Genomic DNA, 114360 nt, shown 5'->3' with positions numbered 1-114360 from the left:
TTCGGGCGCGGTTAACCAGCTGAATTCATCGATGCGGGTTTGCTGCGAACGTAGCGCGGTTTCAATCGCGCTTTGCAATTGAATTTGGGTCAAGGTGATTTCTTGCGCCTGTGGGAATTGCGCCAGCATTTCTTGTTCAAGGGCGGTGGCGGCGTCGGTGTTGGTCGCTAAGCTGTCGGCATTGGCCAACAGCAATTCACTGCGTTCTAGGCGCCCTTGATTCAGGCTGAGTTCGTCAATGGTTTGGCGCTGCCATTGCAACAAAGGTTTGACGACAAACTGCAAGGTCGCCAACAGAGCGGCAATCAACAACAGGTTGCGTTGCTTCGCGGTCATGCTTGCGACTCCTGTGTTGACGCTTTCAGAATTACATCGATGCGGAAGGCTTGGACGCCGCGATTATCGCGTACTGGCGCGGCAAACTCCGCCGCTTCAACTTGCGGCAACGCATGTAAGCGCTTGAGCAAGGCCAAGGCGTCGGGAGATTCACCACCTATGGTGATACGTGCCGCATCTGAGGTCACATAACTAATGGTGGTGCCGTTCTCACTGGCCTGCGCGATGAGCTGCCAAAACTGATTCACGTAGGCACCGTCGTTCAGTTGGTCGTTGAGCTGCGCGAGGTTGCTACGCGCTTGTTGCAGGCGTGATTGCTGCTGCAGAAGTTCACTGACTTGCGGCTGAATGGTCTCCAACTGGCTGCTGAGCAGCTGTTGCTTCACCAACAAATAGCCGCTGCTCAGCGCTAAATAGCTAGCACCGATAATGGCAACTGTCGCCATAAGCTGCGGCCAAGGTAACGGCTGTTTGCTGCCAGTCGCAGCTGTGTTGCCTTGCCAGCCTTGCTGCCAATAGGCGAGGCCTAGCTTGCTGACGCCTTTTGGGATCAGTGCCTGTAACTGCGCTGGGGTTAATTCTTTGAGCGGCATTTCGCTACTGCAACCGAGCGCAAGACGTGCTTTGTTCGCGTCATTTACCAACTTCGACTGCAGAAGCGTTTGCCATTGCTTTTCTTGTTGATAAAAGAAGTAGTTCTGCCCAGCGTCGTTGATCTGATACAAGCCACGCGGCAACGCGGCACCAAGCACCAAGGACTCCGGCAACAGCACATAGGCTTTATCGCGCAATGGCATGGCGTCAGCGTTTAGGGTCAGCGTGAGCACGCGGCGCTGGTTGTCTTGCCACGGCCCGATAAATTGCAATTGCTGCGGTTGCGCTTTTTGTTGCAGGATTTTCTTCAACGCGCTGGCCGAGCGAATGTTGTAGCTCTGCCAAGCTTCTTGATACAAACCTCGACCCAAGACTAAACAGGGAACGCGCCGCTTTGGTGCGACACTAGGTGTCGCACTGCTGCCTTGCAACCACTGCAGTTGCTGGTTCACCCGCCACACCAAACTCGCCAAGCGAGCGCTTAGGGGTGGTTTGGTTTGCTGCGGGCGTTCGGTCGTCTCTGCCATTGTTATTATCGTTGTAGTTGTTGGAAATACTTGGCATGCAAGCGCAGCGGGTTTGGATGGCGCGGACGATAATCGAGCTGCCGATAGAGCATCAAGCCTTGGGGCTCAGCAATCAGCTGCATACGTTGCGCTTCGGCTGGTGCGATACCCCGATCGAGGGGGTCGTAATTACCAGCAAATTCTTGTAACAATCCCGCTGTAACTTCGTTATTTTTTCGTAAGGTTTCGATAGTAGCAGCTTGCCCCTGGCTAAGCAATATAGGCAAGAGCGCGTCGGGTACCCAAACCGGATTCAAAATAGGCGCGTTAATCGACACATAAGGACGTAATAATTCGACGTCGCTGAGCGTCCATTCGTCAAGGGTCGCAAGCTCGGACAAGCTCTGAATAAAAATCTGCTTCGGGCGTTGCAACCAGTTGCGTAATTCACGGATCATGCGCTGCGCCTCTGGCACTGGCTTGCCTAACTGCACCAGCAAGTCTTCAACGTATTGGGTTTGATAATTGACATCGAGCAAGCTGGCTTCATTTTGCAACTTCAACTGCACTTGGTAATTGAGCGCTCGATAGGCGGGGCGCTCCGGCAAGCTGAGTGCATGGGGGTAATTGTAGAAGTTAAGGTTGTAGAGCGGGTGGCTGCTGTCGTTGCGCGCTCGCAGCCAGTCATTACTGAGCAGTAAGGTGTCGGTATAAGCGGCGGCGGAATCGAGCGCCAGTTGCAGCTCCACTTGATCTTGCATCTGCTGCGCTTGCGCCACGGCGTGGCGCGTTTGTTGGCTCATCACCAACAGCAGTACGCTGATGATGGCGACCATCAACAGTACTTGAAACAATGCCATGCCCTGCTGCTTAGACATCTTGTGTATACCTTGTCATGGTCGATTCAACAGCGTCAGGTACTTCAATCAGCCAATTAAAGCCGTTGAGGTTGATGCGAATCGACTGCGGGTGGAGCACTCGTTGCAAACCATCGTATTCGTCATACCAATTGAGCTTGTAGGTATCGCCTTGGTCACCGGCCACGGTTTGGTTGCGCTCAGTGAGACTTTGGTAGCCGTAATAGCCAAACGCGATGGTCGCAACATCGTCATAGAGAATGCGCCGGAAATTAAAGGGAAGTTGCTGCGCAGCGTCGGCAAGGGTAGTGTCGCTGAGCACGGCTTCTTCGTACACTAAGCGATAACCGCCGTTGCCGTTGGGCTCTTGGAAGATACGATAGACGGCGCCAACGTCGGGATTTTGCACGCTAATGTGAGAGACTGCGGTAAAGCCGTCGGTGCGGCCAAGAAAGTAGAAGCCGAGACGGTCGTTGTCGTTGTTGCGCACCACTTTGGCATAGGTGTTCCAGGTGACTTTTTGCACCAACGTAAGCAGATGATGGCGGTCGAGCGATGCCGTCGCGAGGTGTTTATTGCGCTGCCAATTTTGGCTGAAGTAGTCGTAGGCGAGCGCACCGCTGATCATCAGCAGACTCAACAACACCATCGCGATGAGCGTTTCAACTAGGGTGAAGCCGGTTGACGCATGTTTTCGTCCCATATCAGCTCCTCGTAGTTGAAAACCCGTTGGCTGCTGCCGTAGGTCATGGTTAGGGTGATGGCGTACAAATGGTAACGCGGCCCGTACTGGTTAAAGCCGCTACCACTCTCATCCATGGTTGGTGCCGGTGGCACGTACGCTTGTTCTGCGGCTTGCCAACTGACTTCGACGTCTTGGCTGAACAAGTCGCTGCCGCTGGTGAGCGCCTCATGATGCAAGGTAAACCGAATGTTGCTGCGTACCGCATCGACTTGCGACAAAATGTGCATCACCTCGGCCGCTTTGACCGAGTTCGACATGTTGTTCTGATAGGTCAGCATGCCCGTGACAATAGTGGCGAACAAAATGGTCATCGCCACCAAAATCTCGAGTAAAGTGAAGCCGCTAGTCTGCTTGCGCATCGTCGCCCTCCTCACCTGACTCTATTAGGCGCATATTCAACTGCACGCTACGCTCATTGTCGCCCTCGTACCAGCGCAACTCATTCGGCTGCCAAAAGCCATGCCTGTTTAGATATATTCGTTGTTCAGGAAACTCCAAATATTCAAATATCACCTTGATTCCACTCCCATTTTCACCTAAAAAGGGCTGCCCTCCCTGGGGGGTACCCCCGAGCGCGAGGGAGGGCTGCCCTTTCTCGATGGAAAAGTCAGTGTTGGCGGTGGTTAGGGTGAAGTTTTGGTTGCGGCTGTAGGCGGCAAAAGTGTACTCGTTGATAAGGCGCAGCAGTTGTTCGCGTTCGGCGGTTCGCTGGCTGTTTTCGTATTGCGTGAAGGCTAAGGGGCCGACTAGAGTGGCGGCGATGGCGATGATGGCCAGCACCACGAGCAATTCGATAAGGGTGAAACCGCGGCGCAGCGAAGGCGCGCGCGACGTCATAGTGGCATGTCTGTGACGGCCGAGATACTGAGCATCATAATGACGACAATCGAGCCGACCACAGCCCCCATGAACAGAATTAGGGCAGGTTCAAGTAAGCTGGTAAAGCGCGTCACCCAGCTGTAAAAAGTGCGCCGCGAGCGATCAGCAATTTCACCAAACACCCGCGCCAGCTCACCGCTTTCTTCGCCAATCGACAACAACGCGGCAAAGTACGGTGGATACAAGCGCGACTCGCTCAAGCAGGCCGATAAGCTATCGCCACGATTAACGCGTTCGGTGGCCCGTGCAACTTCGGCCTGCAACGACTCAGTGCGCAAGGTTTTCATGGCGAGCTTAAGAGAACGATCAATGGCAACGCCGGCACTCATCATTACGTACAAAGCGGCGTTAAAACGAATACGCTCAACCAAGAGGTTCGCGCCCTTGACTATCGGTAGCCGTTCGCGACACCAACTGCCAAGCCGCTGCACCCAGGGCTGTTCGCGGTAATACCAGAGGCAGAATCCGCCGCCGATGAGGCCAATCAACAACAACCATTGGTAGGCTAAAAAGAAGTCACTCACCGCGAGCAGGGCAACGGTATAACCCGGCAGGTTTTCTGCATCGCGGAATAAGGTGGTGAGATTCGGCACCACAAAGTTGAAAATAAACACGATGGCAGCAATACAAACCGTCAAAATAACCGCCGGATACACCAAGGCTTGTTTGATCTTGTCGCGCAGTTCCATTTGGTAGCGCATTTCAGCCGCGAGTCGTTCGAAGGTCGCGGCTAATTCGCCGGTTTCTTCGGCAATTTGTACCAAGCCCAAATACAGTGAACTAAATACCGAAAACTTGGCCAAGCTATCCGATAGCTTGTGGCCTTGCTTAAGCTCCTGCAGCACTGTCTGTAGCAAATCGCGCAACGCCGGTTTCTCGACGTTGTACAACAAGATCTCGAGGCCTTTATCGACCCGCAGCCCAGAGCTTAATAACAAGCTTAGCTCGGCAGTGAAAAATTCAACATCGTGAAAGTTAAGCCCGCGCTCACCAAATACATTCGCGTTTAAGCCGGTTGAGGCTTCTTTTAAATCGGCGACCAACAATTGCTGTTGTTCCAGCCGCGCGCGGGCGGTTTCGAGATCGAGCGCGTCAATGCGGCCTTTCTGCTCAACGCCACTGGTGTTGTACGCGACGTAAGTGAACAGTGCCATTAGCCTGCAACCCTCACCACTTCAGCAATGGTGGTTTCGCCGCGCAATGCTTTGAGCATGCCATCTTCGAGCAAATTACGGTAACCACGCTCGCGGTTCATGCGCCGCGCCTTGGTCAAAAACTCCGCGTCACCCAACAGGGCCGTCAGTTGCTCGTCGCAACGCATGTATTCAATTAACGCGACACGCCCACTGTAACCGGTATTGGCGCACTTATCGCAGCCGACGGCTTGGTGAAATGCCGGCGTTACGGCAAAACGTTCGATCAGCCAGTCCATTTTAAAGCGCCGAAATGCCTCCGTCGCTTCGCTATCAGGCACCCGACAATGCGGGCACAAACGCCGCGCCAGACGTTGGCCGACAATAACCTTAATCGCCGCTGACAAGAGAAATTCTTCCACCCCTAAATCGAGCAAGCGCGTGTAGGCACTCGCCGCATCGTTGGTGTGCAAGGTACTAAAAACCAGGTGGCCGGTCAGTGCCGACTGCAAGGCGATGCCGGCGGTTTCGGCGTCACGGATCTCACCGACCATGATAATGTCAGGGTCTTGTCGCACCACTGACCGCAGCGCATGGGCGAAGGTAAAACCGATGTCGCTTTGCACTTGCACTTGGTTGATGCCATCGAGTTGATACTCAACCGGGTCTTCAATGGTGATGATCTTGACGTCAGGTTCGTTACGACGCGACAGGAATGAGTACAAGCTGGTGGTCTTACCCGAGCCGGTCGGGCCGGTCAGCAAAATGACGCCGGAGGTCGCTTGAATATCTTCGAGCAGCAAGGCTTCGACATCGGGTTCAATGCCTAAGGTACCGACGTCATAGGCTAAATTATCTTGTAGCAAGAAACGCATAACCACGCTCTCGCCTTCGCCGACCGGTAACGCCGACACCCGCACATCGACATTTAAGCCATCGATGCGCAGCTCGATTTTTCCGTCTTGCGGCCGCCGTTTTTCGGCAATATCCATGCTCGATAGGAGTTTTAAGCGCGTGACCACCGGCAACACCATGTGGATGGGGATAAAGTCGGCCTCATGCAACACGCCATCGATACGGTAGCGCACCCGGCCTTTGCCCTTCCAGGGTTCAATATGCATATCGGAAGCGCGGCGGCGCAGCGCTTTGGCAATTAAATTATTTAACAGATTGACCGTTGGTGCTTCCGAGGCCATTTCGCGTAAGCGATCTTCCTCAAGCATGGTCAGTCCGGCGTTGTCATTGGTCGCGCCTTCGCTTTCTTGTTGCAAGCGGCTCTTCAATTGGTTGAAACCGTCTTCGCTGACCAAAACTAATTCGACGTCGGTACTTGCCACGAACTCGAGCAATGCCGGTTGGCTCGGATTGGTACAAGCACAGCGCAACTGCGCATTGGCGTAGCTCAAGGGCACGCAATGGTGCGCTAAACACTGCGCCCGTAATTCAGCTGGCAAGTCTTCGTGCAGTTTTTGCCATTGCGCGTCGGCATCCAATGCTGCCTGCAATTCGTCAGCACCGAGCTGTGGCAATTCGTACATTTCGGCATAGTACGTCGGCAAAAACTCCGAGCTTAGCGCGCCCATGCGCACCAAGATTTGCTCTAAATGACCACCGTTGCGCGCTTGAAATTGCAGTGCCTTCGCGTAGTCGTCGTGACTGACACGAAAGCGCTCGGTGAAAAGTTGCTCGACGTTAGCTGTGCTCATTGCAATACGATATCTGCGTTGTTTTCTTCGCCACCTTCACGGCCATCCGCACCGTACGACATCAGCGTAAAGGGTTTGCCTTCATCACCCGGCATGCGGTATTCGTAAGGATTGCCCCATGGGTCAAGTGGTACGTCTTTCGGCAAGTACGGCCCCGCCCAATTGGCCTTGTCACTCGCCAATAATTCGTCGAGGTTTTCCGGATAAGTCCCTAAATCGAGGCGATAAGTGTTGATCGATGTCTCTAGCATCCGCATCTGTGTTTGCGCGGTCTTGATGCGCGAATCATCAACTTTGCCCATCATTTGTGGCGCCACCAAACTGGCTAATAGCCCCAAAATAACAATTACAATGAGCAGTTCAATCAGGGTAAACCCGCGAATTTCACGCGTCTGCGCACGTTTCATACTATGACTCCGTTATTCTTTGTAAAACGGACTTCTAAGGTCCGTTGCGTGGAACAGTTGAATGCCACGATTCAACATTTGCCCACCGTCCCGCGTCAACGGCGTCCAGCCAATGTAACCGCGACCAGGGCTATGTTCCGTTTGCAGTAGGTCAATCGGGAAGCTTATGTAAAAGCCTTTGGTAAAACTGCCTTCGCCGTACTCTGCCGACGAGACGTTGGTTTTACTGGCGTAAGCACCAACTATGACACCACTTTTAAACTTATGTTCAACATTTAACTGTAGACCGTTGTCTTGTGCAAGGAATTTACCAAAAGCGGCCTTAATTAATGTGTTCGGCAAGAAATTGGGTTGGTAGTAGCCGGTAATATGACCGGTAAAGGTATCGTAATCCAAGAAGCCTGTGTGACTTTCGTAATCACGCTGCTTGACCCAGTTCAAATCGACGCCAACCGCCCAATTGCTATCGAGCTCGCGATACAACAACTCGGTACCGACACCGCCGAACATACGCTCAAGATAACCGGCGTATACACTGGTATACACGTTCGGCGCCAATTGGTTCAAATGACTCAATTGTAAGGTGTCTAACCAAATATCGCTGTACGTGGTGTACTCACGCACGTAGGTACGCACTCGCGGCAACGGTGAATTGAAGCCATCGACTAAGAAGTTAAAGTCATCAAAGTTGGTGAGTAAGTTACCGCTAATGGTGCCGTGCGCAAAGGTACCTGGCGCCAACCACATCGATGCATTGAGATCGAGACCCAACTGGTACATATAGAAGTTTTCAGGGTTACCGAAGCTTTGGTCTAAGAAGGGGCGCACACTCAAGCGTGGCCAATCACGCTTGTACCGGGCTTCATAAAAGCCGGTCTCTTGGATTTGCGCTAAATCAGTATTGGTACGGGTAAACGCATCCTCGATATCGGTTTGCCAATCGAGACTCTGGATCGCGCGTCGCGCAGTATCCATATCGACCCGCGTGGTATTCAACTGCAACTGATCGTGCTGCTCGACAATTTCTAAATACTTGTAGTTGTCGGATAATTTTTGCTCTGCCACGCGTGCGGCTTGACGTATGCCCTGCGCAGAATCGCGATAGTAGCTTTGCTGAGCGTAAACGCGCAGCGTGTCGATGGTGCCGGACTCGGCTTCAGCCGAACTGTCGTTTTGCATTTCAATGACCGACAAGCCACCAAAGTTGAAAAATTCCGCCGCTACCTTGGCTAGCTCGCGGCGATCGTCAGGACCATCGGCGCGAGCAAGCGCGGTGCGCGTATTCGGCGTTGGCACGCGGCGATTGGCAGTTTTTAACTGCCCCATGCCGTTCAGATCGATTTGCCCAGAGAAGCCGAACATCAGGGTATTGCCACGCTCATAACTGAGTTTTAAGGTCCAGTTGTCGGTAACTTGATAGTCGGCCCCGAAGTTCCACGCCGAATCGACTTCTAATTGGCCGAGATAGCGCTCATTACTGTAGTCGTTACCATCGTATTCCGCTTTTAACACCAGGGGGTCAAAGGGCGTCTGGTACTGAATACCGCCAAATAAGGAGGCATCGCCACGGAACCATTTGTCGGTTTCGAAACGCCCGCCATTACCACTAAAGCCCGGTTCCCGCGTACAAAAACGGTCGGCGACCTCACAGAATGGATTGCTAATATTATCGCGGCGGCCCATGTAGCCGAAACCAACCCCTAGGGTCAGATCAACAGGGCCAAATTGCTTACTGGCGACCAGGTATTCGCTGGCAAAGATGCCGGTACCGGCGAGGTCGCGCCAACCAACGGCCACTTGTGGCAGCCAATAGCTTTCTTCGAGCAACCGTAACTTAACGTCAAAACCTTTGTCTTTACCGGTTTGATCGCCACTGAAGTTGGGGTCCGCACTGTAACGAATCGGCCGAATATCATTGTAGCGAATGGTGGTTTCCAGCCATGGAAACAGCTGCAAGCTTACCGCGAGACGGCGATACTCTTCGTTATCGTAATAAAGACCGCTTAGGGTGCCGTAGTCAGCGAAGCGCGCGGTTGGCATTTGCATGAGGCCAACGCCACCAAAGTCTGATTGGCTAGCATACTGGTCAGCCTGTGCCGTTGGCGCTGCCAAAGCGCCAGCGAGGGCCAGTGCGACTAAGCTCAGAGTGGTTTTGGGTTGCGAAACAAACTTCATGATTGCGGATTCCAATAACTAAGCAATGCACGCAGTTGCGTGTTCAACGACTGCCATTCGGCGTCCATTGCACTTAAATCTAGCCCGACAAAAATCAGCCCATGCACCGGAGGCATGGCTGCAGCGTCGTTGTAATAGGCAACGTCGGTACTGCGGCTAAGACCAGTCAAGGCGATTAAATAAGCGCTAGACAGATCATAGCGTTGGGCAAACACCCCTGCTTGCTGCAACACATCGCGTACGCTGTCATCGGCAGTAAACGGCAGCTTTTTGACGCCAGCGGGACTAATTACGGTAACCTGCCAAGCACCTAAATCGCGCGGCGGAAGAATTTGCAGTGAGCCTGCTGGCAACAGCGGATTGGCCTGCAAAGATGCGGTGGCTTGGTTAAAGCTACTGTAGAGGCTGCGCCGTTCGAAACTCACGCCCGATTGCACATCGAGCCGGTCATCAATCTTGGTCCGGCCGATCCATTCGGCGCCGATCAGCGGCCAGCTTTGTAATTGTTCAGCGTAAGCTTGCGCGTCCGCGGCAAGCGCCTCTTCGCCCTCAGCTGTAGCAACGCTCGCCAGTTGCTGCAAGCGCTCCAACACTTGGCTCCGGCGCTCGGCAAGCTTTTGCGTCTGTGCCGCCGTAACCACCCGGCTACTCGGCCAGTAAGCACTCGGCTCTAGCTCTGCGGCCAAATAGGCATTGAGCAACCGCGGCTGTTCGCTGAAACCGTAAACGCTCTCGCCAACAATCACTTGGGTCACAGGCTCAGCTTGCTGCTGCGCATGGGCAGCCGAGTTCAGCAACACTGCGCCGGCGATAAGGGAAAGCAAAGTCATAGGTTTCATTGCTGCTCTCCGTTGCTATCACTTCGATCACCACTTAGATCACCACTGAAGGGCTTCATCTCGCGCCAAGTGACATAACCTAGCTCGGTCGAGACCCACTGCTTGGCATACACAATGCGCCCAGCAACGGCATAAAATTCGTTACGAAATGCGCGATTCCCAGCTTGACCTTGTTCGTTAATTACCACCGCTTGCAGCGGCGTCCCGTCAGGGTGCACGTAGTCAATGGTGTTGCCCACCGTAAAGGTACTGTCAAAGCTGACCTGGCGCACATCGTTCTCACCGTAGTTGCCAATTTCAACAGTGCGCTGCCACTCACGTGGGCATAGTTGTTTGGTGCCGCGGTGCTGCTGTTGCACGTGGCAAGCCAGTGGATCTTGGCGCCAGTCGAATGTATGCAGCGGCATGCCTGGAATACCCGCACTACTAATCACACGCCCAAAGCGGGTGGTGAGTGCTTCGTCACCACCGGTGCGATACACGCGTTGCTCACCGCTAAAGCGATCAAGTACGGCAATAGCTTGCGGAAAATTGTCGGTTTTTACATAGGCCGCAGCATAAGGGTAAGCGTTAACTCGCTCCACACTGAGCTCAACATCTTGGTGACCAAAGAACGCGGTCTTTGCGGTATTCACCATATTCTGCACGCGGGCACTACAACCACTCAGTAGCAGTGTGGCAAGTGCTCCTAGCAGCAGCGTACGAGGCATGGCTGTCATAGAAATTCTCTTGTTATTCAGCACGTTTTTAGAGGGTACTGCAAAAAAAAATACCGCAGTGCGCACCTGCGGTATTTTCATCAATCAACGAAACTTACAGACCTGTAGTCGTGACTGGAGCCGTTGTTGTGACCACTGGCGCCGTAGTCGTAGTGACTGGTGGCTCAGGCTCTGGTTCAGGCTCTGGTTCCGGCTCAGGCTCTGGCTCTGGCTCTGGTTCCGGCTCAGGTTCTGGTTCTGGCTCTGGCTCCGGTGGAGGCGTTGAGTCAGAATCGTCATTGTCTAAGGTTGCGGCAAGCGTCAGGGCTACGATAACCCCTGCAGTCACAGTGCCTTTGGTGATGTAACCACCACCGTCACTGTCACCTTCAGCTGCATTGGTACCCGTTTGCGCGATGGCAACTGGGCTCAATATCAAGCTGATCGCTGCTGCAATAGCAGTTTGTTTTAACATTTTCATACACCTCTATGTGCTTGATTGGCCAATCAATGGAAATCATCTTCCAAAGATCACTTGCAGATTAGCACTTTGTTTTAATCTTGTGAAGCCTGTTTGAAAAAATGAACGTCCATCTGTGGATACGGAATGCCGATACCATTTTGATCAAGCGCGAGCTTAATTTCACGCATCAAATCCCAGTAAACCGACCAGTAATCTTCGCTTTTCACCCAAGGACGCACAATAAAGTCGACCGATGAGCTGTTCAGCGCATGGACTTGCACGTTCCAAGCAGGCTCTTTCAACAAGCGTTTGTCTGCAGCGAGTACGCTCTCCAACACTTCTTTGGTTTTATGCAAATCGGCGTCGTACGAAACACCAATTAACAAATCTACACGACGCGTGGCTTCGCGACTGTAATTCGTAATCGGCTGACTCGTAATTTGCGCATTCGGTACAAATACAACCTTATTGTCGGGAGTTTTCAAGACCGTTTGGAAAATATTTACTTCGTCAACGCTTCCTGACACTCCTCCGGCTTCAACATATTCGCCTGAACGGAACGGACGGAACAGGATGATCAACACGCCCGATGCCATGTTCGACAATGAACCCTGTAACGACAAACCAATGGCAAGACCGGCAGCACCCAAAATCGCAATAAACGAGGTGGTCTGTACGCCAACTTGCGATAATGCCATCAGCACTGCGGCAATAAAGATAACGCTTTTCACAATGGCGCTTAAAAAGCTGATCACGGCATTATCAACGCCCTTTTTCTGCATTCCTTTACCGAGTAATTTAGCCACGCTGTTCGCGACCATTTTACCGATGATAAGAATGAGTAAAGCAACGACAAATTTGATTGTGTAGCTAAGAATCAACTCCTGATTCTCAGACACCCAGGTCATAACTTGGTCCATGTAAAGCTCCCGTTTTTTACAATGTAAAATTAAATGGATAAGCGCCGTTGGCGTTCGGTTCACCTAAAAACACTAACACATCTGCCACTTGTCGTGGGGTCTGCGTGGTCGGGCGCAGTTGCCCTTGAACCCGCACTTGCGGCTGCTGCTGCGTACCAGCAAGGGTGGTGGTGAACTGCAAACCTAAGCGGTTATTAGGTGTCATTGTAGCAATTATTTCGCTGTTTGCTGAACAACTTAACTGGGTGGCAAAGTCGCCGAGCTCAATCCACTCCCGTTGAATACGCACGGCAGTTGAGCGGCTGGTAACTTTGGCATCCAACACGTCACACCAGCGCCCGCTGGCAAGATCCGCAAGTTCAAAGTTAGCGAGCGTCAGGTCCCAACGGCCATCTGTGGTCAATAAGGCTGGTATGTTGTACTCGCTAATGGTCTGTTGCAGATTACCGCCGAATTGCCCTTTGGCCTTAAGCGCACCGCCAAAGCTGAGTTCAACATCGGCCTTACCACTTACCGTGTTGACTGCTGGTATATCGAGCGCCAGCATGACTTTGCCGGTGAATAAAGCACTTGGCGTTAACTCCCAAGCAACCTGCTGGAACTGTGATTGTTGCTGCGGCGTCTGGTAGCTGACCGTTGCTTGCCCATCCCACAGACTGCCCTGCACGGCGCTCAATTCAACGCCTGCTTGCGCTGGCACGAACCAGGTCAACAGCTGCGCCGGAGCAAACACCACGAGGCCGATGACATACACTGGCAGCAGCCACAGAAGCCAGCGTTTCTTCATGCCAGCCTCACTTTTAAGCGGCGCACGTGCACATGCCCCGGCTTGTTGGCGCGGGTGATGTCCATTTGTTCAATTTGCAGTCCGCTTTCCGCTTCGATGGCATCAAGAAACGCCACCACATTGGCAAAGGGCACTTCGCTCATCACTACGACTAAGGCTTCACCCTCTGGCGTCATCCGCCCCACATCCAGTTGCTGAGCGCGCGCAAATTCGGTGATCAAGCGTGGGATATCACCGAGCTCGTTGGCGCGACGCGTTGCGCTGTTACTGTTAGAATTGCTGTTGCCTTGGTCTTTTAACGCCAAGTAACGACCGGTATTTTCGCGCACCCAAGTTAACGTTTCTTGCGCGGCATCACGCTGCAGTTGGCGTTGTTCAATACCGTTTTGTAATGGCTGCCACATGGCAAAATACACCACGCAAATCGCCAGCAAGATTCCCGCACTGCTGACTAACATGCGCTCACGGCTATTTAATTGTTGCCAACGCTGTTGTAACGATTCTGGAAGCATAGTTTATCCCTCCGCCTGTGCTGCGCGCACTTCTATGGTACCCGTGACCACGCCATCTTGGTTGGTGACTTGACCTTGATTCACTTGTAAGCCGCTATTGCTCGCCACTTGCTGGAACTGTTGCAAGGCTTCAAATTCACTGACCCGCATTTGTAACGACAAAGTACCGCTGTTGTAGCGCACCCACTCGAGTTGCATATCGGGGGTGGCGCGGAATGCCGGCTCTAATTGGGCAAATAATTGCACGCCATTGGCAGTACCTGTGGTCGGTGCTGTACTTGCTGCGCCGACGGTCTCGAGCTGCTGTCTCAGCTGGCTACGTACATTAACGATGCGGGTCGTGTTCGGAAACGCATCACGATAGGTACTTTCAATGGCTGCTTGCAAGGCATCGACTTCGCCGCCAAGTTTGCTGTAGGTGACCCACTGCTGCGCAAACACCATCACCAATGCTGCCGCTGCGGCCACGGCAAGCGGTCGCCATGGCAGGCTGCCACTCATTTGTCGGCGTTTACGCGCGGCACGAAAATCGCCTTGCCGTAAGTTAATCGCCAGCGCTTTATCGGCTTGGGTTGCAGCTAGCAACGGCAACTCGAAATGAGCGCTGATATCCGTTTGTTCGAGGCGAAAAGGTAAGGGTTGTTCAATGCTAAAGCCACGCCATTGGGCTTCGCGGACGATATGGGTGTTCCCCAACTGCAACTGCGCACCATTTTCAGTGACCGGCAGCATAAAATAATCGGCATACATCTCGTCACATTCGATGCCAGCTGCTTGCAACGCATCGAGCCAAGTTTGCATGCGCTCACGACTGACAATTGCCACCGGAATCGGCTGCTCAACACCTGCAGGCTTGGCATTTGCCGGCCAGGCAAAGTGCAAGGCTTCAATCTCGCTGGCAAGCTCGTCTTCGAGTGCATTGGGGATAAGTTGTGGCAAAAGCCGCGCCGAACCGGCCGGCAATTTCGCCTCGGTGAGCACCACTTCTTGGCCCGGCAACCAGACGGTCACCTGACAACGGTGCGCTTTTTCACCCAGCTGCGCCAAATCTGCCAGTTCAGCAAGCTCGCCACTGGCAGTGACTTCGGCATGAGCCGGATGCCACATTAGCCAACGCAACGGCTGCCCTAAATGTATGTGGAGCTGTTCCATCATGGTTCTCCTAAACCGCGCAGTAAGACTTCACTGTCATCACTGGCGACATATAGTTTACTCTGCCCGCGGAAGATCAAATCACCAACACTGACACGGGTATCTAATGCAAAATAATTACTCTTGGTCGACAAATCATCGAACATGCCACCAATGGTTTCTACGGTAACGCCATTCGGCAGCGGTACCGCACCAAAGTTAGGTTGTATCTGCTGCTGTGCAGCTTGCGCCAACGTGGAGCTGCGTTGCGCGTCTTCCATATTTTCATAACCGTCGTCTGGGCGCTCATTCAACGCACTCACGGCGGTATCGACATTAATCGCCCCAAGCATTAACGCATGCAGCAACGGCGCTTGCTCAGGCGTCAGGGTGTTGATATTCACCTGATGCTTACCACTGTTCGGGATCACACAAATATGTGGCCGCAGCGCTTGATACACTGGTTGGCTAATACCTTTAACGAGACGTAGCTCGCTCTCATGCACAAAATAATCATTGGCTGCTAGGTACGGTACTTCGAGGCTCTCGTAGTCACCGCGCTCGGCGCCATAACCGCTGTTCATACGTTCGTCGGTGTCGAGCCAGTCGGCCACGCTTTCCACAATAACATCTGCCGTGTACTCGTCAATTTCGATCTCCAGCGCCAGCAGCAACATCCGCAGCTGAGCTTTGCGCCGCACTAACTGCTCGTTGGTCAGGCCATCGCCTTTCAATGCATTCATATTGAAGCAGCCTTGCAAGTCTTTAATCGCAACTTGCGCCAGCCCACCGCCTTCAATCGGATAAGACGTCCCTTCTTGCGTCTGTTGATACCACACTTGCTCTTGGTGGATCACGCCTTGGCTGTCGCGCACTTGCAGCTCAAGCAGTTTACGCGCGATTTCTTCGGCGCTCAGCCAATACCAATAGCCCTGCTCACTTTGCTGATAGTTGGTGCTGCGCAGCACATTCACCTGCAAGCGTTCGCTTAGCTGTACCGCCAGCACCGTCACCAACGCCACCACTAACAGCACCATGATCAAGGCGACACCTTGTTGGCGCTGCGGGCGCTGTTGCTGCAAGTTACGGAGATGGTTCGACAAAATCACCTCCATTTAACACAAACACTCGCTCGATAGTGCCCCAACGCTCGGTTTCTATGACAACTTCGACGCCTTCTGGAATCGCCATGGGCTCGGGCTGCTGCCCTTGTCCACCTTGCGCATTAGGATCAAATTGCGCCGCCGCAATGCGCTCATTTTCGCGCTCAATTGGCTCAATGGTGATGCTCTCGACACCACTCAACAACACCCGCTCGGTTGGTTCTGAACTGGGTGCCATATCTACATAGGTAAAATGTTCACGAATCAATTCGTTGTCTTCGTTGACAAAGTAGCGCACCGCCTGCAATTCGCTCCGCGGCAGCAAGTTACCGGGATTAAACCAGCCCGCGCGCACGTAATAATCACCGCGCGGGGTGCGTCGCGATACGGCCTGACGCATGTCCTGCTCGACCAAATACATTGCTTGCTGCAATTGCGTCAGAGCATCGCGCGCCGCGGCACTTTGTTCATTGGTGCGCATCATGGTGTTGACCACGGCGGCACTCGCTAGACCAATAATTGCGAACACCACGATGGCGACCAGCACTTCAACGAGGGTGAATCCCTTTGTCAGCGGCGTTCGACTCATTCGTTCACCCCAAGGTAACGACCCAGTCGATAAGTATTGCCGTCTTCATCTTCGGCTGGGCGCACCGTGACCTCGACATAATAGACATCAGCGGTCACTGTTTCGGTAAAAGTTGCGGTCCACTGCCACTGCCGATCGGCGACTAATTCACTGCCCTCTTCGAGATCGAGTGGTTGCTCGGCAAGGGTGATGCGAGCCAAGGCATTGCCCGCAGCATAGCGCGCTAAAGTGCGCTCTTGCATGTACGCCAAGTCGTTCAAGTGGTTGGTGGCTGCGGCAACGCCCGCCAGCGCAGCCATGGCAAAAATCGCCAGTGCTGCCATCACTTCAACCAGCGTGAACCCCTTATTGTTCATCTTCGGGTATCCCGACTTTAAGGCTATAGCCATCAGCACTACTGATTTGCCAGACCACATCGGTCATGCCCGTGGCCGACATTAAATTCAATTTGAACACAGAGATGTCACCGCTGCCGAGGATCCACAATTGTGGTTCAGGTTGCTGGCGTTCGTCAGTTTCGCTATCGATGCTGAATTCATCTTCTTCTGGCGGCGCGAAAAAGGCCTGTATGGCTTCTTGGTTGTCACCGAGCAGAGCTTCGGTTTCGCTGTCGAGCTCGTAACTGACATCGGTAGGCCAGTCCTGCTCGCGCAGACCGCGAAAATCGAGTGGCTGCCATTGTTGGTCTTGCCATTGCAAAAAGCGATATCCCTGCTGATCCAGTTCAACGCCTAAAATGGCATGCCGAACCAGCGCGTATTCCTGCGCATACAATAACTGTTGGTAGAGATCTTCTGCGGTATCCGCTAGTTCATCTTCTTGATTATCAGGAACGACAAAGGTGACCGCCATCGCCATCACCGCAATGATCGCAACGGTCACCATGACCTCTACCAGGGTGAACCCGGTATTAGTTTTGATCGAGGTTCCAGTTACCGATGTCATCGTCGGTGCCTGGTTGACCGTCTTCACCTGCTGAGAAAATATCAATATCGCCATACTCGCCTGGGCTTAACAGCATGTAATCGTTACCGTACGGGTCTTGTGGTAAACGCTGAATATAGCCACCGCGGCGGTAATTACGCGGCTGAGGATCTGTGGTCGGGGCATCTAACAACGCTTCGAGCCCCTGCTCCGTGGTCGGAAACACACCGTTGTCGAGTTTGTACTGCGACAGTGCATTCTCTAGTGCAATCACATCCGAGCGAACCTTCTGCTTGTTGGCTTGATCTGCTGAACCGAGCACGTTCGGTAAAATCAACGTGGCAAGTAATCCTAAGATCACGATGACCACCATAATTTCGATTAATGAAAAGCCTTTGTTTTTTGTCATACTTCCTCCAGATTACAAGCCGACTGCTTGGTTGAGCTGCAATATCGGCTGAATAATTGCTAAGACAATCACTAAGACCACCGCTGCCATGACAATGATCAGCGCTGGCTCAAATATTTTTATGGCCACGTTCATCGTGGTTTCAAAATCGCGGTCTTGGTTGTCGGCGGCACGTCCGAGCATTTGCTCCAGCTCACCTGATTTTTCACCGGCGGCAATCATGTGCAACATCATCGGTGGGAACAGTTTGGTTTGTGCCAACGCGGCGCGCAGTGAGGTGCCTTCGCGTACGCGGTCGGCAGCATCTTGCACGGCCAGTTGCATGGCACGATTACTCAACACTTTAGCGGTAATTTGCAGTCCCTCCAACAACGGCACGGCCGAGGCGGTTAAAATACTCAGCGTACGCGAAAAACGCGCGGTATTGACGCCTTTAATGACCTTACCGATGATCGGCATTTTCAGCTGGTAGGCATGAAAGATGTCACGCCGCTTAGGGTCTTGTAGTAATTTGCCACCGACCACTAAGGCGACCAGTAAGGCCACTAAAATAAAGGGTCCAAAGGTTTGTAAAAACTGACTTACAGCCAATAATGCGCGGGTGATAAAGGGCAAGTCTTGGCCTAAATTGCCAAATTGCTCAACGATTTGCGGTACTACAGACACCAATAAGAAAATAATCACGCTAATCGCAACGAAAGTCAGCACGGCTGGGTACACCAACGCCTGCACTAACTGTCCTTTGAGCTGATTACGCTGCTCGGTGTAATCGGCGAGTCGGTTCAGCACCTCGTCAAGGTGTCCTGAGCGCTCACCGGCAGCCACCATAGCGGTAAAAAGCTTATCGAAAATATGCGGATAATCCGCCATCGCGACCGCGAGCGAATAGCCTTCGACCACGCGTGAACGCACAGCCATAACTAATTTTTGTAAGCGCGGTTTCTCCGTTTGTTCAGCCACGGCTAACAAGGCCTGTTCAATCGGCATCGCTGCTGCGACTAGGGTCGCTAGTTGGCGCGTGATAAGTGCTAAATCGGCGGCACTGATTTTGCGAATGCGGCGCTTGGCAAACCAACCAGAGAGACCACCTTGAGCAGTGCTGGCGCCACTTTCCGTTTGTTCAGCAACATCAACGTTGACCGGTAACAGGCCTTGGTCACGCAACAGTTGTCGGGCTTGACGCTCGGTGTCAGCTTCGAGCACGCCAGTTTTCTTGCGCCCTTTCGCGTCCAGAGCTTGGTAAGCAAACGCACCCATGGCTATTCCTCGCGCGTCACGCGCAATACTTCTTCACGTGTGGTTAAGCCGAGTGCGACCTTATCGAGGCCGTCTTGGCGAATGCTCGGAATGGTGGTACGAATATAACGTTCAATGGCTTGCTCGCCATGCCCATTGTGGATCAGCTCACGCATGTGTTCGTCGACAACTAAGAGTTCATGGATGCCAGTACGACCACGGTAGCCGGTGTAATTACATTTCTCACAGCCCACGGCGCGGCATTCCGCTTCACCCTCAGCGATCGGCTGTTTGCAGTCATCGCACAAGGTGCGCACCAAGCGCTGCGCCAGCACCGCAAGCAGTGAGGAGCTAAGCAAGAAAGGTTCGACGCCCATATCTTCTAACCGCGTGATCGCGCCTGCAGCAGTGTTGGTGTGCAAGGTCGACATTACTAAGTGACCGGTAAGCGAGGCTTGCACGGCTATTTGTGCGGTTTCGACATCACGGATCTCACCGACCATGACGACGTCAGGGTCTTGTCGCAAAATCGCCCTTAGCCCGCGGGCGAAGGTCATGTCGACGCGCGGATTGACTTGCATCTGGCCAATACCTTCAATCGCGTATTCGATCGGATCTTCAACGGTCAGAATATTGCGATCTTTGGAGTTGATCTCCATGAGCCCGGCATACAAGGTAGTTGATTTACCCGAGCCAGTCGGCCCGGTCACCAAAATAATGCCATGGGGCTTTTTAATCAGCTCGGCAAAAATCTGGCGGTTATTTTCGGTCATCCCGAGCTGTTGCAGATTCAAACGCGCGTTGTTTTTATCAAGTAAACGTAATACCACGCGCTCGCCATGGTTCGACGGCATGGTCGAGACCCGCACATCGACCGCGCGACCGGCGATCAATAGACTAATACGGCCATCTTGTGGCACCCGCTTCTCAGCGATATCCAGCTGCGCCATAACTTTAATCCGCGACACCAACAGCGAACTTAATTTCCGATGCGGACGAATCACTTCGCGCAACACGCCGTCGATGCGAAAGCGAATCAGCAAGTCTTTTTCGAAGGTTTCGATATGGATATCCGACGCACCTTCTTTGATCGCTTCTGACAACATGGCGTTGATCAATTTAATGATCGGTGCGTCGTCTTCGCTCTCTAGCAAGTCTTCAGTTTGCGGCAGTTCATCCGCCAACGAGAACAGATTGGTCTCGTTGCCGATGTCTTCCATCAGTTGCTTGGCTTCCGATGAATCGCGCTGATAGGCTTGGGTCAGAATGGCATCGAACTCTTCCGCACTATGCTCGCTCACGGTAAAAGGCACGCCAAGAGCGCGACGCACTTCAAGCAACACATCGCGCGCTACACCTTGGCGACAATGCACCACGTATTCGTTGTCACTGATTTCTGCCACCACTACGCCGTAACGTTTGGCAAAGCCAAAGGGTAAACGACGTGGGGTAACGCGAGCGGCGAGCTCGGCAACATTAGTCATTGCCGTTGCCTCCCTCCTGGTCGTCTAAATACTTCTGCAACTCAGGTGGAATCGACAGTTCTGACTCTTCAAACTTCGGCAGTGCTGGGGTTTCACTAAACGGCATGAGCGCAACGCCTTCTTCTTGGCGTTTCAATTGCTCAGCGCGAATATAATTGTACTTGCGACTGCTAATGGTTTGCGCCGTAGTTGAATCGCGCACGATAGTTGGCTTGATAAACACCATCAGGTTGCGTTTTTGCTTTTGCGTTGACGTGCTGCGGAACAATGCACCAAGTACAGGAATGTCGCCCAGTAATGGGATTTTCGATTCGCTTTCTTGCACGTCTTCGTCGATCAAACCGCCAAGTACCACGGTTTCACCATCATCGGCCATTACCGTGGTTTTCAAAGAGCGTTTATTGATGGTGATATCCACTTGGGTGGCGCCACTGAGACTCGACACTTCTTGCTCGATCACCAGCTGTACGGCGTTGCCCTCGTTGATTTGTGGCGTGACGTTCAACTTGATACCGATATCTTCACGTTGCACGGTTTGGAACGGATTCGAGTTGTTATCACCGGCAGTTGAGCCGGTAATGGTGGGCACCGACTGCCCCACCAAGAACGAGGCTTCTTCGTTATCGACCGTCATAATACTTGGCGTGGCCAAAATATTGGAGTTGGTATTGGTCGCTACCGCTTGCAAAATGGCGCCCCAGTCGTTTTTCACGACCCCGACCATCATGCCGTTAACGTTGCCAAGTAGCTCAGCTAGTAAGCTGACATCGCCCGGCTCGTCGGGCTCGGTGGTGGTCACGAGGTTACCATCGACAATGGTTTGCGTGGTGCGTCCTTCGCGCTCACGGGCCTGATAGGCAGCGGCGGCTAATGGACCGATCGGCACTTGGCGACCGTTAGCGTATTGCACCATACCACCGTCTTCCGAAATCCACTGCAAGCCGAGATCGACACCGTCGCCTTCCATGATTTCAACGATGATGGCTTCAACATGCACCTGCGCACGGCGGATATCCAATTGACGAATAACGCTCTCTAGGTTGCTGAGCAAGTCGGGTTGCGCGGTGATCACCAGCGAGTTGCTGTCTTCATGCGCTGAAATACTGATTTGATTGTCATTACTACCACCGCCGAAGTTGCGCGTTGGTCGACCTTGTTGGGTTTGTGCAGCGTTATCCATTTCGGCTTGCATGGTGGCGCTGACACCTTGTAATACATCAACGAGCTCTTCAGCTTTAGCATATTTAAGGTAGTAAACGCGGGTATTGCCTTCGGTTTGTAAGTCTTGGTCGAGACGATTAATCAGTTGTACGACGCGCTCACGCGCACGCGGCTCACCACTTACCACAACGGAATTGGTACGCTCATCGGCGACGATTTTCGGGATTAATAACGGCGGCGTGCCTTCGTTTTGACCTTGATACAGTGCCGTTGCGATACGGACGATTTCTGCCGCTGATGCATATTGTAGTTTCACCACTTCAACGTCTTGGTTACCGGCTCGGTCTACACGCTCGATAATTTCCGTTAAGCGTTGCACGGTTTCGCTGCGACCGGTAATCATAATGACGTTCGATGGGTCGTAGCTGACAATGTTACCCGCGCCGCCGCCATCAGCGATCAAGCGTAGCAATGGCGCCAGCTCACGGACACTGACGTTGGCCACTGGCACCACGCGCGTGACTAGGGTATCGCCGCCAATGGAGTTATCGTCAACGACTGGAATCGCGCCGCTGCGCGCTTCTTTATCGCGCATCACTTTGACCACGCCCGATTCCATCGTGACCGTGGCGAAACCGTAGACATCAAGTACGTTTTGGAAGAAGTCCCAGTACTGCTCTTCGGTCATCACATCGTAACTGCGCACGTCAATGGTGCCGCGCACGTCTGGATCGATGATGATGGTTTTACCCAGGTTACGCCCCACCACCTGAATGAATTCAGTGATATCGGTGTTCTTAAAGCTAGCGGCATATTCCACTGGCTCTTCGTTGGTGCTGCCACGCTGGGCTTGTTGGGCAAATGCAGTAGCACTGACGCCTAAAGCGCAGGCTAAACTCATGCTGCTGAGCCAAATCGATGCGGTCGTTAACATTCGCATAGTTGGTCCTATTGTTCTCGGTTGTTCTGTTATTGAGCTGGAACCGCAAGTTCCAGATCTAAATAAGCTTCGTCGCGTAACACAGTTACGGTAATGCGACTCGCGCTACGTAATTCTTGCAAGGCCACTTGAGCACTTGCCACATCGGTCAAATCCTGGCCATTTAAGGCAACGGCGATATCACCGGTTTTAAAGCCGGCATCGGCAAATAAGTCGGGGAATTTGCCCGGACTTAAACGATAGCCGGCAAGTTCACCGCCTTGCATGGCGGGGCTCACTCGAATGTAATCGAGCAAAGCGCCGGTATCACCTTGCTGCATGCGACGCACTGCGTCGCGTGCCCGTGGGTTATCGAAGCGCGCGGTTTGCGTGGCTTGCGGATTATAACTTTGGCGCTGCGGTTGTTGTGCTGGCTCAGGCTGACGATTATCAACGCTCAAGCTCAAACCGGGACCGAGTTCACCAATACCTTCTAACTCGAGCGTTTCGAGTATGCCGTTGTTGTTTAAAATGACGCGATCGGAATAGATTTCTTCAATGCCAACGTTGGTGCCGACGATTTTGTCGCCGATAACGTACACTTCTTGTTGGCGATCTTTTTCAATAATTGCCGCTGATTTCGCTGGCACTGAGCTGGCCGAGACACCAAGCAGGCGCACGTTTAAGTTGGTTTTGGGCGCGTTGCGGCTGTCAGTGGTGGTTGCCGCGCTAGTGCCAAATAGATTCAGTTCAGTCAGTACTGCTGCGCGTCTGCTGGCTTTAGTTGAGGTTTGCTGAACTTGCGCTTGCAGCGGTCCGCTAGCGGGTGCAGTAGCCGGTGCCAGTAGCTGCCACGTAAGCTGGGCAGCAAGCCACACAGCGGCTACCGCCAGTAGCGCGGTGAGCAACCATAACACGCCACGCACCAGCCGCGGTTGGTTGGTGAGCGCACTGAGACGTAGTAATTGTGGATTCTGAATCTGCATGTTTAATTTCGTTATAATTTTGTGACAGCACAGAGTTATGAGCCATTCTAACCCCTTAGTTGCATGCTGAACAGATCAAATTTGGGGATTATGGTATTATGCCGACAAAATATTACATAGCGATGAAGTAACCTATGACAAACACGCATTACCCCACCGACCAACTCTATCGATACACTTTTACTGACCAGGATGTCCGTGGTGAGCTGGTGCAACTTAGCACGAGTTATCAGCGCATGATACAAGGACACGATTATCCGGCATCAGTTCAACGTTTATTAGGTGAATTGATGGCAGCGACGGTACTTTTGAGTGCAACCTTAAAGTTTGAGGGGCACATCAATTTACAGATCCAGGGCGATGGTCCGATTAACTTCATGACCGTCAATGGTAGCCATCATCAAGAATTACGTGGCTTGGCGCGACTGCGCGATAGCATTGCCGATGACCAAAATGACTTCCGTAAGCTGTTTGGCAAGGCCGTACTGATTATTACGCTAACGCCAGATCAAGGTGAGCGCTATCAAGGCGTGGTCGATGCCAATAGGGACAGCTTGGCCGCAGTTATCGAGAGCTATTTTGCGCAGTCGGAGCAGCTGCACACGCGCATTTGGTTGCACGCGGACGGTGAGCACGCGGCGGGCATGTTTTTACAAGTCATGCCGGCGGCTGGACACGACTTGACTGGATTTAACCATTTAGAAGCGTTAACGGAAACCATGACGGCGACCGAACTCTACACCTTGTCGAGTTCAGAAATTTTACATCGGCTTTACCATCAAGAGCAGTTCGAGCTTTACAGGCCGCAGCCGGTGCGCTTCCATTGTGGCTGTTCGCGTGAGGGTACGCTGTCAGCGTTGGCCGCGGTATCACCGGAAGAATTGCAGGCCATCTTGGCAGAAGACGGCGAAATCGTTATGGACTGTGACTATTGCCGTAGCCAATACCGCTTCACCGCCGAAGATTTGTAACATTCGCTGGTGGCTATTCGCTGTTGGCTGTTGGTTGATGATTGGGGATTTATTATGGAAAACGTTCGGCTCGATAAATGGTTGTGGGCAGCGCGCTTCTTTAAAACACGATCGTTGGCGCGGCAAATGGTGCAGTCTGGCAAAGTCCAAGTGGATGGCCAACGTGCGAAACCGGCGAAAACCATCACCGTCGGGCAGTTGGTGAAACTGCCACGTGGATACGACGTAATGGAGGTCAAGGTCTGTGAGCTAAGCGATCAGCGGCGCGGTGCACCAGAAGCGCAAAAGCTTTATGCCGAAACGCAGGAGTCCGAAGAACGTCGCACCCGTGAGGCCGAATTGCGTAAAGCGAATGCGCTTTATAATCCGCACCCCGACCACAAGCCCGACAAGAAAGAACGCCGCGAACTGCTTAAAATGAAACGGTAGAAGCGCGAACAGCGAATAGCCAACAGCGTTGGCTATTTTTTCTTCTTGATGTGGCGCATCAGGCGTTTGCGCTTGCGCTGCTGCGACAACGTAAGCTGGTTCTTGCGGCCAGCGAATGGGTTATCGGACTCGCGGAACTCGACCTTGATCGGAGTACCCATGATGCCTAGCGATTTGCGGAAGTAGTTGGTCAGATAGCGCTGATACGCACCCGGCAAATCGTTTACTTGGTTACCGTGAATAATAATGCGTGGTGGATTGTAACCACCGGCGTGCGCGTATTTAAGCTTGACGCGGCGTCCGCGCACCAACGGCGGTTGGTGCTCATCGGCGGCCATTTCCATAATGCGGGTAAGCTTTGAGGTACTAACACGTTGCGTGGCGCTGGCGTAAGCCTCGAGCACCGACTCAAACAAATTACCTACACCACTGCCGTGCAATGCTGAGATAAAATGCAAACGTGCAAAATCGACAAAGCCCAAGCGGCGGTCGAGTTCACGTTTAATTTCTTCCTTGTGGTCGTTGTCCAAACCGTCCCACTTATTCACTGCAATCACAATTGAACGACCAGCGTTTAGCGCAAAACCAATCAAGTTTAGGTCTTGGTCCGAAATGGTTTCGCGTGCGTCAAGCACACAGATCACCACGTTGGCATCTTCAATCGCTTGCAGAGTCTTGATCACCGAGAACTTCTCGACGGTTTCATCAATCCGTCCACGGCGCCGTACACCCGCGGTGTCGATCAAAATATACTGCCGACCATCGCGTTCCATCGGAATATAAATCGAGTCCCGAGTCGTGCCTGGCATATCAAATACCACCACCCGCTCTTCGCCAAGAATACGGTTGGTAAGGGTTGACTTACCTACGTTCGGACGACCGACAATGGCGAGCTTGAGTGGCAATGCATCATAATCGATTTCGTCGTGTTCAAGATCAGGCGGCGTCTCGGCGTCTTCGTCAGCGACCGCCACTTTCATTTCCGGATAGTCTTCAACTAACGGGGTGAAACAGCGATGCAGCAGGCTTTCAACACCGCGACCATGTGCTGCGGCGATACCGTATACTTCACCTAATCCCAGCTCATAGAAATCCGCTTGTGCAGCTTCGGCATCGATACCATCGATTTTGTTGGCAACGATATAGGCTTTTTTACCAATCGAACGTAAGTGTTTGGCAATCCCTAAGTCGGCACTGGTAATGCCGTCACGGGCATCCACCATGAATAAGACGACGTCGGCTTCGTCGATGGCACGCAAGGACTGCGAGGCCATTTCTTTGTCGATGCCCTCTTCGTCGCCATGCACACCAGCGGTGTCGATAACAATAAATTGATAGCCATCGTAATTGGCTTGGCCATATTTACGATCGCGTGTAAGACCAGGAAAGTCTGCTACCAGTGCGTCCCGAGTACGGGTCAGCCGATTAAACAGGGTAGATTTGCCCACATTTGGGCGCCCGACCAGGGCCACAACAGGTAACATGCTTAGTTAATCCTTACCGCGAGTAACGTGCCGTCGCGTGTTTGAATAAAGAGCTGATCGTCTTCTACAACTGGCTGCGAGTAGGCAGCATCGTCAAGCTCTAAACGACCAGAGGTCTTGCCCGTTTGGGCATCGATAAAGTGCAGGTAACCGAAGTCGTCGCCGACCACGATGTAACCTTGGAAATAAACCGGTGCCGTTAGTTCGCGGCCTTCAAAATCGTTATTCACCCAACGCTCAATACCACCGTCAGTGTTAATCGAGTAAACGTGGTCTTGGGTGTCGGTCAGATACAAGTTACTGCCGTACATAGCTAAATTTTGGAACGATGAGTATTCACGTTGCCAGACGATACGACCGGTGCGAATCTCAACGGCAGCCAACTGGCCATTATAGGCAATATTATAGATGGTCGGACCGCTGACAATAGGTGCACTATCGACATCAACCAGACGCTGCAACTCAGTGGCGCCTTTTGGCACTGCTAAACGTGCTTCCCAGGCTTGCTGGCCGTTCTGCAACACAACGACGGTTAACTTGCCAGTTGCGGTACCTATGATGGCACCACCAGCAGCTAACGTCGGCTTACTGTTACCGCGTAAAGTCAGCGCAGGCACATCGGTCGGTAAGTTCCAGATTTCTTCGCCGTTCTCGGCATCAAATGCGAATATTTGGCCGTTGCCAGCAGCGACCACGACATAACTGCCATCAAAGGCCGGATCGGCAACAATTTCAGCGTTCACTTTGGCATGCCAGTTGACTTCACCAGTAGCTGCGTCAAGCATAAATACATCGCCGTTTTCACTCGCTAACAGAGCTTTGCCCGCATAGCCGGTGACACCACCACTAATACGCAAAGATTCAGTGCCATCTAACCAGGACGCACCCTGCGCAGTATATTCTGCTTGTAAATCACGTTCCCATACGCGTTTGCCATCGCTGCGGCTGTAGGCTGCCACATAACCATCGCGGTCAGCTGCGACAATCACATCACCAACCACAGCTGGATTCAAACGTGAGAAGAAATTTTCAACGCCGTCACCAACACTTACGTCCCATTGGGCGCTAGGGTTGACGGTCGCGTTGAACGGTTGCAGCTCTTTATACGTCAGCTCTTCGTCTTCGAATAAGCTACAGCCGCCCAGACTTACCAGTGCTGTCGCGAGCAGGCCTTGCTGCAATACTTTTAATACTTTCATGATGCCGCCGGAATGCTGTTAAGTTTCGTCTCAGCCAATGCTGCTGAGCTCCCTTCTGCTTCTGCTGCTGTCATTGCTTCTTGATACGCAGTACGGGCACCAACACTGTCGCCTTGCGCCCACAAAATGTCACCTTTAAGCTCTGCCGCTTTCACTTTGAAGCCTTCAGCTTCTGCTGCTGCAGTCAGAGCAGTTAAAGCCGCGTCATACTGCTCTTGCGCCATCAATAAACGTGCTTGGCGAATATCCGCCACGTACTTTAATGCGCCGCTGGCATTGTCACGTGCGGTTTGCAAAGCATCGATAGCCGCTTGCAAGTCACCCGCATCAGCTGCAGCTTTAGCTAAGTCAAACGCTGCCAATACCGCATAGGTACTGCTCGCGTCTTCATTGATAAAGCTTTTCGCGCTGTCAAAAGCGGCACTGTCGCCCGCTTCAAGCTGCGCCACAACTTGTTCAAATTGCTCCGATTGCGCTTCTTGCGCTGCGGTTGCTTGCGCATCGTAATAACGCCAGCCGTAAAATAAAGCGAAGCCGATGACGAGCCCGGCGACGATGCCTTTGCCATGCTCATTCCAAAAGGCTTTTATCTGTTCGACCTGTTGATCTTCTGTTTCCATGTTGAATTCCCTTAATTCGTTAGTCGTTATTCGTTAATCGTTATTGGTGAAAAGACGGTTTAGCTCGGCAAGATCAGAGACGATGAGGTCGTCTTCGCTGCGCTCGCGTAAGAATTTTAGTTCGAAGTCTTCATCACGAATAATCAAAGCGAAAGCAGCACCCGATTTGTCTGCTTTTGCCAGCTTTTTCTTCATATTTTGGCTACCGCTATGCAGTTGCACTTTAAGCCCAGCAACTTGGTCTCGAAGCTTTTCGGCAACGGCCGGCGCCTTAAGTTCCGCGCTGTCGTTCATCGCGATAACGTACACATCAACGGTTTGCTCCGTAGGCACTTTATTCTGCGACTCGAGCAGCAGTACCAAACGCTCAATGCCCATGGCAAAACCGATTCCTGGCGTTGCTTTGCCACCCAGTTGTTCGACTAGGCCATCGTAGCGACCACCGGCACAAACAGTGCCTTGCGCGCCAAGTTCAGTGGTCACCCACTCAAACACCGTACGGTTATAGTAGTCAAGACCGCGGACCAAACGCTCATTCAGCACATACTTGATACCCGCAGCATCGAGGCGCTTGGTCAAACCCTGAAAATGTTCGCGCGAAGCATCGTCCCAATATTCCGAAAGCTTAGGCGCATTTTCGAGCACTTTTTGCGTTTCTGGTGACTTGCTATCGAGCACGCGCAACACATTGCTGTCGAGGCGACGCTTAGAATCTTCATCAAGTTGGTCTTCATGCGCACGCAAAAATTCGCGTAAGGCATCACGGTAGCGCGCCCGCGCTTCGTTTGACGCCAACGAGTTCAGTTGCAATTCGACCTGATCGGCGATGCCAAACAGCTGCCACAAACGTGCTGACAAAAGAATGACTTCAGCGTCAATATCTGGACCTTCCATACCGAAGGCTTCAATACCAAATTGATGGAACTGGCGATAACGTCCTTTTTGCGGACGCTCATGGCGGAACATCGGCCCCATGTACCACAAACGCTGGGTTTGGTTGTACAACAAACCGTGTTCGTTACCCGCCCGCACACAGCTAGCAGTGCCTTCTGGGCGCAAGGTCAGGCTATCGCCGTTGCGATCCTCGAAGGTATACATTTCTTTTTCGACAATGTCGGTCACTTCACCAATCGACCGCTTAAATAAGTCAGTGCTCTCGAGCACTGGCATGCGGATCTCTTGATAGGTGTAGGCTGCAGCGACTTGGCGTAGAACGCCTTCGACATATTGCCAGGCCGGACTTTGCTCCGGCAGGATGTCGTTCATGCCACGAATTGCTTGGATTGTCTTTGCCACGATCTAACTTACCGTTCCGTTGATGTACGTGAATTCGAAAAAATGACGGGTAGTATACCGCAGCTTTACGCTTGCTTCACAGGAATCTGTTCCGCTTCCAGCTGTTTTACGCGAGCACGAATATGGCGTTCGAGTTGATCGACCAAATCGTTGTTGTCCAAACGCTCTTTTTGCCGTTCGCCATTCACGTAAAAACCACTTTTACTTTTCGCGCCAGCTAAGCCGATATGCGAAATTAAGGCTTCACCTGGACCATTGACCACACAACCGATAATCGACACGTCCATGGGCGTGGTAATGTCCTCGAGACGTTGCTCAAGCGCATTCACGGTGGCAATCACATCGAATTCCTGACGTGAACAACTGGGGCAGGCAATAAAGTTAATGCCACGGCTGCGAATGCGTAAAGATTTCAGGATATCAAAGCCGACTTTGACCTCTTCAACAGGGTCAGCGGCTAACGAAATACGCAGGGTGTCGCCGATACCTTCGGCTAACAGCATGCCCAAACCAATCGAAGATTTGACCGCACCGCTACGTAAACCACCTGCTTCGGTGATACCAAGGTGCAAAGGTTGTTCGATTTGCTTGGCCAATAAGCGATAGGACTCAACCGCTAAGAATACGTCTGACGCTTTCACGCTGACTTTGAAGTCTTGAAAATTCAGGCGGTCGAGAATATCGACGTGACGCATCGCCGACTCAACCAGCGCAGCCGGCGTCGGCTCTCCATATTTTTCTTGGATTTCTTTTTCTAGCGAACCGCCGTTGACACCAATGCGAATGGGAATATTGCGGTCACGGGCTGCATCGACCACTGCTCGAATGCGTTGCTCGTTGCCAATGTTACCGGGGTTGATGCGCAAGCAGTCAACGCCGTATTCCGCGACTTTTAGCGCGATACGATAATCAAAGTGAATATCTGCCACTAACGGCACTGGGCTTTGCTGCTTAATGAATTTGAACGCTTCCGCCGCGTCCATGGTGGGTACCGAAACGCGCACGATATCAGCGCCGGCATCAGCAATTGCTTGTATTTGCTTAACGGTCGCGGCAACGTCGGTAGTTTCAGTGTTGGTCATCGATTGCACGGCAATCGGTGCGCCATCGCCAATTGGCACATTACCTACGTAGATGCGTCGCGAAGGGCGACGTTTAATGGGGTTCTCATGCATCATAAACTTACTTCGTATGCTGTTGTTCGCGTTGAGTTGAGCGTTCTTAATTAAGCGTAAAGGTGACGCTGCGTTCGCGGACAAAATTGTCTAGATTTACCGGTTCACCTTGATACGTGATGGCCACACTTTCGGGTCTGCATAGGATAATATCAAAAGGCGCCTCGCCCGTCAGTTCCATGCGATAACCGGCAGCTTTAACACCAATCGCAATGTCTTCGCCAGTGGCGTCGGTGACTTTGACCCAGCAGGCATCACTGAAAGTAAAGACTAAATCAGCTACTGGTTCGTCGGTAACCACCGGTGCGCTGTCTTGCTCAGTTTCTGTTGGTTCTTGTGTTGGTTCTTGCGCTGGCACGTCGGTCGACGCTTCCGTTGGCGCGTCGGTCGGCTCTTCGGTTGGCAACGGCGGCGGCTCGCTTGGCGTTTCATCGCCCTCGACGATCACTGCTGAGGTTTGACTGGTATCGATTTCGTCTTCTGGCACTTGCTGGCCGTTCATACCGTTAGTGCTTGGCCGCACGACCTGAGGAATATCAGGGCTACTTTCGCGCGCCTGTTGCGCTTCTTGTTCGGTCGGCGCATCTTCACTACCGGTGATGCTATCCATACTGAAACCACTGTCTTGCCACCACCACAGTAAGGCAGATGCGATGACCACGATGATAATAATGTAGCTGATCCAACGCAGTCGACTGTCGTTGCGTTCGCGTACTTTTCTACGCGAGAAGCTACGCATGCTCGCCGATGTGTCAGTGGTTTTTTCTTGATGAGTCGCGCGATAGGCGGCAAAAATTTGCTCTTCATTCACTTCCAAAGCTTTTGCCATGGAGCGCAAGTAGCCGCGCACAAAAGTTGGCGAGGCCAGCTTATCGTAGTCGTCGGCTTCGATGATCTGAATGACAGCAACTCGCAAGCGCAGGCTATCTGCTACCTGTTGCTGGCTTAAGCCTTTGCGCTCACGCGCTTGGCTAAGCAGTTGCCCCGGCGTCACCGTATCGGCGGTGCGCTCGGTCAGTACTTCTTCATCTGCAGGGGGTTGCTGTTCGTTATCTACAGTCATGGTCACTTCATAAACTTTGGGTTATTGCGTACGCGCTTCATAAGCCCGCGCTTGGCGCGAATCTGGAAAGCGCAATAATAACAGCTCGCCGTAACTTCGTTGACGCGCTGTGTCGTTCTGTTGCCGTGCTAACTCGGTTTCGAGCCACAGATATTCCGCTGATAATTGCGGAAATTCGGCACGCCGTTTGAGTACCTCTGCAGCTTCTTGCAAACGCTGTTGCTCAATAAGAGCAGCAGCATAACTCTCAAGTACTGCACTGCTGCCCTGTGTATGATTCATCGCCCGTTGAAAATAGCTATCTGATTTTTGCAGATTGCCTGCTTTTGCTGCGCAGCGCGCTGCGTTTTCATAGGTCGTAGCTACTTTAACATATTCCGGTAGCGCAAGTGCGGCTTGAAAATGTTGGTCGGCTTCTTGGTACTTCCCCATAGTGCAGAGCAATGCGCCAAGGTTGTTATGGGTATCGCCATTGTTAGGCTGCAGCCGAATCGCTTCGCGATAGTATTGTTCCGCTGTCTGATACTCTTTTACCTGTTGATAGTAAAAGGCTAAACCGGTGATGACTGAGGGATTATTGGGTGTGTAGTCGCGAGCGCGCTCTAAGTTGAGCCGAGCTTGCGGATAGTTGCCGGTTTGCAAGTATTCTAAGCCTAGCGCGAGCCGCGTGGCTGCAGCTTCTTGCGCATTGAACTGCTGTGCTGGCGTTTCTTTACCGTCGACAGTGCGTTGGCTAACGCATGCCGTCAGGCTCAGCAGTAGAGTTGCGGATAGAACAAATTGAAGTAATCGCATGTCGGGCCCTCGTTGAACATCTGCTATGCTATCCCGAACAGGCGTGGCTGGCTACATTTTGCCGCTTTATTTTACGAGACTTTCACGTCAATGCCGCTGCCGCCGCGCTGCGCTTGCTGTTTCTTCAGGATACGCTTGGTACGATCGACCACGTCACCGACCAGTTGTCCACAAGCGGCATCAATGTCGTCGCCACGTGTTTTCCGTACCGTCACAATATAACCCTTTTCTATCAGAACCTTAGCAAAGCGGTCAATGCGCGAGTTGCTCGAGCGACCATAATCGTTGCCAGGGAACGGGTTAAACGGGATCAGGTTAATTTTACACGGCGTACCTTTGAGTGTTTCGGCTAGCTCGTGTGCTTGGTCCGTCGAATCGTTGACGTGATCAAGCATTACGTACTCAATGGTAATGCTCTTATTGGCTTTTGAGCCTTCAATGTAGTGGCGACTTGCTTCAAGGAATTCGGCGATATTGTACTTTTTATTAATCGGCACAATTTCGTCACGTAATTCGTTATTCGGCGCGTGCAAGCTGATGGCAAGGGCGACGTCAATTTGCTCTTTCAGCTTGTAAAGCGCTGGCACCACACCTGAAGTACTCAAGGTGACACGACGTTTACTCAAACCAAAGGCGTTATCGTCGAGCATCAATTCCATTGCTGGCACTACATTGTTGAGGTTCAGCAAGGGTTCACCCATGCCCATCATCACCACGTTGGTCACAGCCTTGATGCCGGTATTACCAAAGGCACCAAGAATTTTATTCACTCGCCATACTTGGCCAATGATTTCCGCAACACGTAGGTTACGGTTAAAACCCTGCTGCGCAGTCGAGCAGAAAGTGCACTCAAGTGCACAACCTACCTGCGAACTTACGCATAAGGTGGCACGGTCCGCTTCTGGGATCCACACCGTTTCGACGTCTTGACCGTCGAATAAAGTCATCGCAAATTTGATCGTGCCGTCCGACGATTGCTGTTGCACGCGAACTTCTGGTGCACGAATTTCAGCCACTTGTTTAAGCTTTTCTCTGAGCGGCTTGTTGAGATTGGTCATCTCATCAAAGTCGTCAATACAGTAGTGATAAAGCCACTTCATTACTTGGTCGGCACGGAATGGCTTCTCGCCCAGTTCTTGGAAGAACTCGCGCAAGCCTTGGCGATTCAAGTCGAGAAGATTAACTTTTTTGTCTACTGCGTTCATAAGATCCGTGATTCGTTATTCGTGATTCGTGCGTTCGGCGATGCCTCACTGTTCGTGCGCTCACTGCGTTCGCTGTTTGGAATTTACCAACAGCACGCAGTGCGGACGAACAGCGAAGCGGACGAACAGCGTAGCGTTCGAACTACGCTCTTCGCTTTTTTTAGCGAGTGCGGGCGCAAACTTCTTCGTCAGTGAAGAAATAAGCAATTTCACGTGCTGCAGATTCAACTGCGTCTGAACCGTGTACCGCGTTTTCGTCGATAGATACAGCATAGTCAGCACGTAGTGTTCCTGCCAATGCTTCTGATGGGTTAGTCGCACCCATGATTTCGCGGTGGCGCTTCACTGCATCTTCACCTTCCAATACGCTTACCACGATTGGACCCGAAGTCATGAACTCAACCAAAGCGCCGAAGAAAGGACGCTCGCTGTGCTCAGCGTAGAAACCTTCCGCTTGCTCTTTGCTTAAGTGCATCATTTTTGCCGCAACAATGCGCAAACCCGCAGTTTCAAAACGGTTGTAGATACCGCCGATCACGTTCTTTGCAACAGCGTCAGGTTTGATGATTGATAAAGTACGTTCTAAAGCCATGATGTGTCTCCAATCGATATAGGCTAGCTAATTTAAAGTCGCGCGGATTATACATGTTCAACAACCCGCACGCCACCACCACCGCGCAAACACCCCCTAAAAAGGGCAGCTCTGCCCCTAGAGAATTTTTCGTAAGGACTTTTAAGATTGTGCTGAACATGGTATAGATGTCTAAACGTCTATTGGGAGCGGTATATGACACAGCAAATTACCTTAGGTGGTGGGTGCTTTTGGTGCATCGAAGGTGCCTTCAAACAAGTTCGCGGCGTGCTGAAAGCACAGTCGGGTTACGCGGGTGGAGATAAAGCCAATCCTACTTACGAAGAAGTATGTACTGGTAACACTGGGCATGCAGAGGTGGTTCAGGTTACGTTTGAGCCGACCGCGTTGAGTGTTCGTGAGATTCTGGAGATCTTTTTTGCACTGCATGACCCGACACAGTTGAATCGTCAAGGCAACGACGTAGGCACGCAATATCGCTCATCAATTTTCTATCAAACCGATGAGCAGCGTGAGGAGGCGGAAAAGATTATTGCCGAAATGCGTGCCGAAGGTACCTGGGAAGATGAAATTGTGACCGAAGTCGTGGCTTTGGAGAAGTTTTGGCCGGCCGAGGACTATCACGAGAATTACGTCGTACGTAACCCGCAAAACGCCTACTGCCAGGCGGTTGTCAGTCCCAAACTGGCGAAATTTAAACGCACATTCGCTGAAAAGCTTGAATGATCTAGATGCTGCTCCCTAGGAGGGGCAGCCCTCCTTCGCCATCCACCCCCTAGCAGAAAGGGCAGCCCTTTCTTTATATCGTTATCGATATAGGTGCAGCTTGCTTCGATTTTTTCTATTGGAGTGTTCGACTTTCTGAACTTACATACAGACATGAATGTATGTAAAATGTCGGTTTTCGCACAGCGCACCCATACGAGGAATCATGTTGAATAAAAAACTCATTGTCCCTACGTTGTTTTTGAGTTTAACTACAAGTTTGTCTGCCGATGCAGCAGATTTCATTGAAGAAGTACAGATAGGTGGAGCCTATTCGAGCGACCAATTATTTGGCGCTCGGCTTGGTCTACGTTCGATAGACGCGAGCGAACAGTTACTATCACCCGAATTACTCGATTGGATTGGCAGTCCAAAGCTCTATTTTGAGGGGGCTGTTAACGTTTGGCGCGATTCGAATAATGCTGATGATAAGCTAACCGCATTAACCCTAAGTCCGGTTTTTCAATGGCACCTCACGGGTGCTGAGCGACCGCTGTATCTTGAAGCGGGCATTGGGGTAAGCGCGCTAGACAGTACCACTCTGGGCGATCGTAAATTATCGATTCATTTTCAATTCGAAGATCGTCTCGCACTTAGTTGGCAATACTCGCCTAATTCAAAAGCACGTTTAACCCTAGGCTATACTCACTATTCTCAAGCTGATCTCTCGCGACCCAACGATGGGTTAGACTTCTTCAACCTGACGTGGAGCTACCCTCTCTAGCTCATCGCGACGGCGAGGGCTGCCCCTCCTTTGATATCGAAACTGGTATAAGTTGCCGGAAGAAGGGCTGCCCTTCTTAGTGGTTTTCTTTGACCATGTTAATGGTGTACTTGGGGATCTCGATGACCAGGTCTTCGCCGTTGACGCGCGCTTGGCAGCTTAGGCGTGAGTCCGGGTCGAGGCCCCAAGCTTTGTCGAGCATGTCGTCTTCGTTGTCATTGATTTCGGCGAGTGAGTCGTAACCTTCACGTACGTAGACGTGACACGTGGTGCAGGCGCAGACTTTCTCGCAGGCGTGTTCAATGCCAATCCCATTACGGAGGGCGACATCAAGTACGGTTTCGCCGTCATTGGCTTCAACGGCGGCGCCCTCAGGGCACAGTTCTTCATGCGGTAAAAAAACGATTTGTGGCATTGGTATCCCCGTTACAATTCGTTGACGTTACTGCCTGATAAGGCTTTACGAATACCGGCATCCATACGGCGCGCGGCGAAGTCTTCGCTAGCTTTATCGACAGCTTCAATAGCTTTTTCGATGGCGGCGGTTTCTGTGCCTGCGCGAGCTTCGCGCAAGGCTGCCATCGCCTTGTCTAAGCGTTCACGTTCATCACTATCAAGCAAGTCGGCATCGGCTGCCAAGGCACTGCTCAACGCCTCGAGCACACGATCGGCTTCAACTTGCTGTTCGCGCAGCATGCGTGCGGCCATATCTTCTTTGGCGTTGGTCATTGACGAGGTGATCATTTGCGAAATATCTTCGTCGTTCAAGCCATAAGAAGGTTTTACTTGAATCGAGGCACTGACGCCACTGGATTTTTCCATCGCGGTTACGCTCAACAGTCCGTCGGCATCTACTTGGAAGGTCACACGAATGTGGGCCGCACCAGCAGCCAGCGGCGGAATATCAGTCAGCACGAAGCGCGCCAATGAACGGCAGTCGTCAACGAGCTCACGCTCGCCTTGCACCACGTGGATCATCATCGCGGTTTGGCCGTCTTTGAAGGTGGTAAATTCTTGCGCTCGTGCCACCGGAATCGTGGTGTTGCGCGGAATGACTTTTTCTACCAAGCCGCCCATGGTTTCTAGGCCGAGTGACAATGGAATCACGTCGAGCAATAGCATGTCTGAGTCTGGCTTATTGCCCGCTAGGATATCAGCTTGCACGGCGGCGCCAATCGCGACCACTTGGTCAGGGTCGATAGAGGTCAACGGCTCACGACCGAAGAATTCGCCAACAGCTGAGCGTACACGTGGTACGCGAGTCGAACCACCGACCATGACCACGTCTAAAATTTCTGAAGCATCGACACCGGCATCTTTTAGTACCCGGCGGCAGCTCAAAATGGTGCGGCGTACTAATGGTTCGATAAGCTCGTCGAGTTGCGCGCGCGTTAAGGTGGTGGTGAGGGTTTCAGTGCCGACATCGGCGTTGGATGCTTGTTGCTCCGTAGTAGAACTAAGGGCTACGCGTACTTCGACCTCATCAGCGGAGGTGAGGGATTCTTTGGCTTGTTTCGCGGCGTTGATCAATGAGCGTTCGAGGCGCGCAGGTACGGCGTCAGCAAGCCCCCAGACTTGTTTCAAATGTGCCACGATGAGCTGGTCAAAATCATCGCCGCCAAGGGCGCTGTCGCCGCCGGTCGCCAACACTTCAAACACGCCACCTTGCAGCCGCAAAATTGAAATATCAAAAGTGCCACCGCCTAAATCGTAAACGGCAATCAGCCCTTCACGACCGGAATCTAGGCCGTAGGCAACCGCTGCTGCGGTCGGTTCGTTTAATAACCGTAGAACTTTTAACCCAGCCAGTTGCGCTGCATCTTTGGTGCTTTGCCGTTGCGCATCGTCGAAGTAAGCTGGCACGGTAATCACCACGCCAGTCAGTTCGCCGCCCAAAGAGGCTTCGGCGCGTGCCGCCAGCGTCCGCAGGATGTCGGCAGACACTTCGACCGCATTGCGTGCGCCCGCAGAAGTATGAAAAACCGGAACGCCATTCTCGGTTTCGCTCATGCGGTATGGCAGGTTTGAAAAGTTGCGCTCGACATCGGCAATGGTACGACCGATAAAACGTTTCACTGAAACTATGGTGTCTTCAGTAGCGATGCTAGCGTCGCTGTGTTTTGCGAGTGCTTCATAGCCGGTGCATATTTCATCGGCACCGTAGTAAACCACTGATGGCAAAATGGCGCGGTCTTCTGCGTCTTTCAAAACGTTGGCTTCGCCACTACGTACGGTAGCGACCAGTGAGTTGGTGGTACCTAAGTCGATACCTGCAGCCAATCGATGTTGATGCGGTGCGGTACTTTGTCCAGGTTCTGCAATTTGCAAAAGTGCCATTGAAACCTCGTTATTCGTGATTCGTGATTCGTGATTCGGGCTACAGCTCTTCTAGAGCTTCGAGTTCGCGGCCAAGCTTGCGCATAAATTTGAGTTTGCGGATGGTGTCGGCGGCAACCTCATCTTCAGAAGCGTTCAAAGCCTGTTCCAGCTCGGCTTGCAACGCAGCCTGCTCACGCTGTAAATCAGCGCCCGCCGCATCTAATGCCGACAAATCACTCGCGTCGAGCTCAGCTAAACGCTCGCGCCATTCCATTTGTGCCATCAAAAACTCAGGATCTTGCAACGTTTGCTGCTCGTGCCGCAGCTCTACACCGCGCAATGACAATAGATACTCTGCGCGGGCCAAAGGGTCGCGCAGGGTATGATAAGCATCGTTAAGTTGCGAGGTCAGCTGCACCGCGCGTAGTTTATCGCGCTCGCTGCCAGCAGCGAAGCGATCGGGGTGCATGGTTTGTTGCAGCTTGCGATAACGCTGTTGCAAATCCGCCAAGTCGACCGCATAGCCAACTGGCAAATCAAAAAGCTCATAGTGGTTCATAGTTAGACGTTAAAGCTCTCGCCGCAACCACACTCGCCTTTGGCGTTCGGGTTGTTAAACTCGAAGCCTTCGTTCAAACCCTCTTTGACGTAATCTAGCTCGGTACCGTCAAGATAAACCATGCTTTTACCGTCAATGATGATTTTCACGCCCTTTTCTTCGAACACAGTATCGGTGTCATCGACTTGATCGACGAATTCCATCACGTAAGCAAGACCCGAGCAACCGGTGGTTTTAACGCCCAACCGAATGCCCTCGCCTTTACCACGTTGTTCTAAGAACGACCGCGCACGTTGCGCAGCCGCTTCAGTCATGGTGATTGCCATTCCTGCCTCATTCGTTCACTAGTAACAGCTAAAATTTAGCTAGCGTGCTTCTTCTTGTAATCTTCCAACGCAGCTTTAATTGCGTCTTCCGCCAAGATCGAACAGTGAATCTTCACTGGTGGTAATGCTAGCTCTTCAGCGATCTGAGTGTTCTTCAACTGTGCCGCTTCATCGATTGACTTACCTTTCACCCATTCTGTTACCAATGAGCTTGATGCAATCGCTGAACCACAGCCATAAGTTTTGAACTTGGCATCTTCAATAATGCCTTGATCGTTGATTTTCAACTGTAACTTCATCACGTCGCCACATGCAGGGGCGCCAACCATACCGGTTACAACGCTTGGGTCGTCTTTTTCAAACGAGCCCACGTTACGTGGATTTTCATAATGGTCGATTACTTTGTTGCTGTATGCCATACCACTTTACCTCTCTTAGTGAGCCACCCAGGCGACGCTTTCTAAATCAACGCCATCTTTGTACATTTCCCAAAGGGGTGACATGTCGCGCAGGCGACCAATGGATTTCTGAATCTGTTCAATTGCGTGGTCGATTTCTGCTTCAGTAGTAAAACGGCCGAAGCTAAAGCGAATCGAGCTGTGTGCCAATTCATCGTTGCGACCTAACGCACGCAACACATACGACGGCTCAAGACTGGCCGATGTACAGGCTGAACCTGAAGATACCGCAAGGTCTTTCAATGCCATGATCAAGCTTTCACCTTCAACGAAGTTAAAGCTGATGTTGAAGATGTGCGGCACGCTATGTTCCATGTTGCCGTTGATGTACACCTCTTCGATATCTTTTACGCCGTTCCACAAGCGCTCACGGAGGGCGAAGAACCGCTCGCGTTCTGCTGCCATCTCTTCTTTCGCGATACGCGCAGCTTCACCCATGCCAACGATTTGATGCGTCGGCAAAGTACCTGAGCGCATGCCGCGCTCATGACCGCCACCATGCATCTGCGCATTCAAACGGATACGCGGGCGACGACGCACATACAAGGCACCGATGCCTTTCGGACCATACATTTTGTGACCTGAGAAACTCATCAAATCAACCGGCAGGGTCTGCAAATCGATGTCGACTTTGCCAGCGCTCTGCGCCGCGTCCACATGGAATACGGTTTTGTTGGCACGGCACAAGTTACCGATGGTTTCAATGTCTTGAATCACACCAATTTCGTTATTGACGTGCATCACGCTGACCACCACAGTGTCTTCACGCAACGCTGCCTTAAACTTCTCGATATCGATCAAGCCGTCTGACTCTACATCTAAGTAGGTCACTTCAAAGCCTTCACGCTCAAGTTGACGGCAGGTGTCGAGTACCGCTTTGTGTTCGGTCTTCACCGTAATGATGTGCTTACCTTTTTTCTGGTAAAACTCAGCCGCACCTTTAATTGCAAGGTTATCTGACTCCGTTGCACCCGAAGTAAAAACGATTTCACGTGGGTCTGCGTTAATCAGTTCAGCAATCTGGTTGCGAGCGATGTCGATCGCTTCTTCAGCCTGCCAACCGAAACGGTGCGAACGCGATGCCGGGTTACCAAACTGACCGTCTGGTGTTAAAAACTGCATCATTTTCTCGGCGACGCGAGGGTCGACCGGAGTGGTCGCTGCATAATCAAAATAAATCGGAAGTTTCATTCGGTGCTACTCCTTAGTGTCAGACAGCTTATAACTGACAATTCAGTGCAATTTGTTGCTCGCGTTTCTTCTGTTCCGCGATCTTGGCATTCTGGCGTTGCGCAACTTCAGTAATGTCGCGTTGCTTCACTAATTCCGCCAAACTAATACCGGCTAAGAAATCTTCAATACGGTCACTCAGGCTTGACCACAGGTTGTGCGTTAAACAACGACTTCCACCTTGGCAACCGCCTTTACCACCACATTTGGTCGCGTCAATGGTTTCATCGACTGCTTGAATCACAGCGCTAATGGAAATTTCCTGCGGTGTGTAACCCAGTAGATAACCGCCGCCAGGTCCACGCACACTGCTTACCAAGCCATGCTTACGTAAACGCGCAAATAATTGTTCAAGATAACTAAGCGAAATCCCCTGCCGTTCTGAAATATCAGCTAACGGCACAGGTCCATGTTCTGTGTGTAACGCAACGTCAAGCATTGCGGTAACTGCATATCGGCCTTTTGAGGTTAAGCGCATTGCTTTGTCTCCTCTATGTTTGTGCCGTAATTTTCGCATTCCCGACTATTTTAGTCAAGTATTATGAAGGACCGTTATTCGTTATTCGTTATTCGTTATTCGTTATTCGTTGGGGGCCTGATAAAACCTCACCCTAACGATTAACGAATAACCATTAACGGGTTTGTTTGTCGATCGAGGCGAGGATGCCGCGCAGAATATTGAGCTCATTCACTTCCGGGCGCGCTCGGGTAAACAGTCGACGCAGCTTCGCCATCACCTGGCCTGGGTGATTCTGAATGATAAAACCGGTGTCGGTGAGCGTTTGCTCGAGGTGTACGTAAAAACGTTCTAGGTCTTCAGTAAGTGGATACTCACTTTCGGCTGCAACAGGCTGCTCATTGGCTTCCAGCCATTGCATGCGTAGCTCATAGGCGAGAGTTTGCACCGCCATGGCTAGATTCAGCGAGCTGTAATCCGGATTGGAAGGGATGTGCACGTGATGTGTGCACTGCTGCAGCTCATCATTGGTCAAGCCGCTACTTTCGCGCCCAAATACCAAGGCAACTTGGTAATGTGCACTTTCAGCGAGTAGCTGACTGGCAGCTTCGCGGGGCCCGAGTAACGGCCAGTCTAAGGTACGATTGCGGGCACTGGTACCAATGACCATGCCGCAATCGCTAATGGCTTCGCTCAAAGTGCTGACAATATTGGCATGATGCAACACGTCGGTGGCACCCGCAGCCAACGCCGAAGCATGGCTGTCGGGAGCTTGCACAGGATCCACCAAAGTTAGCTGCGACAACCCCATGGTTTTCATAGCTCGCGCCACCGAGCCAATATTGCCGGTGTGCGAGGTGTTGACGAGGACGATGCGAATATTGTCGAGCATAGTGATTACTTCATACTTTCAGGTAAGTGGGGACGTGCTTTGGTCAACAAGTGTTGTACAACTTTCGGGCTACCAGCAACGGTGTGACCGCTTTGCATAAAGTCATGACCACCCGCGAAATCAGTCATCAAACCGCCCGCTTCACGGACAATCAAGCTGCCTGCGGCGATGTCCCACTTCTCCAGACTAAATTCCCAGAACGCATCAATGCGACCGGCTGCCACGTAAGCTAAGTCAAGCGCGGCTGAACCACAACGACGCATGTCCGCAGTGTGCTCGAAGAGTGCGCCAAAAATCGCTTGGTATTCTTTCGTCAGGTCTTTACGTTTGAACGGGAAACCGGTAGCTAATAACGCACCATTGAGGTCGCGTTTAGCGCCAACGCGTAAGCGTTTACCATTTAACTGGGCACCGGTGCCTTTGCTTGCTGAAAACAGCTCTTCGCGCAGCGGATCGTAAACGACCGCAGCCTGCACCGTACCTTTGTGAAGGTAAGCAATAGAGATGGCGAAATGAGGGATACCGCGCAGGTAATTGGTGGTGCCATCAAGTGGGTCAATAATCCACTGATGCTCTGGTGTTTTGCCTTCGATGCTGCCAGCCTCTTCCGCCAAAATGCTGTGATCTGGGAAGGTTTTCAGAATCGTGTTTACGATTGCTTGCTCTGCAGCTTTGTCGATATCACTGACAAAGTCGTTCTGGCTTTTCGCCTGAACTTTAAAATCAGCTTCGACGCCGAAGTTCTTCGTTAAAATTTTACCGGCCGCACGCGCAGCGCGCACCGCGATGTTTAACATGGGATGCATACCAATTTACCTGTGCTGTGAAAGAACGATTTTGTGGCCGCGGATTATACTCGCTACGCTCGTGAAAAGCAAAACCCGTTAGTCGTTAGTCGTTATTCGTTTATCGTGAAGGTCGAGCGCTTTTGTTTTTGCGGATGTAACTTCGCATACTCTTTCCTCTATATCGACACTATAAAGAAATGTGCGGCCACCTCACCCTAACGATTAACGACTAACGATTAACGAGTAGCGACCAGCACTTGTGTTTTTATTCAGCAAGTGTTATTTATCTGTTGCGCTATGCCTAAAATAAGAACTATAAGCTAGGAGGATCCCATGGATCATTCAGAAGAGCTAAACGGTGTTGAAGCAAAACAGAACAAGTCACGCGCGAGCAAGCGTAAGTGGCGGGAAATTGAAGCGCTAAAAGAGAAATATCGGTTGCGAGATGAATTAGCGGCGATGGGCTGCGAAGACGATCTCGAACTCGACGAACTCGATTTCTAAAAGACCGTTATTCGTTACTCGTTACTCGTTAAGGTCGAGCGCATCTGTTTTTGCGGATGAAGCTCTGTGTGTTGTTTCTTCTATGTCGACTTTAGAGAAGAACGAGCGGAAATCTCCCCCTAACGATTAACGAGTAACGACTAACGAGTAGCTAATAGCTGATCGGTGGCTTTGCCTGCTGCGCTAGCAGCTCGTTGGTGCGTTTGAAGTGGCCGCAGGTCAAAAACCCGCGGTGGGCTGATAATGGCGACGGATGCACTGCCGTGAGCACATGATGCCGTTGCCGGTCGATCAGTGCCCCTTTCTTTTGCGCGTGCGCTCCCCAGAGCAGAAAAACAATCCCTTCGCAATGCGCGTTGATTTGCGCTATCACGTGATCCGTAAAGCGTTCCCAGCCCCATTTCGCATGCGACCCGGCTTGACCTTGTTCAACTGTCAGCACCGTATTCAGCAACAACACGCCTTGTTCGGCCCACGTTGTCAAATCGCCGTGTTGTGGCGGCTGATAGTCGGGAAAATCGTGCTGCAGGGCTTTGAAGATATTCTTCAACGACGGTGGTGCAGGCACGCCCGGCGGTACCGAAAAGCATAAGCCATGCGCTTGGCCGGGGCCGTGGTACGGGTCTTGGCCTAAGATGACGACCTTCAAAGTGTTTAATGGGGTCAGTTTAAAGGCTTGGAAGACGTGTTCTCGTGGCGGGTAAATCGCTTTGCCTTGCTCGCGTTCGTGCTGCACCCGCGCCAGTAACTCTTGAAAATACGGTTGCTGCTTCTCGTCGGCGAGTAAATCCGTCCAAGTTTTTTTGGTCACTTGCTGCTCCCCTATTCTCTATTTAAGCGTATTTTGCGTTATCATGAGGCTACTTATGTTAGCAACCTGAGGCTCGCCATGTCAGCAAAAAGCCACTTTCCGCCAATGAGTGTGTTCGTGATCACGTTAAATGAAGCAGCGCATCTCGACGAAGTGCTCGAGAGTGTGCGCGGCGTCGAGGAGATTGTCATCATAGACTCAGGTTCTACTGATGAAACCTTAGAGATCGCTAAACGGCATGGTGCACGGATTGTCCACAATGACTGGCCGGGCTACGCCAAGCAAAAAGAGTTTGGCATCAAGCAATGCACCCATAACTGGATTTTGAATCTGGATGGCGATGAAGTGTTGCCTGCGGGTGGCTTGCAAATGATCCGTGAACGCATTGCGGTAGGCGATGTGAACGGCATTTGGATCCACCATGATGATATCTTCATGGGCCATAGTTTGCGCAAAGCACGGCACCACAAATACCGCCGGGTCTACCGCAAAGACAAATGCCACATGAACACCGACGTGCTCGTGCATGAACACATTGAGGTGGAGCCCCCGCTCGCCTATTTGCCGATTTATTTGAAGCATTACGGCTATGACAGCGCGCATGGCTACATGGACAAGCTCAACACCTATTCATTGCTCAAAGCTGAGCAGCGCGAGCAGCAGGGCCGTCCATGTAGTTTGCCGCGGTTGTTATTGATTTTCCCACTGATGTTTCTAAAGTTCTATCTCGGCCGACAGATGATTTGGTCAGGTTGGCGCGGCTTTATTAAAGCCAACATCGATGCGTTTCATTTTTTCCTGACCGAAGCCAAGCTTTATGAGATGGCTTATCGGCGTAAACGTGCAGTCAAAAAAGTTCCACCTAAACAATGAAAAAGTAGTGCAAAGGCCTATTCTCCCTGACGTTGCAGTCGTATAATGACGCCTCACGTTGTTGTATGCATTAGAGGGAGGGCGACATGGGCCAAGCTGCTAAATGGGCTATTTTTGTCATTAATTTACCGCGTTCGGCACATCGCTGGCGTACCATTTCACATAGCTTGAATGCGATTGGTTTGCCCTTTCAGCGCATTGAAGGCGTCGATGGTGCGCTGCTTAGTGAGGCTGACATTGCCGAAGTCTTCGACCGTAAACGCGCGCAGACCCATTATCACTACGAGCTCACGCGTGGTGAAATCGGTTGCTATTTATCCCACCTCAAAGCCTGGCAAGCAGTGCTCGACCAACAGCTCGATTACGCGATTATTTTAGAGGACGATGTGGTCCTCGCCGATAGCTTCCGTTTTTTACCACAGACCCTTGCCAAACTAGACGACGCGTGGGATCTCATCAAGATTGCAGCGCCCTATAAGAAACAAAAAGCCATTCAACTGGGTGATATTGGTTCCTTTGGCTATGTGCGTTACCGTAAGCCGCCAATGGGTGCTTGTGGTCACGTTGTCAGTGCAGCTGGTGCGCAAAAATTATTGGCAAAGCGGCCACCGTTTTATCGGCCGGTGGATGTTGATTTGCAGTGGCAAGATGAATTAGGACTCAACGTGCGTGGTTTGCTGCCCTACACGGTCGACAACAGTCACGAGCATGAGAGCGATATTTTTGCGATTGGTGACCGTCGTGCGCAACAGAAACGTCCGTTGCAACGCTTGAAACATCAAATTAAATTGTATTTCGATAGTGTGCGAGCCAACCATAAGGCTGGCCCGCAACGTCAGCAATAGCAGGCGCTATTGCGCTTTTTCCCCGTACTTCTCAAACCAATGCAAGATGTAAGCGACCTTGCCAATGAGGTTCGACGGACGGCTGTAGATGCCATGCGGCGCATTAGGTACGCGTACCATGGCAGTCTCAACGCCAGCTAATTTCAGCGCTTGATAATACTGCTCGGACTCAGAAATAGGCGTCCGGTAATCCGCTTCACCGGTCAGCAACATCGTCGGTGTGGTTACATTGCCGACGTAGCTGATGGGTGAATACTTCATGTAATGCTCCAAGTTCTCCCAAGGTAAACCAGGGAACCAGTATTGGGTGAAGTAGTTGTAGAAATCAGCGGTGAGTACGAAGCTGTACCAATTGATGACCGGCTTCGCCACGACAGCTGCGCGGAATCGATCAGTGTGACCGACAATCCACGCGGTCAGTACACCACCACCACTACCACCGGTGACATACAGACGCTCTTCGTCAATAAAGCCTTTTTCGATTACCGCATCGACCCCATCCATCAAGTCATCGTAATCCTGACTCGGGTAATTGTGATGAATTTCTTGTGCGAACGCTTCGCCATAGCTAGTACTACCGCGTGGGTTGGTGTAGAGCACCACATTACCGGCAGCAGCCATCAACTGTAGTTCAGCCGAGAAAGTGTTGGCATAAGCGGTATGAGGACCTCCATGAATCTCGAGAATCAGTGGATACTTCTGCGTTGGATCGAAGTTCGGTGGGTAAAGGATCCAACCTTGGATATCGTAATCACCATGTTTTGACGCATACCAAATCTCTTCGACTTTGCCGAGTTGTTTATGCGCAAATAAGTCGTCGTTGAGACGGGTTAATTGACGCTTCATATTACCATTACGCAGCACCAAGTCAGCTGGACGTTGCGGGTGGGCTAAGGTGTAGACCAGTTGGCCGTTACCGACCACGTCAAAGTCGCCACCACTGTACGGACGTCCGTAACTCAGGCCACCCATTTCGTCGGTCAGCTCCGAGCGTTTACCGTTTAGATTTTGATAAACGATGTGGCCTTTACCATGACGGTCGTACGAAAAGTACAGACCGCGACTATCATCGGCCCACTGCACGTCACTGACGCTGTAATCGAGCTCGTTGGTGAGCACACGTGGTTCCTCGCCATCGAGATCCATTACATATAGTTTGGTCAGCTGATGGCTCATTTTCTCATCATCATAACCAAGCCAAGCGAGCTTCTTACCGTCTGGGCTCACTGTCGGTGCAGTGTCTGGGCCGACACGATCGATCAGTTGGGTTATTTCGCCGTCGGCAACAGCCACGCTATAGAGCTCGGAGTTTTGCGGCTGATTAAACGCGTCATCGCGCAAGTTAGCTGAGAAGATGATCGATGCGCTATCACCAGTCCAAGTGAGCCCGCCGCCGTGATTGTATTCACCAGTGGTAATTTGACGTGGCGTACCGCCATTTGCTGGCATTACATAGATTTGGGTGTAGCCGTCTTTCAGGTAGCCAGCGCCATCGAAGCGATAATTGTCTTTGTCGATGTACTTAGGAGCCTCGGCCCATTTTGCGCCTTCAGGTGCTGCGGGCAAACTGACCGGTGCCTTACTTGGTTTTGGCGTGAACATGGTAAACGCAATCCACTTGCCATCAGGCGACCAACTCAGGTTGCTGGGTGAGCCGGTGAGGCGCGTCACTGGCGCGTGATCTTTGGTATCGGTCCAGTACAAGTGAATTTGATTGCTACCGCTGCGGTTCGAAACGAACGCTAGTTTGCTGCCATCTGGTGACCACACTTGCGAATGATCGTTGGCGTCGCCACCTAGCAACGGCCGCAATTCGCCTTTGTTATCGGCGCGCCACAGAGTGCCGTATTTACGGTCGGTCATGATGTCCATATAGTTACGGATAAAGACCGTGTAACCACCTTCAGGATGAATCGCCGGCGCACTGGCGTATTCTAGCTGGAACACATCTTCCGGTTGGAATAAATTGGTATCGCTAGCAAGAGCTGGCAAAGCCATACCCGCAAGCGTTAAAGCGATAAGTTTTTTCATATTGCCCCCTTGAACGTTGTCATTGACGTTACGATGGTCGCACTAGTTTCTGCAAGAGCTGTTCGATGAAACGCATAAAAAAACCCGCCGAAGCGGGTTTTTGTTAGAACTCGGTGTGACTTAGAAGCTATAGCTGAAGCTAATCGCAGCGAAGTCGCGGTCAGATGCTGGCTCATAATCGCCACCGGTATTGATGTTGTAACCAACGCCGATTTTATAGGCTGACAAGTAGCTGAAATCAACACTTAAACCGACCGTCTTACGACCTTCGATAAAGTTGCTGTTCGGCGAATAGCCTTTGACATCATGACCAATAGCCAATGTTGGCGTCATGTTCCAACCAGCAAACACGTTGTTGTAGTCTGCTACAAAACGTGCGCGATAGCCCCATGAAGATGCAGTTACGAAGCCTTCACAGTTGATGTCGGCTGCTGGGTTTGGATTCCCTAGCATGCGTTGGTCGGCAACGGTTAAGCACTTACCATAAACTGGGTTACGGCCATACCGTTGCTCATCAAGGCCTGGCAGCGAGTGCACTTTGTTCATCGCTACTTCACCGATAAAGGTCAAACGACTCGCGCCCAACACGTTGTCAAGGAAACGAATACCGGTTAACTGGAACTGGCTGACATCAAGTTCATCGTAACCTGCTTGCAATTCGCCTAAGTTGGTGAAGTTACCTTCGCCATCTACACGAATGCGGTCACCAAAGGTACTCGGAACGCCGGCACGTAGACCTGCTGTAAGGATTTCAGTGGTATTGATTTGCACTGGAGAATCAGGACGGAAGCTATATTCACCACCGACTGACCACAAGCCGAAGTTAGTACTGAAGCTCGCACCCATGATTTCAGTATCTTCTGGGTACTGCAATACATAGTCAGGGCCAGCAATTGGAATACCGTCTGGATGGCTCAAGTTAGGGGCTGGTTGTTCTTTCCAGTTGTACGCCGAAATAATTGGCGTCTGGTTATGGATGTTCATGTAGTAGAGACCGAACTCTACGTCGAGATCCATGTTGTAGTTACGTAGCGCAAAACCATATTGACCGCCATCGTCTGGCTCAATGTTAGGTGCACGATCTAAGTAAGTACCGAACTGAACCGATTCCGCATCGCTCAAATTACTTGAAGGATCGCCCGGGACCAACTGTGGGTTCAATGTAACTTTGTTACAGCCTGGACCGCCTAAAATGTCGATCGTCGAGAAGAAGGTACCGCAACCATCAAGCTTAGTGTTGTCCCACTCGTACTGATAGAACAAATCCAAGCTGGTGGCGTCGGTCAAACCTAGGTTGACGTTCAACATACCAACTGGCAGCAGCGCTTCTTTGATTTCTACACCAGGACGGCGGATTGCGTTAACGTCGATCGGGTTAACCGCGTTGACGCCGTTAAAGATGAAAGTACTTTCACCCCAACTCAATACCTGGCGACCTAGGCGCACGTTGACTGGCATATCGCCCAAGTCAAAGTAGCCATAGACGAAAGCGTCAAGCAGTTCAAAACCCGAACCCGTTGAGAAATCATCTAAACCATCGTTATAAAGGGTAACGTCTGGCGTGTAGTTGGTAGCCGTATGACCATGTGCAACTTCTTGGTTCTTGATGACATCGTCGTACCAATATTTGAAACGAACGAAGGCACCATAGTCGCCAGCATCAACGCTGAGGTCGTGTACGCCCTTGATAACCGATGACACCATATCGCCTTTGTCATAGTTCAGGTTACCGTCGTCAGCTACGCCTGATTGCCCCATACCGCCGGCAGCGTTACCTGGATGCAGCACACGTAGATCTGGATCTTCCAGACGCCATGCAGCACCATACGAAATAATAGAATCAAACTTAACGCGGAAATCGCCTACATCAAATTCTGCAGCATGTGCCCCAGCAGATCCGGCGAAGGCTAGCGCCACAGCTGTCGCGAGAGGTAATTTTTTTAACATAGTTGTTCTTCTTTTCATGTTAGCCACCTAATCCTATTAGGATGTTATAGGCTCAATCATGTCCGATGAGTTACAAATATGCAAGTGCTTGATGAGGAAAATTGTAACAACTGGTCGGACAGGCTGTTCGAGCGCGGAAAACCGCGCCCGAACCTGGGTAAACCGCTTATTGTGGACGGCGTGAGTGATAGCCAACTTGCGACGCATTGCGCAGCGTGGTGGCTTCTTCGATGGTTAAATCACCGTCTTTCTGTAGCGCGTTTAGTAGCTTCATCGTACAGTTTGCTGCGGTATTACAGGCAGCAAATTTGTCGCTTAACGTGCAGCCGTCGGCAAAACTGTAGTTGGTGATACCGGAATCGTTCCAGTCGAAGACGACGGTGTCGCGGGTATCTGATGCAGGACAACTATCGGCATCATCGCCGACGCCATCATTGTCGGCATCGTCACTCAAATAGCGTACGCTGGTGGTAAACCCTTGTACGGCACCAAAACTATCAACGTCAGCCACAAAGTCTTCAAATTCATCAAAATAGATAAACGGAATACTGTAGTTACCCGTGGTTATCGTTGGATAGCCTTCGCTGGCATCAAAAAGCGACGCTAGACCACTGGATACATCACCGCTCGCCCCCACGCCATAGGCAAAAACATCGAACCCTAAATTGACGCCGCGCCGAACGTACTCGAACTCACCGAAATTCGCGATGCTCCATAAATTGGAACCTTCCGGGAAACCTAATTCGCCGACGACTTCACCATCCAGAAAGATGGAGAACAGCTCAGCTGTAGCGATTTCAGCATCAAAGTTAACTGCGCGATCATAGACAAGCTCGCCAGATGGCGCATGAATCTGCATGCGGATACTACGAATGGCATTTGCATATTCGAGCCCGGTACCAAAACTCTCTATTGTTTCCGCAAGGCTCGCATCCTCTACTAAGGTCGCGGTGAACTGCAGCGGCTGCGACAGCAGGCCTTGATACTCGCTCAAGGCAGGAAGACCCGAATACAATAACTCGCCTTTTATCTCGAGCGTTTGTTCAGCGGCCGAGAGTGGAGCCATGAGCGTTAATAGAGATGAAAATGCCGCAGCTTGCAGACCGCGACGAGTGAATTTGCGCATGATGTTCCCTTACTTTGTAAATGTTTTTATTCTATTGAACATAAGCCAAGTTTGGAAACTGTCAATACAAGATCAAAAAAGCCGCTCAAAAGAGCGGCTTTTTACTGACTTTATGCAGCAACTAGCGCGGCATGCTGCGATAAGACATGTACAGCGCATCGCGTAAGATGCGTGATTCAAGGTAATCAATCACACCTTCACGTTGTAAGTCATAGGCGACGCTGGTCTCGCAATAGGTTGGACTTGCGAGTCTAGAACCAAAACCAAAGGGTGAAGAGGACTCTTCAGGTGTTGGGCAAGCTGCATAGTGGTCCATTACTGAGCATCCCTCAGGGTCAACATAATTGGTCACACCGGAATCCAGCCATCCGTTGAAGCTCACACTTTCGTCCATGATGGATACTGGGCAGGCATCCGTACCGTCAGGCAGACCGTCACCATCGGCGTCCAAATCACCGTAATTAATCGAGACGGTGCGGGCAAAGGTGAAGTAATCCATGAGTTCTTCATTGCTCGCTTTAACTTCCGTTGCGTCGAGTCGCATGGTGCCAAAACTGGCACCGAACACCAAAAAGTATTCAAGTTCCCCGGTTAACAAGGTTGGGTAGCCCCCCCAAGTCTCAAAAATACTGTTTAGAGGTGAAATTTCCTCGTTCAATTGTTCTTCATTAAAGGAGACATAATTCTCTATGTATACGAAATGGCCACTACTTCCGCCTTCAAACTCACCACCCGATAATTCGTCACAGCTAGTGGTGCGCCATTCAGCAGAGTCATAACCACTTTCATACTCGCCGCCGGCGAGATTGAACTCGGCATCTCCGGTTGGGAATTCACAGAGTGAACCGTCGTCGGCGTGCGTTTGCGCGAATATTACAGCACCCGATTCATCGCGCACCTCAATACTAATCTCTTTAGTGGCATGGAAATACTCAAGATAGTTGGGTCCGCCCTCGAAGAGTAAAGCGGGGTTTGGTTCTTCGACAATTGTAATTGTCATCGGATAAACCATTGGTTCATTCGCATGGTTATCAAAGAACACAAAGGGTTCGCTTACCGCTTCGATGATGATAGTTCGCGTTGGTACCGGCTCTGCTGGTGTTGCCATTGCTGTGCTTGCAATGAGCGCTAGCGCAGGCGCGGCGGCATAGAGTTTCAATTTGGTTTTCATGGTCGTACCTATTTCACCTGTGTTTATAAATTAGGTTGGCTGCGATAGGACATGTACAACGCATCACGCAACATCCGCGCTTCCATGTAATCGATCAGACCTTCACTGTTAAGTTGATAAGAAACTTGCGTTTCACAGTAATTAGGGCCACTCAAACGTGGCTGGAAAGCACTGAAGAAGCTGGGTGCTTCTTGTTGTTCCGGCGCACACGCAGCATAGCGGTCCATGATGCTGCAGCCTGAGGAATCAACATAGTTGATGACTTCAGAGTCATACCAATCGCGGAAAATCACGGTGGTACTCGTCAGTGGTGCAATACAACTATCGGCATAATCGAAAATACCATCGCCGTCGGAATCAACTGCGGGTCCATTGTAAGACACGTAATTTGCCGAACCTTCGAAGCGGAAGCTCGGTTGATTAGAACGATCGGCTGCCACTTGGAACGGGTGTTCAATGACGCCGTCGAACAGCTCTGGAAATGGTGTCATTGCGATGACAAGCGGAGAGGTTGTTGCACCGAACGGGGTCACGCGGAAGCCATAAAAGTTGTACCCCAATGCGTATTCGGTGGTACCTGTTTTTGAGGCGATGATACCCCACATCGCAGATTCGAGTGCCGTTTGCGCTTGACTGTCGTGGTAGGTTGCAACGGTGTCGATCACAGATGTATCGGCATCACGTATGTCGACGCGATCATAAAGTATTTCAACACCCAACTCGTCGTAGATACGTAATTCGTAAGCGGTTGTAACATTACCGTAAGCCTCGCCACCGTCGGGACTCCCATAAGACTGCGGTGCCGCCAGGTCCTCCGTGATCACCACAGTAAATGTAAGTGGGGTCTCCAAGGTTCCGACAAACTCTGGAAAATCTGGGTGCACTGCATAAGTGAGCTCACCTTGAATGGTGGTATCGCGGTAAATCGATTGAGCAGCTGTGGGTTGCATCGTTCCGACTACTGCAAACAGCAACAGTGCGACGATCAGTTGTGTGAATTGTTTCATAACACTACCCTCTTTTTAAGTTTCATTAAGAGTAGGCCATAACGTATCGATTACAAATCTAATAAATTTATCAAACAGAATGTGGGTATTTTGTAATAAGTTACTCGCGTTGCGCATAAAAAAGCCCGCGCGAAGCGGGCTTAACGGAAATCAAAAACCAGTGTCAGCGTGGTTGACTACCAGAACGGTGATAGTTGTAGAGCGCATTACGCAGCATACGACTTTCGGTGTAATCAATCACACCCTCACCTTGTAAACTATAGCCGACTGAGGTTTCACAGTAGCTTGGACCCGCGAACGAAGAGAATACCGGACCTGCAGGAGCAGTTGACTCGGACTCCGCTTCACATGCCGCGTAGTGATCCATGATGCTACAGCCAGATTCATCCATATAGTTCGTCACGCCGGTTTCATACCAGCCACCAAATGCAACGGTTTCGTCTAAGTTCGATGAAGTACATGCATCGACATCGTCAGCGAGGCCGTCACCGTCACTATCTGTAATCAGGTTTCCGATGCTAAGGACATTGCCGCTAGGATCATCATGTATCCAATTTTGCGAGAGCTGATCTAACGCTACGTAGTGCATATAAAACGATAAGGTTTCTGGACTTGAGGTAAACGTTGGCTGTGCAGCAAACAGCTCGAACAACTCTGTGCCTTGAATATATACACCTATATCGCCTTGCACGCCGTTGTACAGGCTGAAACTAATAGATTCACTACTAGCGTCTTGATAATAGTTCAAGTGATTGTAGCTTTCGCCGGTAAAACGAAAACCGCCGACAATCACAGCCTCTTCGCCGAGCGCATCATAGATATTCAAGGATGCAGCCACTAGGTAGCCATTCTGATTGTAATCAATAGATGTCGGTGATTGGTATGAAGGACTCACTGATTCGTCTAATTCAAGCACGAGCCGGTAAGTCGCTGAGGCTGGGTAATAGGAATAGTTAATATCGCCAGTAATCTCTACTTCGCGAGTCACGGTCTGTGCGGTCACAGAGGCGGACAACAGGAGCGCCCCACACGCCAGCGCATAGTTCATTTTTTTCATTTTTGTTCTCCAATTTAAAGCCCTCGCTCCTTGCAGGGAGCGAACGTTTGCGCTGAGTGATGAGGTCAGGCGCTGCATTTAATTTAGTCTTCGTTTCAAAATACACAAGCTAAAACTCAGCAACTACAGCAAATTAATAGTTTATGTGTCAGTAGATTGTTGAATTTCGTACAAAAAAAGCCCGCGTTCACAGCGGGCTTTTTGAGTAGAGCTTTCACTTAAACTTAGCTTGGCCCATTGCCGCCTGAACGGTGGTAGTTGTAGAGCGCATTGCGCAGCATACGACTTTCGGTGTAATCAATCACACCGTCGATCTGTAAACCATAAACAACTTGCGTTTCACAGTAGCTTGGGCCGGAGTAAGCTGAGAACACTGGGCCTGCAGGTATGGCAGGTTGAGCTTCCGCTTCAGCTTCACATGCCGCATACAGATCCATGATGCTGCAGCCTGACTCATCAACATAATTGGTAACGCCTGTCTCGTACCAACCATCGAATGCAACCGTCTCTGCTGTTATCGAAATGCCACAAGCATCAAGTTCATCCGCGATTCCGTCTCCGTCTGAGTCGAAGCCACTCACGGTAATTTGTTCGACTTCACCGTAAAAAATACCAGTTGGGTTATTCACCGGCATAGAGCCACTCTCGACACGAAAGCGGAAGTTTGCCACCGTGTCTCCCTCGAGCGGGATTGGAAAGCCAACCGTGTCATTAAATAGCGTTGGTTGCACCTCTGTTAAGCGAAAACCACAACTCAAAAAGCTATTATCCCTGGTAGTGTTCTGGATGGCATAACTTGCTGAGTCAATTTGACCGTCGCTGAGGTACGCGTACGCCAGTCGGTTGCCGAACGCGTCGGCGTAGACCGTATCGTCACAATGCGTTTCGATAGGCAAATCCACTGGCATACCTTGCGCATCAAACACTTCAAAAACAATACTTGCGACTGCATCAAAATATTGACGAATCTGGGGCAAATCATATTCGAGAGCCGCGTAACGATTCACTGCAATCGTTGCGCGGAAACGCTGTCCTGCGACCGTAAGCGGTTCAGGCGATATAGCGTCGTACACAACTTCGTTAATTTCACCTTCCAACACGATGGTTTCTGATACGTCTTCATTAAAAACTTGTGCTGTGGCACTGGTCGCTGTTAACGCAATACATGTCACTATTACTAGCTGTTTCATTTCCGCGCTCCTATTAGTCGCGTAAGTTTTCTCGACTAGGTCAACTTAACCCGGTCCCATAGTGCCCGAACGATAAGCATCGTAGAGCGCCTTGCGCAGCATACGGCTGTCAGTGAAGTCAATCATGCCTTCACTTTGCAAGCCATAAGCGACTTGCGTTTCGCAGTAGCTAGGGCCCGTAAAAGCAGAGAATACTGGACCTGCAGGAGGCATCGGCGGAGCTTCCGCATCGCAGGCAGCGTAACGATCCATAATGGTACAGCCGCTTTCGTCGACTTGGTTAGTGACTCCGGAATCATACCCTCCTCCGAAAACGACAGTCTCATTCGTCAACGATTCTACGCAGCTATCAGTTTCATCTGGAATTCCGTCACCATCGAGGTCTTGGATAAGTGCGCTGATAGTTGTGGTGTAACCATAGAAAACTGCGAAGTAGTCGTCTGGGTTCTCTTCTGGGATTCCATTGGTAGGATTATCGCCGAAGTTTGGAGGAGTGCTTCTATCTACATACAAATCGATAGGTTGCAGATTTTCTCCGACGCGGAAGGTCGGAAAACCGCCATAACTTGCGAATAAAGGCTCCGGCTGGAAGAACGCCATATTTTCTTCTGCAGAGAAGGGACCACCATCCCAAAAGTAGAACTCTGAAACCGCACCTAAATACAAATCAAGGCGTCGATATCCGGCCTCATCGGCAAAGTGCAGTTGCGTTGCAAATCCCTCACGAGGAGGAGCTTGGAGTGCTTGTGGCAAAGCTAAACTAGTAGCTACCGAAAACAGGTCTGGCTCTCCGTCGAGTGAGCTGCGAGCTTCTTCGTAGATCACATTGCCGACTTCATCGAACACCTTAACCGTGAAGGTTTGTTCGACGCCCTCATAGCGGTCGACCGTACCAAAGGTTTCAACAATCATAGGTGCAATGAGATCTTGTTCAATCGACAGCTCGAATGCTAATGGGAGCATCTCCGCGGTAATCCCAGTCGGCAACGAGTTATTGGAGTAGGTGCCAGTGAAAAAACCTTCGACCTTTACATTGGTTTCCCCGGTTCCCACCTGCGCATTAGCAGCAACGGTAATGCCGGCGCTGGCGATAAAAACGACGCCTAACGCCGCTATTTGCTTGGTATTCATTAGTTTGTCCCTGTTGTTTTATTAAAGCCTAAAACTGCTCAACCTCCAGTCAACTTTATCGCGTTGGGACATGAAAACAACTCTACAAACCGCATATTATAAAGCGCATAACGAAAACAAAAAGCCCGCGGCTGAGCGCGGGCTTTTGCTAAGTCTTTGAGGTTAATTTAGCTGGGACCATTACCACCTGAACGGTAGTAGTTATTGAGTGCGTTACGCAGCATACGACCTTCGGTGTAATCAATCACACCGTCGCTCTGTAAACCATAAACAACTTGCGTTTCACAGTAGCTTGGGCCGGCGTAAGCTGAGAACACTGGGCCTGCTGGTATGGCCGGTTGTGCTTCCGCTTCGGCTTCACATGCCGCATATAGATCCATAATGCTGCAGCCTGACTCATCCACATAGTTGGTAACGCCGGTTTCATACCAGCCACCAAAGCTGACTGTCTCGTCCATGATTGAAAACGGGCAGCTATCAGCGGCATCTACAATGCCATCTTCGTCAGAGTCGATTGGCACATACGACACTGTGTCAACGACAAAATTCAAATCATCACCCCCGTTTATATCAATAACTCGGAAAAGCCCAGTATGATTTGCAGTCCCGGCATATTCTACATAACGAATATAGCCATCTACGGACTCTTCGAACAAAGGATTACCATTGTTGAAGAAATCTAACCAAAAAGTGAAGCTCTCTTGATTATCATTGGTGAAGTAAGTATCCGAACTTGTCGCGGCAGAACTGGTGTCTTGACCAGTTAAAGGTCCACCAAAAGCATGCCAAGACCCGGTTAATGTGCCATTCGCACTATCCATTAGCTGAGTTGGAAAAGTTTGTGGGATTTCATTACCTTGACTATCGAGGAAGTAAAACTCAACACTGCTAAAGGTGTCAAAGTATTCGTCGTTTGAGCCATAATTAGCTGCCAGCATATTGGTCTCATCATAGGTGACGACTGCGATGAAACGATCGACGGATTCAAGATTCGAAATGGTTGCAAGTCCACCGATCTGTTCTGGAGGTAGTTCGTTATTCTGTTCAACACTACCTTCAAAAGTCACGGTTCGTAGTTGTTGCGCGCTCACAGGAGCTATTAGTAATAGCGTTAGTAACGCTGGAATTAAAACTTTCATAGTTGTTGTTCTCCATTTGATAGGTCGCTGATGACTTCGACTTACTCAAAATAGTTTACCCCTGACGCTTTAACAACCATTCTATCGTTTTATTTTTTTGTTGATTTTGGATTAAAAAAGCCCGCAAAAAGTGCGGGCTTTACATTCATACTTGAAAACGAAATGCTTACAGCGCTTGCTCGAGCTCCGGCAGCACGTCAAACAAATCGGCGACTAAACCGTAGTCAGCCACTTGGAAGATCGGTGCTTCTTCGTCTTTGTTGATAGCGACGATGACTTTCGAGTCTTTCATCCCCGCCAAGTGCTGAATTGCACCGCTAATACCGACTGCGATATAGAGTTCAGGCGCAACAATTTTACCGGTTTGACCGACTTGCATATCGTTCGGTACGAAGCCAGCATCAACCGCAGCACGAGAGGCACCCACGGCTGCGCCAAGCTTATCGGCAACTTTTTCAAGCAGATGAAAGTTCTCACCATTTTGCATACCGCGGCCACCTGAAATGACCACGCTCGCAGCTGTCAGGTCAGGACGCTCTGATTGCGCCAGCTCTTCACCAACGAACTCAGCTTTGTCGTTACTGAACACAGTATCGACAGTTTCAATGCTCGCGCTACCACCCTCGGCAGCAACCGCATCAAATGCAGTGGCACGCACAGTGATAACTTTGATTGCGTCTTCAGACTGCACAGTAGCGATTGCGTTACCCGCGTAGATTGGACGCTTAAAGGTGTCTGCACTTTCAACCGACAAGATATCGGAAATCTGCGCAACATCGAGTAAGGCTGCAACACGCGGCATAAAGTTCTTACCGGTGGTGGTCGCTGGTGCCAAGATATGACCGTAGTCTTTTCCTAGTTCAGCAACCAACTCGCCGAGGTTCTCAGCAAGAAAGTGGCCGTAAGCCGCATTGTCCGCCAAGCGAACTTTACTGACGCCTGCGACTTTAGCAACTGCGTCTGCAACCGCTTGGCAGTTTTCACCTGCAACCAGTACATCGATGTCGCCACCAATTGCTTGCGCAGCAGCTAGGGTTTTCAACGTTGCTGGATTCAATTCATGATTGTCGTGTTCGGCAATGACTAAAATGCTCATAATACTTTTGCCTCGTTCTTCAATTTATCGACCAATTCCGCAACGTCAGCCACTTTCACGCCTGCACTACGTTCTGCTGGCGGCTCAACTTTCAGCAATTTCACGGTACGGGTAACGCTCACACCTAATTCTTCTGGGTTGGTCACATCAAGTGGCTTACGCTTCGCCTTCATGATGTTCGGCAGTGACGCATAGCGTGGCTCATTCAAGCGCAAGTCAGTAGTCACGATTGCCGGCAGACTCAGCTTAACAGTTTGCAAACCACCGTCGACTTCACGGGTCACGCTTACGCTGCCATCAGCAACATCAACTTTCGACGCGAAGGTACCTTGTGGCATGCCTGTTAAGGCACCCAGCATCTGACCGGTCTGATTGTTGTCAGAATCAATCGACTGTTTACCCAAGATGACCAGCTGTGGCTGTTCTTTCTCCACCACACCTTTAAGCAATTTCGCTACCGCCAGTGAATCAGGCATGCTGTCGGTTTCGACTTGAATTGCACGGTCGGCACCAAGCGCCAAGGCTGTACGTAACTGCTCTTGCACCGCTTGTGGACCGATAGAGACCACCACCACTTCTTCGGCGATGCCTTTTTCTTTGAGTCGTACGGCTTCCTCGACTGCGATTTCACAGAACGGGTTCAAAGCCATCTTTACATTGGCCAAGTCAACGTCAGATTGGTCCGCTTTTACGCGTACCTTCACGTTGTAATCAATGACGCGTTTGACCGCCACTAATACTTTCATGTTGTCGTTCCTGTTTATTCAATTGGATTCATGTTCATTCGTAGACTGCTCAAGATTAACATTTTTCGCGGCAAAAATGATACTATTCGCGCACCTTTCAACCTGCGCTAGCGCAAACTTGTCGAATAGTATGGTGTACGGAAAATTAAACGAATCTGATCTTTTAGCCTTGCAAACAGCAGCGCAAGCACAACCGCAGCGGCTCAAATTTGTGATTGCGCAAGCGGCTAATTTACCTGCATTTGCCGACGCGTTGCGGGTGCCTGCTAATGAAGTGCATGGCTGCGAAGCGCAAGTCTGGCTGGTGTGCAGTTGGCAGCAGAAGCAAATGCAATTGCAGTTAGATTCAGCATCACGGGTGGTGAAAGGTTTGCTCGCGCTTATCTATCAGGCGCTGCATGGTGCGACGCCAGCGCAAGTGAACGCGTTCGATTTAGACGCCTTGTTGGCGGCTTTGGGCTTGCAAGATATGGTCAGTGTCTCGCGCCGCAACGGCTTGCGTGCTGTGGTTGCGGCAATTCAAGCTCAGGCAATGACTTCGTAACCAGACCAGTCAGGTTCAAGCGCCTGCTGCTCGCCATCTTTGACTAAGTGAACGTGCCAGCCTTCGAGTAGATCAACATTCAGACAATTATCCACGTCGTACAGGTCGTCTTTATGTTGCTCGACGCTGTCGGTCAGTAGTCGCTGATAGCCGACCCGCTTGGCTTCATCGGCTGATTTCGCCACTACTAGAGTGAAATCGTGAAATTCAGCGAGGCGCCCTGGGTAGTAACCGCCAAAGTTCACAAACCATAGCTTTTCGGCCTGCTCACTCGGCTCTTGTTTGAGCTCGATGCGATAGCCGTCAACGTGATGCAACCGCACGTAGCTATCTAAGTGCAAGCCCTTGAGCGTGCCATACCAATACTTGCGCAGCGCCGGATAGCAAGCCTCCACCGAATCACCAGCAACGAAACGCACATCATGCACTTCAATGTTTGCATGCGGCGCCGAACCGCCAATGTAAAACATAAACAAATTCATTCGAGCTCCGTGTATCTCACACTTTATTTACAAGTTTAGCTCTTGCAACAATTTAGCGGCTTGGCGATGAATGAGGTCATCTGCCCATTGCGCTTTCATTTGAATATTCTGCGCCGCAGACAAATATTTTTGCGGATGTTTTAAAAGATCCAAGAGTGCGCCTTTTAAACTCGGGAGGACAGTTTTTTCACCATAAATCTGTTCCGCTAACACAATACTGTCGTGAGGAATATTGCCCCACGCTTTATACATCGCGAGTAAATCGAAAATATCTTTGTAGGGTTCAGTAAACTTACGATCGCAGTTGGCTAACAATTTGGTATAAAAACACGATGTCCGATCCAAAAAAGGCATTGGAAATTTAGCTTTGTCATTATCGATGCTGAGTTGATAACCGGTAAAATTAATGAACTCTAGTTTTATATTTTCTCCACTTTGTTGAATTACGGTACGCACTGCATACCGGTCAGCTCTTATCTCACGCAGATAGGTAAATTCAGTTTTTACCAAATTGTTCAACTGCAGGTTGGTAATCGTTTCGCGGACGGCTCGATAGGCCTGTGGATTTGGACAGAAGAAGTCGATGTCGGTCGATTCTCGATACTCATCAAGTTCGAGCGCGATGCGCGTACCGCCACCAAAAGCTATTTGGTGAGTGCAAAAAAAGTCAGCGTTAAAATTAGTTAACGCTGACTCTATTATTTGATGACGCTGCACTTGGTATTTTGTCATTTGCGGTTATGCTGGCATAAAAATGCCACCCCCAAAATCTTTAACTAAATCGGCAATGAGGCGCTCTTCGCTTTCGCTGATCTTGGTTTTGTCGACATACCGCCAGCGCTCTTCATAAATTCTAAAGGCAGTCTCTGGCTCAACGTAGGTGTTATGCATGTCCCACAATAAGAGGTCTAACTCAGGGTAGAGCTTTCTGTTTATCATTTCCATAAAGCCCCCTCGCCGACTAAAACATGTTAAAAAACATAGCATAGGGATTCGCGCAAAACAATAATTCGGCGTGCGTCAGAACAGCGAGCTAAACACCTTATTACGCTTAGTTCGCACCTAGTTTTTCCAGTAGCAGCGCGGTGGCATGCATGGCGAAGGTGCAGGTGACTGGCATCGCGGCACCAAATCCGGTGGCACAATCCATACGCATACTACCGGCACCAGGTTTGGCGTGTGTCCATGAGCCATCGGCCTGTGGGTAGCGTAACTGCTCCGTTGAATACACTGCACGTACGCCAAAACTGCGTGCTGGATTGCGAGAAAAGTTGTAATCGCGGCGCAGCATCGAGCGGACTTTCGCTAACAGCGGATCTTGCGTCGCTTTAGCAAGATCTGCCGACGTTACTTTGCTAGGGTCGACTTGACCACCGGCACCGCCACAAGTAACCAGTGGCAATTTGCGCCGTTTGCACCAGGCAATCAGCGCCGCTTTGACGCTAACACTATCAATGGCATCAAGCACTGCAGTGACCGGCCCACCTAAATACTCGCTTAGGTTTTCGGCTGACAGAAAATCATCAATCACTCGTACTTCACAGTCGGGGTTAATGTCACGCACGCGGGCCGCTAACACTTCAGTTTTCAATTGCCCAACGGTGCTGCTCAGGGCCGGTAATTGACGGTTGATGTTGGTCACGCACACATCATCTAAATCAATCAAGGTGATACCGCCGATACCCGAGCGCGCTAACGCTTCCACCGCCCACGAGCCAACCCCACCAAGGCCAACGACGGCGACATGATGTTGACGAAATTGCGTGGCTTGCGCGTGTCCATAAACACGCTCAACGCCTGAGAATCTTTGCTTGGTTGTCATGCGGGGGATTTTACCACCTTCTGCTTAAAGGTCGAGTCGCTGATGCTTGGCAATTTCGTCGATCAGGAGCTGCGGAACCTCATGTTCGTGTGCCAATTGCGGCCACTGACTGACAGCATCTAGCGTTTGCTCGAGCATTTCATCAAGTTTGCGGCGCGTAAATAACGGACTGACCTTTTCCAGCGTGTAAATGTCATCGCGCGTGAAGTTTTCGCGCTTGCCGTTAAGTTGCATCCAGTGTTGATTCACCCATTTACTGCCGGGCTTATAGCTATATGCAACATCGTAGGCCGGGGCGAGTTGCCAACGATCAGCGCGAAGCTGGAAGGCAAAATTTTTCGCGTGGTCGTCGTGATTGCGCGCCACAATATTAAACAGCATGCGGCGCATCAATTGTTCCGCCTCAGGAGCACGCAGGCCCAAGCGGCGCGCAACGGCAAACAGTTCACTGTAAGAAAAGCTTCCCGGCTTTTTGTAATCCACATGGGCAATCCCGTTGAGGGTTTGCGTATGAATTTTGTGGTTACCATCGCGGTCGAAGCGTTGCGTCAGAAAATGGCGGCGGTCGCCCTCTGCCAACAAATGGCTTGGCATCATGTCGATGCCGCATTGCTGCGCAAGCAGATAGTAAACGTACTCCATCGCGCCAAAACCTTGCGGATCACCAAACGTCTCCTGCCCAGAGCTGCGTTCTACCACGCCATCGAATTTCATTAAATAGTGACGAAAACCATCTGGCGCATCGGTTTGCCCCGAGTACACTTGGGTGAAGTCAGCATTTAACGCGAGTACCGCCTTCGGCCTCGCCCCACCCGCACTGGTGCCGACCGACAACAACGCCAACATGGCTTCACCATCTTCGCGTGCATTGCTCGGTAAGTTTTGCTGAAACTGAGCACGGTGATCAAGCACATCTTGAGCAATAGCTGTCAGCTCGTTAATGCTCACCTGTTGCAGCGCTTCGAAGCCTCGCACACGGGTTGCGGGTCGAAATTCCAACGCTCCCATGCCGCGCTTACCGATATACTGTAGCCGTTGCAGTGGAGTGATATCGGCCGGCTGCAAACCGCGACTCGAAACCCAAGCATTCAACACGGCATTACCAAAATCATCCGGTAGCGCATCGGCCACCAGCCCCGGCAAACCATGAAATGTCGTTCCTTGCAGTTCGGGAAAACTATAAATACGTTGTTGTCGAGGCGTGGTAAGGGGCATGGTGAGAGGCGCCAGCTCGATACCCGAGCGGATAAACTCAGGTGTGTACTCAAAAGCTCCAAAGCCTTGTTCGGTATCAAAGCTCAGGGCTCCGACCTCCTGGTCCTGATACCAGACACCAATCACTTCCATTACCATGGGTCAGTATCCTTCTGCGATCCGCCTTTGACCTCTTCAACGCGACTCCCAGTGGCGCGCTCACGTTGTTTTCCCTGCAGTTTACGTAATTGCAGGGGCGACAGCTGCGGCTTAGCCAAAAAGTTATCGAGTTGATGCGCAACTCCTAACGCCAGTAACAAGGCGACGAAATTCTCGAGTTGCGCTTGGCCTTTTTCGGCATTCATCACAATGTTACGGCTGACACCGGCGCGCTGCGCCAACTCGGCTTGGGTGATGTTGACGTTCAGCCGAGTCTGTTTGAGTCGTTCGCCGAGCTCGGCACTGAGTGCTGCAGGAGTGAGGTGGTCTAGTTGCATGTTCGCTGTTCGTTAGTCGTTAGTCGTTAGTCGTTAGTCGTTAGTCGTTAGTCGTTAGTCGTTAGTCGTTAGTCGTTAGTCGTTAGGGTGAGGCCACACGACAATGTGTTTAAGGTTCACTTCATGTGACTTTAAAATCAAAATATCATTTTATGTCTTATTTTATTGACTTAGATGAAGTATAGAATCGATTTAAACAAAGTCAAAGAATCCCCACAAAATATAAAATAATGAACTTTAAGCAATATTTAGAGTTTTAAGATCTAATTTATTTAACCTTAAACAAATGCGAGCGTATGCTTCTATCCAAATGAAGGCGCCTCATCCTCACCCTAACGAATGACGACTAACGACTAACGAATAACGACCCTCGGCGTGGTCACACACTAAACGGATATTGAATCGCCTCGTGATGCTGATAATTATGCACCTTAAAATCATCCATCGTGACCCAGGTTTCTAGGTCCTCCAGAGACTTGATGTCTGGGTTGATTTCGAGCTGCGGTGCTGGGAAGGGTTTGCGTTTTAGCTGCACGTCACGCATCAGTGGCAGTTGGTCTTCATAGATGTGAGCATTCACTATCTTGTGATACGCAACGCCGGGCTTGTGGCCGGTAATTTGCGCCATGAGTGCCAAAAAGGTGAATACTTGCACTTGATTAAAATTGAGGCCGAGCGGCACATCGCAGGAGCGTTGGTAGCTTGTCAGGTACAAGGTGTCACCTAACAAGGAAAAGTTGTGGGTGTGCATGCATGGGCGCAGGCAGCCCATGTGGAACTCGCCGGGATTGTAAAAACTCATGATTTCACCGCGATCATCGATGCCACGACTGAGGTTATCGACAATTTTCCGGAGTTGATCGACAAAACCTCCGTCGGGCTTAGCCCAGCGTCGGCCTTGCACTCCATACACCCGGCCCATGTCGTCTGCGCCGCGACGATGCGGGTTAGCAAGCCATGCTTGGTTTAGATTGGCATTGGCATCCCAAGTTTTAGCGCCAAGCTTGCGGAAATCAGCGGCGTTGTCGTAACCGCGGATATACCCGAGAAATTCGGCAATAGCGGCTTTCCAAAAGCTTTTACGAGTGGTGATCAACGGGAACTGATTACCGGCGACATCGTATTCAAGATCAGCGTTGATCACGGTTAAGCAACGCTTGCCGGTGCGTTCATTGGTGACCCACACGCCCTCATCAACGATGCGTTGGCATAACTCTAAGTACTGTTTCATGCTTGCTGCTCCTGCGGTTTGCGCGTGTACGCCCAAAGCATCAGTCCGGCGCCGAGCACAATCATTGGGGCTGATAACCACTGCCCCATCGACCAGCCAAACCAAAGCAGTCCCAAATGCGCATCAGGCTCTCGATAATTTTCAATGACAAAGCGAGCTAGACCGTAGCCAATCAAAAACAAACCACCCACAGCGCCCGCTGGTCGCGGGCGACGGCTGAACCACGCAAGCACAATAAACAACAATAAACCTTCTAACGCAGCTTGATAAAGTTGCGACGGATGGCGTGGATCCGACCCTGCATTGGGAAAGACCATCGCCCATGGCACATCGGTCACGCGGCCCCATAATTCGCCATTGATAAAATTGCCAATGCGGCCAAAACCGAGGCCCATAGGGACTAACGGTGCGACAAAATCGCCCACTTGTAAAAACTTGATTTTAGTCAGACGAGAGAAAATGGCGAGTACGGTAATAACGCCGAGTAAGCCCCCATGAAATGACATACCGCCGCTACTCATATCAAATAAATACAGCGGATTATCGATGAAGTGGCTGAATTGATAAAACACAACATAGCCGACCCGGCCGCCAACGATTACGCCCATAAAGGCGTAAAACAATAAATCGCTAAAGCGCTTTTCGGTCCAGCCTACGGCCGCATAGTGGGGCATCTGCGTTTGCTTCTTACCCCAAAAATAAGCGAATACCAAACCGAGTAGATACATGAGCCCGTACCAACGCAGCGCAAGTGGCCCTACCTCAAAAATAATCGGGTCAATCGTGGGGTGCTGTAAATACTCTGTAACCATTGGTTATCCTATAAATAATTCAAGCGCTACCAGCACCAAAAAGCCGGCAAAACCAAGTTGTAGTTTTTTCACGGGAATGCGCTGGGTCAATGCCGCACCCAAGGGAGCGCACAGCATCGAGGTAATCGATATCGCCAGCCAGGCCTGCAGATGCACATAACCAAAGAGTCCACCGTGGCTATCCATGCGTTGGCCCAGCACAATAAATGCCAATACGGCACTTATGCCAATACTTAAACTGCCCACCGAGGATACCGCAATTGCTTGCCGAATGGGAACACGCAAACGCTGTAGAATCGGAACCGTTAAGGAGCCACCACCGATGCCGACGAGCGCTGAGAGACTTCCAACAAAAGCACTAATCACGCCCATCAGCCGTTTTGAAACGTCCGTCAGTGGCTCACCGGTACGCTGCGGAATGAGCATCCGCACTGCGAGTATCAGCAGCACCACCGAGAATATTCGCTGCAACCACTCCGGTTTCAGCTGCGTCGCTAGCCAAGCGCCAAAAATGGCCCCGACCATCAAGCCAGGAATCAGGCGGCGCACCCAAAACCAGCTAATCTGACCATGCCGATAATGTGAACGCGCTGAACTTAGGGTGGTCATTATGATGGTAGCTAAGCTAGTGGCGACCGCCATTTGCACCACAAGCTCGGGTGGTACCCCTAACACTGGCAGAAGATAAATGAGCAAAGGTACGATAACGAGCCCACCACCAATGCCCAGCATGCCGGCTAACAAACCAGCAATCACGCCTCCGGCCAAACACCATAACCAGCCTGTGATGAGCACTAGGACCCCTTATCGATACAATGAGTGGATAACACGCTAACTGCCGGCGCGGACGAAACCGCCCAAACCCGCTTCTTCTAATGTCATGGTGACGATTTTACGAACTTCTTGTGGCGATCGTGCTTGCAGCGCACGCGCCAACATGGGTGCTAAATCAGCCGCTTTAATGTGGCGAATGATCCAACGAATTCGGTCAATATTATAACTATTCATGCTGAAGGTACGGTAGCCCATCGCCATTAGCAATAATGCACCACCGGGCTCACCCGCCAGTTCGCCACAGACAGAAACCGGTTTATCTAGGTCGTTCGCCCGTTCAATGATTTGCTGCAGCGCGTGCAAAACCGCAGGATGATAGGCATCGTACAAGCTTGCAACCCGCTGATTGTTGCGGTCTACGGCCAACAGATACTGCGTTAAATCATTACTACCGACCGAAAAAAAGTCGACTTTATCGACAATGGTATGCAAATGATACACCATTGCTGGCACTTCGATCATTACGCCAAGTTTGGGTGCGGCTAACTGTTGCGTATCGTGCCCATTAAATTCTTCGGCCACTTCATGATAGGCCTGTTTGACCATCCGTGCCGCTTCGTCAACTTCTTCAGCGCTAGTGATCATCGGCAGCAGAATTTGTAGGTTATTGCGGCCTACGGAAGCACGCAACATTGCACGAATTTGCACCAAGAAAATTTCTGGGTGATCAAGCGTCATGCGAATACCGCGCCAGCCAAGAAACGGATTTTCCTCATTCATCGGCAGGTACGGTAACGGCTTGTCGCCGCCAACATCGAGCGTGCGCATCACTACAGTTCCAGCTTTAAATTGTTCCAGAACCTGGCTATAGAGCTCGACTTGTTCGTCTTCGGTGGGCAGGCGTTCTTGCATCATAAACGGAATTTCCGTGCGATACAGGCCCACACTGGCAATATCCAACTCATTCAACCAGTCACGGTCGGTGTTTAACCCGACGTTCAACTGCAAGGTGACTTTCACCCCGTCTTCTGTCTCTACCGGTTGGCCGCGAGCAGTTTCTATTTTTTGTCTTAGCTCGAGCTCTTCTTCGGCTAATTCGCGATACTCGTTCTCGACTTGCAGCGGCGGATTAATGAAGATTTCGCCGTTGTAGCCGTCCACCACTAGGGTGTCTTCGTTGAGCTCATTGATGTCGAACTCATCGGCACCCAGCACGGCCGGGATTCCCATGCTGCGCGCCAAAATGGCGGCATGGGAGTTACCCGAGCCGCGCACCGAGACCATGCCGATAATTTCGGTATTAGGCAGTTCGGCAAGCATGGTTGCGGTCACTTCGTGGGCCACCAAAATACATTGTGGCGGTGGACTATGCTGATAACGGCCGCGTTCTTTTAAATGGGAGAGGATGCGTTGTCCAAGATCACGCACGTCACTGGCTCGCTCGCGAATGTATTCATCATCAAGGTTTTCAAATTGATTGACTAAGTCTTCAACCACAATTTTCAGCGCTGTTTGCGCGCGCCAGCCGTCATTGATGGTCTGTTCCACTTGCTGGCCCAAGCTCGCTGAATCAAGCATCGCGTGATACACCTCAAAAATAGCGAGGCTTTCTTCCGCTACCTGGCCTTTCATGCTTTCGCTGAGTTCGTTGAGCTCTTGTCGCGTGCGCGCTACAGCAGTTCGAAATCGGCGAATTTCATGCTCCGGCTTATCGGATTTTTTCGGTGTGACATCACTAAGTTTGGCGCGTGGCTGCACCACGTAAGCTGGGCCAATCGCAACCCCAGGGGCTGCTGCCAAGCCTTTAGTGGTCTGTAACCAAGGAGACTGCTTGGTGGTACGCAAATAACCTTTGGCTTCAGCATGGGCAATCACCACCGCCAACTGTGCAGCAAGGGTCACCACGAAGGCTTCTTCGTCGCGGGTAAACGCGCGGTCGTGCTCTTGTTGTACCACCAACACCCCGAGTACCCGGCGACGGTGAATCACTGGCGCCGCTAACATGGCGTTGTACCGCGCTTCATCGACTTCATCGAGCTTCAAGAATTTCGGGTGTTCGCTGGCGTTGGCAATATTCAGTGGCTCTTCGCGTTTGGCCGCGAGGGAAATCACACCTTCGCCAAACGGCACATGAATCGGTTCAGAGGAACTGACCTCAAGGCCATCGGTTGCTGCTAGGGCAAATTGTTGCTGATCGTGGTCGGCAAGATAAACCGTGCAGGAATCAGTTTGCAACGCTTCTTTGACTTGCCGCACCATGGTTTGTAGCGCCAGCTCAAAGTCTGGCGCCTGATTCACAGCTTCGACAATGCGTTGCAACACTCGTAGCATACTAACGCTTCCGTTTCGGGTTACGCGAACGGCGGCCTCCTTGACGTGACGGTTGCCCAATGCTGGTTGGCATCACCACAGGGGCAAACTCTTTCATGACACGGCGGTAAACGTCGCGTTTAAACGAGACAACTTGACGTACAGGGTACCAGTAACTGACCCAACGCCAGTCATCAAATTCTGGATGTGATGAGCAGAGCACATTGACGTCCTTTTCTGGGCACGTCAGCTTCAGCAGAAACCATTTCTGCTTTTGACCAATACAGGTCGGGCGTTGCTCCTTGCGGACCAAACGTTTCGGCAAGCGATAGCGAAACCAGTTGCGACTGGTGTAGACGATTTCAACTTGTTCGGGTTTTAATCCGACTTCTTCCCACAGTTCGCGATACATGGCTTGCTCCGGCGACTCGCCTTCGTCAATACCACCTTGCGGAAACTGCCAGCTATGTTGCCCAAATCGACGCGCCCAAAACACTTGTCCCTGCTCATTACAGATAATGATTCCGACATTCGCTCGGAATCCTTCTGCGTCTATCACGCGGGCATCCTCATAAATTCGACTTCTGTTAGGGATTTTTCCATAATCGACGCCTGAAAGAAAGTAGCGAGCCCGAATAAGGAACCGAATGCCGCAGCCAAAGCACGATCTTGCCAGTCTTTTTAATGCCGCCAGCGACCTAGCGGGGCGCACTTTTGCTGAATTGGCGGCGCAACAAGGCTTACGCGTCCCCAACGACTTACGCCGTGATAAAGGTTGGGTCGGTCAGTTACTCGAAGGCGCCTTGGGTGCTAGCGCTGGCTCACAAGCGTTGCAAGATTTCCCAGACCTGGGCGTAGAACTCAAAACGATTCCTTTGGATGCCAACGGCAAACCGCTGGAAACGACCTTCGTCTGCACGACCCCGCTAATCGATATCGCCGGATTGAACTGGGAAAGCAGTAACGTACGTAACAAACTACAGTGCGTGTTGTGGATCCCGATTGATGGCCGCCGCGAGATACCGCTGCATCAGCGTACTGTTGGCACTGCGTTTTTATGGCAGCCAAGTGCTGCCGAAGAAGCGCAGTTGCGTGCCGACTGGCAGGAACATATGGATAAAATCGCGCTCGGTCAGGTCGAACAGATTACGGCGCATCAAGGCGAGGTGCTACAATTGCGACCGAAAGCGGCGAATAGTCGGGTGCTGACGGATGCGATTGGGCCGCATGGTGAATTGATTCAGACACTGCCACGGGGTTTCTACTTGAAGACCCAGTTCACTGGCCAAATCATCCGCACAGTATTCAACATCTAAAACCGTTAGTCGTTACTCGTTAATCGTTAATGAAAACCCAAACCCGCGGCACCCTCACCCTAACGAATAACGATTAACGACTAACGAACAAGGGGGTTTGTATGACTGAATTACAGGTGCAGCCGAGTGCCAAAAAAGACGCCCTAACCTTTTGTATATTCGGTGTTGTGGTTTTTGCTCTGACTTTATTTTTGTATCTGGCTGGCTTTGCGTTGCCGCAAGCCGCTTGGGGCTTGATGTATATCGCTAGCGCTGCGCTATTTTTATTGGGTGTCGCAAAGATAATAGAACCACCGGTGAGTCTGTTGATTTCGCCGCGCACGATTCGGTACGAGCACCGCCGCGGACATTGGCAAATCGATTGGGACAACGTGTTGCGCTATGACATCCCTTCGGTCCGTAGTGGCCTCGAGCGCGACACTCTACCCTACATTGGTTTTCGCCTGCATAACATTGAACCAGTGCTCGATGAGATTTCGCCCCGCTTGGCGGTGTATCTGGTCAGCGAACAACGTCATCTGTTAGCCGCTGCGTTGCGGCGTGAAACTGGCCCTGACCACGATTATACCCCCTACTACGATGTGCCTAGTAAGTTCGTTAGCGCCAGCGGTAAGGTTTACAAGGGGGTGCAGGCGCTATTTGCCGTGCGCTCGCAGCAATTGCGAGAGTTATTAGGCTATGATCTTTATGTGCCAGCGAGTGCCCTCGATCGTCCACTTGAAGAGTTCTTGGACTGGCTCAAACAAGTCGAATCGCATCGTCCTCGTAATACAACCGACGCCAATTGAGTGCGCCGCTTGCCGTTTTGCCGCCGCGGCTTTATTCTTGGCAACTAGAAACACTTCCAAAATGGAGCACTTTTGCGCATGCAAACACTTGGTTGGCGCGAATGGGGAGCCCTCCCCGAATTAGGCATTGAAGCCATCAAAATGAAAGTGGATACCGGAGCTCGTACTTCGTGTCTTCACGCTTTTCGGCTTGAGCCGTTTGAAAAAAATGGTGAAGCTTGGTTACGGATCTGGATCCATCCAGAACAAGGTTCAAATCGCGAACACATCTGCGAAGCGAAAATTCATGATCAACGCGAAGTGACAGATTCCGGTGGTCATACCGAATTACGTTATGTGATCCGCAGTCAGTTGGTGCTGGGCAATTTCACCGGTCCAGTCGAACTTACCCTGACCAATCGTGATAGCATGAAATTCAGAATGTTACTGGGGCGCCAAGCGATGCGCGGCATTTTTCTCGTCGACCCAGACGCATCTTATTTAGTAGGAGAAGCTGGCAAATGAGAATCGCAATTTTATCCCGTAACGCCAAACTATACTCAACGCGGCGCCTTGTTGAAGCTGCCGAGGCGCGTGGTCACGAGGTCGACGTACTCGACCCTTTGCGTTGCTACATGAACATTAACGCACGTGAGTCGTCGATTCACATGAAAGGTCGTGTGTTGCCACAATACGATGCGGTGATTCCACGTATCGGTGCATCTATTACCTTCTTCGGCACGGCGGTGCTGCGTCAATTCGAAATGATCGGCACCTATCCGCTAAACGAATCTGTTGCCATTTCACGCAGCCGCGACAAATTGCGTTCGCTGCAACTACTCAGTCGTAAAGGCATCGGTTTGCCAACGACTGGTTTTGCCAGTCAGCCGCAAGACATTCCTGACTTAATCGAAATGGTCGGTGGTGCCCCCCTGGTCATTAAATTGCTTGAAGGTACCCAAGGTATCGGTGTGGTACTGGCGGAAACACGCCAAGCCGCTGAGAGTGTTATCGAAGCCTTTATGGGGCTCGAGTCGCACATTATGGTGCAAGAGTACATCAAAGAAGCTGGCGGCGCAGACATTCGCTGCTTGGTCATTGGCGACAAAGTTATTGCCGCAATGAAGCGCCAAGCCAAACCTGGTGAGTTTCGTTCAAACCTTCACCGCGGCGGCTCTGCCAGCCTAGTTAAATTAACCCCAGCGGAGCGTGCAACTGCAGTTAAAGCGGCAAAAACTATGGGGCTTAACGTTGCAGGAGTCGATATTTTGCGGTCGAACCACGGCCCGTTGGTGATGGAAGTAAACTCGTCACCTGGACTTGAAGGTATCGAAGGCGCAACTGAAAAAGATGTTGCAACACAAATCATTAGTTTCATAGAAAAGACCGCGAAGGCACATCGCACCCGCACCAAAGGAAAAGGTTAACGGTGAAAAAGCAAGTTTCGTTTAAGATTGCCGGGCAAAAAATTGCGCCCGGCGCACGCCACAGTCTGAAAATTCCAGCCGCGCGACTCTACAATGACACCCCGATGGATTTACATGCCGAGGTGTTTCACGGGACCCGGCCCGGCCCGGTGTTATTGGTTTGTGCAGCGATCCATGGGGATGAACTCAATGGCATCGAAATCTGTCGCCGCCTGATTGCCCAAACTGAGCCGGAAGAACTTGCGGGTACGCTGATTGTCGTGCCTGTCGTCAATGTTTTCGGGTTTATCCAGCAATCGCGCTATCTCCCAGATCGACGCGATCTGAACCGTTGCTTTCCGGGCTCAGAGCGTGGCGCACTTGGCAGTCGTCTAGCCCACTTGTTCAACGAAACCCTAGTGCAAAGCGCGACCCATATTATCGATTTACACACCGGCGCCATTCACCGCAGTAACTTACCGCAAATTCGCGTCGATACCGATAATGCTGAAGCACTCGAAATGGCACATGCCTTCAATACACCGGTCATCTTGCACTCGAAAGAGCGCGATGGTTCGCTGCGTTCACTGGCAACCGAGCTGGGTATTCCGCTGATTTTATATGAAGCCGGCGAAGCACTGCGATTTGATTATGCGGCCATTAAAGCAGGCGTGATTGGCGTGCAGAACGTCATGAAAAGCTTACGCATGCTCAAGGGTCGGCGCACCCGTAAAAAGGTCAAACCGGTCGTTGCCCATCGTAGTGCCTGGGTCCGCAATGACCATGACGGCTTGGTGATTCCGCAGGTGCAATTGGGACACACCATTCAAAAAGGGCAAGTGATTGCGCTCACCGTGAACCCGCATGGTGATGACAAGCATCCCTTGCGCAGCCCCTATAACGGCATCATTATCGGTATTAGCAATATTCCGGTGGCCAACGAGGGTGAAGCGCTCTTTAACGTAGCGCAGTTCGACGAGGGAGTTTTTGAAGAGGCTTCAGAAAGCGTCGATGTGTTCAGCGAAGCCTACGATGGCAAACCAATTTAGAGGGTGTGATGGCAACACTAGGTTCTGCACTAACCCCACCCTCGCAACTGGTATTGCGCCATGCGCAGCAATTTGCTGGAGCCCAACTGCTCGCTGTTAATCCACCCGATGAACAATGGCGTAGCGAACTCGATGTGGTCGCTAGTTGGCATTTACATGCCGGCTGGTTTCGCGCTTGGCAGCAACTGGGGGCAGCGCATGTATTTGCTGCCACGGCTCCGCCAACGACAGCAACGGCTGCGGTGCTTTGGTTACCAAAAGAAAAAAAACTGACTGATTATTTATTGCAGGCGTTGGCTGGTGTGCTGCCAAGTGGTGCCAAATTGTGGATAGTTGGCGAAAAACGTAGCGGTATCAAGAGTATCCACAAGCAAATAGGTGACCCGTGGACGCCACCACAGAAAATTGCTGATGGTCATCATTCCACATTGCTGTGCTGTGAATTGACTCAGCAACAGCGCCCTGTAGCACTCAAAGACTTTTGCCATTACAGCGAACTGCCGCAACCCGGTTTAACACCGTTGAAGTTGGCCAGCTACCCTGGCGTTTTTGCTTTTCCGAGTATCGATGAAGGCAGTCGCATGTTGTTGCAACATTTACCAACCTTGCGCCCCGGTAAAGTACTCGATTTTGCCTGCGGCCACGGCGTGCTAGGAGCTTGGTTGCAGCGCCAGCAGCCGGAATTACAAGTAAGCTATTTGGATGTCAGCGCAATGGCCTTGGCAGCCTGCGCAGAAACCCTGCGCTGCAACGAGTTGACGGGCGAGTTTATTGCTGCAGATGAGCTCAGTACCAAGCTACCAAGTTATGACACTATCGTCAGCCATCCACCCTTTCACACCGGGCAGAAAACCGATTACAGCATCGGCCAGCAGTTTCTGCGCAGTGCGCGTGAACATCTTACGAGTAATGGCGAACTCTGGCTGGTGGCCAATCGATTTTTACCTTGGTCGGAATTGATTACCGATAGTTTCGGCCACTGCGAACGCGTAGTTCAGGATAATAAATTTGCGGTCTATCGCGCACGTCGAGGGCGACGCTAATGCGCTTAGGCTCAATTCGACAAGGCATCACTTGGTTAGTTGTGACCACTAGTTTATTGCTAGCGGGCTTTGCCTTAATCGTGTTGAGTCTCACCCACATCAAGCAGCTCAACCAGCTTACTGAGCAGCGCGTGGCGGACATGACCCAAGTGATCGCGAATGTCAGTAGCCGCTTTTTACTGTTTCGTGATGCCGAAGGTATCGATGACTACTTTCGCCAGTTTAGCGATAACGAATTCTTGCAGCACATTCACGTTTATGAAGCCAACGTGGTGGCCGAACAACCAGCGTTACGCTATTTTGCCAGTTACAACCGCGAAGGCCTTGCGCCAATTCCAGTGCGTACCGAAATCGTGGACGAAATTAACGGGTTGCGTAGTAATAGTAACTCCATCGAAATGGTTACGCCGATTCGCATTGATAGCGAAGTTTTAGGCTATCTCTATTTGCGCGCCGATCGTAAACCTACCCGTGAACTCATTCTGCAAACGACTGTGACTGCATTTGTTGTTTGGCTTGTGCTCGCGTTATTGGCCTGGGTCATCGCGATGAGCGTACGCGGACAATTGCTGCGACCACTCGACCAAGCGGTAGGAATCATTCAACGCATTACCCGTAACCGTGACTATTCAATTCGCTTACCAGAGTCGAATTTAATTGAACTGCAGCAGTTGGGGCTAGCCTTTAATACCATGTTAGCGCGCGTTGAGCAGAACTTAGTGCGGCAACAGCAAGCCGAGAAACAAGCGCTTGATTTGAACAGTGAACTTGAGCGGCAGGTGCAGCAGCGTACAACCGCCCTACGTGAAGCGAATAGCGAATTATTAGCCACCTTAGAAACGCTACACCAGTTCCAGCGACAGCAAATTGAAACGGAAAAAATGTCTTCGCTTGGCGATCTCATTGCGGGGGTTGCTCACGAAATCAATACCCCGGTTGGCTTGGTGATTACCTCAACATCGATTTTGCGCGACAAACTCGACCTACTGAACGAGAAATTTAACGACAACAGTATTACTCGTGCCGATTTTGAGCGCTTTATCGAAGCCAGTGCCGACAACCTCGAATTAATTCAACGCAATATTGAGCGAACCGCAGATCTCATTAATCAGTTCCGCCAACTGGCGATGGACCAACTCGCTGAAGAAGAAAAAACCTTCCTGATTGCAGAATTATGTCGCACCGTAGTGAACCAATCGCGCCAACGCTTGCCAGAGTTAGCAACGATAGCGGTTCATATCGACTGTCCCGAGGAACTCGAGGTGACGTGTCGTATGGGGCCATTGCAGCATGTGCTAGCAGAACTCGTGCAAAATTCAGTGATTCACGGCTTTGCTGAACGCCATTACGGCGAAATCGAAATCAAGATCGTGCGCAGCGCGCCACAACAAGTGGCTATCACTTATCGCGATAGCGGCAGTGGAATACCGGCTGAGCTAGAACGCAGAATCTTTGACCCGTTTATAACCAGCCGGCGTCGCAAAGGCTCCACTGGCTTGGGTCTACATTTGGTATATAACCTTGTAACTCAAGTGCTTGGCGGAACCATTGAAGTTAGCTCGAAGCACCGCGATGGCGCCGAGTTTACGCTAAAGATCAGAGCGTAGTGTAAAAACCATCTAACAAAGCTTGCAGGAAATTTACGCACTTATTAGAATCCCGTGCTAAACTTCCTAGAATCACTGATTTTCAACATATGTTAACGACCAATGGATCAAGCAATATGAGCGCTAGATTACTAATCGTAGAAGATGAAGTTGTTACCCGAAACACACTCACTCGCCTGTTTCAACAAGAAGGCTACGATGTCTTTGACGCTGCTGATGGCATGCAAATGCAGCGTATTATGGCGCGTCAGCAAGTTGATCTTGTGATCATGGACGTCAATTTACCAGGTAAGAGTGGTATCGAGCTGGCTGAAAACTTCCGCGAGAATGAAAATATCGGTCTGATTTTCTTAACCGGCCGTGACGCCGAAGAAGACCGTTTGTTGGCACTAGAACTTGGTGCTGACGATTACATCATCAAGCCCTACAACCCTAAAGAGCTATTGATGCGCGTACGCAATTTGTATCGCCGCATTGAAGCGATCAAGAGCCAACAGAAAACTGTGGGTCACGATAGTGTGGTCTATGAGTTTAATAACTGGCGTCTGGAAAGTGACAGTCGTTGCCTATTCTCGCCTGCCGGTAAAATGTTCCGGTTGCCGAAAAGTGAATATCGGGCCATGGAATTATTCCTGACCAATCCTGGTAAAATTCTTGACCGTGAAACGCTTGTAAAGAAAATGCTCGATCGCGAGTTGCGCCCGAATGACCGTACGGTTGACGTTGCCATTCGTCGTATTCGTCGTCATTTTGAAGCAGATCCTACATCGCCAAATCTGATCACGACGATTCATGGCGAAGGCTATCGCTTCGTAGGTGACGTGCGCGTTCGCCACCTTGATCAACCTTCGTTGAATTCGCCGTCGTAATCACGACGGCGCGTTACTGACTCTGTAACCAGCGTTCAACTTCTTTTTGGTGCAGTGGTAATTCGTTTTGCCACTGCGCAAATTCTTCGTCTACTTGCGACCACTGCCAGTCTGCTTTTTCAAAGCGTTCCATCTGCTCAGCTAAGCTTTTCAACCCGATCGAACGACACGCACCTTTGACTTTGTGGGACTGTTGGCGAAATTCGTCTTCTTTGCGTTCTTTCACGAGCCACTGCAGGTGATTAAGATAACCACCAATATTATCGGCAAAGGTGTCGTACATTTCACGTACACCCTCGGTTCCCATAAGCTCGGCATACTGCTCGAGTAAATGCTTATCTATGATCATGCTGCGCTATCCTTGTGTCGAAACGATTAAGCCTATCGAAAATCTTTCCTTGGGAATTGAACCTGATATGGCAAACTACCGTAAACAGGTTAAATCTTGTATACTATCGCCCCTTTTTCGGGACTACACTTAAACTGTAAGTTTGGAGCCGTATTCGCATGCCAACAGTAACACCGACAATGATGCCAGATATCGCCAATCAAACCAAAGCACAAACTGAAGGTGCGCTTGATTGGGTTGGCATGAGTAACATCGAAATGCCGTTAGTGGTTGGCGCAGCCAACGAACCTGAGCGCCCGGTGAGTGCCAAAGTTGATGCGTTCGTCAACCTCAAAGACCCGAAGGCAAAGGGCATCCATATGTCTCGACTTTACTTGTTGCTAGAAGAATTGTCGAACAATGACGTGTTATCGCACCAGTCACTGCGTAAACTTCTTCATGACTTTATTGATAGTCACGAAGGGCTTGCAGATCAAGCTTACGTTAAGTTTACTTTTGATTATCACTTGCGCCGTAAAGCACTTATCAGCAAAAAGCCGGGGTGGAAAGCATACCCAGTAACTGTCGTTGGCCGTTACGATGCAGGTAAATTACACCTTGAACTAGGCGTCGAAGTACCGTATTCATCGACTTGCCCGTGCTCTGCGGCACTCGCCCGTCAACTGATTCAAGACGCCTTTGCCGAGCAGTTTGGCACCGACGCCGATGTTGACGCTGAACTGGTACACCGTTGGTTGGGAACCACCAAAGGTATCGTTGCCACCCCTCACAGTCAGCGTTCGATTGCTGAAGTGAAGGTTATTATGGGTGAGCAAGTTAGCGAATTGCCGATTATTCATCTAATCGACAGCATCGAAGATGCCTTGCAAACTCCAGTGCAAGCTGCGGTTAAGCGCGAAGACGAGCAAGAATTTGCGCGTCTCAATGGCCAGAACCTGATGTTCTGCGAAGATGCCGCCCGTCGCTTGCAACACGCACTCAACCAGAACGCTGTATTCAGTGATTTTTGGATTCGCGTGAATCACTACGAGTCGCTGCACGCCCATGATGCGGTGAGTATCACCACTAAAGGTGTCACTGGCGGCTTCAAAGCCTAATTTATCGACCTTAGAATCCGGCTGCTGTATAATTGGCGGCCGGATTTTTTTGTTTTTAACACCCGAGTATCACATGGAATCAATTGATATCGTCGGCATCGGCAATGCGCTGGTCGACCAAGAGTTTGAAGTGACTGACCAGTTCTTGCTGCAGCATCAAATCGAAAAGGGCATGATGACCCTTATCGAAGATAGCGAACAAGAACGCTTGATTGCCGAACTGGCAAAACGCGGCGAGTTGAAAAAGCAATCAGGTGGTGGCTCCGCCGCAAACTCACTGGTGGGTTTCGCGCAATTTGGCGGCAAAGCTTTCTACTGTTGTAAAGTTGCCGACGACCAAGCTGGCAAGTTCTATTGCGAAGACTTAGAGAACATTGGCATCACCACCAATACTGGTAGCCAGAAGCATGAAGGCAAAACCGGCCGTTGCTTGGTGATGGTCACACCTGATGCCGAACGTACCATGCGTACCTACTTAGGTATTACCGCCGATTTAAGTATCGCGGAACTCGATGAAGACGCAATTGCACGTGCCGAATATTTGTATATCGAAGGCTATTTAGTCACCTCACCGGTGGCCCGTGAAGCCATTGCACGCGCGAAGGAAGTGGCGCGTGCCAACGGCACTAAAATCGCCATGACCTGTTCCGATCCGGCAATGGTGAAGTACTTCGGCGACGGTATCCAAGAAATACTTGCCGGTGGTGTCGATGTAATGTTCTGTAATCAAGAAGAAGCGCGCATTCTTACGGGTACTGACGACGTGCAGGAAGCACTACAGCAATTACAACGCCACGCCAAGCTGGTGGCTATCACGCTCGGTAAAGATGGTGCTTTATTAGGTGATGGAGTGCGCCAAGTTGCAGTTCCTGGCGTACCAGTAAAAGCCGTCGACACTAACGGTGCCGGTGATATGTTTGCTGGCGCGATGATGTATGGTCTTACGCGTGATTATTCTCTGGCAGCTTGTGGGTTGTTAGCAAGTCATGCGGCGGCGACTGTAGTGGCTAATTTTGGTCCACGATTAACGCTTGATCAGCAGCAGCAATTGCTTATCAAGCTCCAGCACGAACCCGAATTCAATTAAAAGCCGTTACTCGTTATTGGTTATTCGTTAGAGGGTGCTCAACGGAATCTCACCCTAACGATTAACGAATAACGCGAACGAAGTGAGGATTTATGAACGACTACAAAGTTGCGGATATTGGCCTTGCCGACTGGGGCCGCAAAGAGATTTCCATCGCCGAATCAGAAATGCCAGCACTGATGACCATTCGTCGCAAATATGCTGCCGAAAAGCCGCTGCAAGGCGCACGCATTATCGGCTGCATTCATATGACCATTCAAACCGCAGTGCTCATCGAAACTTTGATTGAACTGGGTGCCGAAGTGCGTTGGTCATCGTGCAATATTTTCTCGACTCAGGATCATGCTGCAGCTGCGATGGCGGCCGCTGGTGTGCCGGTATTCGCTTGGAAAGGTGAGACCGAAGAAGAATACGAGTGGTGTTTGGAGCAAACCTGTCACAAAGACGGCGAGCTGTGGGACGCCAACATGATTTTGGACGACGGTGGTGACTTGACCCTGTTGATCCATGACAAATATCCACAAATGCTGGACAAAATCCACGGTATCACTGAAGAAACCACTACTGGTGTGCACCGTCTGCTCGAAATGCTGAAGCACGGTACCTTGAAAGTGCCAGCAATTAACGTGAACGACTCAGTTACCAAGTCGAAGAACGACAATAAATATGGTTGCCGTCATTCACTGAATGATGCCGTCAAACGTGCGACTGACCATTTACTCTCTGGTAAGAAAGCTTTGGTCATCGGTTATGGCGATGTTGGTAAAGGTTCAGCAGCAAGCTTACGCCAAGAAGGCATGATCGTGCGTGTTACCGAAATCGACCCAATTTGTGCAATGCAAGCTTGTATGGACGGCTACGAAGTAGTTTCGCCTTACATCGATGGCATCAACCGAGGCGATGGCTCAACGGTCAACAAAGACTTGCTACAAAACATCGATTTGCTGGTCACCACTACCGGTAACGTCAACGTCTGTGACCGTTACATGCTAGCGGCACTCAAGCCAACCGCGGTGGTTTGTAATATCGGTCACTTTGACAACGAAATCGATACGCTCTACATGCGTCAGAACTGGCGTTGGGAAGAAGTGAAGCCTCAAGTGCACAAAATCTACCGTAGCGATGATGCCAACGATTACTTATTGCTGTTATCAGAAGGTCGATTGGTCAACTTAGGTAATGCGACAGGTCACCCAAGTCGTATCATGGACGGTTCATTTGCCAACCAAGTACTGGCACAGATGCACTTGTTCGACCAGAAGTTTGCTGACTTGCCGGCAGCCGAAAAAGCTGACAAGCTACGCGTCGAAGTGTTACCCAAACAACTCGACGAAGAAGTCGCGCGTTACATGGTGCAAGGTTTTGGTGGTGTCATTACCAAACTTACCCAGCAGCAAGCCGATTACATTCACGTCGACGTTGCAGGTCCATTTAAATCTGACGACTATCGCTATTAATGAATGGTGTCAAAGATGACGCAAACAACTCCGGTAGTTACCTACCGTGAACTAACGGCCGCCGATCACGCGGCCGTTATTGAATTGGGCAATATCGTTCACGGCGATAATTACCTTACCGAAGAAAATCTAGCTGACTACGTTAAACGTGGCGAGAAAGAGGGTATCAACCTGAATTGGCTCGCCTTCGTTAACGGCCAATTGGCCGGTATTCGACTGACTTTTGCCCCAGGCCAATGGGATATCGATGACTATTGCACGCCAGCTGCTTGGCCAGTACCCGCCGAGCAAATGTGCTATTTCAAATGCGCCGCCGTGGCTGACATTAGCCGTGGCCTGGGCATTGGTCGTGGCTTGCTGGAACGATCTATTGCAGCGGCTAAACAATTAGGATGCCGCGCGGGGCTTGCGCATATTTGGATGCAAAGCCCGAATAATAGTGCATACTCCTACTTTACCAAGTGCGGTGGCGAGATGATTGCCGAACATCCAGACCGCTGGTACGAGTTATCAATTCATGGTGGCTATCACTGTCCAGTCTGTGATGGCATTTGTCACTGCACCGCTGGTGAGATGATTTTACGTTTCGAGTAAGACGCCATGTATGATCCGCTTGTCGATAGTTTTCCCCGTGCAGCACAACCGCACGTACGCAGCTATTGGCAGGCGCATACGCAAACTAAGCTCCCGACAGCTGCTAACGTTCTTCCAGAGCATGCCGATATTGTTGTGATTGGTGCCGGTTACACCGGTCTCAATGCCGCACTCGAACTCGCCCAACGCTTTCAACAACAGGTCGTGGTACTCGACGCCAATCAGTTAGGTTGGGGTTGCTCCACCCGCAATGCCGGATTTGCGATGCCGGGCACCGGGCGACTCGGTTATGGCGATTGGCAAAAGCGCTGTGGTACCGACGTTGCCAAGGCCATACAAGGTGAATACCAGCGCGCATTCGAGCGACTCGAACAGCACCTTGCGCATTGCCCCGAGCAACTGCAAGTGCAGCGTGGTGGCTACTTAAAAATCGCGCACGAGCCGAAAGCTATCGAGGGCTTAAAAGCCACCTACCAAGTATTGCAACAGTTTGAACCAAAGACACGCTGGCTTGATGCCGAAGCGATTCAAGCACGTGTGCACAGTCCGCAAGCACATGCAGCCATTCATTATCCGCAGAGTTTTGGCCTGAACCCAGTGCTATTGCACGCGTCAGTCGCACGACAGGCCGCCGCAGCGGGCGTGACCTTGGTTGAAAATGCACCAGTGCAGAACTGGGATATGGTGGGTGAACAGCAGCGCTTACACACCGCTAAAGGACGCATTTGCACAACAAAGGTCATAATTGCCAGTAACGGCTACACCCCCAACCACTTGCACAGCAGTATTCATGGTCGCACGTTACCGGTACTCTCCAGTGTGATTGTTACCCGGCCGCTAACGCGCGATGAACGCCAAGCGATTGGTGTCAGTACGCAAGATCTGGTGATGGATACACGCACACTTAAATACTACTACCGCTTGTTGCCGGATGGTCGCTTGTTGTTTGGTGGCCGTGGGGCGATTCGCGGTAAAGATGCGCATCATCCGCGTTATGCACGACACTTGTTAGAAGCGTTGCGCGGCACTTTCCCAGCGTTACGACGGCTAAGCCAAGAGCCGGTCGATTATTATTGGAGTGGCTGGGTCAGCGTGGCACTCGACAACTACCCGCGCATTTACAGTCCCACCGCAGGCGTCTATACCAGCATGGGTTATTGTGGTGCGGGTGTAACCTTTACGCAGATTGCGGGACAGCGCTTGGCAGAATTAGCGATGGGGGAGAAGCTTCCGGAGCTACCTTTTTATCAGTCTGGCTTACCAAAATTCCCATTGCCCCACTTACGACGTGTGGGGCAATGGGCATTCTATCAGTTAGCGCGTTGGCGCAGTCTGTAAACCATAGCGGCGAGAATTACAGTCCGAAGACCACTTTCTCGCTGCTCAGCATGCGGCTAATCAATTTAAACAACAGTACCGAAACTACTACAGTTGCTGCGGCGCTGATGCCCATTCCAGCCCAATTCAACTGCTCGCCTTTAATAATATCCAGCAGCGCTTGATGCTGGCCGGTGAGCGGCAAATAATACAAAATTTGATTCTTCACGCGCGCAAATTCGACGCCAAAGACCACTAGCATGGGCGCCATCAATAATAGCGAAATGTACGTTTGCGCTTCTTTAAAGCTCTTGGCGCGGAAGGACACAAACAATTGCAGTGCGGTCGCAAATAGTGCTAATGGCACCAGCAGCACAATAATCAACAAGATCAACGGCCAGGCCAGCGACACGCTCATGCCGATTTCATGGAGCGGTAAAAATTTAAAAATAATTGGGATTAAAATAGCACTTAAAATACCACCGAACATGGCAAATGCGGATGCCGCTAAGCCCTTACCCCACACCAGCTGATCCGTCGTTAGCGGCTGTGAGAGTAATAACTCGAGTGAGTTACGCTCGCGCTCACCAGCACTAATATCAATTGCCACGTTCATGCCCGAGAAAAACACCGATAATAAGATGAAGATCAACACGCTTCCCATCAATATCGCAGCTTTCGAACCCTTAGTCGCGGTATCGTGCTTGACCAAATTCACCCCTTGCGTAATTAGCGGATCAATACCGCGCATCTGCAAACGTATATAGGTGAGTTGTGCGGTGTAGCCTTCAACGGCCTGCTCCACTCGACGAATGTCTGTACGCTGTTTTTGCGATGAGAAATCAGCAGTCAAAGTAACCCGTGCAGGCTGTGCGCTAGCGATATTTTCATCCCAGCCTTCAGCAATTTCGAGCACTATGGGTTGTTGGCCTTCTGGCCAAGGTTCATCGCGCTGCACCACACCTTGGCGTTCTAAGTGTGCGACAAAGGCCGGTGCGTGTTCGGCACCTTGGATTTCGATTTTGACGTCGCTGGTATCGGTGAGTTGACTAATCAACACGTAAAACGCAACCGCCATCAGTAACGGACCAAAGAAAGCATAAGACATGGCAGCCATGACCGAACGCTTATCGCGCAACGCATCTTTAAGCTCTTTACGAAGCACTATGGAAATGGGTGATGTCATGCTGCGATACCCTCGTCAGTGCCGATAATTTTGACAAACGCTTCTTCGAGCGCGGTTTCACCTGTCTGAGCACATAACTCATCTGGTGTGCCTTGCGCCGCAACTTTGCCGGCTGCGACCACTACAACTTGATCACACAGTGCTGCAACTTCCTGCATAACGTGGCTGGAAAACAAAATACTGGTACCCTGCGCTTTTAATTCTCGTAATAAATCACGCAAAATCCGCGTACTCATAACATCGAGTCCGCGACTTGGCTCGTCTAAAATCAGATGCTTCGGACGATGAACAATGGCTTGCGCAAGCGCTACCTTCATCCGTTGACCTTGCGAGAACCCGGTCGCACGACGATCAGCAATGGCGCTCATATCGAGTCGTTGAATCACCTCTTCGACCGCAGCCGCACCGCTGTCTCCCGCCATCCCATGCAAGGTTGCGAAATATGCAATCTGTTCGCGCGCAGTGAGACGCTCGTATAAACCAAATTTGTCGGGGAATATACCAATTTTGCGGCGCGCTTCTAGCGGGCTCTTACTGGCATCGATGCCATCAATAAGGGCTTCGCCGGTGTCAGCTTTCAGCAGGCCATAAATGGTACGCAAACAGGTGGTTTTACCGGCTCCATTAGGACCTAGCAAACCGGTAATTTGCCCTTCAGGGGCGCTAAATGTTAAGCCATCTAGAGCCGTCACTTTACCGAAGGATTTTTGTAATGATTTTACTTCGATCATGTGGACTCTCTTATAATCCTTTGCCGTTACTATTTAGAATAAATGGCTGCGCTTGTTGCTGGTCAAGGCAACTGGCGTCGAGCGCATCGAGATCGAGATCTTTAATAAATTGCGCAGCAAGTTTGTTGGCACAGGTGTGGCCGACAATGGTATGCGCACCGCGTGGCGCCACTAAATGCCGACTGTTACTCAAGGTTGCAGCAGCCTCATTCCCCCAGGCGACCGGCGTCACCGGGTCAAGCTCACCAGACAGCAACAAAGTAGGCGTAGCGCTGACCACAGGTGCAAACCAACTCGCCGGACGCTCTGCGGTAGGCCACACCGAACACATCTCGACAAAAGCGTCGCCGGTGCGACTGCCAATAAAGGTGTTATCACCATCCGCCGCAAGCAATTCAGGAGTGGCGCGGGGTAAATCTTCACTACACAAGACGCTGAGCATCAGCCCCATATAGAGTTCAGACTGCGCCATAGTACTGCCAAACAGGCCCATCAATGGCATGTAATCGCCCTCTGCGGTACGCTGAATGACAAACGGCAACATCTGCCGCGTGGTCGGATGATACAAACCGACCCGCAGTACCGAGCTAAGGCGCCCCGCTGTTAATAAAATATCCACCGGCTCATTGGTGAGCGGATCACGCACTGTCAACGGCACTGGATTTTGCTCCAGCGTTGCCATCAGTTGTTGATAGGTTTCATCAAGTCGTGGAAATGCTTCGCTACAAGCTGGCGAAGCAGCACAGTTAGCAAGCAACTTATCAAAGGATGCAGCGCCATGGCGCCCGAACGGACCGACCACTACCTGCACTGGCGCGAGGGCATCTAATACCGCTGCTCGCACAGACTCCGGCGCTTCACGTAAATAAACTAAACCCGCACGGGAACCATAAGAACCGCCATAAAGATTAACTTGCTGGTAACCGAGCGCTTTGCGCACCGCTTCAAAGTCGCGAATGGCATTGACGGTGTGATACTGCGTCAAGTCATGCTGGTTCTCATATTGAGCAAGACAGTCGCGTGCGACCTGCGCTAAATCGATGTCGTCGTCAGCTTTAACCAGTTCTTCAACATGGGTCATGTCACATTGCAACGGGTTCGACTTTCCCGTACCGCGTTGATCAATCAATAAGATATCGCGTTGCTGTCGCACGCTAGTGAATATCCGATCAATCATCTGCGCCAAGTCGGTCGCTGCTTGCCCTGGTCCCCCGGCGAGGATGAGCAAGGGATCCGGGCGTTTATTCTCACTAATAGCTGGTAACACTGCGAAGTGAATGCCAATTTTCTGGCCATCGGGTTGCTCATAATTTTCTGGAACTTGCAGTGTTCCGCACTGCACTTGCTCCGAAATACCTTTCAGATAGCATTGTTCAGTTTCGAGCGCTGTAGCCGCTTGCGGTGCTGGGTCCGTTTGCGCTTGAGCACTAAGCGCGAGACTGGTCGCTAGCAAAGCAAGCGGAGCAATGATGTGTTTCATGCATTGTTATCCAATTGTAACGAATGTGGTTAGTCTATACGCTTCGACCGAATGCCGAAAGAGGGAAAACTGTAAAGAAATGTGGCGTAATACTTACTGTTTGAGGTTCAGGCGTTGCTGTAGGGTCTGACCGATGGTGCTCTGTAGCATGTCACGTTGCTCGGCCCACTCCATATCACCCATTTCTTGTATATCACTTGGATTCACACTGCGGGCGATGAAAGCGCCAATATCGTTAGAGTTGTTTTGCATGGCAAACTGGATGAGCGAAGCGCCATTACAACGGACTTGCGGATAGACATCGCGCAGACGCATGCGTAAATCACGTAGTTTGTGCTGTAAACGCAAGGTATCGTTGTTGCGCACATAGGTACAGAACAGCAATGCCAAATCAGAAGATTCAAAGACATTCTTTGCTGTCAGGGCCTGAGTTGAAGGCGTCAACATTGCGGCTGTTGTTGCAGCAGCCAACCATGTTGCAATGAGTCGCTTCATTAAACATCCTCGGTTCTATGTTTACCGAATCATGCTACCTCGAGCCAAAAGCCCTGACAACGGAATAAATTGTTAAAACACGCAAGTCGATTTACGTTTCATTTACATTGAAAACGTTTAACCTACGCATCATTGCGTTCATAGACAAGCGTCGCGAATGCATGGGGGTTTTCGTGGTCGGCCGGATGCTCGATTTGCTCACGAACTTCCCAGTTTCCACTTGCATGAAAATCAGGGAACCAGGTATCGCCTTCGACCGCTACATCGATCTCAGTTAAATACAAACGGTGCGCGTGCGGTAAAAATTCTTGATAAACGTGACCACCACCAATCACCATGAGCTCTTCGCACTCACCGGCTTGTTGCACTGCTTGCTCGGGACTGTTCACCCAGACCACACCTTTTTCGTCAGTAAAGGGTTGTTGATATTTGCGGCTCAAGACAATGTTGAGGCGTCCAGGTAAGGGACGACCGATTGATTCATAGGTCGCTCGGCCCATGACGACCGGCTTGCCCATGGTGATGCGTTTAAAGTGTTGGAGTTCAGCTGGTAGGTGCCACGGCATGGCGCCGTCTTTGCCAATGACGCGATCTCGCGCCATGGCAGCAATCAAAGCAATCCGCATGTAAACACCGTTACTCGTTACTCGTTAATCGATACTCGTTAATCGATACTCGTTATTCTAGAGAAAGGGCACGGTTACCGCCCCTGACGATTAACGAATAACGATTAACGTGTTTATTTTTGGTAAATGACTTCTACGTCGTAGTCATCATCGTCGAAGTCATCATCATCGTCATCATCGTCGTAGCCGTCAAGCTGCTCTTGATGATAGGTGTCCCACTTGAACTCTTTGGTTACCGGCGCTTCGTCTTCGACTTCATCGGCTTTCGGTAATTGTTCAAGGTAGGTCATGATGGACTTACAGAGATCTTCAGTGCCCTTTTTCGCCAACGCCGAGATCTGATAGACCGGACCTTCCCAGTTGAGCGCAGCTTTGACTTGCTCAAGGCGCTCTGCGGCTTCTTCTTCGGTCAATAAATCGATTTTGTTGACGACTAACCAACGTGGTTTGTCCGCTAGTTTTGGACTATAACGCTCAAGCTCTTGCACAATAGTAACGGCTTGCTCGGCAGGATCGGTGCCATCGTACGGTGCTAAATCAACGAGGTGCAACAGCAGGCCACAGCGCTCAAGGTGCTTCAAGAACTGAATCCCCAACCCCGCGCCGTCAGCCGCGCCTTCGATAAGGCCCGGAATGTCAGCAATCACAAAGCTTGCGTGTGGCGCTGGACGCACAACACCAAGGTTTGGTACCAAGGTGGTAAACGGATAGTCCGCTACTTTCGGTTTAGCTGCAGAAACTGAACGAATAAAGGTTGATTTACCCGCGTTTGGCATGCCCAGCAGTCCCACGTCGGCGAGCAACATCAGCTCGAGCTTCAGCGGGCGAATTTCACCTGGCGTACCCATGGTTTTTTGGCGTGGTGCTCGATTGGTACTACTTTTAAAACGCGCATTACCAAGACCATGGAAACCGCCTTTCGCGACCATGCGACGCATGCCATGCTTGGTCAAATCGGCGAGCGTTTCGCCGGTATCTTGGTCGGTAGCACGGGTACCCACTGGCACATAGAGCACCAAGTCTTCGCCACGTTTACCGGTACAGTTCTTACCCATACCATTTTGGCCGCGCTGGGCGCGATGGATACGTTCGAACTGATAATCGATCAAGGTGTTAAGGTTTTCGTCGGCTTCTAGATAAACGTCGCCGCCATCACCACCGTCGCCACCATCGGGGCCACCTTTGGGGACATACTTTTCCCGTCGGAAGCTAACTGTGCCATTGCCACCGTCGCCTGCTTCAACGCGAATTTCGACTTCATCTACAAACTTCATGATTTCCTACCTACCCGTATAAAAAAACCCCGCCACTGCCGACGGGGTTTCTTTGTTCTTCAGTTAGCGGACTGAATTTTATTCAGTAACGATGCTAACGTATTTGCGGTTCTTTGGACCTTTTTCCGCAAAAGAAACTTTGCCGTCCGCCAATGCGAACAAAGTGTGGTCACGGCCGATACCAACATTGTCACCAGCGTGGAATTTAGTACCACGTTGACGCACGATGATGCTACCTGCTAATACTGCTTCACCACCGAAGCGTTTTACACCCAGACGTTTACTTTCTGAGTCACGACCGTTTTTGGTTGAACCACCAGCTTTTTTATGTGCCATGTGTCGTTACTCCTTAATTAACCGTTAATACCAGTGATTTTCACTTCAGTGAACCACTGACGATGACCTTGACGCTTCATGTGGTGCTTACGACGACGGAACTTGATAATGTTCACTTTGTCTGCACGACCATGGTTGACTACTTCCGCCTTGATAGAGCCACCAGAAACAAAAGGCGCGCCGATTTTCACGTCGTCACCGTTCGACAGCATTAATACTTGGTCGAACTCAACCACTTCACCAGTGGCCGCTTCCAGCTTTTCCAGGCGGACGATTTGGCCTTCAGTAACACGGTGTTGCTTACCGCCACTTTGGAATACTGCGTACATACTCTTCTCCGATTCACCCTTGCGGGCACGTTAGATTTAAATTAGGGCGCGAATTATAAACAAACTCCCTGCGGGAGTAAAGGGCGTTATTCGTTATTCGTTAGGGTGAGGACCCAACGAGCACCCCTAACGAATAACCGTTGTTTAGGCGACGCGGTCGACTGCGATGGCGGCGAGGGCGTACAGCGCTTCGCGATGCTGCGAGGCTGGAAGAACCTCTAACTGCTGCTGCGCCAACTTGGCCTCAGCCAAAGCCCGATCCCGCGTGTAGTCTAGCGCCCCGGTTCGACGCATGGCAGTGAGAATGGTTTGCAAATGCTCGCGGCCATCGCCCTGCTCTATCGCCTTGCGAATCAGTTGAGACTCCTCTTCGTTGCCGTGCCACATGGCGTAGAGCAAGGGTAAGGTTGGTTTGCCTTCGGCAAGATCGTCACCGGCTTGCTTACCCATGACGTCACTGTCGGCGGTGTAATCGAGCAAATCGTCGACCAATTGGAACGCAGTACCTAAATGACGCCCGTAAGCGGCAAGCGCGTCTTCAACCTGCTGGGATTGATTGGCTAGCACCGCGCCGAGTTGCGTGGCAGCCTCAAATAATTTGCCGGTTTTACCGTAAATGACATCAAAGTAGCTCGCCTCGGTGGTATCTGGATCGTTACAGTTCATTAACTGCAATACTTCGCCTTCCGAGATAATATTGGTCGCATCGGCGAGAATTTTCATTACCTTCATCGAGTCCAGCGTCACCATCAACTGAAATGCACGGGTATAGAGAAAATCCCCGACCAGTACACTGGCTTCGTTTCCGAACACCGCATTGGCGGTCTCTTTGCCGCGGCGTAACTCTGAAGCATCTACGACATCGTCATGCAACAGTGTGGCGGTGTGAATGAATTCGATAATGGTAGCGAGAGTTAAGTGCCCTGCACCGTCATAGCCAACGGCCCGCGCTGCAGTTACCGCGAGTAACGGTCGCAACCGCTTGCCGCCACTGTTGACAATATAAAGACCGAGCTGATTGATGAGGGCTACGTCAGACTGGAGTTCACGGCTGATAAGCTGGTTGACGCCCTGCATATCGGCCGCCATTAACGCATTGATTTCGGTTAACTTCATGTCACACTTTGGCTGTGGTTTAAGGTTAAGATTTTACAAAGAAACGCTAGTAGAAGTCCAGCCGCGAGGCCACCTGCATGCGCTGCAAAAGCGATACCGCTGTCAGCGGGCAAATACACTAGGTCGAAGATGACCTTACCCGCTACCCCGCCAAGGATAAGTGCTCCAAGCCAGCGTTTATGCAACACATCATGCAGCGCGCAATAGCCGAACATGCCATACAATGTGGCAGAAAAGCCTGCATAGTACTCAACCGTCGGGTCAAAGAAAAACTGTGCGCTCGTTGCGCTGAGCATAATCACCGGCAACCACAACCATGGACGCCAGCCTTTTTGATGGTCGATGAACAGACTCCAACACACCAGCAAACCCAACAAATTAAGGCCGAGATGGGCGCCATCCCAATGCACAAAATTGCTACTCAGCAATTGCCACAAATGCTCGCCGTCGCTGATTGCACTGCGTTGCATAATGAGCGCAGCACGCCACTGCTCCGGTAGTAGCATCACGCAACTCAACAACACTGCAATACTGAGCGTTGGTAGCAGAGCTTTGCGGTCGGTCGGAATGGTTAAGCCAAATAACTGCATCGGTGCACTCTTAGCTGTCTTGATAGGAGGGCTTATACAAAAACGCCGGGTGCATAGCGCAAACCCGGCGTCGTTTGGTTATTCGTCATTCACTCTTATTGAACGAAGTCTAAACCAGTTTGGATATCGCCTTTGAGGCCGTCCAACATGGCAGCTTTAGCTTTTTCTTCGTAAGCGCTGAGCTCGCCATAAGGTAGAATTTCTTCTACGCCATTTGGACCTAAGCGCACTGGGTGGGCGAAGAACAACGCGTCTTGGCCGTCAGTTTCAACGTAAGTGCATTCTACAACGCTGTCGTCGCCTTGCAGTGCTTTCACTAATGACAAGCAGAAACGCGCTGCGGCTTGACCCATTGACAGGGTTGCTGAACCGCCGCCAGCTTTTGCTTCAACTACTTCAGTACCGGCGTTTTGGATGCGCTTCGTGAGGCTTTCGATTTGCTCGTCAGTGAAGCTCAAACCGGTTTGTGACAACAACGGCAGGATGGTGGTGCCGCTGTGGCCGCCGATGACCGGTACAGTTACTTCTGACGGGTTCATACCGTGCAATTCGGCCACGAAAGTTTCCGCACGAATTACGTCAAGCGTGGTCACACCGAACAATTTGTTCTTGTTGTACACACCTTTCTTTTCAAGTACGCGCTTGGCAATCGCAACTGTCGTGTTAACTGGGTTAGTGATGATACCAATCGCTGCATTTGGGCAGTTGTCAGCAATTGCTTCGATCAAATTAGCAACGATTCCAGCGTTGATATTGAACAAGTCAGAACGGTCCATACCAGGCTTGCGTGGTACGCCGGCTGGAATCAACACGATGTCAGCACCGACAAGTGCAGGAGCAAGATCGTCTTTACCGTAGCCTTTCACTGCAACCGCAGTTGGGATGTGGCTGAGATCAACAGCAACACCTGGAACAACTGGTGCGACGTCATACAGCGCTAACTTAGAACCAGCAGGTAATTGGGTTTTCAAAAGTAATGAGAGTGCTTGGCCGATACCGCCGGCTGCACCTAAAACTGCAACTTTCATCTCAGACTCCATCCAGTTATTGGGGAAAATTTAGGTGCCGAAAGACTACTGCAAAACCGCCGAAATTACAACCAGACATAGGCTTGCTTAGCGGCTTAGTCGGCGGCTTGCTAGGCGTTCAGGTTAATTTGCGCTAGACTGCGTGGATTGGTCATTTCGAGGGGACGATTAAGTCATGGCGCACGGCAAACCAGATGCGATGTTAGATGCATTTAAAGCGTTACTAAAAGAAGAACGTTATGGCTCGCAAGGCGAGATAGTAGACGCGTTGAAGGCATTAGGCTTTGATAATATTAGCCAATCAAAAGTGTCGCGCATGTTGAGTAAATATGGCGCTGTTCGTACCCGCAACGCGCGCCAAGAAATGGTGTACTGTCTGCCTGCCGAGCTCGGCATTCCGTCGACCCGTGCACCATTAACGCAATTGGTTTTGGATATTCAGCACAATGATGTCATGGTCATTATCCGTACCTCGCCAGGCGCGGCGCAACTGATTGCGCGCTTGCTCGATTCGGTCGGCCAAAAAGAAGGCGTGCTTGGCACTATTGCCGGTGACGATACAATTTTCATTGCGCCAGTAAAAGTATCAGAAATCGACTTTACGCTTGCTAAAGTACGTGAATTGTTTGAAAACGTCTCTTAGCGGTTAAATCTCGCCCGTGAGAAAATCGAGTGACGGCACGAAATAACAAGCATTAGTGACCGCTTCGATGTAATCCAGTAGCGGATCATAATCACCGTTTTGGTCGGCAATATAGCGCTGTTTCAGCCATTGGATAACGTCCCGCGGCTGCCCCGTAAAGTACATCCCCATGAGACCCTGCTCGCGCATGTCGCCCCACGGCATATTTTGCCGCAACATATGCAGCGACTGCTCTTGTTCGTTCTGTAAGCGCGCTTTTTGGGTGTGCGAGACGCCACTGAGTTGCGCTTCGCTAATGCGCTCACCGTTTAGTTTTTTGCGGCCAATAATTTGCTCTTGCGCAGCTTGATCGAGTTGTTCCCAACGACGCAGATCATGACGGAACTTTTGCACGAACAAATAACTACCACCAGCAAATACTGGGTCATCGTCAGCATGTATCAATGCCAACTGACGTCTTCTAATGCCGCGCGGATTTTCCGGCGCATCGATGAAGCCGGTGAGATCGCGACCGTCCATAAAGCGAAAGGTGGGCGTTTGTTCTGTCAGCTCGACATCATGACCAAGCCATTCGAGAATGGCTCTGGCACTAAAATAGTTAACGTCGAAACGGTCGGAGCGAATGGTGATGAGCAAATCGACCGGCTCGCGCGGGGCTTGCCGATCACCGTCACGCAAATCAGGAAAATTACCGAACTGCGGTGGTCGCTGTTGCGGATAAAGAATGTCCCAATAATCACTGCCAATTGCGACGTAGCCCGTAAGTAACGCTTCTGAGAAACGCTCATCAAGTTCATCAAGCATGGCTGGAATGCGGGCAAGCTTACGCCGAATGCTGATGACATCGTCTGTCATAACGTTCAATTGCAAAGTGATGCCATGTAAACTGGGTTCAGCGTAAATACCTTTCTGCGCTTGCGCCATGAGCTTCCTCAAATGCGGTTATTTCTCGAAGAACTGTGCTAGTTTATCGCAATAGTATTGCAGTGTTAGTTTGCCGTTTTAAACTGTTCAGTCAGTGTAGCAAAGAATATCCGAAAGAAATCAAAAATTAAACGGAGTAATTATGGGATTCCCTCAGCGCTTTACGAATTCATTGACGGCCGTTGCTGTGGCCTTGGCTTTAGCGGGCTGCGCGGGTACGCCAAGTGCGTCTGGAGCATCTAGCTCGTCTACTACTTCTGGCTCGGAGGCGCCGGTTGTCGCCTCTGCTTCAGCTGCTGAGGACGCGCGTTTTACTGCCATGGCGTCGCGCATTTGGGAAGAAATGCAAGATGCCGGTGAGGATACCTCGCGGACGCTACCGAGCATGACCCCCGAAGCCGTGGCTGAGCGTGCCGAGCAACAACGGGCATGGCTGAATGAATTGTTGGCGATTGATGCCGAGGCGCTATCAGACGCGGAATTTATTAATTGGCGTATGCTAACTTACCGGCTACAGAATGAAGTCGACAGTTATGACTTTAACGAACATTACATGCCTTTGAATGCGGAAGGTGGCTTTCATAGTAACTTGTCGTTTATGGTGCGCGGCACCTCGTTCCGTTCCTTGTCGGATTACCAAGATTATGTCGCCAAATTAAGTTCGATACCGCGTTACATGTCAGAACAAACGGCATGGCTTGAGCGCGGCATGGCAGAAGGTTATACCCAACCGGCCGCGGCTATGGCAGGTTTCGAAGACAGTATTGCCGCTTTTATCGTGCAGTCACCTGACGACAGCGTGTTTTTTGAACCGCTCGCCGGTGAGCGCCCGCACTTCGTTTCGGCTGCCGAGTGGAAAGCCTTGCAAGATGAGGCGCGCTCAGTAATTGACGCCGAGGTGTTGCCAGCCTATCAGGCGTATTTTGACTTTATGGTAATGACCTACTTGCCGAATTGCCGTGATACTGTCGGCGCGTCATTTTTGCCTGATGGCTTAGCGTACTACCAAAACCGCATCGAGCACTTCACCACTTTGTCGTTAACACCGGAAGAGATTCATGAAAAAGGTTTAGCGGAAGTCGCACGTATTCGCAATGAAATGGACGTGGTGATTGAGAAAACTGGGTTCGAGGGTAGCTTCGAGGAATTTGTCGACTTCTTACGCAATGATCCACGTTTTTATCCTTCTTCAGCTGAAGAGCTGTTGAAGGAAGCCGCTTATATTTCCAAGCGTATGGACGGTCAGCTGCCGAAATTCTTTAAGTTGCTGCCGCGCCAGCCGTATGGTGTTGAGCCAGTGCCTGCCGAAATTGCACCGAAATACACCACCGGGCGTTACTCAGGTTCGGCGCGCGACGACCGTGCGGGTTTTTACTGGGTCAACACCTACGCTTTGGACCGCCGTCCGTTATACCAACTTGAAGCCTTAACGCTGCATGAGGCCGTACCGGGACATCACCTACAGATCGCGTTGGCGCGAGAGCTTGAGGGTGTGCCATCTTATCGCCAACAAACCTATATTTCAGCGTTTGGTGAGGGTTGGGGATTGTATTCTGAGTGGCTCGGCTTAGAAGCGGGCTTTTATCAAGATCCCTACAGTGATTTCGGTCGCTTGAGCTATGAAATGTGGCGCGCCGCCCGTTTAGTCGTCGATACCGGCATGCATGCTATGGGCTGGAGCCGTGAACGTGCAATGGACTTTATGGCATCGAACACCGCGCTCAGCTTGCACAACGTGCGTACTGAAATCGACCGCTACATCACGTGGCCTGGTCAGGCGTTGTCGTACAAGTTAGGCGAAATGCTGATCAAGCAGTTACGCGCCGAAGCCGAAGACGCCTTGGGGGATGCTTTTGACCTTCGCGAATTCCACCACCAAGTGCTGAAAAACGGTAGCATCCCGCTGGATGTCTTGGAGACGCAAGTGCGCGACTGGATTGACTCACAAGTCTAGCCCTCGCCTTTTCCACCACCGCAAAAACCAATAGGAGGGGCAGCCCTCCTTTTTTGTGCGCCCCGCAAAAGAATGGGCAGCCCTTTCTTAGGTACTCGCTGAAAACGTTGACAATCTGGGTAGAAACGTCAACTCTTAGGGAAATAACACAAACAAAAGGAAGAAATGTTATGGAACCTATAAGGGAAGAAGTCGTCCTCAATGGTCCGAGTGAAGACGACCGTAATTACGCGATGCTGCTGCATTTGTCGCAGCTTGCTGGCTACTTAATTCCGTTCGCGGGTTTGATTGTTCCGCTGGTGATGTGGCTGGTAAAACGCGACACTAACCCCTACATCGATGCCAACGGCAAAGTTGTTTTTAACTGGATTATTTCCGCCTTCATTTACGGCGTCGTTAGCGTAATACTGATGTTCATTCTTATTGGCTTTGCGATGGCCTTTGCGTTGGCAATTTGTCACGTGGTTTTCGCCATTATTGGCGCGATACGGGCCAAAGACGGGATTGTTCAGGACTACCCCTTAACCATTAAATTCTTCAAGATTTAGGAGTAAAGCTAGTGTCACCGGGCTACCGACACCTCGCGGAGGCACTCAGTGGACTTCATTTATCCTAAAGTTTACGCCAACCGAGCGACACGGATTGTTGAAGAGGCGATGCGCAAATTGTCATTACAGTTTGCGCTTTTACGTCACCTGCGCCCCTTTAGTTACTGGGATGTCTTTTACGGCGACCACCCGGCAGTCAACACTGACGTATTTCGATTGGTAAGTAATGCTGTGCTGCAACGCGTTGATAGCAAGAAGTTTCTCGTGCGCGAGGCAAAGAGGTTGGGTCTGGAAGGACACTTAGTTCCATACTCTTTTGAATCTGTTGCTGAAGCACAGACATTATCGCGGGACGCCGACGATATCTGGTTTATGAAGCCCAGTTATTCAACCGGTGGACGAGGTATTCAGTGTATTAAACATCGCAACATCATAGATTTACAGCTACCTGACCATCATATTTTACAAACGCAAATTACCGACTTGGAGCTCCTCGAAGGGCGCAAATATACTGCACGTGCGTATGTGTTTGTATTTAATAAGCAGGTCTATTGCTTCGATGATGGTTTTGTGATGATTCATGGGGTTCCATTTGACGCTGCCTCAACTGATTTTGCTGCACAAGTCGACCACGCCGACTATCACCAGCCCGACGGCTGCGTGAAAATGGCGACGCTCGCTGACCTACCCGACTACCCGGCAAAAATAGCCTCTATTTACAGCGCCATCGCCCAGATAAAGCCCATACTCGAGCCCTTAATTACCGCAAGTTCACCCTATCGATACGCGCTGATTGGCATCGACCTGTTGTTTCAACAGCAGAATAAAGTGCAAATCGTTGAACTCAATACCAAGGCCAATTTTGTTCACACCGAAAGCATCAACGAGCGCCTGAATGTGCCATTTTTCGCAGCGTTTTTATCACTGCTCTACCTGCAAAATTCACATCGACGACTTACCCAAATCTAAAGGCCTGCAACCCCAAAAACCAGCTAAAAAGGGCTGCCCTTTCTAACCCCAAAAACCAGCTAAAAAGGGCTGCCCTTTCTAGGGGGTAAAAAAAACGCGACCGGTGAGGTCGCGCTTTATGCTTAAAACGATATGAGTATATCGAAATGGATATAATACGCCGCTTACGCTACTTCGATGGTCGGGATGATGTTCTGTTTCGCGGCAGCTTCTGCGGCACGGAACGCATCCATTTGGTCGAAGTTGAGGTACTTGTAAACTTCGCCAGCCATTGAATTAATATCGGCGGCGTATTCCATATACTCAGCAGGCGTTGGCAGTTTGCCAAGAATCGCACCCACGGCAGCGAGTTCAGCTGAGGTCAGGTAAACGTTGGCGCCGTCACCCAAGCGGTTCGGGAAGTTACGCGTTGAGGTCGACAGTACGGTCGCACCTGGCTCGACGCGTGCTTGGTTACCCATGCACAGTGAACAGCCCGGCATCTCCGTACGCACGCCGTTGTTGGCGTAGATGTTGTAGTAACCTTCTTCGCGCAATTGTGCTTCGTCCATTTTGGTCGGAGGCGCAATCCACAAACGCGTGCTCAGTTCGTCTGAGTTTTTCTCAAGCAATTTACCGGCGGCGCGGAAGTGACCGATGTTGGTCATGCACGATCCGATAAACACTTCGTCAACTTTATCACCAGCTACTTCGCTCAAAAACTTAGCGTCGTCTGGGTCGTTCGGACAACAAACGATTGGCTCTTTAATTTCCGCCAAATCAATCTCGATGACAGCCGAGTATTCAGCATCGGCGTCAGCGCGCATCAGTGATGGGTTCGCCAACCACTCTTCCATTTTCCGTGCACGACGCTCAAGGGTACGCGCATCGCCGTAGCCTTCGTTGATCATCCAACGCAACATGGTGATGTTCGAACGTAGGTATTCAGCAACTGATTCTTCTGACAAGTTAATCGTACAACCGGCAGCTGAACGCTCCGCCGAAGCGTCCGACAATTCAAACGCTTGCTCTACGGTCAAATGGTCAAGACCTTCGATTTCGAGAATACGGCCAGAGAAGATGTTCTTCTTGCCACGCTTCTCAACGGTCAACAAGCCTTCTTTAATCGCAAATGCAGGAATCGCATGCACCAAGTCACGCAACGTAATACCTGGCTGCATTTCGCCTTTGAAGCGCACCAATACTGACTCTGGCATGTCTAAAGGCATGACGCCCGTCGCCGCAGCAAACGCCACCAAACCAGAACCTGCAGGGAATGAAATCCCGAGTGGGAAACGCGTGTGCGAGTCGCCGCCGGTACCTACGGTGTCTGGCAACAACATACGGTTCAACCAGCTGTGGATGATACCGTCACCTGGACGCAACGAAACACCGCCACGGTTCATAATGAAGTCAGGCAAAGTATGCTGCGTTTCGATATCCACTGGCTTCGGATACGCCGCGGTGTGACAGAATGACTGCATGGTTAAGTCGGCAGTGAAGCCCAAACAAGCCAAGTCTTTTAGTTCGTCACGGGTCATTGGACCGGTGGTGTCTTGTGAACCAACGGTGGTCATTTTCGGTTCGCAATAGGTACCTGGACGTACGCCGTCCATACCACATGCTTTACCAACCATTTTCTGCGCAAGGGTGAAGCCTTTGCCTGAATCAGCTGGCTGTTCTGGCTTCAAGAACAAGTCTGAAGGGCCCATGCCCAAAGCTTCACGCGCTTTCTCAGTCAAGCCACGGCCGATGATCAAGTTAATCCGCCCGCCCGCACGCACTTCGTCAAGAATGACGCGCGATGCGTAGTCGTATTCAGCGATAACTTCGCCCGCTTCGTTCTCGATTTTGCCTGCGTATGGGTAGATGGTAATCACATCGCCCATGTTCATTTTTTCAACGTCTGCTTCGAACACCAATGCGCCTGCATCTTTCATGGTGTTGAAGAAGATAGGTGCGACCTTGCCGCCAATACAGATACCTCCAGCACGCTTGTTCGGCGTACCAGGCATGTCTTCACCGATAAACCACAACACTGAGTTGGTGGCTGATTTACGTGAAGAGCCGGTACCGACTACGTCGCCGACAAAAGCAACCGGATGGCCTTTCTCTTTCAATTCTTCGATTTGCTTTGCCGCGTCAGTGACGCCTTCGCGTGGCATTTTGTACATGGCTTTGGCGTGCAATGGAATGTCTGGGCGTGACCAAGCGTCAGGGGCTGGCGACAAATCGTCGGTGTTGGTTTCACCAGTGACCTTGAACACAGTCGCTTTAATCGCTTCAGGCAGCTCGTTGCGGCTAGTAAACCACTCAGCTTCTGCCCAAGACTCAATCACTTCTTTCGCCAGCGCGTTGCCGGCTTTCATTTTCTCTTCCACGTCGTGGAACGCATCGAACATCAGCAAGGTGTGCTTCAACTCTGCTGCAGCAAGTTCGCCTAATTCAGCGTCATCAAGCAGTTCGACCAAAGTGACAATGTTGTAACCGCCGTGCATATTGCCGAGCAAGGATACAGCTGCATCTTTGCTGATCACTGGGCTGGTCGCTTCGCCTTTAACGATGGCCGCTAAGAAGCCGGCTTTAACATAGGCAGCTTCATCAACGCCCGGAGGCACGCGCTCAGAAATCAGCTCAACGAGAAAATCTTCTTCGCCAGCGGGTGGGTTTTTCAATAATTCGACTAGATCTGCGACTTGTTCTGCTGTTAGTGGCTTCGGTGGGATGCCTTCAGCAGCGCGCTCTTCTACATGCTTACGATAGTCTTGCAGCACAGATTACCTCTACTTTGCTATGCGAGTGAAATTGGGGGTGAAAATTTTGGCGCAATTATAGGGGTTTTGGCGCTGAATTAAAATTCATACGAGCGCATAACAGGTAATCTTTGGCATAAATCCGGTGAATGAAGCCGTTAACCGTTATTCGTGATTCGTTAGGGTGAGGTTCATTCGCGCACCCCTATCGATTCACGACTAACGAGTAACGACGTTTACAACTGCTTACACTTGGTTGCGAATGTTCTCGGGACAGAAATAAACCTTTCACACTTCCTAGCTATCCTAATAAACAGAAACTACTCTTATTGATTAGGTCACGTGGGGGGCCTTTATATGAAAACAACAATTCGTTCTACTTTAAAAGGAGTCTCTGCTGCATGTTTGCTTGCAGCTTCGTTCACTACCGTTCACGCTTTTGAAGTTGACCAACTCGTCATCAAGCCTGACGCTATCTACACGGTTACCTTCTCGAAGCAATCGTATCAAGGCTCACTCGATTACGAGCTCGAGATGGCGCAACAAAACATCATGGCAAGCGTACGCGCGGATTCGCTCGCTCATGCCAAAAATGAGCTGGCACTGTCTGGTGAGCGCCTCGCCAATGATGCGCGCCTAGCCGACACGGCTGGCGGCTCGACGCCAAACTTAGCGCCATGGCGCGCAAGTGCTTTACGGACGTTTTTATAATTCCCAAATCGTTAAGTGATTAACGACTCGTCTCAGCTGCACAGCTTGGTGCAACTGGGTCGCTTGTGTCGCAGGAGACAACAACCTTGCAGTTTGCGCAAGTAGGGTCCCAGCGTAAATCGAACACTGGCACACCAATACGTCCAAGCGCTTCGTTGAACGTAACAATACCCGCTTCGCTTGAAAACATGTAAGTACCGCCAACGTCATTACGATGAAGTGGCAATTTATTACCATCAGGACCGTAGATAGCGATAACTATGAGTACACGCGGCTCTACCTTTGCGCTTGGCATTTCTACCACCGCATAACTACCATCATCGAACTCAACGCGGTGCTGCGATCCAGCTAGCACATCAAAAGGTGATACGTTTGCAAACTCACCAAAGGATGCCATTACACGGGATATCATGTACTGAAAAGGGCCGCGGTCAACGATCCAATCATGACGAGCTTGCGTGTTTTGCATGGTTGCAAACATAAAAATATCCCACTCTCCCGTATCATTCAGAACAATGGGCTGCTCTATCACTTCATACAATGAATTGAGTGCCGACTGTAAGCTCGTAGGCACATCGACTGCAACCAAGCGGTAATCCTCGTATGCTGGACGATTCGGATCCTTATCGTTCAACGTCAAAACACCATTCCAACTATAAACTTTTCGTTGCGGAATATTGACGATAGAAACTAAGCTGGGGCCACTCGATTGCAACACATTGATGGCTAATCTTCGCGCATCAAATTCGGAACAATCGTTACATAGAACGGTTTCAGACGATGACGAAGCTTGCGCTGAAAAACTACCGAGAATCACCCAAACAAATACCAATCCTTTGATGAACCAACTGCTCATTTTTTATCCTTTTATCAAATGGTTAGATTTTGAATGGTACCCCCCCTTAGATGTTGTTACAAGACTTTAACGACTTAAATCGTACTTTGCGGACTCGACTTTAGGAGGACTTTTCATGGCTGCTTTGAGAAAAAAACTGCCAAATCATTTCTTCTACTGGACCCGCGATTCTCTCCGCGGAGCGCACCAAATGCACTTCCAGATTTACGTGAGTCAAGAATCCTGCAATGTCGATGCGCACCAGACTTCCTCGTTCGAGCGCGTCGCCAATCAAATCACCTGGGATAATTCCCCAACCCATACCCGCCAACAACAGTTCCCGCTGGGTAATGGAGTCGTTTACGCGAATCCGCTGCTGACTCGGAATGCGCATGATCTGATCAAGATCAATGCCGATGTCTTGGTTTTGCGGAATCAGCATCGGTAACTCGAGTAAATCTTGGCGTTGCAGTTGCTCAACAGCAACGTCTCCTAATAATGCTGGCGCACAGACAACCCACAGCTCAAACGGCCGTACCCGCACGGTCTCAAAGTCGCCGTGTTGACGAAAAATCGGCAACCACGGACAAAGCGCAAGATCTGCTTCACCCTCACGAATCCGACGCAGCGCGCGCAATTGTGATTCCCCGCTTAAGAGCAACTCTGTCGCAGGGAATTGCTCCTGCACCTGCTGCAACACAGGAAACAATACTGCAGGTGCGCAGGTGTAATCGTAAGTAATGTGCAACTGCGGCTCAGCGCCCGTTTGCAATTGTGCCGCAAGAGAATGCAAGCGTTGATGCTGCTTCACCACTTCTCTAGCTTGCCGCAAAAACTGCCACCCCTGCGCCGAAAGCGTTAAGCGATAGCCGCTTCGATCAAACAGTGGCACCCCGACATCCTCTTCTAGCCCTTTCAGGGCCATACTCACCGCGGCTTGTGTGCGATGCATGCGCTCCGACACCGCCTGCACCGAGCCAGTCTCTGCCAACAGCACCAACATCTCCAACTGATTCAGTTTCATCTAACCCCCAACTGCCGTTATTCGTTATCCGTTATTCGTTAGGGGGACGTTTCCGACAGGCACCCCTAACGAATAACGATTAACCAATAACCTTTTCTTATGTTGTCTTTAATTTTTATTCAGTATTACTTTATATTTTAATTGGCTAAACTGTCATCAGTTAATGGCAAATAGTAGGGTTGAGCGATGCGGTTGTGGCAACAAATTGGCCGACAAATTGGCAAAAAGAGGGCTGCCCTTTTTATGGTGTTAAGCCTTGCGGGCTGTGGGCCAGCGGTTGTGGAAAATGGCGATAATGCACAAGCAAACAACAATGCGGTGCAGCCGGTGAAGTTGTTGACGGTGGGCACGAATACTGATGCACGCTGGCGTGATTTCCCCGCGGTCGTGGAAGCTGCGCAGGTGGCGCAGTTGGGCTTTCGGGTGGGTGGCGAAATTAGTAGCTTCCCAGTCAAAGCCGGCAACGAAGTGCAACAAGGCGATTTAATCGCCAAGCTTGACCCGACCGACTACCAATTAGTGGTCGACCAAGCACAAGCCCGCTATCAACTTGCGCAAACTCAATTTGATCGCACCGAGAGTCTGGCCGAGCAAGGGGTGATTTCGCAGCAGCAATTCGATGAAGTCAAAGCCAACCTGCAAGTCACGCGTGCCAATTTAGAAACAGCGAAGGCCAATCTACGCTATACAGAATTACGGGCACCTTTCGCTGGTACTATCGCCCATGTTTTTGTCGAAGCTTTTGAAACCGTGCAGCCGCAGCAACCCATTGCCACGCTGCAAATGGATGATGCGATTGATATCAGTATCAACGTGCCCGAACAGTTGTTTGCGCGGGTGCAACGCAGCACCGACTATCAGCCCGATGTGAGTTTCGCCGCCAATCCTGAGCAACGCTACCCAATCACGTTGAAAGAATGGGATACCACCGCGGATCCGGCCACCAACACCTATAAAGTGGTGTTCACCATGCCGAAGCCGCAAGATCTCAACCTTTTACCAGGCATGTCGGCTACGGTGCATGTCGATACGCAAGCGGTCGCCAATAAACCGCAAGCGGGCATCAGTGTGCCCACCAGTGCAGTGTTCTCCGAACCAACTGAAGCCGCCGCAGCCAAGCCACGGGTGTGGGTTTATGATCCTCAATCACAACAGGTGCAGCAGCGTGAAGTGACCACAGGTATGGTCACGGGCGACGCTATAGAAATCATCGATGGACTGCAAACGGGCGAGCAAATCGTGGTAGCTGGTGTGCACGCGCTCAGCGAAGGACAAAAAGTACGGCCTTGGGTTAAAGAGCGAGGTCTGTAATGGATATCGCACGTTACAGTATCAAACGCAGCACCACCAGTTGGATGCTGCTGCTTCTCCTGCTGTTAGGCGGTGTGTTAGCGCTTACCAACATAGGTCGTCTCGAAGACCCCGAGTTCACCCTCAAGAAAGCCATGGTGATCACCACCTACCCAGGTGCCACGGCGCAGCAGGTTGAAGAGGAAGTCACCTACCGCATTGAAAATGCCATCCAAGAACTCGGCAACGTTGACCATATCAGCTCGATTTCTAAACCTGGGCTGAGTCAAATTACGGTGGACATGAAAACCACCCTGCGCGCCAAAGATATGCCGCAGATTTGGGATGAGTTACGCCGCAAAGTCAACGATGTGACCCGTCGCTTGCCGCCGGGGGCAGGTCAGCCTATGGTGCGCGACGACTTTGCCGATGTCTATGGTGTGCTACTTGCCATAAGCGGGCAAGGCTACAGCTACGAAGATATCAAAGACTACACCGATTTCTTACGCCGCGAACTGGTATTGGTGGACGGTGTCGGCAAAGTCACTGTCGCCGGTGAGCAACAAGAAGAAGTGGTGGTCGAGATTTCGCGGGCCAAGTTGGCGAATACCGGTATTAGTCCGCAGCAAGTGGTGAATCTGTTGCAAACCCAAAATGCGGTCAGCGATGCAGGTCGCGTGCTGAGTGGCGAAGAACGTATCCGCCTGCAAACCAGTGGTGAGTTTGCCAATGTGAATGACTTGGCCAATCTCATGATCAGCAACCCGGGTGCCGAACAACGCATTTTGTTGCGCGATGTCGCTACGGTAAGCCGCGAATATCAAGAGATTCCAACGCATTTAGTGCGTTACCAAGGGCAGCCCTCATTGTGGCTTGGCATCTCGTTCGCCAGCGACGTCAACGTGGTTGAAGTCGGTCAGCGTATCGAGCAGCGGCTGCAAGAACTGCAGTACGCCCAGCCCGTCGGTATGCAGGTCGCAGCGATCTATGATCAGCCCGCCGAAGTCGATAGTTCGGTAAAGAATTTCTTGCTCAACCTCGCCGAAGCTGTGGCCATTGTGGTGGTAGCGCTATTGCTTACCATGGGTTTACGCAGCGGAGTGTTGATTGGCAGTGTGCTACTGATCACCGTGTTGGGTAGCTTTATTTTCATGTACCTGATGGATATCCAACTGCAACGGGTCTCGCTCGGCGCACTGATTATCGCGCTCGGCATGCTAGTGGATAATGCCATCGTCATTGCCGAAGGGATGTTGGTCGGCGTGCGACGTGGTTTGTCGCGCCTGCAAGCAGCCAGTGAAATTGTGCAGCAGAATAAATGGCCCCTGCTCGGTGCCACCGCCGTCGCGGTCATTGCCTTTGCGCCGATAGGCTTATCGAAAGACGCCAGCGGTGAATATGCCAACTCACTGTTTTGGGTGTTGCTCATTTCGTTACTGCTGAGCTGGTTTACGGCCATTACGCTCACGCCGTTTTTAGGCAACCTGCTGTACCGCAAAGACGCCCGCGCGAAATCCGCGAAAGAGCAACCAGAAGACGACGACCACGTCTACAACCACTGGGTATTTCGTGGCTATCGCACACTCCTACATAAATTCTTGGCATGGCGCAAAACCACCATGCTCGCCATGCTCGGCTTGTTGATACTTGCGGTCGCTGGCTTTACCACGGTAAAACAGTCGTTTTTCCCGCCATCGACCACACCAATGCTGTTTGTTGACGTTTGGTACCCTGAAGGCACTGATATTCGGGCAACCTCTCGCCGCTTGCAGGATTTTGAAGCCTATCTAATGCAAGAGTTTCCGGAGCTCGATTATGTCGCCAGTACTGTCGGTCAAGGCGCACCTCGTTTTACCCTCACCTACATGGTAGAGAAAGCATACGAGAGCTATGGTCAGGTGATTTTACGCGCCAGCGATACCGAAAAATTACGGCAAGTACATGGCGCCATTGAAAACTATTTAAACACCGAACAGCCCGATGTCGAATTTAAACTAAAACCCATCGAAATGGGACCGTCACAAACCGCCAAAATTGAAGCACGCTTCAGCGGTCCTGACCCCTTGGTGTTGCACCAATTGGCCGCCAAAGCTGAAGCCATTATGGCGCAAGACGACGGTATTCGTAATTTGCGTAACGATTGGCGCCAGCGCAGCAAAGTGCTGTATCCGCAATTCAACGAAGCCGCTGCACGTCGACTTGGCATTACCAAGGCGGACGTCAATGACGTGTTGAAGCGCAACTTCAACGGCCAAACTGTCGGCCTGTTCCGCGATGGCACCAATCTACTACCCATTGTCGTGCGGGCACCCGCAAACGAACGCCGTGAAATTGCCGATTGGGAAGAGCTACAAATCTATTCGCAGGCGTTGCAGCAGCATGTGCCGCTGGCGCAAGTCGTCAACGGCATGGCGCTCAGCGCGGAAGATCACTTGATCCTGCGCCGCGACCGCAAACGCACGCTGACCGTCATGGCTGATCATGACATCTTTGGCGAAGAAACGGCAGCTATGGTGCTCGAGCGGATCCGTCCCGACATTGAAGCGATTGAATTACCGCTCGGTTACGACCTCGAATGGGGCGGTGAATATGAAGCCTCACAAAAAGCCACTGGCGCAGTGTTCCAGGCGCTGCCCTTGGCCTTTGTGGTGATGTTTATCATTACCGTGTTGCTGTTTAGCTCGATTCGCCAGGCGGGTATTTTGTGGACTACGGTGCCGCTCAGTATCATTGGCGTCACCCTCGGCCTCGCCCTAAGTGGTCAGCCGTTTGGCTTTATGGCATTGCTTGGCTTCCTAAGCTTGTCAGGTATGTTGATCAAAAACGGTGTGGTGCTGCTCGAGCAGGTGCGGGTTGAACTTGCCAGCGGTAAAGAACGCCTCAAGGCGCTAGAAGATGCAGCGGTCAGCCGCGTCCGCCCGGTCCTCATGGCCGCAGTCACGACGATTGTTGGCATGATCCCACTGCTGTTCGACGCCTTCTTTGTCAGCATGGCAGTGGTCATCATGTTTGGTTTAGGCTTTGCCACCTTGCTCACGCTGATTGTGGTGCCGGTGATGTACGCGCTGGTGATGCGCGTACCGCCTGCCGACACCGATACCAAAAATTAAGCCAAGCGCCGGCGGTGCCAGAGCCAATACACCGCCGGTAACACCAACAGCGACAGCAACGGCGCTACCACCATACCGCCAATCATCGGCGCCGCGATGCGCTGCATGACTTCCGAGCCGGTACCATGACTCAGCATAATCGGCAGCAACCCAGCAATAATGGTAATGACCGTCATTGCTTTCGGTCTTACCCGCAACACTGCGCCCTCTTCGATAGCCTCATACAGGCTCGCTTGAGTGCGCGCTTGTCGTGCGCGCCAGGCGTTGTTCAAATACAACAACATCACCACGCCGAACTCGGCCGCGACCCCTGCTAAGGCAATCATACCGACGCCGACGGCAATCGACAGGTTGTAACCGAGCCACCAGATAAACCACAGCGAACCCGTAAGCGCCAACGGCAGCGTTGCCATAATCAGCAGTGCTTGCTTGAACGAGCGGAAGGTGAAATACAGCAGCACCAGAATAACCGCCAAGGTAGCCGGTACTACTTCCTGTAGTTTTGCTTCGACACGTTGCATTGACTCATACTGCCCCGACCATGCGAGTGAGTAGCGCGGCGGTAGCTCGTAATCGGCCAATAGCGGCTCAGCAGCGGCAATCACCTCACCCACTGGCACCTCGCTATCAACGTCAATAAATACCCAGCCGGTCGGGCGTGCGTTTTCACTGCGAATCATCGCTGGACCGTCGGTCACTTGCACGTCTGCGACCTGTTCTAGGGTTACCCAAGCACCACTTGCACTCAGCAGCGGTAGTTGCTTGATACGCTCAAGGTGATCCCGCAGCTCGCGTGGATAGCGCAACGTGATTGGGTAACGCTCAGTACCTTCCACCGTTTCAGCAATTTGCGCACCGCCGATGGCAAATTGAATGACGCGCTGAATGCTGGCTTGATCGATACCGTAGCGTGCGGCTTCTGCCAAGTGTGGGCGGATCTCTAAATAGCGCCCTGACGCGGGTCGTTCGGCATATACAGAAGCAACCCCGGCGACGCCTGACAAGCGCTCTTCAAGATCACCGCCAATGCGCTGAATTTCGGCCAACGAGGGGCCCGCAATTTTCAGCCCCAATGGCGTTTTTAGACCCGTTGAGAGCATATCGATACGGGTTTTGATCGGCTGCACCCAGGCATTGGTAATCCCCGGCACCTGCACCGTAGCATCGAGCTCAGCAATAATATCTGTCAAGGTAACGCCGTCGCGCCATTCGCTTTCGGGCTTCAACTGAATAGTGGTTTCGAGCATGGTCAAAGGTGCTGGATCCGTGGCGGTATCGGCGCGGCCGGTTTTGCCGAACACAAGTTCCACCTCGGGCACTTGCTTGATCAAACGGTCGGTGCGCTGCAACAACTCGGCCGCCGCTTGTGGGCTGATGCCCGGCAAGGTCGTTGGCATATACAGCAAGTCACCTTCTTGCATGGTGGGCATAAATTCACTGCCCATCTTGCTCAGTGGATAGTAACCACTCACTGTTACTGCTAGTGCAAGTAAAATAACTGTTTTCGGGAAGCGCAACACGCCGTGTAAGACCGGACGATAGAGCCAAATCATGGCACGCGTGAGCGGATTACGTTGCTCGCTCAAAATGCGCCCGCGCACAAAATAGCCCATCAATACGGGCACCAAGGTAATCGCCAGTAATGCCGCTGCCGCCATAGCAAAGGTTTTGGTGTAAGCCAGTGGCGCAAACAGTCGACCTTCTTGGGCTTCGAGCGAAAACACCGGAATGAAGCTCAAAGTAATAATTAATAATGACAAAAACAGTGCTGGACCAACTTCAACGGTGGCTTCACGAATCACGCGCCAGTGCGCTGCACCCTTGGGTGGCTGGCCGTGTTCTTCGCGGTAGTGTTGCAAGTGCTTGTGGGCATTTTCCACCATCACTATCGCCGCATCTACCAGCGCGCCGATGGCTATGGCGATGCCGCCCAAGCTCATGATGTTGGCGTTGATGCCGAGCCAGCGCATCACGATAAAACTCATCAGCACCGCTAGCGGCAAGGTAATGATTGCGACTAAAGCGGAACGCAAGTGCAATAGGAACAGCACCGTAATGAGCGCGACAAAGGCCATCTCTTCGAGCAGCTTAGTGGTTAAGTTATCTACCGCACGATGAATCAAATCAGAACGGTCGTAGGTCGGCACAATCTCCACACCATCGGGTAAGCCTTGCTGTAAAGTCTTGAGCTTATCGCGCACTCGCTCTATGGTTGCCAGTGCGTTCTCACCGTGGCGCATCACCACAATGCCACCCACCACTTCGCCCTCACCATTGAGTTCAGCAATGCCGCGGCGGCTAACGGGCCCGCGCCTTACCGTAGCAACATCTGCCAAGGTCACCGCATTGTAGGCGGTGCTGGTCACTGGCAAGGGCAGCTCACGCAGATCCTCGAGCGATTGAATGTAACCCGTACCGCGCACCATGTATTCGGCTTCGGCCATCTCGACAATGCCGCCACCGACTTCCTGATTTGCAGCGGCTATGGTTTCTTGTACTTGCCCAAGCGTCAGCCCATAAGATTGCAAACGGTAAGGGTCAACGACGACCTGATAGGCTTGCACCATGCCACCCACAGTAGCGACTTCGGCAACCCCCTCAACACTTTGCAGCTCCTGTTTTAGAAACCAATCCTGCAGACTGGTAAGCTCACCCAAATGGCGCTGTCCGCTGCGATCGACTAACGCATATTGAAACACCCAACCGACGCCACTGGCATCGGGGCCGAGCCGCGGCGTAACCCCCTCGGGTAAGCGCTCCGCAGCTTGATTCAGGTACTCCAGCACACGACTGCGCGCCCAATAAATATCGGTTCCCTCTTCAAACAAGATGTACAAGTAGGAATCACCAAAGAACGAGTAACCGCGCACCTCGGTCGAGCCGGGAACTGCGAGCATAAGGTTGGCCAACGGCCAGGTCACTTGCTCTTCCACCAATTGCGGGGCCTGCCCTGGGTACGGTGTTTTGACAATCACTTGCACGTCAGACAAATCGGGAATGGCGTCCAACGGCGTGGTGGTCATTGCACGCCAGCCAAACCAAGCGGCAAACAGCGCAGCGATAAGCACCAGCAGGCGGTTGCCGAGACTCCAGTCGATAATTTTAGTGAGCATGACCGCTGCCCTCTTGCGCTGCGCCACCGCCTAACCGGCTCGCTTTCAGACTGGCTTCGGAATCGAGTAAGAACTGACTGGAAGTGACCACCCGCTCGCCTTGTTCAAGGCCGTGCAAAATCTCCGCTTGGTCGCCTACGATCAGGCCGACATGCACTGCACGTTGTTGAAAACTATTGTCGGCGGTTTGTACGACCACGCGATTATCGCTACCGGTTAAAATGAGTGCGCTCAGTGGCACTGCGAGGACATCGCGTTTGGGCCCTCCGTAGAGCTCAACCTGGGCCTGCATGCCGACTTGCAACCCAGCGCCAGTAATGCTTTGCGGCAGCTGAATGCGCACGCGCTGGGTGCGACTTTGCGGGTCCAGTTCTGGATAAATGTAATCAATACGGGTTTCGTAGCCGTCCAAGCCAGCCTGCGGCAAGGTCACATCAACAAAGGCGTTAGGTTCGAGCCACGAACTATAGCGTTCAGGCACGTCAGCGATTAACCAAGCACCATCGGCGCCGGTTATAGTGAGCAACTCGGTAGCCGGTTCGACATACATGCCCTGTGCGACATTTAATGTCGTTACAACGCCAGCATGCGCAGCATACACCGGTACGCGGTACATAATTTCTTGGCTGGCTTCGAGCTGTTTAATTTGTTCCGCAGTCAGGCCAAGCAACTCAAGCCGTAGACGCCCGTCACGCAGCAGCCGTTGCGCTTGCGCTGGAGCTAACGAACTGGCGGCATCGAGCGCTTGCAGAAAATCCTGCTGCGCCACCACTAACTCTTTGCTGTAGATGCTGTAGAGCTTGTCGCCGACATTGACCTGTTGTCCTTCGCTGCGTACGTGCAACTCTTCGAGCCAGCCTGCCGCGCGCGGATGAATGTGCCAGCGTGCATTGTCGTTCCATTGCACCGTTGCCAACGTCGGGTAATAGCGCCATAAGGTCGTCGGTTCCACCACCGTAGTGGTGACGCCTAAATTTTGCTGCATCTGCGCGCTGACCACTACATCGACTTCTTGCGTCGGTCGTTGCGGCTCCAAATCCATGCCACAAATGGGGCAGGTCCCCGGCTCATCACGGACAATGTGACTATGCATTGGGCAGACATATTCCACCTTGGCCTCATCGCTTAGCTGGCGCTCGGCTGGGGTGGTTTCTTGCAACGATTGCTCGGGCATAGATTGTTCATGCTGTGAATGGTCGTGTGATTGCATTGCTTGCGGCGCACTGGCAGCAAACAGCATTAACATGGCAACGAGGCCACAAATCCAACGTGAAAAAGGCATAAAAAACTCCTGCAAAAACGAAACTGAGAAAAAGGTTCAGTTGTTAAGCAGGCATAGGTGGGCGTTCGAGACGATCCTTACGGTGTATTGCGGGTGCGGCGACAAGTCGCCAATGCTGAACCGAGGAGAAATGGCTCACCAGTGCGAGGCTTGGCAATAAACCAAGTGCACTGGCACCACAAAAACTTTGGCAGTTATCACAACTACCGTCACAATCCATTGCTGCCGCAACCATTTCAGCTGCTGCAGCAGTGTCATCGCAACAGGCATGATCTGTCGCCATGTCATCATTATTGGCGTGGTCCATCATCTGCATTGTCGCCTGCTCTGGCGCAGGGGCGTGTGCTGACACCTGCATAGGCGCCAGCAACAAGCTAATGATAAGAAGTCCAATAATGTATTTCATGACGACAGTTTAGCACATACCTTTTAGCAGCTGAAACTACCAGCTGAATTTACCAGCTGAATTTACCAGATAGTAACGCGCTCTTCAGGCGGCAAGTACATCTCGTCACCAGGCTGCACGTCGAACGCTTCGTAGAACGCAGGAACGTTCACAACCGTACCATTCACCCGATAATACGCCGGTGAATGCGGGTCGCTCAGCACTTGGTTACGTGTGTATTCGTCACGCTGTTTGGTTTGCCAAACTTGCGCCCAGCCCAAGAATACGCGCTGCTCGCCAGTAAATCCGTCGAGCACCGGTGATGCTTCACCGTTTAACGAGTCAGTATAGGCTTTGTAAGCAATGGTCACACCGGCTAAGTCACCGATGTTCTCACCTAGCGTCAGTTTGCCGTTCACGAACACCCCTTCCAAAGGTTCATACAGGTCATACTGCGCCGCAAGTTGCGCGCCACGCTCGTCAAAAGCTTCACGGTCAGCGTCGGTCCACCAGCTTTGCAGGTTACCATCACCATCGTACTTCGAACCTTGGTCATCAAAACCATGACCGATTTCGTGGCCGATAACGGCACCAATACCACCATAGTTCACCGCATCTTCAGCCTCTAAGTTGAAGAATGGTGGTTGTAAAATACCCGCTGGGAATACGATTTCGTTACGCACTGGGCTGTAATACGCATTCACCGTTTGTGGCGTCATACCCCAGTCTTCTTCTTTGACTGGCTGACCAATTTGGCTGATGTTGTACTGATAATCAAACTCAGCAGAACGTTTGTAGTTACCGACCAAGTCATCCGCAGCGACCGTGAGTGCCGAATAGTCACGCCACTCGCTTGGATAACCTATATACGGAGTAAATTTGCTCAGTTTTTCCAAAGCTTTTTCTTTGGTCTCTGCGCTCATCCACTCGAGGCCTTTGATCGACTCACCATAAGCTTTGATCAGGTTATCCACCAAGGTTTCCATGCGCTCTTTTGCTTCTGGTGGGAAGTATTCTGCCACGTACAGCTGACCAAGAACTTCACCCAAGGCACCGTCGGTGGCATCTACGCCCCGCTTCCAACGCGGTTCTTGTTCTGGTGTGCCACGTAACACTTGACCATAAAACGCGAATTGACGATCGTTGATCTCTTCGCTCAACGCATTGGCAAAATTGCTCACCAACCGCAGGCTCATGTACTGCTGCCAAGTTTCCAATGGCACGTCAGCAAACATGCCACCGAAGCTTTCAAAGTACGAAGGTTGACGCACAATCGCTTCTTCAACAGTCGCAAGTCCAGCAGCTTCGGTATAGGCGCCTATGTTGAATGAACCAAAAAGCTCTTTGAGCTCATCCATCGACTTTTTGTTGTAAGTTTTGTCAGCGTTGCGACTTTCGACACGGCTCCATTGGACTTCAGCAAGCTTGGTTTCAAGTTCAAGGATCGCATCAGCGGCGGCTTCGGTATTATCCATACCCACTAGCGCTAAAATATCCTTGATGTAGTCACGATAGGCCGCACGGATTTCTACCATTTTTTCTTCGTCTTTCAGGTAGTAATCACGATCTGGCAAGCCTAGACCTGACTGCGACATATACATGGTGTTCACTTCTGGGTTTTTCGCGTCAGCATAAACATAGAAGCCGAACGGTGAACTCACGCCGTATTGGGCCAGCTCAGCAAAATGCGCCGCCACTTGATCGTGGTTCTGCAATTGCGCAATGGCTTCTAAGTCAGCAGCAATCGGCTCATAGCCCAGGCTGTTCAAACGTTCAGTGTCCATAAAGCTGTTATAGAAGGCACCGATTTTGTCAGCGTTCGATCCTGGCTCAGGTGAGCTTGCCGCAGCTTCTTCAATAATTTTCTTCAACCGCGCTTGGTTCTCGTCGCGCAACTCGTTGAACGAGCCAACCCGTGAACGATCCGCTGGAATTTCGGTTTTCTCAACCCAACCACCATTCACATAAGTGAACAGGTCATCTTGCGGACGTACTTCGGTGTTGAAGTCGTTAAGGTCTAGGCCTGATGTCAGCTGTTGCTGCTCAGCAGCTTGTGGCTGCTCGCTAGCGGTGGTTTCTGTTTGGCTGTTCTGTGGTGAACACGCGGCAACGCCAAGGGCTAACGCCACGCTCAGCGCTAAAGTACTAACTTTACGCATAACTCCCTCTTTCATAAAAAACGTTAATCGTTAATCGTTATTCGTTAGGGAGCTGAACATGCAGACGCGCAGCACTAACGAGTAACGAATAACGAAAAACGGGGTTTTTGTTAATGCCCTATCACTTCGTCGGTGAATAGGTACTCTTTGAGCTCTTCGTCAAACTTTTTATCGCGCCGACGGATCCATTCCAACGTCATTGCAGCGTGCTCTTTTTCTTCATCACGATTGTGGATAAGAATTTTTTTCAGCTCTTCGTCTTTGCAGACATCGATGCGTTGGTTGTACCAATCGACGGCTTCCAATTCTTCCATTAGTGAAATGATGGCACGATGCATGTCGCGGG

116 protein-coding genes (2 of these 116 only partly in view) are annotated in these 114360 nt (G+C 51.2%); 28 read left to right on the top strand and 88 right to left on the bottom strand.

The window, feature by feature from the left end; all coding sequences use genetic code 11:
- From IDAT_RS05680 to gspC, 26 genes are all read right to left on the bottom strand, one after another.
- On the bottom strand, positions 1-336 hold the 5' portion of the coding sequence (locus IDAT_RS05680) for a hypothetical protein (protein ID WP_034731671.1). The gene continues 216 nt to the left of window position 1, outside the view; only the first 336 of its 552 coding nucleotides appear in the window; the start codon lies at positions 334-336; the stop codon falls past the left edge of the window.
- Entirely contained in the window at positions 333-1457 is a 1125-nt protein-coding gene (locus tag IDAT_RS05675; protein WP_034731668.1) for a hypothetical protein, read from the bottom strand. Before IDAT_RS05675 ends, IDAT_RS05680 begins: the two co-directional genes overlap by 4 nt.
- Before the next feature lie 5 nt (positions 1458-1462).
- The gene (locus IDAT_RS05670; protein WP_034731666.1) at positions 1463-2314 is read right to left on the bottom strand and encodes a hypothetical protein; all 852 of its coding nucleotides are present in this window, start codon (positions 2312-2314) and stop codon (positions 1463-1465) included.
- On the bottom strand, positions 2307-2996 hold the full coding sequence (locus tag IDAT_RS05665) for a PulJ/GspJ family protein (protein ID WP_034731664.1): 690 nt from the start codon (positions 2994-2996) through the stop codon (positions 2307-2309). The genes IDAT_RS05670 and IDAT_RS05665 overlap by 8 nt, the downstream gene beginning before the upstream one ends.
- Positions 2960-3397 (bottom strand): type IV pilus modification PilV family protein, encoded by a 438-nt coding sequence (locus IDAT_RS05660; protein ID WP_034731663.1) that lies wholly within the window; start codon positions 3395-3397, stop codon positions 2960-2962. Before IDAT_RS05660 ends, IDAT_RS05665 begins: the two co-directional genes overlap by 37 nt.
- Complete coding sequence (locus IDAT_RS05655) at positions 3381-3875, bottom strand: type II secretion system protein (protein WP_034731661.1); 495 nt, start codon at positions 3873-3875, stop codon at positions 3381-3383. Before IDAT_RS05655 ends, IDAT_RS05660 begins: the two co-directional genes overlap by 17 nt.
- Complete coding sequence (locus IDAT_RS05650; RefSeq protein WP_034731660.1) at positions 3872-5071, bottom strand: type II secretion system F family protein; 1200 nt, start codon at positions 5069-5071, stop codon at positions 3872-3874. Before IDAT_RS05650 ends, IDAT_RS05655 begins: the two co-directional genes overlap by 4 nt.
- On the bottom strand, positions 5071-6756 hold the full coding sequence (locus IDAT_RS05645) for a GspE/PulE family protein (protein WP_034731657.1): 1686 nt from the start codon (positions 6754-6756) through the stop codon (positions 5071-5073). Before IDAT_RS05645 ends, IDAT_RS05650 begins: the two co-directional genes overlap by 1 nt.
- A complete protein-coding gene (gspG, locus tag IDAT_RS05640; RefSeq protein WP_034731653.1) occupies positions 6753-7163 on the bottom strand; it encodes a type II secretion system major pseudopilin GspG in 411 nt (136 codons plus the stop codon). Before gspG (IDAT_RS05640) ends, IDAT_RS05645 begins: the two co-directional genes overlap by 4 nt.
- 12 nt (positions 7164-7175) lie before the next feature.
- Positions 7176-9338: a YjbH domain-containing protein gene (locus IDAT_RS05635; protein WP_034731652.1), complete on the bottom strand. Its 2163-nt coding sequence runs from the start codon at positions 9336-9338 to the stop codon at positions 7176-7178.
- Positions 9335-10177 (bottom strand): capsule biosynthesis GfcC family protein, encoded by an 843-nt coding sequence (locus IDAT_RS05630; RefSeq protein ID WP_034731649.1) that lies wholly within the window; start codon positions 10175-10177, stop codon positions 9335-9337. The genes IDAT_RS05635 and IDAT_RS05630 overlap by 4 nt, the downstream gene beginning before the upstream one ends.
- Positions 10174-10896, bottom strand: coding sequence for a YjbF family lipoprotein (locus IDAT_RS05625; protein ID WP_034731646.1), 723 nt, complete (start codon positions 10894-10896; stop codon positions 10174-10176). Before IDAT_RS05625 ends, IDAT_RS05630 begins: the two co-directional genes overlap by 4 nt.
- A 94-nt stretch (positions 10897-10990) precedes the next feature.
- On the bottom strand, positions 10991-11350 hold the full coding sequence (locus IDAT_RS13410; protein ID WP_034731642.1) for a hypothetical protein: 360 nt from the start codon (positions 11348-11350) through the stop codon (positions 10991-10993).
- 80 nt (positions 11351-11430) lie between these two features.
- Positions 11431-12258, bottom strand: coding sequence for a mechanosensitive ion channel domain-containing protein (locus tag IDAT_RS05615; protein WP_034731638.1), 828 nt, complete (start codon positions 12256-12258; stop codon positions 11431-11433).
- 16 nt (positions 12259-12274) lie between these two features.
- The gene (locus IDAT_RS05610) at positions 12275-13045 is read right to left on the bottom strand and encodes a type II secretion system protein N (RefSeq protein ID WP_034731635.1); all 771 of its coding nucleotides are present in this window, start codon (positions 13043-13045) and stop codon (positions 12275-12277) included.
- On the bottom strand, positions 13042-13557 hold the full coding sequence (gspM, locus tag IDAT_RS05605) for a type II secretion system protein GspM (RefSeq protein WP_034731632.1): 516 nt from the start codon (positions 13555-13557) through the stop codon (positions 13042-13044). The genes IDAT_RS05610 and gspM overlap by 4 nt, the downstream gene beginning before the upstream one ends.
- 3 nt (positions 13558-13560) lie before the next feature.
- Positions 13561-14712, bottom strand: a complete 1152-nt coding sequence (gene gspL, locus IDAT_RS05600; protein ID WP_081909767.1) for a type II secretion system protein GspL — start codon at positions 14710-14712, stop codon at positions 13561-13563.
- Positions 14709-15791 carry a type II secretion system minor pseudopilin GspK gene (gspK, locus tag IDAT_RS05595; protein WP_162178389.1) on the bottom strand — a complete coding sequence of 361 codons (1083 nt, stop codon included), beginning with the start codon at positions 15789-15791 and terminating at the stop codon, positions 14709-14711. The genes gspL and gspK overlap by 4 nt, the downstream gene beginning before the upstream one ends.
- Complete coding sequence (locus IDAT_RS05590; RefSeq protein ID WP_034731629.1) at positions 15772-16380, bottom strand: type II secretion system protein GspJ; 609 nt, start codon at positions 16378-16380, stop codon at positions 15772-15774. Before IDAT_RS05590 ends, gspK begins: the two co-directional genes overlap by 20 nt.
- The gene (gene gspI, locus IDAT_RS05585; protein WP_034731627.1) at positions 16377-16736 is read right to left on the bottom strand and encodes a type II secretion system minor pseudopilin GspI; all 360 of its coding nucleotides are present in this window, start codon (positions 16734-16736) and stop codon (positions 16377-16379) included. Before gspI ends, IDAT_RS05590 begins: the two co-directional genes overlap by 4 nt.
- A complete protein-coding gene (locus IDAT_RS05580; RefSeq protein WP_162178392.1) occupies positions 16726-17325 on the bottom strand; it encodes a pilus assembly FimT family protein in 600 nt (199 codons plus the stop codon). The genes gspI and IDAT_RS05580 overlap by 11 nt, the downstream gene beginning before the upstream one ends.
- Positions 17291-17713, bottom strand: coding sequence for a type II secretion system major pseudopilin GspG (gspG, locus tag IDAT_RS05575; protein ID WP_034731621.1), 423 nt, complete (start codon positions 17711-17713; stop codon positions 17291-17293). The genes IDAT_RS05580 and gspG (IDAT_RS05575) overlap by 35 nt, the downstream gene beginning before the upstream one ends.
- A 12-nt stretch (positions 17714-17725) precedes the next feature.
- Complete coding sequence (gspF, locus tag IDAT_RS05570; RefSeq protein ID WP_034731618.1) at positions 17726-18970, bottom strand: type II secretion system inner membrane protein GspF; 1245 nt, start codon at positions 18968-18970, stop codon at positions 17726-17728.
- A gap of 2 nt (positions 18971-18972) precedes the next feature.
- The gene (gene gspE / locus IDAT_RS05565; protein WP_034731616.1) at positions 18973-20433 is read right to left on the bottom strand and encodes a type II secretion system ATPase GspE; all 1461 of its coding nucleotides are present in this window, start codon (positions 20431-20433) and stop codon (positions 18973-18975) included.
- Complete coding sequence (gspD, locus tag IDAT_RS05560; RefSeq protein ID WP_034731614.1) at positions 20426-22534, bottom strand: type II secretion system secretin GspD; 2109 nt, start codon at positions 22532-22534, stop codon at positions 20426-20428. The genes gspE and gspD overlap by 8 nt, the downstream gene beginning before the upstream one ends.
- Positions 22535-22563: 29 nt before the next feature.
- Complete coding sequence (gene gspC / locus IDAT_RS05555) at positions 22564-23499, bottom strand: type II secretion system protein GspC (protein WP_051986598.1); 936 nt, start codon at positions 23497-23499, stop codon at positions 22564-22566.
- A gap of 134 nt (positions 23500-23633) precedes the next feature.
- Between gspC and hslO the strand changes: the two genes are divergently transcribed.
- A complete protein-coding gene (hslO, locus tag IDAT_RS05550; protein ID WP_034731612.1) occupies positions 23634-24470 on the top strand; it encodes an Hsp33 family molecular chaperone HslO in 837 nt (278 codons plus the stop codon).
- Between the two features lie 54 nt (positions 24471-24524).
- Positions 24525-24899, top strand: a complete 375-nt coding sequence (locus IDAT_RS05545; protein ID WP_034731610.1) for an RNA-binding S4 domain-containing protein — start codon at positions 24525-24527, stop codon at positions 24897-24899.
- Positions 24900-24931: 32 nt separating this feature from the next.
- Here the strand turns inward: IDAT_RS05545 and der are convergent, their stop codons facing one another.
- The 9 genes from der to ndk form a co-directional block, all read right to left on the bottom strand.
- Complete coding sequence (gene der, locus IDAT_RS05540) at positions 24932-26383, bottom strand: ribosome biogenesis GTPase Der (protein ID WP_034731608.1); 1452 nt, start codon at positions 26381-26383, stop codon at positions 24932-24934.
- Between the two features lie 2 nt (positions 26384-26385).
- Positions 26386-27582: an outer membrane protein assembly factor BamB gene (bamB, locus tag IDAT_RS05535; protein WP_034731605.1), complete on the bottom strand. Its 1197-nt coding sequence runs from the start codon at positions 27580-27582 to the stop codon at positions 26386-26388.
- Positions 27579-28202, bottom strand: coding sequence for a YfgM family protein (locus IDAT_RS05530; protein WP_034731602.1), 624 nt, complete (start codon positions 28200-28202; stop codon positions 27579-27581). The genes bamB and IDAT_RS05530 overlap by 4 nt, the downstream gene beginning before the upstream one ends.
- Positions 28203-28235: 33 nt before the next feature.
- Positions 28236-29498, bottom strand: coding sequence for a histidine--tRNA ligase (gene hisS / locus IDAT_RS05525; protein ID WP_081909764.1), 1263 nt, complete (start codon positions 29496-29498; stop codon positions 28236-28238).
- 65 nt (positions 29499-29563) lie between these two features.
- Positions 29564-30676 carry a flavodoxin-dependent (E)-4-hydroxy-3-methylbut-2-enyl-diphosphate synthase gene (ispG, locus tag IDAT_RS05520; protein ID WP_034731596.1) on the bottom strand — a complete coding sequence of 371 codons (1113 nt, stop codon included), beginning with the start codon at positions 30674-30676 and terminating at the stop codon, positions 29564-29566.
- A gap of 43 nt (positions 30677-30719) precedes the next feature.
- The gene (locus tag IDAT_RS05515; protein ID WP_034731594.1) at positions 30720-31736 is read right to left on the bottom strand and encodes a RodZ domain-containing protein; all 1017 of its coding nucleotides are present in this window, start codon (positions 31734-31736) and stop codon (positions 30720-30722) included.
- 21 nt (positions 31737-31757) lie between these two features.
- Positions 31758-32531 (bottom strand): type IV pilus biogenesis/stability protein PilW, encoded by a 774-nt coding sequence (gene pilW, locus IDAT_RS05510; protein WP_034731590.1) that lies wholly within the window; start codon positions 32529-32531, stop codon positions 31758-31760.
- Between the two features lie 71 nt (positions 32532-32602).
- Positions 32603-33736: a dual-specificity RNA methyltransferase RlmN gene (gene rlmN, locus IDAT_RS05505; protein ID WP_034731588.1), complete on the bottom strand. Its 1134-nt coding sequence runs from the start codon at positions 33734-33736 to the stop codon at positions 32603-32605.
- A 160-nt stretch (positions 33737-33896) separates the two neighbouring features.
- On the bottom strand, positions 33897-34328 hold the full coding sequence (ndk, locus tag IDAT_RS05500; protein ID WP_034731585.1) for a nucleoside-diphosphate kinase: 432 nt from the start codon (positions 34326-34328) through the stop codon (positions 33897-33899).
- A gap of 195 nt (positions 34329-34523) precedes the next feature.
- On the opposite strand from ndk, the gene msrA reads away from it, so the two are divergent.
- On the top strand, positions 34524-35054 hold the full coding sequence (gene msrA / locus IDAT_RS05495) for a peptide-methionine (S)-S-oxide reductase MsrA (RefSeq protein WP_034731582.1): 531 nt from the start codon (positions 34524-34526) through the stop codon (positions 35052-35054).
- Positions 35055-35259: 205 nt separating this feature from the next.
- Positions 35260-35817 (top strand): acyloxyacyl hydrolase, encoded by a 558-nt coding sequence (locus IDAT_RS05490; protein WP_156099483.1) that lies wholly within the window; start codon positions 35260-35262, stop codon positions 35815-35817.
- Between the two features lie 76 nt (positions 35818-35893).
- Here IDAT_RS05490 and fdx read toward each other — a convergent pair whose 3' ends face one another.
- The 9 genes from fdx to suhB form a co-directional block, all read right to left on the bottom strand.
- Positions 35894-36232 (bottom strand): ISC system 2Fe-2S type ferredoxin, encoded by a 339-nt coding sequence (gene fdx / locus IDAT_RS05485; protein WP_034731579.1) that lies wholly within the window; start codon positions 36230-36232, stop codon positions 35894-35896.
- Positions 36233-36243: 11 nt separating this feature from the next.
- Positions 36244-38154, bottom strand: coding sequence for a Fe-S protein assembly chaperone HscA (hscA, locus tag IDAT_RS05480; RefSeq protein ID WP_034731577.1), 1911 nt, complete (start codon positions 38152-38154; stop codon positions 36244-36246).
- Between the two features lie 40 nt (positions 38155-38194).
- Complete coding sequence (gene hscB / locus IDAT_RS05475; protein ID WP_034731575.1) at positions 38195-38695, bottom strand: co-chaperone HscB; 501 nt, start codon at positions 38693-38695, stop codon at positions 38195-38197.
- A 2-nt stretch (positions 38696-38697) separates the two neighbouring features.
- Entirely contained in the window at positions 38698-39021 is a 324-nt protein-coding gene (gene iscA, locus IDAT_RS05470) for an iron-sulfur cluster assembly protein IscA (RefSeq protein ID WP_034731572.1), read from the bottom strand.
- A 35-nt stretch (positions 39022-39056) separates the two neighbouring features.
- The gene (iscU, locus tag IDAT_RS05465; RefSeq protein ID WP_034731569.1) at positions 39057-39440 is read right to left on the bottom strand and encodes a Fe-S cluster assembly scaffold IscU; all 384 of its coding nucleotides are present in this window, start codon (positions 39438-39440) and stop codon (positions 39057-39059) included.
- 15 nt (positions 39441-39455) lie between these two features.
- Positions 39456-40670 (bottom strand): IscS subfamily cysteine desulfurase, encoded by a 1215-nt coding sequence (locus IDAT_RS05460; RefSeq protein WP_034731566.1) that lies wholly within the window; start codon positions 40668-40670, stop codon positions 39456-39458.
- Between the two features lie 28 nt (positions 40671-40698).
- The gene (iscR, locus tag IDAT_RS05455) at positions 40699-41187 is read right to left on the bottom strand and encodes a Fe-S cluster assembly transcriptional regulator IscR (RefSeq protein WP_034731564.1); all 489 of its coding nucleotides are present in this window, start codon (positions 41185-41187) and stop codon (positions 40699-40701) included.
- A gap of 154 nt (positions 41188-41341) precedes the next feature.
- Positions 41342-42058, bottom strand: coding sequence for a tRNA (cytosine(32)/uridine(32)-2'-O)-methyltransferase TrmJ (gene trmJ / locus IDAT_RS05450; RefSeq protein ID WP_034731562.1), 717 nt, complete (start codon positions 42056-42058; stop codon positions 41342-41344).
- A gap of 5 nt (positions 42059-42063) precedes the next feature.
- The gene (gene suhB / locus IDAT_RS05445) at positions 42064-42864 is read right to left on the bottom strand and encodes an inositol-1-monophosphatase (RefSeq protein WP_034731559.1); all 801 of its coding nucleotides are present in this window, start codon (positions 42862-42864) and stop codon (positions 42064-42066) included.
- Positions 42865-43179: 315 nt separating this feature from the next.
- Between suhB and IDAT_RS13125 the strand changes: the two genes are divergently transcribed.
- Positions 43180-43350 carry a DUF3545 family protein gene (locus IDAT_RS13125; RefSeq protein ID WP_081909763.1) on the top strand — a complete coding sequence of 57 codons (171 nt, stop codon included), beginning with the start codon at positions 43180-43182 and terminating at the stop codon, positions 43348-43350.
- A 151-nt stretch (positions 43351-43501) separates the two neighbouring features.
- Here IDAT_RS13125 and ung read toward each other — a convergent pair whose 3' ends face one another.
- Positions 43502-44161, bottom strand: coding sequence for a uracil-DNA glycosylase (gene ung / locus IDAT_RS05440; RefSeq protein WP_034731556.1), 660 nt, complete (start codon positions 44159-44161; stop codon positions 43502-43504).
- Between the two features lie 78 nt (positions 44162-44239).
- Between ung and IDAT_RS05435 the strand changes: the two genes are divergently transcribed.
- A complete protein-coding gene (locus IDAT_RS05435; RefSeq protein ID WP_034731552.1) occupies positions 44240-45034 on the top strand; it encodes a glycosyltransferase family 2 protein in 795 nt (264 codons plus the stop codon).
- A gap of 86 nt (positions 45035-45120) precedes the next feature.
- Positions 45121-45879, top strand: a complete 759-nt coding sequence (locus IDAT_RS05430; RefSeq protein ID WP_034731550.1) for a glycosyltransferase family 25 protein — start codon at positions 45121-45123, stop codon at positions 45877-45879.
- 6 nt (positions 45880-45885) lie between these two features.
- Here the strand turns inward: IDAT_RS05430 and IDAT_RS05425 are convergent, their stop codons facing one another.
- The 11 genes from IDAT_RS05425 to IDAT_RS05375 all read right to left on the bottom strand — a co-directional run bounded on the left by IDAT_RS05425 (position 45886) and on the right by IDAT_RS05375 (position 59520).
- Positions 45886-47910 carry a S9 family peptidase gene (locus IDAT_RS05425; protein ID WP_034731548.1) on the bottom strand — a complete coding sequence of 675 codons (2025 nt, stop codon included), beginning with the start codon at positions 47908-47910 and terminating at the stop codon, positions 45886-45888.
- Between the two features lie 120 nt (positions 47911-48030).
- Positions 48031-49857 (bottom strand): DUF1302 domain-containing protein, encoded by a 1827-nt coding sequence (locus tag IDAT_RS05420; protein WP_034731546.1) that lies wholly within the window; start codon positions 49855-49857, stop codon positions 48031-48033.
- A 166-nt stretch (positions 49858-50023) separates the two neighbouring features.
- On the bottom strand, positions 50024-50983 hold the full coding sequence (locus tag IDAT_RS05415; RefSeq protein WP_034731543.1) for a hypothetical protein: 960 nt from the start codon (positions 50981-50983) through the stop codon (positions 50024-50026).
- A gap of 121 nt (positions 50984-51104) precedes the next feature.
- Positions 51105-52154, bottom strand: coding sequence for a hypothetical protein (locus tag IDAT_RS05410; protein ID WP_034731542.1), 1050 nt, complete (start codon positions 52152-52154; stop codon positions 51105-51107).
- A gap of 23 nt (positions 52155-52177) precedes the next feature.
- The gene (locus tag IDAT_RS05405) at positions 52178-53161 is read right to left on the bottom strand and encodes a hypothetical protein (protein WP_034731540.1); all 984 of its coding nucleotides are present in this window, start codon (positions 53159-53161) and stop codon (positions 52178-52180) included.
- A 163-nt stretch (positions 53162-53324) separates the two neighbouring features.
- Positions 53325-54218, bottom strand: a complete 894-nt coding sequence (locus IDAT_RS05400; protein WP_034731538.1) for a hypothetical protein — start codon at positions 54216-54218, stop codon at positions 53325-53327.
- A 224-nt stretch (positions 54219-54442) separates the two neighbouring features.
- On the bottom strand, positions 54443-55408 hold the full coding sequence (locus IDAT_RS05395; protein ID WP_034731536.1) for a hypothetical protein: 966 nt from the start codon (positions 55406-55408) through the stop codon (positions 54443-54445).
- Positions 55409-55453: 45 nt separating this feature from the next.
- Positions 55454-56539, bottom strand: a complete 1086-nt coding sequence (locus IDAT_RS05390) for a hypothetical protein (RefSeq protein ID WP_034731534.1) — start codon at positions 56537-56539, stop codon at positions 55454-55456.
- 167 nt (positions 56540-56706) lie between these two features.
- Complete coding sequence (locus IDAT_RS05385) at positions 56707-57678, bottom strand: hypothetical protein (protein ID WP_034731531.1); 972 nt, start codon at positions 57676-57678, stop codon at positions 56707-56709.
- 166 nt (positions 57679-57844) lie between these two features.
- Positions 57845-58774 (bottom strand): electron transfer flavoprotein subunit alpha/FixB family protein, encoded by a 930-nt coding sequence (locus tag IDAT_RS05380; protein ID WP_034731529.1) that lies wholly within the window; start codon positions 58772-58774, stop codon positions 57845-57847.
- The gene (locus IDAT_RS05375) at positions 58771-59520 is read right to left on the bottom strand and encodes an electron transfer flavoprotein subunit beta/FixA family protein (RefSeq protein ID WP_034731526.1); all 750 of its coding nucleotides are present in this window, start codon (positions 59518-59520) and stop codon (positions 58771-58773) included. The genes IDAT_RS05380 and IDAT_RS05375 overlap by 4 nt, the downstream gene beginning before the upstream one ends.
- Before the next feature lie 130 nt (positions 59521-59650).
- Between IDAT_RS05375 and IDAT_RS05370 the strand changes: the two genes are divergently transcribed.
- Positions 59651-60064, top strand: coding sequence for a SufE family protein (locus tag IDAT_RS05370; RefSeq protein ID WP_034731524.1), 414 nt, complete (start codon positions 59651-59653; stop codon positions 60062-60064).
- Here IDAT_RS05370 and IDAT_RS05365 read toward each other — a convergent pair.
- The 11 genes from IDAT_RS05365 to rppH all read right to left on the bottom strand — a co-directional run bounded on the left by IDAT_RS05365 (position 60046) and on the right by rppH (position 69745).
- Complete coding sequence (locus IDAT_RS05365) at positions 60046-60546, bottom strand: DUF1543 domain-containing protein (RefSeq protein WP_034731522.1); 501 nt, start codon at positions 60544-60546, stop codon at positions 60046-60048. The genes IDAT_RS05370 and IDAT_RS05365 overlap by 19 nt on opposite strands.
- A 27-nt stretch (positions 60547-60573) precedes the next feature.
- Positions 60574-61263 (bottom strand): nucleotidyl transferase AbiEii/AbiGii toxin family protein, encoded by a 690-nt coding sequence (locus IDAT_RS05360; protein WP_211250584.1) that lies wholly within the window; start codon positions 61261-61263, stop codon positions 60574-60576.
- Positions 61264-61284: 21 nt separating this feature from the next.
- Positions 61285-61491 (bottom strand): hypothetical protein, encoded by a 207-nt coding sequence (locus tag IDAT_RS05355; protein WP_034731517.1) that lies wholly within the window; start codon positions 61489-61491, stop codon positions 61285-61287.
- Positions 61492-61597: 106 nt separating this feature from the next.
- A complete protein-coding gene (gene tcdA, locus IDAT_RS05350) occupies positions 61598-62368 on the bottom strand; it encodes a tRNA cyclic N6-threonylcarbamoyladenosine(37) synthase TcdA (RefSeq protein ID WP_034731508.1) in 771 nt (256 codons plus the stop codon).
- A 24-nt stretch (positions 62369-62392) separates the two neighbouring features.
- Positions 62393-63721: a type II toxin-antitoxin system HipA family toxin gene (locus IDAT_RS05345; protein ID WP_034731505.1), complete on the bottom strand. Its 1329-nt coding sequence runs from the start codon at positions 63719-63721 to the stop codon at positions 62393-62395.
- Entirely contained in the window at positions 63715-64059 is a 345-nt protein-coding gene (locus tag IDAT_RS05340; protein WP_034731502.1) for a helix-turn-helix transcriptional regulator, read from the bottom strand. Before IDAT_RS05340 ends, IDAT_RS05345 begins: the two co-directional genes overlap by 7 nt.
- 379 nt (positions 64060-64438) lie before the next feature.
- The gene (locus tag IDAT_RS05335; RefSeq protein ID WP_034731499.1) at positions 64439-65290 is read right to left on the bottom strand and encodes a thymidylate synthase; all 852 of its coding nucleotides are present in this window, start codon (positions 65288-65290) and stop codon (positions 64439-64441) included.
- A complete protein-coding gene (lgt, locus tag IDAT_RS05330) occupies positions 65287-66102 on the bottom strand; it encodes a prolipoprotein diacylglyceryl transferase (protein WP_034731494.1) in 816 nt (271 codons plus the stop codon). The genes IDAT_RS05335 and lgt overlap by 4 nt, the downstream gene beginning before the upstream one ends.
- A gap of 3 nt (positions 66103-66105) precedes the next feature.
- On the bottom strand, positions 66106-66897 hold the full coding sequence (locus IDAT_RS05325; RefSeq protein ID WP_034731492.1) for a sulfite exporter TauE/SafE family protein: 792 nt from the start codon (positions 66895-66897) through the stop codon (positions 66106-66108).
- A 36-nt stretch (positions 66898-66933) separates the two neighbouring features.
- Positions 66934-69207, bottom strand: a complete 2274-nt coding sequence (gene ptsP, locus IDAT_RS05320; protein ID WP_034731489.1) for a phosphoenolpyruvate--protein phosphotransferase — start codon at positions 69205-69207, stop codon at positions 66934-66936.
- A gap of 1 nt (position 69208) precedes the next feature.
- Positions 69209-69745, bottom strand: a complete 537-nt coding sequence (gene rppH, locus IDAT_RS05315; RefSeq protein WP_034731486.1) for an RNA pyrophosphohydrolase — start codon at positions 69743-69745, stop codon at positions 69209-69211.
- Between the two features lie 88 nt (positions 69746-69833).
- Between rppH and mutH the strand changes: the two genes are divergently transcribed.
- From mutH to IDAT_RS05275, 8 genes are all read left to right on the top strand, one after another.
- Positions 69834-70502 (top strand): DNA mismatch repair endonuclease MutH, encoded by a 669-nt coding sequence (gene mutH / locus IDAT_RS05310; protein WP_034731482.1) that lies wholly within the window; start codon positions 69834-69836, stop codon positions 70500-70502.
- Positions 70503-70603: 101 nt separating this feature from the next.
- Positions 70604-71290, top strand: a complete 687-nt coding sequence (locus IDAT_RS05305; protein ID WP_034731481.1) for a DUF2982 domain-containing protein — start codon at positions 70604-70606, stop codon at positions 71288-71290.
- Positions 71291-71368: 78 nt separating this feature from the next.
- A complete protein-coding gene (locus tag IDAT_RS05300) occupies positions 71369-71794 on the top strand; it encodes an ATP-dependent zinc protease family protein (RefSeq protein WP_034731479.1) in 426 nt (141 codons plus the stop codon).
- On the top strand, positions 71791-72696 hold the full coding sequence (gene rimK / locus IDAT_RS05295) for a 30S ribosomal protein S6--L-glutamate ligase (RefSeq protein WP_034731476.1): 906 nt from the start codon (positions 71791-71793) through the stop codon (positions 72694-72696). Before IDAT_RS05300 ends, rimK begins: the two co-directional genes overlap by 4 nt.
- Positions 72697-72698: 2 nt before the next feature.
- Positions 72699-73724: a succinylglutamate desuccinylase/aspartoacylase family protein gene (locus tag IDAT_RS05290; RefSeq protein ID WP_034731473.1), complete on the top strand. Its 1026-nt coding sequence runs from the start codon at positions 72699-72701 to the stop codon at positions 73722-73724.
- An 8-nt stretch (positions 73725-73732) separates the two neighbouring features.
- Positions 73733-74767, top strand: coding sequence for a class I SAM-dependent methyltransferase (locus IDAT_RS05285; protein WP_034731469.1), 1035 nt, complete (start codon positions 73733-73735; stop codon positions 74765-74767).
- Complete coding sequence (locus tag IDAT_RS05280) at positions 74767-76374, top strand: sensor histidine kinase (RefSeq protein WP_034731468.1); 1608 nt, start codon at positions 74767-74769, stop codon at positions 76372-76374. The genes IDAT_RS05285 and IDAT_RS05280 overlap by 1 nt, the downstream gene beginning before the upstream one ends.
- A gap of 116 nt (positions 76375-76490) precedes the next feature.
- Positions 76491-77243: a response regulator gene (locus IDAT_RS05275; protein ID WP_051986597.1), complete on the top strand. Its 753-nt coding sequence runs from the start codon at positions 76491-76493 to the stop codon at positions 77241-77243.
- A gap of 13 nt (positions 77244-77256) precedes the next feature.
- Here IDAT_RS05275 and IDAT_RS05270 read toward each other — a convergent pair whose 3' ends face one another.
- Positions 77257-77592 (bottom strand): Hpt domain-containing protein, encoded by a 336-nt coding sequence (locus tag IDAT_RS05270; protein ID WP_034731466.1) that lies wholly within the window; start codon positions 77590-77592, stop codon positions 77257-77259.
- 158 nt (positions 77593-77750) lie between these two features.
- On the opposite strand from IDAT_RS05270, the gene folE2 reads away from it, so the two are divergent.
- The 5 genes from folE2 (at position 77751) to IDAT_RS05245 (ending at position 83165) form a co-directional block, all read left to right on the top strand.
- The gene (gene folE2 / locus IDAT_RS05265) at positions 77751-78689 is read left to right on the top strand and encodes a GTP cyclohydrolase FolE2 (RefSeq protein WP_034731465.1); all 939 of its coding nucleotides are present in this window, start codon (positions 77751-77753) and stop codon (positions 78687-78689) included.
- 73 nt (positions 78690-78762) lie between these two features.
- Positions 78763-79776 (top strand): adenosine kinase, encoded by a 1014-nt coding sequence (locus tag IDAT_RS05260; protein WP_034731463.1) that lies wholly within the window; start codon positions 78763-78765, stop codon positions 79774-79776.
- A 92-nt stretch (positions 79777-79868) separates the two neighbouring features.
- Positions 79869-81233 carry an adenosylhomocysteinase gene (gene ahcY, locus IDAT_RS05255; RefSeq protein WP_034731461.1) on the top strand — a complete coding sequence of 455 codons (1365 nt, stop codon included), beginning with the start codon at positions 79869-79871 and terminating at the stop codon, positions 81231-81233.
- Between the two features lie 15 nt (positions 81234-81248).
- Complete coding sequence (locus tag IDAT_RS05250) at positions 81249-81827, top strand: GNAT family N-acetyltransferase (RefSeq protein WP_034731459.1); 579 nt, start codon at positions 81249-81251, stop codon at positions 81825-81827.
- Positions 81828-81833: 6 nt separating this feature from the next.
- Positions 81834-83165 (top strand): NAD(P)/FAD-dependent oxidoreductase, encoded by a 1332-nt coding sequence (locus IDAT_RS05245; RefSeq protein ID WP_034731458.1) that lies wholly within the window; start codon positions 81834-81836, stop codon positions 83163-83165.
- 16 nt (positions 83166-83181) lie between these two features.
- Here IDAT_RS05245 and IDAT_RS05240 read toward each other — a convergent pair whose 3' ends face one another.
- The 11 genes from IDAT_RS05240 to mdh form a co-directional block, all read right to left on the bottom strand.
- On the bottom strand, positions 83182-84330 hold the full coding sequence (locus tag IDAT_RS05240; protein ID WP_034731456.1) for an ABC transporter permease: 1149 nt from the start codon (positions 84328-84330) through the stop codon (positions 83182-83184).
- Positions 84327-85061 (bottom strand): ABC transporter ATP-binding protein, encoded by a 735-nt coding sequence (locus IDAT_RS05235; protein ID WP_034731454.1) that lies wholly within the window; start codon positions 85059-85061, stop codon positions 84327-84329. The genes IDAT_RS05240 and IDAT_RS05235 overlap by 4 nt, the downstream gene beginning before the upstream one ends.
- A 10-nt stretch (positions 85062-85071) precedes the next feature.
- Positions 85072-86541, bottom strand: coding sequence for an alpha/beta hydrolase (locus tag IDAT_RS05230; protein ID WP_034731453.1), 1470 nt, complete (start codon positions 86539-86541; stop codon positions 85072-85074).
- 93 nt (positions 86542-86634) lie between these two features.
- On the bottom strand, positions 86635-87036 hold the full coding sequence (locus IDAT_RS05225) for a DUF3718 domain-containing protein (protein WP_051986596.1): 402 nt from the start codon (positions 87034-87036) through the stop codon (positions 86635-86637).
- Positions 87037-87158: 122 nt separating this feature from the next.
- A complete protein-coding gene (gene folA / locus IDAT_RS05220; RefSeq protein ID WP_034731449.1) occupies positions 87159-87662 on the bottom strand; it encodes a type 3 dihydrofolate reductase in 504 nt (167 codons plus the stop codon).
- Between the two features lie 113 nt (positions 87663-87775).
- Positions 87776-88936, bottom strand: coding sequence for an Obg family GTPase CgtA (gene cgtA / locus IDAT_RS05215; protein WP_034731447.1), 1161 nt, complete (start codon positions 88934-88936; stop codon positions 87776-87778).
- Between the two features lie 78 nt (positions 88937-89014).
- Entirely contained in the window at positions 89015-89272 is a 258-nt protein-coding gene (rpmA, locus tag IDAT_RS05210; protein WP_034731445.1) for a 50S ribosomal protein L27, read from the bottom strand.
- A gap of 17 nt (positions 89273-89289) precedes the next feature.
- Positions 89290-89601 (bottom strand): 50S ribosomal protein L21, encoded by a 312-nt coding sequence (rplU, locus tag IDAT_RS05205; RefSeq protein ID WP_034731443.1) that lies wholly within the window; start codon positions 89599-89601, stop codon positions 89290-89292.
- Positions 89602-89745: 144 nt separating this feature from the next.
- Positions 89746-90717, bottom strand: coding sequence for an octaprenyl diphosphate synthase (gene ispB, locus IDAT_RS05200; RefSeq protein WP_034731439.1), 972 nt, complete (start codon positions 90715-90717; stop codon positions 89746-89748).
- Positions 90714-91307: a rhombosortase gene (gene rrtA, locus IDAT_RS05195; protein ID WP_034731436.1), complete on the bottom strand. Its 594-nt coding sequence runs from the start codon at positions 91305-91307 to the stop codon at positions 90714-90716. The genes ispB and rrtA overlap by 4 nt, the downstream gene beginning before the upstream one ends.
- Positions 91308-91402: 95 nt before the next feature.
- On the bottom strand, positions 91403-92335 hold the full coding sequence (mdh, locus tag IDAT_RS05190; protein WP_034731433.1) for a malate dehydrogenase: 933 nt from the start codon (positions 92333-92335) through the stop codon (positions 91403-91405).
- A 175-nt stretch (positions 92336-92510) separates the two neighbouring features.
- Here mdh and argR point away from each other — a divergent pair, with 175 nt between their 5' ends.
- Positions 92511-92978, top strand: coding sequence for a transcriptional regulator ArgR (argR, locus tag IDAT_RS05185; RefSeq protein WP_034731431.1), 468 nt, complete (start codon positions 92511-92513; stop codon positions 92976-92978).
- A gap of 3 nt (positions 92979-92981) precedes the next feature.
- Here the strand turns inward: argR and IDAT_RS05180 are convergent, their stop codons facing one another.
- On the bottom strand, positions 92982-93902 hold the full coding sequence (locus IDAT_RS05180) for a Dyp-type peroxidase (RefSeq protein WP_034731430.1): 921 nt from the start codon (positions 93900-93902) through the stop codon (positions 92982-92984).
- A 142-nt stretch (positions 93903-94044) separates the two neighbouring features.
- On the opposite strand from IDAT_RS05180, the gene IDAT_RS05175 reads away from it, so the two are divergent.
- From IDAT_RS05175 to IDAT_RS05165, 3 genes are all read left to right on the top strand, one after another.
- A complete protein-coding gene (locus IDAT_RS05175; RefSeq protein ID WP_034731428.1) occupies positions 94045-95856 on the top strand; it encodes a DUF885 domain-containing protein in 1812 nt (603 codons plus the stop codon).
- Positions 95857-96026: 170 nt separating this feature from the next.
- A complete protein-coding gene (locus IDAT_RS05170; RefSeq protein WP_034731426.1) occupies positions 96027-96404 on the top strand; it encodes a DUF4870 domain-containing protein in 378 nt (125 codons plus the stop codon).
- 48 nt (positions 96405-96452) lie between these two features.
- Positions 96453-97373, top strand: coding sequence for an ATP-grasp domain-containing protein (locus tag IDAT_RS05165; protein WP_034731425.1), 921 nt, complete (start codon positions 96453-96455; stop codon positions 97371-97373).
- 164 nt (positions 97374-97537) lie between these two features.
- Here the strand turns inward: IDAT_RS05165 and acnB are convergent, their stop codons facing one another.
- A complete protein-coding gene (gene acnB / locus IDAT_RS05160) occupies positions 97538-100126 on the bottom strand; it encodes a bifunctional aconitate hydratase 2/2-methylisocitrate dehydratase (protein ID WP_034731423.1) in 2589 nt (862 codons plus the stop codon).
- A gap of 336 nt (positions 100127-100462) precedes the next feature.
- On the opposite strand from acnB, the gene IDAT_RS05155 reads away from it, so the two are divergent.
- Entirely contained in the window at positions 100463-100816 is a 354-nt protein-coding gene (locus IDAT_RS05155; RefSeq protein WP_156099482.1) for a hypothetical protein, read from the top strand.
- Between the two features lie 19 nt (positions 100817-100835).
- On the opposite strand, the gene IDAT_RS05150 is transcribed toward IDAT_RS05155, so the two are convergent.
- Complete coding sequence (locus IDAT_RS05150) at positions 100836-101672, bottom strand: hypothetical protein (protein WP_034731418.1); 837 nt, start codon at positions 101670-101672, stop codon at positions 100836-100838.
- A 100-nt stretch (positions 101673-101772) separates the two neighbouring features.
- Positions 101773-102675 carry a LysR family transcriptional regulator gene (locus IDAT_RS05145; RefSeq protein WP_034731414.1) on the bottom strand — a complete coding sequence of 301 codons (903 nt, stop codon included), beginning with the start codon at positions 102673-102675 and terminating at the stop codon, positions 101773-101775.
- 186 nt (positions 102676-102861) lie between these two features.
- Here IDAT_RS05145 and IDAT_RS05140 point away from each other — a divergent pair, with 186 nt between their 5' ends.
- Entirely contained in the window at positions 102862-103986 is a 1125-nt protein-coding gene (locus IDAT_RS05140; RefSeq protein ID WP_156099481.1) for an efflux RND transporter periplasmic adaptor subunit, read from the top strand.
- Entirely contained in the window at positions 103986-107075 is a 3090-nt protein-coding gene (locus IDAT_RS05135; RefSeq protein WP_034731411.1) for an efflux RND transporter permease subunit, read from the top strand. The genes IDAT_RS05140 and IDAT_RS05135 overlap by 1 nt, the downstream gene beginning before the upstream one ends.
- Here the strand turns inward: IDAT_RS05135 and IDAT_RS05130 are convergent.
- From IDAT_RS05130 to IDAT_RS05110, 5 genes are all read right to left on the bottom strand, one after another.
- Positions 107072-110188 (bottom strand): efflux RND transporter permease subunit, encoded by a 3117-nt coding sequence (locus IDAT_RS05130; RefSeq protein ID WP_034731409.1) that lies wholly within the window; start codon positions 110186-110188, stop codon positions 107072-107074. The two genes, IDAT_RS05135 and IDAT_RS05130, sit on opposite strands and share 4 nt — an antisense overlap.
- Positions 110178-111470 carry an efflux RND transporter periplasmic adaptor subunit gene (locus tag IDAT_RS05125; protein WP_051986595.1) on the bottom strand — a complete coding sequence of 431 codons (1293 nt, stop codon included), beginning with the start codon at positions 111468-111470 and terminating at the stop codon, positions 110178-110180. Before IDAT_RS05125 ends, IDAT_RS05130 begins: the two co-directional genes overlap by 11 nt.
- Positions 111471-111513: 43 nt before the next feature.
- Positions 111514-111876: a hypothetical protein gene (locus IDAT_RS05120; RefSeq protein WP_034731407.1), complete on the bottom strand. Its 363-nt coding sequence runs from the start codon at positions 111874-111876 to the stop codon at positions 111514-111516.
- 62 nt (positions 111877-111938) lie between these two features.
- Positions 111939-114014 (bottom strand): M13 family metallopeptidase, encoded by a 2076-nt coding sequence (locus IDAT_RS05115; protein WP_034731404.1) that lies wholly within the window; start codon positions 114012-114014, stop codon positions 111939-111941.
- Between the two features lie 110 nt (positions 114015-114124).
- Positions 114125-114360, bottom strand: the 3' portion of a protein-coding gene (locus IDAT_RS05110) for an encapsulin-associated ferritin-like protein (protein ID WP_034731402.1). The gene runs 49 nt beyond the window's last position; the window shows 236 of its 285 coding nt (coding positions 50-285); its start codon lies beyond the right edge, outside the window; the stop codon is at positions 114125-114127.

Source organism: Pseudidiomarina atlantica (genome assembly GCF_000753735.1).
Taxonomy (GTDB): Bacteria; Pseudomonadota; Gammaproteobacteria; order Enterobacterales; family Alteromonadaceae; genus Pseudidiomarina; species Pseudidiomarina atlantica.
This window is presented reverse-complemented; position numbering and strand designations above follow the sequence as displayed.

Excerpts from the sequence above, each read along its gene's own strand:
- gspE (WP_034731616.1), bottom strand. The coding sequence starts at position 20,433 with ATGACTAATGTTGCCGAGCTCGCCGCTCGCGTTACCCCACGTCGTTTA.
- IDAT_RS05380 (WP_034731529.1), bottom strand. The coding sequence starts at position 58,774 with ATGAGCATTTTAGTCATTGCCGAACACGACAATCATGAATTGAATCCA.
- IDAT_RS05270 (WP_034731466.1), bottom strand. The coding sequence starts at position 77,592 with ATGATCATAGATAAGCATTTACTCGAGCAGTATGCCGAGCTTATGGGA.
- cgtA (WP_034731447.1), bottom strand. The coding sequence starts at position 88,936 with ATGAAGTTTGTAGATGAAGTCGAAATTCGCGTTGAAGCAGGCGACGGT.
- IDAT_RS05590 (WP_034731629.1), bottom strand. The coding sequence starts at position 16,380 with ATGAGTCGAACGCCGCTGACAAAGGGATTCACCCTCGTTGAAGTGCTG.
- IDAT_RS05415 (WP_034731543.1), bottom strand. The coding sequence starts at position 50,983 with ATGCGCAAATTCACTCGTCGCGGTCTGCAAGCTGCGGCATTTTCATCT.
- ahcY (WP_034731461.1), top strand. The coding sequence starts at position 79,869 with ATGAACGACTACAAAGTTGCGGATATTGGCCTTGCCGACTGGGGCCGC.
- iscA (WP_034731572.1), bottom strand. The coding sequence starts at position 39,021 with ATGGCAATCACCATGACTGAAGCGGCTGCGCAACGTGCGCGGTCGTTC.
- argR (WP_034731431.1), top strand. The coding sequence starts at position 92,511 with ATGGCGCACGGCAAACCAGATGCGATGTTAGATGCATTTAAAGCGTTA.
- IDAT_RS05245 (WP_034731458.1), top strand. The coding sequence starts at position 81,834 with ATGTATGATCCGCTTGTCGATAGTTTTCCCCGTGCAGCACAACCGCAC.
- IDAT_RS05410 (WP_034731542.1), bottom strand. The coding sequence starts at position 52,154 with ATGAAAACCAAATTGAAACTCTATGCCGCCGCGCCTGCGCTAGCGCTC.
- pilW (WP_034731590.1), bottom strand. The coding sequence starts at position 32,531 with ATGCGATTACTTCAATTTGTTCTATCCGCAACTCTACTGCTGAGCCTG.
- IDAT_RS05610 (WP_034731635.1), bottom strand. The coding sequence starts at position 13,045 with ATGAAGAAACGCTGGCTTCTGTGGCTGCTGCCAGTGTATGTCATCGGC.
- IDAT_RS05370 (WP_034731524.1), top strand. The coding sequence starts at position 59,651 with ATGGTGTACGGAAAATTAAACGAATCTGATCTTTTAGCCTTGCAAACA.
- mdh (WP_034731433.1), bottom strand. The coding sequence starts at position 92,335 with ATGAAAGTTGCAGTTTTAGGTGCAGCCGGCGGTATCGGCCAAGCACTC.
- IDAT_RS05305 (WP_034731481.1), top strand. The coding sequence starts at position 70,604 with ATGACTGAATTACAGGTGCAGCCGAGTGCCAAAAAAGACGCCCTAACC.
- lgt (WP_034731494.1), bottom strand. The coding sequence starts at position 66,102 with ATGGTTACAGAGTATTTACAGCACCCCACGATTGACCCGATTATTTTT.
- IDAT_RS05375 (WP_034731526.1), bottom strand. The coding sequence starts at position 59,520 with ATGAAAGTATTAGTGGCGGTCAAACGCGTCATTGATTACAACGTGAAG.
- IDAT_RS05240 (WP_034731456.1), bottom strand. The coding sequence starts at position 84,330 with ATGACATCACCCATTTCCATAGTGCTTCGTAAAGAGCTTAAAGATGCG.
- ptsP (WP_034731489.1), bottom strand. The coding sequence starts at position 69,207 with ATGCTACGAGTGTTGCAACGCATTGTCGAAGCTGTGAATCAGGCGCCA.
- IDAT_RS05140 (WP_156099481.1), top strand. The coding sequence starts at position 102,862 with ATGCGGTTGTGGCAACAAATTGGCCGACAAATTGGCAAAAAGAGGGCT.
- iscR (WP_034731564.1), bottom strand. The coding sequence starts at position 41,187 with ATGCGCTTAACCTCAAAAGGCCGATATGCAGTTACCGCAATGCTTGAC.
- IDAT_RS05335 (WP_034731499.1), bottom strand. The coding sequence starts at position 65,290 with ATGAAACAGTACTTAGAGTTATGCCAACGCATCGTTGATGAGGGCGTG.
- IDAT_RS05180 (WP_034731430.1), bottom strand. The coding sequence starts at position 93,902 with ATGGCGCAAGCGCAGAAAGGTATTTACGCTGAACCCAGTTTACATGGC.
- ispB (WP_034731439.1), bottom strand. The coding sequence starts at position 90,717 with ATGAAGTTAACCGAAATCAATGCGTTAATGGCGGCCGATATGCAGGGC.
- rplU (WP_034731443.1), bottom strand. The coding sequence starts at position 89,601 with ATGTACGCAGTATTCCAAAGTGGCGGTAAGCAACACCGTGTTACTGAA.
- bamB (WP_034731605.1), bottom strand. The coding sequence starts at position 27,582 with ATGAAAGTATTAAAAGTATTGCAGCAAGGCCTGCTCGCGACAGCACTG.
- IDAT_RS05175 (WP_034731428.1), top strand. The coding sequence starts at position 94,045 with ATGGGATTCCCTCAGCGCTTTACGAATTCATTGACGGCCGTTGCTGTG.
- IDAT_RS05340 (WP_034731502.1), bottom strand. The coding sequence starts at position 64,059 with ATGCAACTAGACCACCTCACTCCTGCAGCACTCAGTGCCGAGCTCGGC.
- hslO (WP_034731612.1), top strand. The coding sequence starts at position 23,634 with ATGACAAACACGCATTACCCCACCGACCAACTCTATCGATACACTTTT.
- IDAT_RS05125 (WP_051986595.1), bottom strand. The coding sequence starts at position 111,470 with ATGCCTTTTTCACGTTGGATTTGTGGCCTCGTTGCCATGTTAATGCTG.
- IDAT_RS05420 (WP_034731546.1), bottom strand. The coding sequence starts at position 49,857 with ATGTTAAAAAAATTACCTCTCGCGACAGCTGTGGCGCTAGCCTTCGCC.
- IDAT_RS05260 (WP_034731463.1), top strand. The coding sequence starts at position 78,763 with ATGGAATCAATTGATATCGTCGGCATCGGCAATGCGCTGGTCGACCAA.
- IDAT_RS05665 (WP_034731664.1), bottom strand. The coding sequence starts at position 2,996 with ATGGGACGAAAACATGCGTCAACCGGCTTCACCCTAGTTGAAACGCTC.
- IDAT_RS05460 (WP_034731566.1), bottom strand. The coding sequence starts at position 40,670 with ATGAAACTTCCGATTTATTTTGATTATGCAGCGACCACTCCGGTCGAC.
- IDAT_RS05395 (WP_034731536.1), bottom strand. The coding sequence starts at position 55,408 with ATGAAACAGCTAGTAATAGTGACATGTATTGCGTTAACAGCGACCAGT.
- gspM (WP_034731632.1), bottom strand. The coding sequence starts at position 13,557 with ATGCTTCCAGAATCGTTACAACAGCGTTGGCAACAATTAAATAGCCGT.
- IDAT_RS05545 (WP_034731610.1), top strand. The coding sequence starts at position 24,525 with ATGGAAAACGTTCGGCTCGATAAATGGTTGTGGGCAGCGCGCTTCTTT.
- gspI (WP_034731627.1), bottom strand. The coding sequence starts at position 16,736 with ATGAACAATAAGGGGTTCACGCTGGTTGAAGTGATGGCAGCACTGGCG.
- IDAT_RS05120 (WP_034731407.1), bottom strand. The coding sequence starts at position 111,876 with ATGAAATACATTATTGGACTTCTTATCATTAGCTTGTTGCTGGCGCCT.
- gspL (WP_081909767.1), bottom strand. The coding sequence starts at position 14,712 with ATGATGGAACAGCTCCACATACATTTAGGGCAGCCGTTGCGTTGGCTA.
- fdx (WP_034731579.1), bottom strand. The coding sequence starts at position 36,232 with ATGCCACAAATCGTTTTTTTACCGCATGAAGAACTGTGCCCTGAGGGC.
- IDAT_RS05490 (WP_156099483.1), top strand. The coding sequence starts at position 35,260 with ATGTTGAATAAAAAACTCATTGTCCCTACGTTGTTTTTGAGTTTAACT.
- IDAT_RS05580 (WP_162178392.1), bottom strand. The coding sequence starts at position 17,325 with ATGACATCGGTAACTGGAACCTCGATCAAAACTAATACCGGGTTCACC.
- IDAT_RS05400 (WP_034731538.1), bottom strand. The coding sequence starts at position 54,218 with ATGAAAAAAATGAACTATGCGCTGGCGTGTGGGGCGCTCCTGTTGTCC.
- mutH (WP_034731482.1), top strand. The coding sequence starts at position 69,834 with ATGCCGCAGCCAAAGCACGATCTTGCCAGTCTTTTTAATGCCGCCAGC.
- IDAT_RS05230 (WP_034731453.1), bottom strand. The coding sequence starts at position 86,541 with ATGAAACACATCATTGCTCCGCTTGCTTTGCTAGCGACCAGTCTCGCG.
- hscA (WP_034731577.1), bottom strand. The coding sequence starts at position 38,154 with ATGGCACTTTTGCAAATTGCAGAACCTGGACAAAGTACCGCACCGCAT.
- folA (WP_034731449.1), bottom strand. The coding sequence starts at position 87,662 with ATGCGGATTGCTTTGATTGCTGCCATGGCGCGAGATCGCGTCATTGGC.
- IDAT_RS05625 (WP_034731646.1), bottom strand. The coding sequence starts at position 10,896 with ATGACAGCCATGCCTCGTACGCTGCTGCTAGGAGCACTTGCCACACTG.
- tcdA (WP_034731508.1), bottom strand. The coding sequence starts at position 62,368 with ATGACAACCAAGCAAAGATTCTCAGGCGTTGAGCGTGTTTATGGACAC.
- IDAT_RS05170 (WP_034731426.1), top strand. The coding sequence starts at position 96,027 with ATGGAACCTATAAGGGAAGAAGTCGTCCTCAATGGTCCGAGTGAAGAC.
- IDAT_RS05615 (WP_034731638.1), bottom strand. The coding sequence starts at position 12,258 with ATGGACCAAGTTATGACCTGGGTGTCTGAGAATCAGGAGTTGATTCTT.
- gspD (WP_034731614.1), bottom strand. The coding sequence starts at position 22,534 with ATGCGAATGTTAACGACCGCATCGATTTGGCTCAGCAGCATGAGTTTA.
- IDAT_RS05405 (WP_034731540.1), bottom strand. The coding sequence starts at position 53,161 with ATGAAACAATTCACACAACTGATCGTCGCACTGTTGCTGTTTGCAGTA.
- IDAT_RS05275 (WP_051986597.1), top strand. The coding sequence starts at position 76,491 with ATGAGCGCTAGATTACTAATCGTAGAAGATGAAGTTGTTACCCGAAAC.
- iscU (WP_034731569.1), bottom strand. The coding sequence starts at position 39,440 with ATGGCATACAGCAACAAAGTAATCGACCATTATGAAAATCCACGTAAC.
- IDAT_RS13410 (WP_034731642.1), bottom strand. The coding sequence starts at position 11,350 with ATGTTAAAACAAACTGCTATTGCAGCAGCGATCAGCTTGATATTGAGC.
- IDAT_RS05650 (WP_034731660.1), bottom strand. The coding sequence starts at position 5,071 with ATGGCACTGTTCACTTACGTCGCGTACAACACCAGTGGCGTTGAGCAG.
- IDAT_RS05150 (WP_034731418.1), bottom strand. The coding sequence starts at position 101,672 with ATGAGCAGTTGGTTCATCAAAGGATTGGTATTTGTTTGGGTGATTCTC.
- IDAT_RS05130 (WP_034731409.1), bottom strand. The coding sequence starts at position 110,188 with ATGCTCACTAAAATTATCGACTGGAGTCTCGGCAACCGCCTGCTGGTG.
- IDAT_RS05280 (WP_034731468.1), top strand. The coding sequence starts at position 74,767 with ATGCGCTTAGGCTCAATTCGACAAGGCATCACTTGGTTAGTTGTGACC.
- IDAT_RS05645 (WP_034731657.1), bottom strand. The coding sequence starts at position 6,756 with ATGAGCACAGCTAACGTCGAGCAACTTTTCACCGAGCGCTTTCGTGTC.
- IDAT_RS05660 (WP_034731663.1), bottom strand. The coding sequence starts at position 3,397 with ATGCGCAAGCAGACTAGCGGCTTCACTTTACTCGAGATTTTGGTGGCG.
- msrA (WP_034731582.1), top strand. The coding sequence starts at position 34,524 with ATGACACAGCAAATTACCTTAGGTGGTGGGTGCTTTTGGTGCATCGAA.
- gspC (WP_051986598.1), bottom strand. The coding sequence starts at position 23,499 with ATGCAGATTCAGAATCCACAATTACTACGTCTCAGTGCGCTCACCAAC.
- IDAT_RS05345 (WP_034731505.1), bottom strand. The coding sequence starts at position 63,721 with ATGGTAATGGAAGTGATTGGTGTCTGGTATCAGGACCAGGAGGTCGGA.
- IDAT_RS05670 (WP_034731666.1), bottom strand. The coding sequence starts at position 2,314 with ATGTCTAAGCAGCAGGGCATGGCATTGTTTCAAGTACTGTTGATGGTC.
- IDAT_RS05250 (WP_034731459.1), top strand. The coding sequence starts at position 81,249 with ATGACGCAAACAACTCCGGTAGTTACCTACCGTGAACTAACGGCCGCC.
- IDAT_RS05390 (WP_034731534.1), bottom strand. The coding sequence starts at position 56,539 with ATGAATACCAAGCAAATAGCGGCGTTAGGCGTCGTTTTTATCGCCAGC.
- der (WP_034731608.1), bottom strand. The coding sequence starts at position 26,383 with ATGTTACCTGTTGTGGCCCTGGTCGGGCGCCCAAATGTGGGCAAATCT.
- IDAT_RS05530 (WP_034731602.1), bottom strand. The coding sequence starts at position 28,202 with ATGGAAACAGAAGATCAACAGGTCGAACAGATAAAAGCCTTTTGGAAT.
- IDAT_RS05435 (WP_034731552.1), top strand. The coding sequence starts at position 44,240 with ATGTCAGCAAAAAGCCACTTTCCGCCAATGAGTGTGTTCGTGATCACG.
- IDAT_RS05430 (WP_034731550.1), top strand. The coding sequence starts at position 45,121 with ATGGGCCAAGCTGCTAAATGGGCTATTTTTGTCATTAATTTACCGCGT.
- IDAT_RS05300 (WP_034731479.1), top strand. The coding sequence starts at position 71,369 with ATGCAAACACTTGGTTGGCGCGAATGGGGAGCCCTCCCCGAATTAGGC.
- IDAT_RS05115 (WP_034731404.1), bottom strand. The coding sequence starts at position 114,014 with ATGCGTAAAGTTAGTACTTTAGCGCTGAGCGTGGCGTTAGCCCTTGGC.
- hscB (WP_034731575.1), bottom strand. The coding sequence starts at position 38,695 with ATGAACCACTATGAGCTTTTTGATTTGCCAGTTGGCTATGCGGTCGAC.
- IDAT_RS05135 (WP_034731411.1), top strand. The coding sequence starts at position 103,986 with ATGGATATCGCACGTTACAGTATCAAACGCAGCACCACCAGTTGGATG.
- rpmA (WP_034731445.1), bottom strand. The coding sequence starts at position 89,272 with ATGGCACATAAAAAAGCTGGTGGTTCAACCAAAAACGGTCGTGACTCA.
- IDAT_RS05365 (WP_034731522.1), bottom strand. The coding sequence starts at position 60,546 with ATGAATTTGTTTATGTTTTACATTGGCGGTTCGGCGCCGCATGCAAAC.
- IDAT_RS05235 (WP_034731454.1), bottom strand. The coding sequence starts at position 85,061 with ATGATCGAAGTAAAATCATTACAAAAATCCTTCGGTAAAGTGACGGCT.
- IDAT_RS05155 (WP_156099482.1), top strand. The coding sequence starts at position 100,463 with ATGAAAACAACAATTCGTTCTACTTTAAAAGGAGTCTCTGCTGCATGT.
- IDAT_RS05655 (WP_034731661.1), bottom strand. The coding sequence starts at position 3,875 with ATGACGTCGCGCGCGCCTTCGCTGCGCCGCGGTTTCACCCTTATCGAA.
- IDAT_RS05385 (WP_034731531.1), bottom strand. The coding sequence starts at position 57,678 with ATGAAAGTTTTAATTCCAGCGTTACTAACGCTATTACTAATAGCTCCT.
- rimK (WP_034731476.1), top strand. The coding sequence starts at position 71,791 with ATGAGAATCGCAATTTTATCCCGTAACGCCAAACTATACTCAACGCGG.
- ispG (WP_034731596.1), bottom strand. The coding sequence starts at position 30,676 with ATGATGCATGAGAACCCCATTAAACGTCGCCCTTCGCGACGCATCTAC.
- IDAT_RS05515 (WP_034731594.1), bottom strand. The coding sequence starts at position 31,736 with ATGACTGTAGATAACGAACAGCAACCCCCTGCAGATGAAGAAGTACTG.
- IDAT_RS05225 (WP_051986596.1), bottom strand. The coding sequence starts at position 87,036 with ATGAAGCGACTCATTGCAACATGGTTGGCTGCTGCAACAACAGCCGCA.
- IDAT_RS13125 (WP_081909763.1), top strand. The coding sequence starts at position 43,180 with ATGGATCATTCAGAAGAGCTAAACGGTGTTGAAGCAAAACAGAACAAG.
- ndk (WP_034731585.1), bottom strand. The coding sequence starts at position 34,328 with ATGGCTTTAGAACGTACTTTATCAATCATCAAACCTGACGCTGTTGCA.
- IDAT_RS05285 (WP_034731469.1), top strand. The coding sequence starts at position 73,733 with ATGGCAACACTAGGTTCTGCACTAACCCCACCCTCGCAACTGGTATTG.
- IDAT_RS05355 (WP_034731517.1), bottom strand. The coding sequence starts at position 61,491 with ATGGAAATGATAAACAGAAAGCTCTACCCTGAGTTAGACCTCTTATTG.
- IDAT_RS05425 (WP_034731548.1), bottom strand. The coding sequence starts at position 47,910 with ATGAAAAAACTTATCGCTTTAACGCTTGCGGGTATGGCTTTGCCAGCT.
- IDAT_RS05145 (WP_034731414.1), bottom strand. The coding sequence starts at position 102,675 with ATGAAACTGAATCAGTTGGAGATGTTGGTGCTGTTGGCAGAGACTGGC.
- IDAT_RS05635 (WP_034731652.1), bottom strand. The coding sequence starts at position 9,338 with ATGAAGTTTGTTTCGCAACCCAAAACCACTCTGAGCTTAGTCGCACTG.
- IDAT_RS05630 (WP_034731649.1), bottom strand. The coding sequence starts at position 10,177 with ATGAAACCTATGACTTTGCTTTCCCTTATCGCCGGCGCAGTGTTGCTG.
- IDAT_RS05675 (WP_034731668.1), bottom strand. The coding sequence starts at position 1,457 with ATGGCAGAGACGACCGAACGCCCGCAGCAAACCAAACCACCCCTAAGC.
- trmJ (WP_034731562.1), bottom strand. The coding sequence starts at position 42,058 with ATGCTCGACAATATTCGCATCGTCCTCGTCAACACCTCGCACACCGGC.
- folE2 (WP_034731465.1), top strand. The coding sequence starts at position 77,751 with ATGCCAACAGTAACACCGACAATGATGCCAGATATCGCCAATCAAACC.
- rlmN (WP_034731588.1), bottom strand. The coding sequence starts at position 33,736 with ATGAACGCAGTAGACAAAAAAGTTAATCTTCTCGACTTGAATCGCCAA.
- gspG (WP_034731621.1), bottom strand. The coding sequence starts at position 17,713 with ATGACAAAAAACAAAGGCTTTTCATTAATCGAAATTATGGTGGTCATC.
- gspG (WP_034731653.1), bottom strand. The coding sequence starts at position 7,163 with ATGAAACGTGCGCAGACGCGTGAAATTCGCGGGTTTACCCTGATTGAA.
- suhB (WP_034731559.1), bottom strand. The coding sequence starts at position 42,864 with ATGCATCCCATGTTAAACATCGCGGTGCGCGCTGCGCGTGCGGCCGGT.
- gspF (WP_034731618.1), bottom strand. The coding sequence starts at position 18,970 with ATGGGTGCGTTTGCTTACCAAGCTCTGGACGCGAAAGGGCGCAAGAAA.
- rrtA (WP_034731436.1), bottom strand. The coding sequence starts at position 91,307 with ATGCAGTTATTTGGCTTAACCATTCCGACCGACCGCAAAGCTCTGCTA.